The following is a 111506-nucleotide window of genomic DNA, read 5'->3' on the forward strand; positions in this document are numbered from 1 at the left end:
GCCCGATCCCGACATTTCACCGACACATCGCCAAGGTCTAATGGTCCCTGTCGCGACTGCACCGTGCAGCCGCCCTTACAGGAGAACACCATGAAAACCATCGTCGCCAAAACCGCCGCCGCCGTCATCCTGATGGCCGCTACGCTGTCCGCCCACGCCCAGAAATTCGACGACAAGGGCATCGCCCGCACGGAGACGGTGCGCCGCGATGTCGACGGCAAGAACGAAGCGATCCAGGTCCGCGTCGATTTCGCCCACAACGCCGCCTTCCCGAAGCACTCGCACCCCGGCATCGAGATCGCGTATGTCCTGTCCGGCAGCGTCGAATACGAGATGGACGGCAAGACCATCCGCCTGCAGGCCGGCGAATCGCTGTACATTCCGGCCGGCGCCGTGCACTCGGCCAGGAACGTCGGCACGGGCGTGAGCGCCGAGCTGGCGACCTACCTGGTCGAGAAGAACCAGCCCATCGTCATCCTCGACAAATAAGGAGGCATCATGCAGCGCTTCCTCGTGACTGTCCTGGGTGGCCTGGGCCTGGCGGCGGCATTGATTGCCACGTCCGGTTCCGCGGCAGGACGCACCAATCCCGGTTTCGACGGCGCAGTCACGTGGCTGAACAGCGCGCCGCTGACGGCCCAAAGCCTGCGTGGCAAGGTCGTGCTGGTCGATTTCTGGACCTATTCGTGCATCAACTGCATCCGCACCTTGCCCTATGTGCGGGCCTGGGCCGACAAGTACCGCGGCCAGGGGCTGACGGTAGTGGGCGTGCACACGCCGGAGTTCCGCTTCGAGCAGGATCTGACGAATGTCACGGCGGCACTGGAACGCTTCGGCATCGATTTTCCCGTGGCGGTCGACAGCAACCGGCGCATCTGGGACGCCTGGGGCAACAACGCATGGCCGGCCTACTACCTCGTCGATGCGACCGGCAAGGTGCGCTACCGCCAGGTGGGCGAGGGCGGCTACGACAGGCTGGAACAGCAGATCCAGGCACTGCTGGCCGAGGCGCACGGCAAGCCGCTGGCGGCCGATCTCGTCAAGCCGGCCACCGTGGCGGAGCAGGCCGCGCCGGACCTGAACCGGCTGCGGTCGGGCGAGACGTACATCGGCTATCGCCAGGCCAGCGGCCTGCGCTCGCCCGAACGGGTGCGGCCGGATGCGCCGCAACAATACACGGTCGGCACGCTGGGCCTGAATCAGTGGGGCTTGAGCGGATCATGGACGGTCGGTGCGGAAGCAGCCGTGGCGCAGCAAGCGGGCAGCGGCATCGCGCACCGCTTCGGCGCGCGCGACCTGCACCTGGTGATGGGCGCCGGCGCGCCAGGGCGCAAGGTGCGCATCCAGGTCACGCTGGACGGGCGCGCGCCGGGAGCGGACCACGGCGCCGATATCGATGCCGACGGCAAAGGCGTCGTCACCGGCACGCGGCTGTACCAGCTGATCCGGCAATCGGGAAGCGTCGACGAGCGCCGCTTCGAGATCCGCTTCCTCGACAAGGGCGCCGCGGTCTATGCCTTCACGTTCGGCTGAACGGCAGCACGAGGCGCGCTTCCAGTCCGCCGCCGGGACGGTTGTGCAACGTCAGCGTGCCGTCCAGCGCGGCGGCCAGCTGGCGCGCGATCGCCAGTCCCAGGCCGCTGCCGCCCGTATCGCGGTTGCGCGAGTCTTCCACGCGGTAGAACGGTTCGAACACCGCTTCCAGCGCGCCTGCCGGTATGCCGGGGCCGTGGTCGAACACGCGGATGATGATGGCGCTATCGCATTCCACGACCACCTGCGCCGCGCCGGCGTATTTCAGCGCGTTGTCCACCAGGTTCGTGACGACGCGGCGCAGCGCGCCCGGCCGCGTCATGGCGGGCGCGCCGCAGCGTCCCGTCAGGGCGACGTCCGCACCGCCGTCGCGGTAGTCCAGTACCAGGCTGTCGAGCAGGTCGTCCACGTCGACCGCGCGCGCCAGCTCCGGCTTGCCGTGCATCGCGCGGGCGTAGCCGATGCCCTGCCGGGCCAGGTCCTCCAGCTGTTGCAGGTCTTCCGTCAGGCGCCGCTGCTGCGCTTCGTCGTCCATCAGCTCCACCCGCAGGCGCATGCGCGTGATGGGTGTCTGCAGGTCGTGCGAGATCGCGGCCAGCATGCGCAGGCGCTCGTCCACGTACGCGGCGATGCGCCCCTGCATGGCATTGAAGGCGCGTGCCGCGCGCACCACTTCGGACGGGCCATGTTCCGGCATGTGCACGGGGCGCAGGTCCGGACCGAGCGCGTCGGCCGTCTCGGCCAGCATGCGCAGCGGCCGCGTGGCCTGGCGTACGGCCAGCCAGCAGGCCAGGGCGACCAGCGCCAGCTGGCCCGCCAGCACCCACGGCAGCCACGGCGACAGCGGCAGGCCACGGCGCGGCAGGAAGTCCACCGTCAGCGGTGCGCCGTCGGACAGGCGCACGTGCACCTGCAGCCGTTCGCGTTTCCCCGGCACGGCATGGGCACTGAAGGCGTAGTCCGAAGCCAGCGCCCGCGTCACGGAGTCCAGCAGCCGGCGCGAGTGCGGCGCGCTGACGGGCGGGCCCGACTCGGGCGGCGTCAGCAGGAAGCGGTAGCCGCCGCGCGCCAGGCGGGGCAGCCATGCCGGGCGTTCGGCCGGCGGCAGGCGGTCGAGCAGGGCAACGGCCGTGCGCAGGTCCGTTTCCACGTAGTCGATCATGGTGCCCATCGTGACGTCGTTGCGCTCGTCGATCGTCACCGTCGTCGTCAGCAGCTGCGCCGCCGCCAGCCCGGCCAGCAGGATCAGCGACAGGCGCGCGAACAGCGATGCCGGCACGAGCCGGCGCAGCAGCGGCCGGGCGGTGTTCATGCGGCGTCCGCCAGCGGCAGGGTGGTGTTCATGCGGCGTCCGCCAGCGGCAGGGTGGTGTTCATGCGCCGCTCCCCAGCCGCGGGGTGGTTCGTGCGCTGCTGCCGAGCGGCAGGGTGTTCATGCGCCGCTCCCGAGCGGCGTTACGGCGCACGACAGGACGTAGCCTTCGCTGCGCAGTGTCTTGATGTACCGCGGCTCGCGCGGATCGTCGCGCAGGCGCTGGCGCAGGCGGCTGACGAGGATGTCGATGGAGCGGTCGAACGCTTCGGCATCCATGCCGTGCGTCAGCGTCAGCAACTGCTCGCGCGACAGCACCCGCTGCGGATGGTCGAGAAAGACGCGCAGCAGCCGGTATTCGGCGCTGCTGAGGGATACTTCGACGCCGTCCGCGTCCAGCAGGTGGCGCCCCACCACGTCCAGTCGCCACGTGCCGAAGCCGATCGCCTGGGCCGCTTCCGTTACCTGCATATTGGGTGGCAGCATGCGCGTGCGGCGCAGCACGGCCTTCAGGCGCGCCAGCAGCTCGCGCGCCGCGAACGGCTTGGCCATGTAGTCGTCCGCGCCCAGCTCCAGGCCGACGATACGGTCCGTTTCGTCGTCGCGCGCCGTCAGCATCACGACGGGAATGGCGCGGTGCCGCCCCGCGCGCAGCTCGCGGCACAGCGCCAGGCCATCGTCGCCGGGCAGCATGATGTCGAGGATGATGACGTCCGGTGTCGCCAGCGCCAGCGCCGCGCGCATGGCGCGGCCGTCGGCCACCGCCGTGCAGCGCAGGCCCTGCTTTTCGAGATAGGCGGCGACGAGCTCGCGGATCGCATGGTCGTCGTCGACCAGCAGGACATGATCAATCTCCGGCACGGTGCAGCTCCTGTATGTAATCGCCCGGCGCTATTGTAGTGGCCCGCGGCAGGCCACGGCAAAACGGGGGCGAAGTCGTGTGCTGAGCACACCCGAAACCTGCGACAATCCCGGGATGATGACCCTTTCCGACTTCCAGGCACTGTTCCGTGTAACACCCTATCCCTACCTCGTGATGTCGCCTGATCTGACGGTGGTTGCCGCCAGCGGCGCCTACCTGCGTTCCGTCCAGCGTACCGAGGAGGACATCGTCGGCCGCTATGTCTTCGAAGCGTTTCCCGAGAATCCGGACAACCCGCAAGCGACCAATATTGCCGAGGTCAAGGCTTCGATGCTGCGCGCGCTGGCGAAGGGCGAGCCCGATACGACGGCGTTCGTGCGCTACGCCGTGGCGGTCCGGAAGCCGGACGGCGTGCATTTCGAGGAGCGTTACTGGAGCACGGTGCATACGCCGGTAATCGGGCCGGACGGCGAGCCCGTGCTGGTGTTCCAGAACCCGATGGACGTGACGGAGCTGTACCGCTTCGATGCGCAGTCGGGCGTCGCCACCTTGCAACTGACGCCGCCGGTCGCCGGCAATGCGGAAAACTTCAACCGGGCGCAGATGCACGAAGCGCTGTCGCGCATCCTGAACAACGAGCGCGAACACCTGCGCAGCTTGTTCAATCAGGCCCCCGGGTTTGTCGCGGTGCTGATGGGACCGAAGCACGTATTCGAAATGGTAAACGAGGCGTACTACCAGCTGGTCGGCCACCGCGAGCTGATAGGCAAGGCGGTGTGGGAGGCGCTGCCGGAGGTGGCGGGCCAGGGCTACGAGGAATTCCTCGACATGGTCTACCGCACCGGCGAGCAGTGGGAAACGCGGGCGCGGCCCATCGCCGTGCAACGCGTGCCGGGCGGGCCGATCGAGCAGCGCTACGTCGACCTGGTCTACCAGCCGTACAAGGACCAGCATGGCGAAACCATCGGCATCTTCGCCCAGGGTTACGACGTCACGGAGAGCGTCGAGGCGCAGCAGGCCAAGCGCGAAAGCGAACAGCGGCTGCGCGACGGCATGGACGCGGCCAAGATGGTGGTGTGGGACTGGGATCTAGAGACGGGCAAGCTCGAACAGTCCGACAATACGCTCACGGTGCTCGGTTTTTCGCCCACGCGGATGGACGCGGCGGCCGCGTTCATCCATCCGGACGACCGCGAACAGATCGCCAGCGCCCGCCGTGCGGCGCTGGCGGGCCAGGGGGCCTACCAGGCGATCGTCCGTTTCACCCGGCCGGACAACCGCAAGCTGATCTGGCTCGACAGCCGTGGCCGGGTGCAGCACGACGCCGACGGGCGGCCCGTGCGCATCCGCGGCGTGACGGTGGACGTGACGGAGCGGTACCAGGCCGAGTTCGAACTGCGCGAAGCAAACCGCAAGAAGGACGAGTTCCTTGCCATGCTGGCGCACGAGCTGCGCAACCCGCTGGCGCCGATCAGCACCGCGGCGGAGATGCTGCGCATGACGGCAGACAGCGATCCGCGTACGAAGCGCGCCAGCGAAGTCATTGGCCGCCAGGTGCGGCACATGACGGCGCTGGTGGACGACCTGCTCGACGTCTCGCGCGTCACGCGCGGGCTGGTGGAGCTGGAGATGGCGCCGGTCGACATCAAGGCGGCCGCCGCCAGCGCCGTCGAGCAGGTGCGGCCGCTGCTGGAAGGGCGCAACCACACCCTGACGGTGCGCACCGGCTCGCCCGTCGCGCTGGTGCAGGGCGACCGCACGCGGCTCGTCCAGGTGATTGCCAACCTCCTCAACAACGCGGCCAAGTACACGCCGCAAGGCGGCGACATCACGCTGGCGCTGGACGTGGCGGCCGGCCGGGTACGCGTGTGCGTGAGCGATAACGGCATCGGCATCGACGATGCGCTGCTGCCGCACGTGTTCGAGCTGTTCACCCAGGCAGAGCGCACGCCGGATCGCGCCCAGGGCGGACTCGGGATCGGCCTGGCACTGGTGCGCACCATCGTCGGACTGCATGGCGGCGAGGTGCATGCGCACAGCAAGGGTGCCGGCAGGGGCAGCGAATTCACCGTCTCGCTGCCCGCGCTTGGGCGTTTTCCGGTGCCGGAGGATGCGCCGGACCGGACCAATCCATCCGGAGCGGGCCAACTCGTGCCCCTGCGGGTGATGATCGTGGACGACAACGTGGATGCAGCGGAATCGCTGGCCGTGCTGCTGGAGGCGGGCGGGCACCGCACGACGGTGCTGGCGTCGCCGCTGGAGGCCATCGCGGCGGCGCAGGCGGACCCGCCGCAGGTCTTCATCCTCGATATCGGCCTGCCCGAGCTGGATGGCTTCCAGCTCGCGCGGCGCCTGCGCGCCGACGAACGGACGGGCGGCGCTCTGTTCGTGGCGCTGACGGGGTATGGCCAGGCACACGACCGCGTGCTGTCGCGGGCGGCCGGCTTCCACCATCATCTCGTCAAGCCCGTCGATATCGGTCAGCTGACGGCCATCCTGGCCGCCGTGCGGCACTAGGCATGCTCGCCGCGCACGGCGCTTCGGTCGAGACCTGGGCGGCGCCTTCGCGCATGCCCCTGGCGTGAGTGCGGCCATCGAGAAGCCGTGCCACGAAGGGGAAACTGCTCAACAACATGACCGTTGCAGGGTCGGTTTTGTGCCCGAAACCCCCTATGATGTCGAGCATCGGCCGCTGCGCGGCCTTCGTTCATCGCCGCCCATGCCGACATCGTCAACGTTCTTCCGCATTCTGCTGGGCGCCGCCGTGGCGCTCGGCGTCGCCTTCCCCGCCGCCACCCAGGAACTGGGCATCCCGCAAGCGTCCGACGCCGCCCGCCACGGCAAGCACAAAGGCAGCGCCGCCCAGGCCACCAGCACCTGGATCATGGCCGCCACGACTCGTACGTCGCCCGGCACGATCAGCCTGTTTTCGTCGCAGGACGGCGTCACCTGGACGTCGCTGGCTTCCGAAGCCGTACGGCCGCCGCAAGGCACGCCGCGTGCGCCGGCGCTGATCCGGTACGGCGAGTTTTATTATCTGCTGTATGCGACGGGCGAGCGCACGCTGGTGCTGACGCGTTCGCGCGACCTGCGCCAGTGGGAGGCCGGGCGCGACGTGCCGACGGACGGCATGGGCGCCATCGCCGCCGTGCAGTGGGAGCGCGGCAGTGCGCCCAGGGCCATCGTGACGACGGTCGATGGCACGGCGTGGACGCTGCAGCCGGATGCCGGTTGGTCGCGCTGGACCGCGGCGCGCGCGGCCGGCAAGCCTGCCGATGGCGCGGCGCGGGCCGCGCCGCAAGGTGCCGCGGCCAACGCCGACGAAATGTCGGTACTGGTGGAGGAGCGCAAGGCGTTTGCCCAGGCCACGGCGCCGCGAGGCAAGCCGAAAAAGGTCGCCTGGGACCAGCACTCCCTGATGGTGGACGGCAAGCGCATCGTCGTCTGGTCCGGCGAGATGCACCCGTTCCGGCTGCCCAATCCATCCCTGTGGCGCGACGTGATCCAGAAGATGAAGGCGCTCGGCTTCAACGGGGTGGCGTTCTATTTCGACTGGGGTTACCACTCGCCGGCGCCCGGCGTGTACGACTTCTCGCACGTGCGCAACGTCGAGCGGGCGCTGGAGATCGCGGAAGAAGAGGGCATGTACATCATCGCCCGCACCGGACCCTACGTGAACGCGGAGCTGACGGGCGGCGGCTTCCCCGGCTGGATGTTCCGTAACCGCGCCGAGGCGCGCACGGACGACCCGGTCTACCTGGCCGCCGTGGACGAGTGGATGACGCAGGTTAACGCCATCGCCGCGCGCCACCAGATCACGACAGGGGGCGGCAACGTCATCGCCTACCAGCTGGAAAACGAGTTGGGCAAGGTCGAGCCGAAACACGTGCGCCACATGGCGCACCTGGCGGCCAAGGCGCGCGCGGACGGCATTTCGGTGCCGTTCTTCCACAACGCGGCGGGCCGGTTGCCCGACTGGACGCCGCCGGACTCCAGCGCGCCGTGGGCCAATCCCGGCCCGACGGACCTGTATGCCTTCGACGGCTACCCCGGCGGCACGTGCAACGTGCATGCCGACCCGGCAGGGCCGAATCGTGCCCCCGACTGGGGCATCTACGGCAACGGCTCGCCGAAGACGGGCGCGCTGTCGTCGCCCGGCACGCCGGGATTCGCCGCGGAGCTGGGCGGCGGCTGGTTCGATTACTGGGGCTCTAACGGCACCTATGCCTGCACGGCCGAACGGCAGGGCAAGGGTTACCAGCGGGTGTTCTACGGTACCAACCTGATCAACCGCATCACGATCCATAACATCTACATGACGTTCGGCGGCACGTCGTGGGGCTGGCTGGCCGGGCCGGTCGTCTACACGTCCTACGATTACGGGGCGCCGATCGCCGAAGACCGCGCGCTGCGGCCCAAGGCGCTGGCGCTCAAGCAGCAGGGCATGTTCGTGCAGGCCGCGCAGGACGTGCTGGCGCAAATGGACAAGGGCGCGCCGATCGCGACGTCGACGCAGCGCGCGAAGGTCTACCATAACGTCAATGCGAAGACGGGCGCGCACGTCCTGTTCGCCGTCCACAATCCATCGGACCTGACCAGCGACGACAGCTTCACGTTCGACCTGAAGATGAAGAGCGGCGGGTACAAGGTGCCGCTGCGGCTGAACGGCCAGGATGCGAAGATGCTGCTGGCCGACTATCCGCTGGAGCGCCAGCACCTGGTCTACTCCACGTCCGAACTGCAGACGCATTTCCAGAACGGCGCACGCGACATCGCGCTGCTGCATGGCCGCGACGGCGAGGCCGGGGAGACGCTGTTGCGCTACACCGGAACGCCGAAGGTGGAGGTTGTCGCGGGCAAGGTCAGGGCGCGCTTCGACCAGAAGCGCGGCGTGCTGAAACTGACATACGTGCACGACGGCCTGGCGCGCGTGCGCATCGAAGGCGGCAACCGGCCGCCCTTGCTGCTGTTGCTCGCCGACGAGAAGACCAGCGTGAACTTCTGGACGCAATCCACGCCGGCCGGTACGGTGCTGGAACTGACGCCCGCCCTGGTGCGCAGCGCAGGCGTCGATGGCGACACGCTGCGCCTGACGGGCGACACGACGGCCGACAGCCCGCTGGAAATCTGGGGGCCGGCCATTGGCAGCGCCACATTCAACGGCGTGCCACTGGCGCTGGCGGCCCAGCCGGACGGCAGCTGGCGCGCCGATGCCGTCAGGGGGCCGGAGGCCATCGGCCTGCCGGATCTGACCGCGCAGCCCTGGCAGCGGCGCATGGACAGCGTCGAGGCGCAGCCCGGCTACGACGATGGCGCCTGGGTGCGCGCCGACGCACGCGCGTCGGCTGCGCAGACGTGGACAGGCCCGGAACGGGGCCAGCCGACACTGGCAATGAGCGACTACGGGTTTCACCATGGCGACGTCTGGTACCGCGGCCACGTGGACATCGGCGACCCGAAGACCAATCAACTGGAGCTGTTCTATGGCGCGGGCGGAGCAGGCATGCTGCAGGTCTGGATCGACGGCCGCTTCGTCGGCCAGCATGAACTGGACGTCGGGCGCCAGTTTCCGGAGACGACGGACAGCGCGAAGTTCAGCCTGGGCCAGCTGACGCCGGGACCGCACGTGATCGCCGTCATGGTGCGCAACAACTCGCACAACTGGGACCTGATGGCCGACGACGCCCACCGGGAGGCACGTGGGCTGATCGCCGCGTCGCTGACATCGAAGGGCGGGCGCCGTTTCGCCGTGCCGCTCGCGTGGCGCATCCAGGGCAACCAGGGCGGAGAAGCGATTGCCGATCCCGTGCGCGGGGCGATGAACAACGGCGGCCTCTTTGGCGAGCGGCAGGGCTGGCACCTGCCGGCCCGCAGCGGGGACGCTGGCTGGACCGCCGCACAACCGACGGCTGCGCCGCCGGCGCCGGGCACCTACTGGCTGCGCACGTCGTTCGACCTGAAGCTGCCGGCGGAGCACGACGTGCAGCTGGGTCTCGCGTTTGGCGACACCACGCGGCCCCGCTCCGAGCGCGAGAACCGCGCCCTGATTTTCGTGAACGGCTGGAACATGGGCCAGTTCATCGCCCACGTCGGGCCGCAACGCACGTTCGTCATCCCGCCCGGCATCCTCAACCCGAATGGTCCCAATACGATTGCGCTGGCCGTCACGACCGACGGCAAGGCGGACAATGCGCTGGAACCCGTGCGGCTGGTGAACCTGCGCGCGGCACGCGGCGGCGTGCCGCTGGAAATCATGCCCGGGGCGGCGGCGTCACCATCAGCGCGTTGAGGGTGCCATAGCCGGGCGAGGGCGCCGTGACGCGGCCGCTCGCCAGGAACTCCCCGATGGCCGCCTGCGCCTGGCCAAACGCCGCCTCGCCGATGGCGGTGCCGGCCGACAGGCGCCGCACGCCCAGTTCGCGCAGCCGGTCCGGCGGCGGCAACGACGGCAGCGCCATCACGTTCAGCGGCAGCGCGACAGCGGCGGCGACGGCGGCGATGTCGCTTTCGTCGGCGATACCCGGCACGAACAGGCCGCTGGCACCCGCTTCACGATACAGCGCCCCCCGGCGCACCGTTTCCGCGACCCGCTCGCCGGCCGGGGCCAGCCCGCGCAGGAACACGTCCGTGCGGACATTGACGAACAGGCGCACGCCGGCTGACTGCGTACCCGCGCGGATGGCGGCGACCTTGCGGCAGAGCAGGTCGACGGCACCGCTGCCGTCCTCGATATTGATGCCGACGATGCCGGCATCGAGCAGCTGGCGCACCAGGGCGCCGACGGCTGCGGGGTCGTCGCTGTAGCCATCTTCGATGTCCAGCGTCAGCGGCAGGGGCGAGACGCGGCCGATGGCGCGCGCCGTCGCCAGCACCAGGTCGACGGGCAGGTGGCTGCCGTCGGCATAGCCGTGCGCCCAGGCGACGGCCCCGCTGCTGGTGGCCAGCGCGACGGCGCCGGCGGCCTGCGCCAGCCGCGCGCTGCCGCCGTCCCAGCAGTTCGCCAGCATCAGCAGGCGGTCCGCGTGCAGGCGGTGGAACAGTTCATCGTTGTTCATGAGGTCTCCTCGTTCAGGTGGGTGTCGGTACAACGCAGGTGGCGCGCGGCGTAGGCGCGCCATGGCCGCCAGGCGACGCTGCGCGCGGCCAGTGCCGGGTCGGCGCAGTCGAAGACGTCGCTGGCGTCGGCGGGTGCCGTGCTGTCGCCTTCGGCCTGCTGCGCCAGGGAGAGCAGCGTGGCGCGCCGGGCAGGGGAGACGGGCAGCGCGGACAGGTCGGCCGCGAGGACACATGCCGCCGTCGGAAACAGCGGGCGGCGATGGACCCCAGCGCGGGCTCGTCGTACGGGCCGCTCTCGGCCAGCAGTGCGAGCGCTCGCGCTACCGTATCGGAGCTGCCGCGCCACGTGCCGCCGCCGGGTGCCGATTCGGGGCGGCAGCGCAGGCAGGGGCGGAAGCCGTCCTGCTGGGCCGCCGCCGCCGACGGGTAGAAGCGGCAGTTCTCGACGCGCGGTGTGCGCGCAGGGCAGATGGGGCGGCAGTAGATGCCGGTCGACGTAACGCCGATGAACAGGCGGCCGTCGAAGCGCGCGTCGCGTGTCTGGATGGCCCGGTGGCAGGTAATGTGGTCGTTGAAATCCATGCCGCCATGATGACATGGCGGGCATGGTCAACGCTGGCGGAAAACGGCCGCTGTCACTTTCGCGTGTGGTGCCGGCGGGCACCCCAGGCCGTCACCAGCAGGCCCACGCCCAGCATGGCCCATGTGCCCGGCTCGGGGCTGGGGGAGTTGATCGAAAAGCCGGTCTGCGGCGTCCACAGGTAGGCCTGGCTTTCGTCGTGGCCCGGCCGGTAGCTGTACTGGTATTCGCCGTCGCCGGAGATGAAGTAGTGCCCCGCGCCGACCCAGCCCTCCGGGTCGCGGCCGGACTCGCCGGCGGCAAACGACAGGCCGGCCGATACGGAGTAGCTGAAGAGCTCCGCGCCGCAGCTGTAGTATTCGTTACTGTCCGCTTCGCATGCCACGAAATCCTTGCCGTTCAGGATAAGCGACGTGATTTCGGCCCGTTCGACGATACCGTTTCGATCGTTGTCGTAGCCAGTGAAACTGCCCAGCATTTCGCGGTCGGGCAGGAAGGTGTTGTCCGTGGTGTCGAGAAAGCCGGTGTAGGTGAAGGTCCAGGTTTCACCGGCACCGGCGGCGTGGCAGGTGCCCGCCAGCACGGCGGCACAGAACAGATGTCGGAACATGGCCACCTCGCGAATACGTTGGAATGTCAGATGCTAGCAGACTGCAAGCGGTCCAAGGCAGCCTCGGGTGGAGTTATATGCGCCGGCGCAACGCCCGTCAGGACGGCGCGCCCTTCATGCTCAGCAGGATGGGGAAATGCTCGGTGACCAGCGCGGCGAGCGTTTCGCCCAGCAGCATGCCGGCCAGGCCGAGGATGGCGATGACGCTCATGGCGACGGCAATGGCCGTGACGAAGCGCCGGTTCGGCACCCGCAGCACGAACGGGAGGTTGATGGCAACGCTGGACAGCGACGCGACGATGGCTCCGGTAGCGGCCGCGTCCAGGGTCAGCTTGCCGTCCGCGGCAAGGCTGGCCGCCGCCGCGACGGCGCTGGCGCTGGAGACGGTGCCGCCTATGAGGCTGACGAGATAGAACCCCACATTGCCGAAGTATTTCTGCGTCAGTACCCCGGCGACGTGCAGCAGCAGGAAGACCAGTCCGTACTTCAGCGCGCTCCACAGCGAGAACGGCAGCACGATCTGGTCGGACGGCGCATCGTGTTCGACGATGCCGGTGGCCGCAGGCGTGCGCGGATGGAACACGAAGAAGGCACTCGCGCCCAGCATGGCCACGTAGGCGCCGGCACCTGCCACCGCCACTCCGGGCGCCAGCAGTGCCAGGATCACGGCGTTACGCGTCACCATGGCGGACGTGGCCAGCAGGATCCCACGGTAGGCTGCGGCCGCGACGGCGCTGTTCGCATGCGGCCCGACGCGCGATGCCAGTTCGTTGACGGTGACGCTGCTGTTGACGAGACCGCCGAGGAAGCCGGCAATGGCCACGCCGCGCGTGCCGAATGCCTTCCACAGGACGTAGTTGACGAAGCCGATGCCGGCGATCAGGATCACCGTGGCCCATGCGGCCCGCGGCTCGATCAGACCCATCGGCCCGATGCTGCCGACGGGCAAGGCCGGATAGATGACGATACCAAGGATGGCCAGCAGCAGCGCGGAACGCAGTTCCCCTTCCGTCAGGCCGATGGAGAAGCCCTGAAGGATGTCTTTCCACGCCAGCAGCGCCGTGGAGCAGACCATGATGGCGGCCGGCGTCAGCGTGTGGCCCTTGCCGCACAGGATCCCGGCCACGCACGTGACCAGCATCGCGGCCGACGTCGTCAGCTCGGTGCCGGCGTGCGTGCGCATGTCCTGGATGTTGAGGAAGACGGTCAGCAGGCCCGTCAGGCATAGCACAATATAGGCGTAGGTGTCGCCCAGCGACGCCCCGACGGCGCCCAGCACCGCGATAAAGCCGAACGTGCGCAAGCCTGCTTCCTTCTTGCGGCGCTCGCGCTCGAGCCCGATCAACAGGCCAAGCGCCAGCGCCAGCGCGAAACGCGTCAGCATCTCCAGATAGGGCCACTCGGTGACGGCACCCTGGACGGGGATGCCGATGGCCGGGACGGTTGTGCTCAGCAGGCTCATGGCCTACTGTACTCCCGTTCGCGCGGTGGCGGCCACACGTACGGATGACCATTTTGCAGCGCGGCAACGTGGTGCGGCACATCGCATCGTTCGGCTAAGATGATCGTTCATAAAGCAAAGGAGGCATCATGCAGAACGACGATCAGAACCGACCGGGCCAGCCGCCGATCCACACGCACCTGCCCGATTCCATCCCGCCGGAAGACGCGAAAAAAATCGTCGGCGCGGCCGTACCGCACGGCGCCGACTACAATTCGCCGCCACCCGAAGGCGCCGGCAAGTCGATGGGGAGTGGCCTGGACGATGTGGGCGGCCCGACCATGGGCGCAGCGCCCGGCAATGAAGGCAGGGAACACGCCGCTACCGTACGCGACCGCGACAGCCGCGCCGATGACCAGCACATGGGTAACCGGCAGGGCAATCCACAGGAGCAGCAGCAGCAACAGCAACAACAGCAACAGCAACAGCCGCCGCAGGGCGGTCAGGACGATTCCCGGCAGAGTGGTAGCGGCCAGGGAAACCAGGGCGGGCAGTCGGGTTCGGCGCAGGGTGGCGCCGTCGACAGCGCACAACGCGACGACAGCAACCGTTCGGAAGGGCTGCTGCCTGGCCAGGACGAGGAAGATGGCCGCTACGAAGTGGCGGAAGAAGTCAGCCTGGACCAGCAGTCCAATCAGGCCCGCAACGTGGGCAGCATGCAGGAGGCTGCGAAGGGGCCGCAGGGAGACAAGCTGCAGGAAGCCGTCGCGAGTTCGCTGGGCAAGACTGGCGACAGCAAGCAGGGCTGAAGAGGGAGGCGCCGCAGGCGCGGCGCCGGCCTTCACGTGCACCACGCGGCACAGCCGACGTGTGCACCGCCGGGACCCGTACTTCCACGTCGGTCTCCGGCGCGGCCTGACACGCGCGTCATGCCAGTCCGTATCGGGACATCGCATTCACGCGCTCTGCCGCGTGCGGCCTGCGTTGGTGCAGGTTCGCTTGAAGCCATTCAGCGCTGCAACGCAAAGTCGACGATTCAAGGTAAATACATGCAGCATGGCGCTTCGTGAGCCGTGCGCGTTCGTCGGCCGTGCGCCGTGGAAAGCGCCTGCGCTTACGCTCATGCCGCCCACACTCGTGGACGCAGGCGCCCTCACCGGAAACTTCTTGAACCCGGCAACCCGACGCCGGTCCAGGTAACTGCGTGCAACGTAGCGCGATCGCCTGGCGTGCCCTGTCGGCAGCCCCCATCGCCGGCGCCGGCGCCGCGACATCGATGCGCGCGGACGCTCGTCTCAGGCGCTCACTTCAACACCGACCGCAACGCCGAGGATTCAAAGTACACGTGCTTCACGGCCGGATGCTCGGCGGCGATGGCTGTTTCGAGCCGCGCGATCGCATGTTCGACCTCGTCGATACGCATGCCGCGGCGGAACTGTACCGAGGCGGCCAGCAGAACGTCGTCCGGCCCCAGCTGCATGGTGCGCAGGCTGCCGACGCTGTCGAGCGCTGTTTCGCGTCCGAACAGCGCGTGCAACGCCGCAAGCTGTTCCTTGTCGATGCTTTCGCCGACCAGCAGTCCACCCGTTTCGCGCGCCAGCGTGAACGCGGCACCCACAAGCAGGAGGCCGATCAGAATCGACGCGATCGGGTCGAAATACGGATTGTCGAACAACTGGCCCAGGGCGATCCCGGTCGCGGCAATCACGATGCCCAGCAGCGCGGCGGAGTCTTCGATCAATACGGTGAATACGGACGCATCCTTGCTGGCCCGTACTGCCTGCCACAGGCTGACGCCCGGCTTGCGCAAGGTATTGAGCGCCTTGCGGGAAACGTTCCAGCTGTATCCCTCAAACAGCGCAGCCGCGGCCAGGACAACATAGTTCCACAGCGGATCCTGCAGCGGCGGCGGCGCCTTCAGCGCGGCGACGCCGTGGTAGATGGACAGGCCGCCGCCCAGCGAGAAGACGGACAGCGCCACGATCAGCGCCCAGAAGTACAGCGACTTGCCATAGCCGAACGGATGGTGCCGGTCGGCCGGGCGGGCACTCTGCCGCTCGCCCAGCAACAACAGGAATTCATTACCCGTGTCGACAGCCGAGTGGATTCCTTCCGCCACCATCGCCGCGCTACCCGTGATGGCCGCAACAGCGAACTTCGCCGCCGCGATGCCGAGGTTGGCGACGATCGCCGCATAGATGACTTTCTGGGAGCCGCTGCGTTGCGCTTGTCCGGCGTTTGCATCCTCGCTGGCTCTGCGCGAAGGTGTCCCGGTTGCCGGCCGAGTCACCGCCGCGCCGGCAGCCGCTGGGGATGACGCGATGCTGTCGGCCTGCGAATGGGCTGTCGTTGCGCCCGCGCCGGGGAGCCGCGTCGCGGTTGGATCGGTGTCGGGCTGCGCCGGGTCTGTCGGCAGGTTCGGGCGCGGTGAGTGTTGGGGATTCGTCGTTCCGTCTTGCATAGAAGGGCTCCTGATCAGTGCGCTCAGTTTGGCCCGCATGACGCGAATCGTCTGTACGGATACGCACCTGACGCTTGTGTTCGATGCGTATCGCGTTCCGGGTCGGTCGCCCATGTCGCTCAGTTCGGGTGGGGAGCCCCTGGGGCGAATATCAGCAGAGGCTAAGCAGAGGCAGGGGACCGGGGCGCAGGCCTCCCGGCACTGGATAAGCAAAGCCGCTTGCCCGCACAACGGCTGGGGCGCGCATGCCATCGCTCCTTCCTGAACTCGCTGTTCGTGGGTTACAGGCGGGGCCGGCTACGGCTCGCATTGTCACATTGCGCATCGATATCAGCCCCGGATGCCGAACGACCGGTACGCCCGGCGCAGCAAGTGAACCCGGTACGGACGCGGATCGGGTCCAAAAGATGCCGGGCGGCATGTTTCGTTGGCACTCTTATGCTGTGTCAATGGCAATGCAGGCCGGACATCCGTTCTCCTGCCTATACTGATGGGCATTACGTGGCGTATCCGCGACACGAATCTACCGGAGACCTGTCATGCGCCAGGACCCATTGTTATCGAACATCGGCGGCATACTGCAAACATGCCGCAGGATGGAAACGCGCATGCGCAAGGCCGGATTGCCGGGCATTCTTGCCCGGCTGCCTGTCTGGGTATTGTGCTTGTACTACTGTTTCATGATGCATGGTAAGACAATCCGGATCGACCGGGTTGCCGAACGCATCGAGCACTGGCTGGAGACCGTCACCGCGCTGTCGCACAACGCGACTGGGCGCACGGAACTGATCGACACGGACCGCAGCATGCGCAACGACATCGAATCGACGAAGCGGACCTTGCTGACGCTGCGCGAACTGTGCGTTGACGTGGCATCGATGTTCCACAGCATCGGCTTCACATCCCGCATGCTGGAGCAAACGCAGCGCGCATTCCTGGACGCCGTGGACGATGCCTGCATTACGGCCAGCACGCTGCAGCGCGCGCTGGAGGGCCACGACAACCGGGCCATTGAACTGCTGCGACGGCTCGACGCCTGCGAGCACGCTGTACCGCCAGCGCCGCAGCCAGGCGAAAGCGAGCGGCCATCCGTTACCAACGTTGGCACCCGCCCGGAATTGCAGGTCTGATGCCGGCACTGACCGGCGAATGGCTGCCGCGAACTGAACTGTACGAAAGCGCCGTGCGGGGGCGGCTGCTGGAGCAGCGGCCGTGAACGCGCCGGCAGCCGGGCAGTGTTGAGGCGCAACGATGAGCGGCTCGCAGTTGGCGGTTACCGGTCAGCGATAGCGGCTGGCGGTCAGCGGTCGGCAAGCGTTGCCGGCGGTCAGCGGTCGGCAAGAGTTGCCGGCGGTCAGCAGCGGGCCGTCAGTGTCATCGAAGAGCAGGGCACCGGGACGAACCGCATCCGGGCACAAAGCCTCCCGGCATAAAGCGACGCACAGACCGATACCGCAGCGGCGCCACGCCAACGATTCCCGGTCACTCGCCGCAGCGGAAAAAAGCGGTCAGCAAGTGTGACCGCCCACAACTATTCATAAGCCATCACGTCCCGACGCGGCTCCGGCATCCTGCCGGTCCTCTACCACCGCGCTTGTTCAGCGGAAGAGGAGCTTGCACCGCAAACCTTCGGTGGCAGAAAGCGGGGTGAAGAGGGCTGCGAAGAAGCCCACCGCTGTCGTGCTGCCGACGGTCCGGCAGGAGACAAGCCTGCCGCGTCTGCCGTGATCGTTCAACGTTCTGCCAGCCGGCCAAAACTAAGCTCAGCTGAACCGCTGGCGAACGCCAATGTTGGGTTGACTGTGCGAAACTGCACAGATGGATTAGTGCGCTTTCGACAAGATCAACAGCCAGCGACCGAACAGCAGTACTTCGATATGTCCAGGCTGGACGCCCGTGTCGCATTCGATGATGGGGTTGACGGCATAGAAGCGCTTGCGAAAATCGCGGCAGACCAGCATTTCTCGCTTGCCAAAACGGACCAGAAACGACATGGGAGCATATTCGAGGCCAAAGCGGGATTCGAAACGGTTGGAGCCGACGCTGGAGTTGATAGTTGCCATGACTATTCCTTTAGTTTGGATTGCTGATCTGCTACGTTTTTTATGGACTTCGACGCACAGCGGACGAGGCCCGTTTCCGGACGTTACCGCGCCAGCCTTCAAAAAGCCGGGAGCTGCCGCAACATCTGTCGCACCGCGCCCGTCCGAGGTTCCGCATCACGGACAGGTCGTTGCAAACTGTTGTTTGGATGCACCATTTGTTGCTTCCGCTGACAAGCTGCTCGTCACAATGACGATGGTTCGTCGGGCGCTGCATCGAAGTCAGTACTGCACTGGATGAAAGCTTATCACAACTACTGTATAAAAACACAGCCCTGTATAAAAAATCAGTTTTATTGACTAACCGTTGTAATCCCGCACTGATGATAATTAGACAAGCTTACAGCAAACTGATGCGCTTTGTCGCTTCCCGGATGAGCCCCGGCAGCGAGCTCGGATTGCACCTGACGGCAGGCGTGCTGACCCTCGTGGCCGCCGTGTCCGTCTTTGCCGAGATCGCCGAGGCGGTAGGCGAAGGCGACGATATCGCCCGCTACGACGAGCACGTCTCGCAGTGGTTCTATCAGCACGCATTCGAACCTCTGACGACCGTCATGTTCGCCATCACGCACCTGCACGGCATCCCGGCGATGTGCGTGCTGTCGGCCTTGCTCGGGTGGTGGTTCTGGCACAAGCGGGCGCCGTACTGGCTGCTGGCGACGGCGATTTCCGTGCCGGGCGGCATGCTGCTGAACGTCCTGCTGAAGCATGTCTACCAGCGGGCGCGCCCGGCGTTCGACGAGCCCTTCGTCACGCTGGCAACCTACAGTTTCCCCAGCGGCCACACGGCGGCCGCGACACTGTTCTACGGCCTGCTGGCCAGCTACGTCATCACGACCAATCCGCGCTGGCGCATGCGCTGCGCGGCGCTGGTCGGCGCCGTCTGCATGGTGGCGCTGGTGGCGCTGAGCCGCGTCTATCTGGGCGCGCACTTCGTCAGCGACGTGCTCGCCGCGATGGTCGAAAGCCTGGCGTGGCTGGCTGTCTGCATTACGTCGGTGTCGACGTTGCGCCGGCGCCGCGCGGCGCGCAAGGATCAATGATGCGGGAGGTCGTTGTCATCATCAACGCGGGCGCCGGCACGGGCTACGACCGCGACTGGGCGGACGGACTGCGCGACAAGTTTGCCGCCCACGGCCTGTCCGCCGACATTACCCTGGCCGCAAGCGGCGAGGAAATGATCGCGACGGCCGAAGCGGCTGTCGCGCGCGGCGTCGGCATCGTGGCGGCCGGCGGCGGCGACGGCACCGTCAATGCCGTCGCGTCGGTGCTGGTGGGCAGTCCGGTTGCGTTTGCCGTGCTGCCGCTGGGCACGCTGAATCACTTTGCCAAGGATCTGGGCATTCCGCTCGCGCTGGAGGCGGCCATCGCCAATATTGCCGAAGGCACGCGGCGCCAGGTTGACGTGGGCGACGTCAACGGCCGCATCTTCCTGAACAATTCCAGCCTCGGCCTGTATCCGGACATCGTGCGCGACCGGGAGAAGCAGCAGCGCCGGCTGGGGCGCGGCAAGTGGCTGGCGTTCTGCTGGGCCAGCCTGGCAGCGCTGCGGCGCTACCCGTTTCTCAGCATCCGCCTGCGGGTGGGCGACGCGGAACATGCACGCCGTACCCCATTTGTCTTCATCGGCAATAATGAGTACCTGATGCAGGGCCTGAACATCGGTGAGCGCGCAACACTCGACGCTGGCCAGCTGAGCCTGTACGTGGCGCAGCGCCCGAGCCGCCTTGGCCTGGTGCGCTTCGCCTGGCACGCCCTGCTGGGCCGGCTGGGAAGCTCGCGCGATTTCGACGTGCTGCTGGCCCGCGATTTCACGATCGATACACGCCGCAAGCTGATCCGGGTCGCCACCGACGGCGAGGTGACGCTGATGGCGCCGCCGCTGCAGTACCGCTCGCGTCCCGGCGCGCTGACGGTCATCGTACCGCGCTGACAGAAGAAGGGATAACAGAACCATGCGCACCATCGTACATTTATCGGACATTCACTTCGGCAGGGTCGACGACAGGCTGCTGGCGCCGCTGCGCGCAACGGTGGCGTCCGTAACGCCGGACGTCGTCGTCGTCTCCGGCGACCTCACGCAGCGCGCCAGGAGCGCGGAGTTCAAGGCTGCGAAGGCCTATCTGGACACGCTGCCGCAGCCGCAGGTCGTCGTGCCCGGCAATCACGATATTCCGCTGTACAACGTGGCAGCGCGCTTCCTCACGCCGCTGACGAAATACCGCCGCTACGTCACGCCCAATCTGGCACCCGAATATGTGGATGACGAGATTGCCGTGATGGGCCTGAATACGGCTCGCTCGCTGACGATCAAGGACGGCCGCGTCAACCGCGAGCAGCTGGACCGGCTTGGCGCGCGGCTGGCGGGCGTCGACCCGAAGCTGACGCGCATCGTCGTCACGCACCACCCGTTCGACCTGCCGGAGCACCACGACAAGGACGACCTCGTGGACCGCGCACCGATGGCGATGAACGCGTTTTCCCGTTGCGGCGTCGACCTGCTGCTGGCGGGCCACGTGCACTCCAGCAGTTCGGCCAACAGCGCGAAGCGTTACAAGATTGCCGGGTATGCGGCGCTTGTCGTGCAGGCTGGCACGGCAACGTCGACGCGGGGCAGGGGGGAGTCGAACTCGTTCAATGTGCTGCGCATCGACACGGACGAGATCCAGGTCGAGCGCTACAGCTGGAAGGACGCCGCCGGTGCGTTCGAGGTCGCGAGCGTGGAGACCTTCCGGCGCGAAGGCAATACCTGGGAGCCGTGGCTGGGGGATTGACGAGAAGTCATCGCAGAGTCCGTGTCCACCCGAGGTGGACACGGGCTCGTCATTAGCGGGTGCCTTACAGCCAGTAGTCCCACCACTTGGCCGCCCATTCCTTCATGCGCGTGACCACGGGGCGGTCTTTCCAGGCGGCCAGTGTGACTTCCTTTGAATTGCGCAGGTCCTCGCGGAATGCGTTTTCCATTTCGCGGCCGAACGCGTCGCCCAGCACGATGACGTTCACTTCACTGTTGTGCAGGAAGCTGCGCGTGTCCATATTGGTCGAGCCCACCGTCGACCACACGCCGTCGATGACGACCGTCTTGGCGTGCAGCACGGCAAGGTTCAGCTCGTGAATGCGCACGCCCGCTTCCAGCAACCGCTGGTAGAACGCGCGGCCCGCGTGGAACACGACGCCGCTGTCGGAAACGCTGGGCAGCACCAGCTCTACCTTGACGCCGCGGCGGGCCGCGTCGATCAGCGCCTGCAGGGTCTGCTCGTCCGGCACGAAGTAGGCGCACGTGATATGGATCGACTTCTTCGCCTCCTGGATCGCCAGCAGCATCGCCTTGTAGATCTCGAACTTGCCGCCCGGCTCGCTGCCGAGGATGCGTACCAGCTTGTCGCCGGCGATGACGGGGTTCGGGAAATAGTCCGCTTCGCGTAGGTCGTCCGCATCCTGGCCCGTCCAGTTCTGGATGAACAGCCACTGCATGGCCTGCACTGCCGGTCCCTCGATGCGTACGTGGGTGTCGCGCCAGCCGACGTCCTTCTTGTCCTTCGGACGGCTCTTGGAGCGGAACGGCGAGCTCTTCGAATATGTGTCGCTGATATTGATGCCCCCGCGAAGCCGACCTTGCCGTCGACGATCAGCATCTTGCGGTGGTCGCGGTTGTTCACCTTCCAGCCGTTGCCGCGTACCTTGGCCGGGTTGACGGGATTGAACGCGATCAGGTGAATGCCTGCCGCGCGCATCTTGTCGAAGAACTGCTGCGGCACCGTCAAGGTACCCACGCTGTCGTAGATGATGTTCACCGTCACCCCGGCGCGCTGCTTCTCCATCAGCAGATCGGCGAATTTGTCGCCCAGCTCGTCCTGGTCGAAGATATACGTCTCGAAATTGATATTGTTCCTGGCGCCCGCAATGGCCTTCATCATTTCGGCCATCGTCTGCGGGCCGTCGAACAGCAGCTTGACCTGGTTGCCGGCGATCAGCGGGACGCCCGTGGCGGCGTCTTCCAGTGCGGCCTGGGCCTTCAGGTCCAGCGCGCCCTTGTTCCAGCGCTTGGCCAGCAGGGCCTTGGCCTTGCTGGCGGACAGCGCCCCGTTAGCGGACTGGACGACAGGAGCGGGCGCGGCCTGCGCTTTCGTCTTGTCGGCATCGACAGTGGGCAGCGACGCACAGGCGACCAGGCACCAGCCGAGCAGGATCGGGGCCAGCCAGTTTTGCGCACGTAAAATTCTCATTTATTCTCCTTACTGCCGATAAAGAAGTCGACGGGTGCCTTGCGTAGCCGCCGGAACAGGGCACGCAGCAGCAGGAATCCGTGTTCGAACGGGATGCGCCGTGCGCGCAGCGCTACCCATAACGCGAGACCGAAACTGACCACCAGGTTGACGATGCCGATGGCCAGGAATCCGGTAACGGATTTCACTACCAGTTGCCAGCTTACATTGTGATCCAAGCCGACCAGGGCTGTCGCAAAGTTGGCAGCCGAGAAAGTAACGTGACGGATATCCAACGGCAGCCCCATCAGCGTACCCAGCGTGCCGATCGTGCCCAGCATGATGCCGAAGTAGAAGTTCCCCATCAGGCTGCCGAGATTGTTTTCCAGGTAAACGCCCAGCCGTTCGGTGCGGTCGCGCCCGAGCAGCCTCGACAGGCCGCGCAGCTGGCTGATCCGCTGTGCCCAGCGCGTGTACAGCGCCTGGTTGTCGTAGTAGCCCGAGATCAGGCCGGCCAGGAACAGGCAGACGCCGGCAATGGCCGCGTAGAACAGGGCGGGCGAGTGGATCGGGTCGATATCGTGCAGCAGATGCAGCGCCTTTTCCTTTGTTACCAGATGGTGCCCCGTGATCTTCATCCAGCCCCAGGCGATCAGCCATGCCGTGGGCAGCGCCGTGAAGATATTGCCCAGCACGGCCGTGATCTGCGTGCGCAGTACTTTGTTGATCAGCTCGGCAAGGCTGTCGAGGTCGATATGGCGGCCGTCGCGGCTCTGCAGGCCGGCGGCGATGCGTGACGCCGTCATCGCCGGCTGCTTGGTCGCCACCGTGAAGTGCAGCACGTGGATGAGCATGAAGCCCAGCGAGTAGTTCATGCTGAACAGAAATGCTTCGACCAGTGGCGCGGCGCGCAAGGTGCCGAACAGGAGCTTGCACAGCGCCATGAAGCCGACAATCACGCCGGCCCCGGCGGACGACAGGAACATGCGCGTCATCTCGCGCCGGTTCTCGGCGATGTAGTGTTCGCCCGTGCGGCTGGCGTTTTCCGTCACATTCCGGGCCAGCAGGTGGATATTGTCCGCAAGCAAGTCGCGTACCGTGTACTTGTTGTTGTGGGCCTGGATCAGCTCCAGCGCCAGCGCCACCGCGGCGGCGCGCTTGCGTGTGGCGACCTTCGCAACAGGCCGATGAGGCAGCGCCTGGGCCGCCACCGCATCCAGGTCCACCGTCGGCGGCTCGGACGTGGCGCCCGACGTGTCCACCAGATACAGCAGCTTGCGCAGCCGGTCGATGCTCTGGTTCAGCGTCACCAGCAGGTAGGTCAGCGCGATGCTGGTACCCTGCAGCAGCGCCTTCTTGCGGATCTTGACGATGACGGCCTCGCACTGGTCGAGCATCACCAGCAGGTGACGGGCGTCCAGCATGACGTCGCCGCCGGCCAGCATGCGCTCGTAGTTGTCGAGGTAGTGCACCACTTCGCGGTTCTGCACAATGAATGGCGACTCGAACTCTTCCATCTCTGTGTGGAAGTTCGTCAGCTTCGGCTCCAGGCCGATCGCGCAGACGCGGTAGCTCAGCGTGCGGATCGCTTCCAGCAGTCCCGGCAGCATGACATTCGGCCCCGGACGCGGCGTCATGACCACGTCGAACAGGGCCAGCCAGTCGGCAACGGGCACGGCGCTGATCCAGCAGTAGTCCGTCTGCCTATAAAGTATCTGGTCGAGCGCGTCGGCCAGGTATTCGTCGCCGAACGCGGGCGGCAGGATGCGGTACGCGATGCGGCGCTTCAGCTCGGTAAAGAAGCCGTCGTTCGACAGCACGCCCACCTCGCTGTACAGGCTGGCGTGACGGCGGCTTTCCAGCAGCCGGAAAATATAGTCGCGCAACTGGCGCGCGTGCTCGGGGTTACCCCGCAGCAGCTGTGTCAGGGTGCGGACATGGGAGGTGGCGCGGATGACGTCCCTGGGACGGCGGGGGCGCAGTGTATCGACCAGCGCAACGAGAGGCTCAATGCTCAAGGTGTGCTGGTCGATGCTTTCAAGGATGGCTAGCATGCGGTTGATACGGACTGGCCGCATTGAACAAAACGATAGTGTAACCGCTCAGCAAGCCCGACTATGTTCGCTGGCGTACCAACGCCGCCCTCAACAGAGATGGATGGCCGCCGCCGCGCGGCGCAACTCGGCCCGGAAATCCGGGTGCGCGATGGCGATCAGCGCCTCGGCACGCTGCCGTGCCGACTTGCCGCGCAGCTGCGCGACGCCGTATTCGGTGACGACGTAGTTGATGTCGTTCTTGCCCGTCGTTACGTGCGTGCCCGGCGTCAGCGTGGGCACGATGCGCGAGATCGCACCGTCCTTTGCCGTCGACGGCAGGACGATGAACGCCTTGCCGCCACGCGAGCGGTTCGCTGCCCGCACGAAATCGACCTGGCCGCCCGTGCCGGAATAGGGCAGGTGGGCGATGCTCTCGGAGCCGCACTGGCCCAGCAGGTCGACCTGCAGGCTGGCGTTGATGGCCACCAGCTTGTCGTTCTGCCCGGCGATGTACGGGTCGTTGGTGAAGCTGACCGGGTGGATTTCCAGCATCGGATTGTGGTGCATGAAGTCGTACAGTTTCTTCGACCCCAATGCGAATGTCGCCACCATCTTGCCCGGCATGAACGTCTTGCGCCGGTTCGTCACGACGCCTTCCTCGACCAGCTTGAGAATGCCGTCGCCGATCATCTCCGTGTGGATGCCCAGGTCGTGCTTGTGCGACAGCTGCATGACCACCGCATCCGGAATGCCGCCATAGCCGATCTGCAAGGTCGAACCGTCCTCGATCATCTCCGCCACGTAGCCGGCGATGGCTTCCTGCACGGGGCCGATCTTCGGCAACCCCACTTCGAACACCGGCTCGTCGCTTTCGACGACGGCCGCCACCTGGTCGATGTGCACGTGGCACTGGCCATGGGCGAACGGCACGTTCGGATTGACTTCAAGGATGACGGCGCGTGCCTTGGCGACAGCCGCCATCGTGTAGTCGGCACCCAGGCTGAGCGAGAAGAAGCCGTGCTCGTCCATCGGCGAGGCCAGCGAAAACACGACGTCGGCCGGCACCAGGTCGCGCTCGATCAGCGCGGGGATCTCGGAGAAGTAGGCGGGGACGAAGTCGGCCCATCCCGCCTGCCCCGCGGCCCGCGATGCGCCGCCGAAGAAGAGCGCAAGGTGACGCACGTGATGGGTCGTCTCGCAATCGAAATAACCGTATTTGCGCAGCGCCAGGATCTGGGCGACCTTGATATCGTTGAGTTCACGGCGGCGCTCCGACAGCGCCGTCAGCAGGGCGGGAGGCTCGGCGGCGCCGGAGGGCACGATGATGCAGTCGCCGTCGCGCAGCAGGGAAATTGCGTCATGTGCGGCAATTCGTTTGCCTTCGTATAACGCTTGCGGGGTTTGATGTTGCATGAATGCAGCCTTTCTCGAGTAAAGGATAAAACACCTGCCTCGCCACTATACGCCGCTCTGCCGTTGGGGTATATCTGTACATGTACCGCAGAGTAACCACGAGTGATGGTGTTTTGTGAAACTCCGCACAGAATCGCCGGCAGGACGCGGATAGACTGCACCCAAGCTTTAGGAAAAGCATGCAACTTGGCAGAACCGAGCCGATCGGTTATTTGTTGACTTGACCTAGAGACGCATCATGAAGAACCGATTCATGAAGAACCCGATGCTGGCACTGGCCTGCTGTGCCGCGATGGCACCTGCAGCCTACTGCCAGACCGCCCAGACCGCTCAGACCGCCCCAACCGGAACGGTCACCGCGCCGTCGTCCGACTCTTCCGTGCAGGTGTACGGCGTGCTCGATGCCGGCGCCGTGTCCGAACACGATTGCCGTGGCGGCAGCTGCCCCTCCACCAAGATCTCCCCCGGCGTGAGCACGGGCTCCGTCATCGGCTTCACCGGCCGCGAAGCGCTGGGCAACGATACCTCCGCCGTGTTCACGCTCGAAGCGGGCGTCCGCAACGACACGGGCCAGTCCGACCAGAATGGCCGCCTGTTCGGCAGCCAGGCGTATGTGGGCCTGGCCAACCGCTGGGGCGCCGTCACGGTGGGCCGGCAGTACGACGTCGGCTACGAGACGCTGACGGAAGTGGCCGACCCGTTCCGCGGCGGCATGGCCGGCACGGCAACGAACCTGATGGGCAATGGCAGCAAGCGTTCCGACAATACGATCAAATACCGCTCCGCCCTGATCCACGGCTTTGTCGCCAGCGCCATCTACAGTTTCGGCGAGTCCGCCTTCAGTACGTCGCGCAACCGGGCCTATGGCGCCATGATCGGCTACCAGGGCGGCCCGTTCACCTTGCGCGCGGCGCACCAGCGCAAGAACAACTTCCTGCAGGGCGCCGGCGCCACGACCCCGGTCGACCTGTCGTCGCGCAATTCGCTGGTGGCGGCCAACCTGCACCTGGGCCAGGCTGCCACCGTGTACGCCGCATATGCCGTCAATCGCGGCGTGGGCAGCTCGCCGTGGGACCAGGACAACCCGTACGGCGCGCTCGTGCTGTCGTCGCCGTCGAACCGCAGCAACGATGCGCTGGCGGGTGTGTCGTACGCCTCCGGCCCCGCCACCTACATGGTGTCGTACATCCGCAAGGACGATCGCTCGCTGGCCAACCAGGATGCCAATCAGGTGGCCGTCGGCATGACGTATTCGATGTCGCGGCGCACGGCGTTCTATGCCGCTTACGCGAAGATCAAGGACCATAACGGCGCGCCGTACACGGTGGGCAATTTCAGCGAACAGGGCAAGGGCCGCAGCGCCTTCAACCTCGGCCTGCGCCACGCCTTCTGACGAGCTTCTTGCCGCCTGTGCCAGCTCATGTGCTAAATTTGGTACTTTGACAAGTACGGAGCTGGCATGTATCTGACCTATTTCAACGGCGCCTGGAGTGAAGGCAACACCCCGCTGTTCGGCGCGATGGACCACAGCGTGTGGCTGGGTTCTTCCGTGTTCGACGGCGCCCGCGCCATCCGCGGGCACCTGCCGGACCTGCGTCCGCATCTGCAGCGCGTGATCCACTCGGCCGAACGTCTCGGCATGCAGTGCCCGCTGTCGGTGGACGAGATGGAAGCACTGGTGCGCGAAGGCGTTGCGAAATTCCCGGCCGATGCCGTGCTGTACGTCCGCCCGCTGGTCTTTGCCACCGACGGCCTCCTGGTCCCTGTCGCGGAGAAGAGCGCTTTTGCGCTGACGCTGTTCGACGCCGCCATTCCTCCTTTCACCGGCTTCACTGCCTGCCTGTCCGCGCTGTTGCGCCCGGACGCTCGCATGGCACCGACCGATGCCAAGGCATCGTCGCTGTACGCCAATACGACGCGCGTGCTGCGCGAGGCGAAAAGCAGGGGATTCGACAACGCCGTCGTCTGCGACATCGACGGCAACGTGGCGGAATTCGCCACCGCCAACCTGTTCTTCGCGACGCCGGAAGGCGCGGTCGTGACGCCGGCGTTGAACGGCACCTTCCTGGCCGGCATCACGCGGGCCCGCGTGATCGCGCTGCTGAAAGAGGATGGCGTGCACGTGGAAGAGCGCAGCGTGCGCCCGGAAGAGTTGACGACAACGACGGAAATCTTCAATACGGGGAACTTTGGCAAGGTCACGCCCTGCGTGCGCTACGAGGAGCGCGCACTGCCCGTGGGGCCGGTGGCAACGCGGGCGCGCGACCTCTACTTCGCTTTCACGGAAGCAAACTGATTCGGCAGGCTCAGCGCACGGGCTGCGCGGTGCCGCAGTCCCGGCCCAGCCAGCGACCCGTGCTTTCCGTCGTCATGTGCTGGGCCTTGCCTGCGACGGTGCTGTCGATGGCCATGCGCATCGAAAAGCCGCTGTCGCCGTCGAAGATGACCTGGCCGTTGCCGCTGGAGGCTGGATTCCTGCACGTGAACTTCACCGCGAGGCCGCCGGGGATGTTGGTTCTCGTGCTGCTGCAGTCGCCCGGCTGGCCGTGTGGCATCGTCGGGTTGGCGGCCTGTTCCGGTGTGATGCAGAACTTTACCTTGATCCCGCCGCCTTCGGCCAGTGCAAGCGAGACGCCCTGTTTCGCCAGTGCTTCCTCGATCGCGCGCCGCCGCTCGGGCGGCAAGGACGCCATTTGCTGCTGGGCCTGCGCCATGGCCTGCATTGCCGCCGGATCGGCGCTGGGTACCTTGCTGGTCATTTCCCACAGGCCGGGCTTGATGGCAGCGGCAGCGGCGGGCAGCGCGACTGTCAGCGCTGCGGCCAGGGTTACGGCAAACTTCGCGGCGGAACGGATTGCGCACATGGCATGGGTAGTCATGAAAGCTCCTGGTCGGGGACCGGCCGCAGGGCGCGGCCGGTAAACGAGATGCAATCGGGATGCGATCAGCTGCGTGGCGACGGCTCGGCCACGTAGATCTCGACGCGACGGTTGCGGGCGCGGCCCGAGTTGTCGTCGTTGGACGCGATCGGCTCGCGGGCACCGCGGCCTTCGACGACGACGCGGGTCGGCGACACGCCCTTGGTGGACAGGTAGTCGCGCGTGTGCGAGGCGCGTTCCACCGACAGCGGCTGGTTGATCGCGTCGCTGCCCGTGCTGTCCGTGTGGCCGATGATCGTCACGGTGGTGGCCGGATTCTCGTTCAGCGTGGCGGCAAAGCGGTCCAGGATGGGGCGGAAGTTCGACTTGATGTCGGCACGGTTCGTATCGAACGAAATATCGCTGGGGATTTCCATCTTCAGGCGGTTGTCGCTCGTCTGCGAGACCTGCACGCCGGTGCCGCGCGTGGCCTGTTCCATCGCCTGCTTCTGGCTCTCCATGCGCTTCGACCAGATATTGCCGGCCACGGCGCCGACGGCGGCGCCCAGCACGGCGCCACCGGCCGCGCGGCCCCCCCCGCCATGGCTCGTCGTCGCGCCCAGGATTGCACCCAGGCCGGCCCCAATGCCCGCACCGGTCGCGGTGCCGCGCTGTTCCGTATTCATGTCGGCGCAGCCGGTGGCGCCGATCGCCATGGCGACAGCGACCGCGCCGGCCACCGCTTTTTTGTATGTGTCATTCAGGATAGTCATGGTACTGCTCCTTCTCTTCGGGTCCCTCAAAAAAACACAGCGGCGCTGCACTCTCATGCACCGCCGCTGTTGTCAGCGCTGGTCAGGCTAGACGCCGCGTCCGCTGATCAGGCGCAGCAGGATCATGATCACGGCCACGACCAGCAGAATATGGATGAAGCCGCCGATGGTGTATGACGTGACCAGACCCAGCAGCCACAGAATAATGAGAACTACAGCAATAGTGTAAAGCATGATTGGATCCTCTCGTCGCAAGTTAATTATCCGGCCCGATGATACTGCGCCGTCGTGAAACCATTATGTTCCGCCAGTACTGATTGCTTCTGTTCGCTGCCGTACAATGCCGAAAAAAATAGACAATACTTCAACAGATGCTACTGGTCGCCGAGCCGCGCGCCCGGCTGAGGCACCCAGCCCAGCAGTCCCAGCAGGCCTGTCACGCCTAACAGTCCGGCGGTCAGGCCGCCCGTCACCAGCATCAGGATCGACCATTCCGGCAGTACCGCGTCCGCTGCCTCCAGCTCCGTATAACCGATGCGCGCCAACAGCAGTCCCAGCGCGATCGTCCAGCCCCAAACCATCCTGTTCATGATGTTTTACTCCTTTTATGAAGTCCGCGATACGACTGCGACTCGTGGGACAGCGTGAAACGATTGTGTAGCGTACTGTCGAGCTAACTCTGTTCGCTGGTGCACACAGCAACAAAAAGCCCAGGGGTGTACAACAGCGGAAGATGGCGTCCGAAGCAGGCGCGAAAAAAAGCCCCGTGGCATACCACAGGGCTTTTCGAGAGGGCAGGGCAGGCGCCGATCAGCGTGACTGCAGCATCCCTTCGACGACCTTGACCTGGTCGCCGCGGCGCCACACGGGCGAGTCCGTATGGAACGTGCGGATCTCGCCGTCGTTCATGCGCACCTTGACGTCGTACTGCTTGGTCGCCCTCGCCTTGCCTTCGACCTGGTTGCCGACCACTGCGCCGCCGATGGCGCCGGCGATCGTTGCCAGGTCGCGGCCGCGGCCGTCGCCCACCTGACGGCCCAGCAAGCCGCCCACGACGGCACCGCCGGCCGCGCCCACGCCGCTGCCTGCCGCGCGGGTGCTGGTCTCGTTGACCTCTTCGACCATGCCGCAGTAATTGCAGGCCGGGGTGGCGGCGTTCTTGCGTTCGACAGCGCGTTCGCGCGCACGTTCACGCTCGCGTTCGCGTTGCAGCTTCTCGTCGCGCACGGGCGCCTCGACACGTGGCTGGGTGGATGGCGCTACCGGCGAGGCAACGATGTCCGCGGAGCTGCCGCTGGTGCCCACGGCGCCGCTGCCGGATGCGGTCGGCACGCCGTTGATGCTGCCGGCGCCGGCCGCATACTGGCTCGACTGCGTAGCCGCGGTCGGCGGCGAAGACGGTGCGGTGGCCAGCTGTTCGCCTGCCGGATTGACAAGCTGCTCGGGCCGGCCTGCGTTCTTGGACGACGGCAGCCAGCCCATGAACGAAGCGATGCCCACGCCGCAAAACAGGATGAGGACGACGGCCGCGACCAGCATCAGCGGATGCAGGTTGTGGCGCCGTGGCGGAGTGCTGGGATGATTCATGATGAGTCCTTTTTCTGGTGGCCGCGGGAGGCGCGACCCTTTGCTGGCATTGTCCTTCCCGTCACCGAGGGGTTCCGTGCGTCACCGTACATACATGGGAATTGAGATTCGTTACGCTGGTTCAAACCATGTGCACATGCCAACCTATCAGGCCATACGATGAATCTGAACTTTGACACCGCGCACAGCAGCCATGCACCCCCGCTTACCTGCGGCAACCGCTTGCTGGCCAGTCTTCCGGAAGAAGACCTGGCGCAGATCGAGGCGCATTGCGAGACGATCGAGGCCGAAGTCGGCACCGTCCTGTTCGAACCAGGACAAACTCTTCACCACGTGTATTTCCCTATCGACGCGCTCGTGTCGCTGCTGGCCGTTGCCGAAGGCCGCATGACGCTGGAGGTCGGCTCAGTGGGCCGCGAGGGCATGATCGGCGCCTCTGCAGCGTTGGGCAATGACGAAGCGCAGGTGCGTGCCGTCGTGCAGCGCGCGGGCCGTACCCTGCGCATGCCGGCTGCCGAGTTCGCCGCATGGGCCGGGCGGCTGGAATCGCTGCAGCACCTGCTGCACCGCTATACCGATACCCTGCTGGCGCAAGCCATCCAGATCGCTGTCTGCAGCCGCTTCCACGTGCTCGAGGCGCGCCTGGCCCGTTCGCTGCTGGTCACGCGCGACCGCCTGCAATCGGAGAAGTTCCACCTGACCCATGAGTTCCTGGCGCACGCGCTGGGCGTGCGCCGCGTCGGCGTCACGAAGGCGGCCAGCGCGCTGCAGAACCAGAAGCTGATCTCGTACAGCCGGGGCAATATCGAGATCCTGGATTCGAGCGGGCTGGAGGCGGTTTCCTGCCGATGTTATGAGCTGGTGAAGGAACGCTGAAGCCGCCGTCACGCTGCGACCGCGATGCCAGAAGCGGCGACCCTTGCGCAAGCTCGCCGAAGCCCCGCCACGCGCGTTGCACGCCCTGGCGCAACCTCCCGCCGAGCCCAGCAAGCCTGCGTGCCATAGCGCGATGCCGGCAGGCTCGCGGCGCAGTATGCGCCAAATAAAAACGGAGCCCGAAGGCTCCGTTTTCATCGCGGCGCGAAGATCAGCGGCTTGGCTTGCTGACCTGGTTGCCGACGACGCCACCGACAGCGGCGCCGCCGACGGTGCCCAGGGCGGAGCCGCCCGACAGGACCGAGCCGGCGACTGCGCCGACGCCGGCGCCGATGGCCGTGTTACGGTCCTGCGTGGACATGCCGGAGCAGGCGGTCAGGCCCATGACGGCGCCTGCGATGGTAAGACGCATTGCGATCTGTTTGACGTTCATGATGTTCTCCTCGTGTTGATGTGATGTTCGAAAGGGTGGGGGCCCCATTACTGCTGTGCGGGTTCCTTCAGCTTCATGTCGTTGCGCACGACTTTCACGCCGGCCACGCTGCGGGCGGCGGCGACGGCGGTGTCGATCTCCTGCTGGCTGGCGGCGAACCCGGACAGGCGTACCTCGCCGTCGTAGCTCTCAACGGCGATCTCGGCCGGGTTGATGCCTTTCTGTTGCGCCAGACCGGCCAGCACGCTGTTGGTCAGCGCGGTATCGCTGACGGCCGCGGTGGAGCCGGGCACAGCCGGTACCGAGCCCGGCGAGGTGGGTGACACATCGGTCGATGCGCAGGCGACCAGTGAGGCCAGCACCAGGCCGGACAGGATGGTCGGAAGGGAAGTCAGGTTTTTCATGGGCGCTCCTTGTTCTGTGACTCGGGAAAGGGCGCAGGGTTCGAGCCCTGCGCGGTTGTTATCAGGTTATGGGCATCATACAAACCGATCTGTTCGGCACCGCACCCAGTAACGCGCTGTTACTATTCTTACGATTTCGGCAACCTCTATTTGCCGTTGACCTGTTCCGGCGTGGCTCTTTTCGACGCGGGCAGTTTCTTGCCTGGCGGCGGTGCGGAAGGCTTGGCCGCCGTTTGCGCCAGCAGCTTGCCGCAGTCCACGCCGCCGCCACCGCCATGGATCAGCGGAATGACGGCCGCGACCGGCGTGGCCAGCGCCGCCAGCGCGATCGCGCCGCCGGCGCGCATGGCCAGCGCGGCCTTGTCGATGGCGACGTCCGGTTTCTTGAAGCTGCCGCGCACATAGATCGGCGAGCGCAGCGACACGATCCGCAGACCCTTGCTGTCCGGCTTCAGGGTCAGGTCCATTTTCTCTTCGGCCAGGCTGACGGCGCCGTTGATGTTGACGGTCGCATCGGTTGTATCGATGACGAACGAACGGGTCTGCGCAATGCCGTTGGTCACGGCGAAGTCGCCGGCCAGGCAGTTCATCTGCACGGGCTTGTCGCCGAGCAGCTTGGTGACGACGATGCTGCCCACGTTCAGGCCCATCATCTCCAGCAGCATCTTGCTGATGGTGCCTTCGCTGACGGTCGTCTTGACTTCGCCGTTCGACGAGCCCAGCAGCGTAGCGACGGAATTCCCCGTGGCCGACAGCCTGGCCTGGGCGTTGATCTCGCCCACCGTGGCCTGCTGGATCTGGCTGATGTTCGGGAACAGTTCCTTGATCTTGATGTGGCGGCCCGTGACGTCGAGGTTGGCGGCGATGGCGTCCTTGACCTGCTTGCCGCTGCCGTCGAGCTTGATGGTCGACGCCATGCTGCCGCCGGCGAAATCGAAGTTCAGCGGCGTCAGTTTCAGCACGCCGTCGTTCAGGTGGAACTCCGTGTACAGGTTACTGATCGGCAGCTGCGCCGTGCGCGTGATACGGTCGGCCTTGAAGCTGACATCCGCATCGATACTGGTCCAGCGCTCCGTGCGGAACTTCTCGACCGGCAGCACCTTGTCGGCAGGCTGTGTCGAGTCGACGCCCCGTTCCTTCTTCTTCTCGTTCGAGTCGGCGCCGATCAGCGGGCCGAGGTCGGCGAACTGCAGCAGCTTCGAATGCACATTGCCCGTCATGTGGCCGCGCGGTTTCTTCTGCTGGTAGGCCAGCTTGCCGCTGATGTCGCTCGATCCCACCTTGCCGACGAAGTCCTGGTAGGTCCACTTGCTGTTGCCTTTCGCCAGCTCGCCCACCAGCCGGCCGTGCGTGGAGAACGGCGGTGTTTCCGGCAGCACGAGGCCAGTGATGGCGTACAGCTGCGCCATGCTGGCGCCCGAGATCTTCAGGTTCATGTCGATGCCGGCCAGCCTGGCCGGGTTCGTCAGCGTGCCTTCCGCGCGCACCGATACCAGGCCGATCTTTGCATCGGCCAGGATGGGGAAGGGGATGCTGGCGTCCTGCAGCGACAGCACGGCGCCGGTCTTGCCGTCGCCGCGGATGGGCGCATCGTTCCAGCTGCCGGACAGCTTCCAGCCGACGCCGTATTTCGGATCGTTGTCGAGCGTATCGACGTGAGCGGTGGCGTCGATGTCCTCGATGGCATCGACAAAGCGGATGCTGCCCTTGCTGAACACGATGCGGTCCAGGTCCAGCCGCCACTTCGATTTCTTTTCCTTCTTTTCGAACGTCCAGTTGTTTTGGTTGTCGGCCGTGCGGCGCAGGTACACGCTGGGCGACTGGAACGCCAGTTCGGGGATGGAGATGGTCTTGTGCAGCAGGGCGAACGGATTGAGCGAGAACGAGACCGCATCCACATTGGCCATGTCGGCCGGCACGGGGTCCTTCGCGCTGGCGGTGGCACCCACCATTTCCGGTGGATTGCCCAAATGGACATCGCGCGCTACCAGGTGCGGCCACGGTATCCAGTCGTGCCAGGAACGGTCCTGCTTGTGGCGGGGCTGTTTTTCCCACGACAGCGAGAGGTCGCCGCGGATGGCGAACGGGCGCTCGATGGCTTCGCTGGCTTTCTCGTTGAGCCAGGGGCGCGCCTTGTTCCAATCGTAGTTCAGGAGAATGACGAGCGCGATGGCGGGGATGGCGATCACGGTGCCGCCCACGGCCAGCGCGATCTTGGTACGGCGAGGCATTGTCATGGCAGAGCCTTTATGTTTTGAGTTCCACTTCCAACATACACGATGACTATCTGCAGCAATGTGCGGTTCCGCACCGTAAGAAGGCATGTGTGCAAGGCGCCGATGCTTGTTGCCATATGTGCGCCAGCGTACTGATGCTGTGTTGTACTTTCGGCTATAACTACAACTACATCACGACGTTTAACTTTTGAGGAGAAAAAGAATGAGCCCTCGTCTTACCCTGCCTGCCCTGTTTGCTTCCGCGTTACTGCTGTCCGCATGCGCCAGCCAGAAGGCGCCAGCCACCGCCGATGTCGCCGTGTCCCAGGCTGCTGTCGAGAATGCAGCCCAGGCCGGCGCCGCCGAGCTGGCGCCTGCCGAGCTGACGTCTGCCCGCGAGAAGTTCGCCCGGGCCAACCAGGCGCTGAAGGAGCGCGACTACAAGCTGGCGTCCGAGCTGGCCACGCAGGCCCAGGCCGAAGCGAAGCTGGCACAAAGCAAGGCCACGTCGGCCAAGGCCACCAGCGCCGCCGACGCGGTGCAGGAAAACGTCCGTGTGCTGCGCGAGGAACTCGATCGCGCCAACAGCGCCAACAAATAAAGGGAGGATCCGATGAAAAAAACCTTCACGCAAAAGACCGTCACGCCATTGATGCTGTCGCTGGTCCTGGCCGTGTCCGCCTGCAGCTCCACGCCCGTCACGACGAGCACGCTGGACCAGGCCCGCAGCGATTACACGGCTGCGCAGAATGGCGCCGTGGCGCAACATGCGCCGAATGAATTCAAGGCCGCCACGGAAGCGCTGAACGCCGCCAACACCGCTGCCGCCAACCGCGAAGACCTGTCGAAGGTCGATCAGCTGGCCAGCCTGGCGAAAACCAAGATTGCCACCGCACAGGAAGTGGCCCGCACCAGGCTGGCCGAGTCCAGCCTGTCCAGTTCGAAGCAGGAGCAGGAACGCGTGCGCCTGCAGGCCCGCACCGCCGAAGCCGAAGCGGCACGCCGCAACGCCGAACAGGCGCAGCGCGACGCCGAAGCAGCCAAGGCCCGCGCCGAGCAGGCCACGGCCGCCACGCGCGATGCCCAGGCCCAGACCCAGGCTCTGGCAGCCCAGCTGGCCGAACTGCAGGCCAAGCAGACCGAACGCGGCATGGTCGTGACACTGGGCGACGTGCTGTTCAATACCGACCAGGCGGTCCTGACGTCCGGCGGCATGTCGACCGTGCAGAAGCTGGCCAATATCCTGCGCGAGAATCCGGACCGCACCGTGCTGGTGGAAGGCTTCACCGACAGCACCGGTTCGACGGCCCACAACCTGGAGCTGTCGCAGCGTCGTGCCGAGGCTGTCCGTGCCGCGCTGGCGCAGATGGGTGTCGAACGCAACCGCGTTGAAACGCGCGGCTACGGCGAGGCCTATCCGGTCGCCGGCAACAACACGGCAGGCGACCGTCAGCTGAACCGCCGCGTGGAAATCGTGCTGTCCGAAGCGGGCAAGCCGATCCAGGCGCGCCGCTAAACTCATCAAGCACCACTAAGGAAGATCATGTCCGATAACACCCCTACCCAGGCCAGCGGCATCGATACCGCGGCCATCCGGGCCGCCGCGCAGAATATGGCGGACGGTCCGGTGACGGCAGGCTACAAGGGCGACCGCGAAGCCGTGCTGAAAATGCTGAACGACGCGCTGGCGACCGAACTGGTTTGCATCAACCGCTACAAGCGCCACTACTACACCGTCAGTGGCCGGGCCAATTCCGGCATCAAGGCGGAGTTCCTGGAGCATGCCGGCGAGGAAGAAAAGCATGCCGACTGGCTGGCCGAACGCATCGTCCAGCTGAACGGCGAGCCCGACTTCAACCCGGCCACCTTGGCGGCACGCAGCCACGCCGAGTATGATGAATCGATGGAAGTGCAGTCGATGGTGCGCTCCAACCTCATCGCCGAGCGCGTGGCAATCGAAGCCTACCGCCAGATGATCGAACGGATCGGCGATACCGACCCCGTCACCACGCAGCTGCTGGTGAAGATCATGGCCGAAGAGGAAGAGCACGCGGACGACATGCGCGATCTGCTGGAATGAGCGGCGCGGGAGCGTGATCGAATTTGCACGATCCGCTCCTACGCTGTAGAGTTTTACTTCGGTTTTCACTTCAGGGAGCCGCCGGCGCGCCGCGGGTCCTTCAATACTGCCAATAAAGGAGCATCATCATGCTGGAAAATAACATCAGTACCGTCAACAACGACGTGAAAACTCTGGTCAAGGACGCCCAGGCCCTGTTCACCGCGGCCACCGCGCTGACGGGCGAAAAAGCGGAAGAACTGCGCGGCCGCGGCATGCGCGCGCTGGACACGGCGCTGGCAATAGCCCAGGAAGCCCAGGTCAAGGCTGTCGAGTCGAGCAAGGCTGCCGCCGCCACGACGGATGCCTACGTCAAGGACAATCCATGGCGCTCCGTCGCCGTCGCAGCTGGCGTGGGCCTGCTGGTCGGCGTCATCGTGGGCCGCAAATAATAACCCGTGGCTGGAGACGACATGGAACACTCCGAGCCGCATTCCCCCGGCCTCATCGGCTCGTTGGCCGGGGTCGCTAAAAACAGTCTGCGGCTCGTCCTGTCGCGGGTCGAACTGGCCGCGCTGGAGCTGTCGGAAATGCGCAATCACCTGGTCCAGCTGGCGGTGCTGTTCGCACTGGCGGTACTGGCAGCCTGGTTTGCCATTGCCTTCGGCACTGCCACGCTGATCTACCTCGTGTGGGAAGCGCTGGGCTGGAAGATCCTGCTGATTCTGGCGGTCGTCTTCGCCATCGTGGCCGTGGTCCTGATCATGTCGATCAAGAAGCTGATTCTGCAAGGCAAACTGGCGCTGACCGCCACAATGGCCGAGCTGAAGGCCGACCGCGACGCGTTGCTGTGAAAGGATTGCGATGAGCGACAAACACGAAATCACGGTGGACTATGCGTCCGCCAAGGCCAGGCTGATCAGGGAAGGCGAGCTGCACCGGCTCGGCGTGCTGCAGTCCAAGCATCATGTGGCGCATGCCCTCCACCCGGAGGTGCTGCTGCACGGTGCCATGGACATGGGCATCGCGGCCGTTCAGGCACGCTTCGCGGGCCTGCTGGCGGCGCGGATCCCGTCCGGCGGTGGCGGTGGCGGTGGCAGTGGCCTCGGGAGCATCCTCGGCAACGTCAACTACAAGGCGCTGATGCCGGTGGCGATCACGGTGGCATCCTTCATCTCGAAGCGGCGCCTGACGAAGCCGGCGCTGGCGCTGGGTACGGTGGCGGCCGCAGTCGCGGGCTGGTACTACCGTCGCAAGCAGAAGGTAACCGTCAACTACTGATGGCCCCGGCCGGGGCCGCAGCAAGAACGCCGCGTTTGCGGCGTTTTTTTTTGCTCGCCGCCCGAGCCGCGCCGCTGGTGTCGGATCCAGACTGGCGGCAATGCGCGCTACAATGCATTTCCCGCCAGGCCGGCGCCTGGCAATTCTTGCGAGGTGACGTTGTGGCGGAAGCTTCCATCAATCGACTCAACCCGGCCGGCCTGCGCATCGTCCTGGTACTGCAGGGCGGAGGTGCGCTGGGCGCCTACCAGGCGGGGGTCTATCACGCGCTGCACGAGCACGGTTTGTCGCCGGATTGGGTGGTCGGCACCTCGATCGGCGCCATCAATGCCGCGCTGTTGGCGGGTAATCGCCAGGCCGACCGATTGCGCCGCCTGCGCGAGTTCTGGGATGGCGTCGCCCACCGCGATGTTCTCGATCCCGTGCGGCTGTCGGACGATGGGCGCCGCGCCAACATCTGGCTGTCCACGCTCGATACGCTGTGGCGCGGCGTGCCCGGCTTCTTCAAACCGCGTCCGCTCGGCATGTTCGCTGCCGGCCTGCCCGTGCCGCCCGAGGAAGCGAGTTTCTACGACACGGCCGGGTTGACGGACACGCTGGAACGACTGGTCGATTTCGATTACCTGAACAGCCCCGAAGGCATGCGTCTGACCGTCAACGCGCTCAGGGTGCGCTGCGGCTCGCTGGTCAGTTTCGACAGCCGGGACGGTCACATCTGCGCCGATCACATTCGTGCCAGCGGCGCGCTGCCGCCGGGCTTTGCGCCCGTGCGCATCAATGGCGAGCTGTACTGGGATGGCGGCCTGTATTCGAACACACCGCTGGAAACCGTGCTGGACGACCGCTCGCAGGTGGACACGCTGTGCTTCATGGTGGATCTGTGGAGTGCGGAGGGGCCGGAGCCGCGTACGCTGGAAGAAGTGCAGACGCGGCAGAAGGACGTGACGTTCGCGTCGCGCTCGCGCCGGCACCTGGAGGACTACGTCAACACGCGGCGCCTCCAGCACAAGCTGCGCGAGCTGTATGCGGCGCTGCCGGATCGGGAGAAAAGCGCGCAGGGCGCACGCGAGCTCGATGCTCTGGGCTGTGGCAGCACGTTGCACGTCGTGCGGCTGCCGTATGCGGGGCGCGACTGGCAGATGGCCATGAAGGACATCAACTTTTCGAAAGGCTCGATCGAATGGCGCTGGGATCAGGGCTACCGGGATGCTTTGCGCGCGATCGGTGCGGCGGGCTGGCTGCGGTTCGTGACGGAGGACACGCCGCTGGTCGTACACGAACTGCCGCCGGTCGAGCGGGTGGCGTAGGGAAGGGCGGCCGTCGGCGCACAGGTCATCGGCCCACGGCCAGGCCATCGATACGGATGGCCTGGCATCGGATCGCGCGCAGCCACTGGTCAGGCACGGACAACGCGTCGGTCCCGCCGAGGGCATCGGCCCATGTGCAGGCACGACCTGGCTGGGGCGCCAATCGCGGCGCCCCGACCCATCACCGTTGTTTCAAGGTTTATTGAGACGGTCCCGTCGTTTCGTGCACGCCGCCCATCTGGTTCGATGCCGTAACAAGCTCGCGCGCGTGCGCCATGTCGTTGCGGTACGTCTCGCGCGCTTCCTTCACGCACGCGCTCCTTTCACTGGCCTGGGCCCGCTTGCATTCGGCCAGCGCTTCGTTCAGCGCGGCACCGATTTCCTTCTTCTTCGTGGCCAGTTGCGCCTGGAGCGTCCCGTCCTCTTTCATCCAGCGCGACGGTTCGCCACGAGCCAGTTCGCGTTGCTGGTGTTGCGCGGTCGCGGCCGGCGTGGTCTGGGCGGCCGCGCCGGTCGACATACCCAGCCCAAGCACGCCGGCGAGCAGCGTGCCAATCAAGGTCTTGTTCATGCTGACTCCTTCCTCAAGTAGAAGGGCGCCCGCTGGCGCCCCAGCTGCAGTTACAACCTGCCTGTCAACAACATGATCAGCAGGACGACGACAATCAGTCCGGCAATGCCGCTGGGCGCATAGCCCCAGCTGCGGCTGTGTGGCCACGTCGGCAGTGCGCCGATCAGGACGAGGACCAGGATAATCAGAAGAATGGTACCCATGAATACTCCTTATTGTGGTTATTGGGCACTGGGCCCGGGGAACGTACGGCGATCGATCCCGGCTGACCCGGTCATACTGTGGCGATGCAATCAAAACCGCTGCAACGGCTCAGTAACGATACACGCGACCGTCAACCATGCGCACACGGCTGCCCGCGCGCAAGTCATATGCACTGTCCTGATTTACCGTGCGGTAGTCGCCGTTGTCGAGGCGTACGCTGATCTGATAGATATCGTGCGGAGCGTTTCGGTTCTCCTCGACCTTGTTCCCGACCAGTGCACCGCCGATGGCGCCGGCCGCCGTGGCGGCCGTGCGGCCACCGCCGGAGCCGATCTGGTTGCCCACCAGCGCGCCCACGAGGCCGCCGGCAACGGCGCCTGCGCCACTGGTGGCGGGATCGACCCGCACGACCTGGATGGATTCGATCGTGCCGTACGTGGCCGCGTCGGCCCGCGTCGAGTAACCGGTACCGGTGGAATTATTGGTGCTTGCGCAACCGGTCGTCAGCGCAGCGACCGCGAGCATGACAGCGGAGAGTGCTTGCGTGGTTTTCATTGTGTCCTCCTGGAAGTTGTGATGCCAGATTAACCATACCTGCCGCCAGGGTCTGTGCGATGCCGCACCATCGCCTGCCGAGCTTTCTGTTGTAAAAACTGCAGCTATGTTCGCCAGCGAACAGAAAGGTTAGCGCAACTGTTGCACACTGTTGTCATTGCAGCAAAAGATCGGTTAACACTTCGGAGGAAGCATGAAGTTTGTAGTCTGTGCAGCGGCGATCGTGGCGACGGCATTAGGTATGCTGCCCTCGATGGCCACTGCGGCGGCGTCGCCGGAGGCAAAGGCGCTGTACCGCAACGCGAAAGATGCGGCGCAGGCACAGTACAAGGAGGCGCGGGCGCAATGCGACGCGCTGGCGGGCAACCCGAAGGACGTCTGCGTGGCCGAGGCCAAGGCGGCCCGGGTACGCGCCGAGGCGGATGCCACCGCGCACTACAAGAATACGCTGCGTGCCTATACAAAGGCGCGCCAGGATATTGCCGAGGCCGACTATGCTGTCGACCACAGCCGCTGTGAAGCGTTGACGGGAAATGACAAGGACGTCTGCATCAAGCGCGCCAAGTCGACCCGTACGGCGGCACTGGCCGATGCCAGGGCCGACAAGAAAGTCATCGAAGCGCGCAGCAATGCGCGTGAAGATAAACGGATCGCCGAGTACAAGGTCGCTGCGGAGAAGTGCGACGCCTTGTCCGGCACGCCCAAAGAGCAGTGCGTTTCGGCTGCTAAAACCCGGTTCGGTTACTGACCGGCTGGACCCAAGCTCGTTCCCGGGCATTTTTTAGACCACACCAGAAGGAGTTTCACCATGAAAATCGCTCAAAAAGTCGTTACCGCAGTGTTCGCCGCCGCTACCGTGTTCTCCGTCGTCGGCTGCGCCGGCACGTCCACGAAAGAAGGCACGGGCGAATACGTCGACGACGCAGTCCTGACCACCAAGGTCAAGGCATCCATCTTCAACGAGCCAACCCTGAAGACGACGGAAATCAACGTCGAGACCTTCAAGGGCACCGTGCAGCTGTCCGGCTTCGTTGCTCAGCCAGGCGACATCACCAAGGCGGGCGAAATCGCTCGCGGCGTCAAGGGCGTGAAGTCCGTCAAGAACGATATCCGCGTCAAGTAAGGAGGCGCGGCCGGTGCTGCCCACGGGCGGCACCGGCGGCTCTGCACCATGGATCGCCCGCCCCATCTCGGATCGCCGGCCGATGCGCCGCCCCTCGACGCCTCGCCGGATGCCGGTACGGATCATGCGGGCAAGCTGCATTTGCCGCTGCATGTACACGCACGCGGCCTGGCCCTCGGCATTATCGCCACGGTCGCCTTTCTGTTTGCCCTGCAATGGGCACGCAACTTCCTTGTCCCGCTGCTGCTGGGCATCTTCATCGCCTACACCCTCAACCCACTTGTCTCCTGGCTGGAACGCCTGCACATCAAGCGCGCCTTCGGTGCCACGCTGGTAACGGCTGCCATCCTGTTCGGCTCGGCCGTCACGATGGACAAGGTGCACGGCGAATTCGAAAACATCGTCGACGAACTGCCCACGATCACCCATAAACTGTCGCGGCTGCTGGCATCGACGACGGGCGGCAGCACCAGTACGCTGTCGCGCATCCAGGCCGTGGCGACGGAGCTGGAGCAGGCCACGGCCGGCAGCCAGGCGCGCCGCGCGGCCAAGCGCCAGCAGCCCGCGACGGCGGAGTCCGGTACTGGCGGCATCCGCGTGATGGACTGGGTGTGGGTCAGCGCCCGCGGCCTGGCCGGGTTCCTCAGCCAGGCAACGATGGTGATCTTCCTCGTGTTCTTCCTGCTGCTGTCGGGCGATACCTTCAAGCGCAAGCTCGTCAAGCTGACGGGGCCGTCGCTGTCGAAGAAAAAGATCACTGTGCATATTCTGGAGGACATCAACACGTCGATCCAGGCTTATATGTTCATGCTGCTCGTGACCAACGTGCTGCTGGGCGTACTGATGTGGGTGGTCCTGCGCGCGATCGGGCTGGAAAACGCGGGCGCCTGGGCCATCGTCGCGGGACTGCTGCACATCATGCCGTACTTCGGACCGTTGCTGATCACCAGTGCCACAGGTCTGGTTGCCTTCCTGCAGTTCGAATCGTTGCAGATGGTGCTGCTCGTCACGGGTGCCTCGCTGGGCATCGCCACGCTGGTCGGTACCTTTGTCACCACCTGGATGACCGGCCGCATCGCCCGGATGAACGCCGCCGCCGTCTTCGTCAGCCTGCTGTTCTGGGGCTGGCTGTGGGGCGTGTGGGGGCTGTTGCTGGGGTGCCCGTGATCGTCGTGGTGAAGGTGGTGGCCGAGCGGGTGGAGGGGATGGAAGTGGTAGCCGAACTGCTGGGCGAATAGGCCCGAAATGGGGCCGGGGACGCTCACCCGCAGCGCCCGCCCCAAGCCTTTGCATCGAGGCATCTCCGCCTCGACGCGCCGCAAGGCGCCAGGCAGCGCCCGTTCCGCGTTACTTCAACTTCAGCTTGCCCTGCTCGTCGCGCGGATGATGCTTCAGGCTGCCCAGCTTCAACGCATACTGCCGGGTAAATTCCGCGCCAAAGAAGAAGATCTGCGCCGAGTAATACACCCACAGCAGCAGCGCGATGGTCGAGCCGGCGGCACCGAAGCTGCTGGTGACGCCACTGTTGCCGATGTAGGCGCCGATACCGAACTTGCCCAGCATGAACAGGGTCGCCGTACCAAGCGCGCCGATGATGACATCTTCCCAGCTCAGCTGGATGCGCGGCAGCATCTTGTAAATGACGCCAAACATCGTCGAGATGACGAGAAAGCTGATCAGGTGGTTGGCGATCGTCAGCACCACCGTGGCATCCGGCCAATAGCGCGACCAGAAGCGCTGGAAGATTTCCAGCGCGGCGCTGATGACAAGGGACGTCAGCAGCAGGAAGCCCAGCGCCAGTACCATGCCGAATGACAGCAGGCGGGTACGGATCGTGTCCCACACCGTGTTGTCGGTGACGGGCGGCAGCTGCCAGATATCGTCCAGGCTCGTCTTCAGTTCGGCAAACACGCTGGTCGCACCGAACAGCAGCAGCGCGCCGGCAATGATCGTGGCGATGCGGCCTTCGTCTTCATTGCGCGCACCGGCCAGGATCAGCTGGATCGCTTCCGCCCCCTGGGCGCCCATCATCCCGCGCAGCTGGCTGAACAACTCGCCCTGCGCGGCCTCCTTGCCGTAGAAAAAGCCTGCGATGGCTATCACCAGCACGAGAATCGGCGCCAGCGAGAACAGCGTATAGAAGGCGAGGGCGGCACCCTTGCTGCTGCCGCGGTGGTCGAACCATTCCATGACGGCGCAATAACCCAGATCGGGCAACTTCTTGGCGACGTGGGGAAACTTTCTCCAGTTCATTATTGCCTCCTAAAAGCAAAAAGGGGCAGTCGCCCCTTTTTGCATGGTCTCCGGCAGCCGGTCCGAAGGACGACTGCCCATTGCCGTTACTGCACGCGGCGTTCGATGGTGATCTGCTCGACTTCGACGCGACGGTTCGGTTCCAGGCACTTGATCAGGTCGGCACGTTTCTTGTCGTTGCACTGTACGACAGGTTCGTCTTCGCCCTTGCCCTGGGTTTCCAGGCGGTCGGCGGCGACGCCCTTGCCGACCAGGTAGGTCTTGACGGACGCGGCACGCTGTTCCGACAGCTTCTGGTTGTACGTTTTCGAACCGATGCGGTCGGCGTGGCCGGTGATCGTGATACCGGTCAGGCTCGTGTTTTCGTTCAGCACGCGGGCAATTTCGTCCAGCTTCGGCTGATCGCCGCGCAGTTTCGCGCTGTCGAACTCATACAGTTCGGTGGCCGACATCGTCACTTTCTCGAAACGTGCTGGCGGTGGCGGCGGTGCGACCGGCGCCGGTGCTGGGGCGGCGGCGGGTGCCATGGCAGGCGCCGGTGCCGGCGCGGCCGTAGGCGATGGGCCGAAGGCGAAGTTGAAGCCGACGTTGGCGACGACGTTGTTCGAACGGTCATGGCGGAACTCATCGCTGCCGATGAAGCCGTAGACGCTGCGCACATCGGCCTGGAACGATACGCGGTCGTTGATCACGGACTGGAAGCCCAGGCCGGCGTTGACGTATGGGGAGGTGCGGTGCGGTTCAGCCAGGCTCAGACGACGGTTTTCCTTGTCGCGCTCGGCACCGATACCGAACAGCACGAACGGACGGAAAGTCTTGCGGGAGAACATGTACAGCGCGTCCACGCCCAGCGTTTGCTGTTCGTAGCGGGCGCCGTTCTCGCGCGAACGACCGTAGGTGTAGCCCATCTGGATGTCCCAGTTCGGGGACACGGCCTTACCGAACTTCAGGCCGGCGCCATAGCCGGTCTTGTCGGTAGCCCAGTCCGAATCCGGCTTCAGGCCCATGACGCTTGGCTGAACGTACCAGTTCGGGTTGATGTTGGCTTCTTGTGCCGAGGCGGCAAACGAGGCGCACAACAGTGCTGCGGCGAGAGCAATATTCTTAGATTTATTCACTGAAAACTCCTGATGCGTTGATAGGTTAACTTGCTGCGACAGCAATTGCGAAAAGGAGGCCGGGATATTTGCTCTTCTTTCTGTATTGCGACAATTGCATTGCTGTTGGATCAAGTGTAGGGGCCACCTGACCCGATCTTCGGTGCGCTAGCGCACAAAATGCTTGCGTTATATCAAATGTGTAGGGTGATTACAACAGAAACCCTACCAAAAGTGTACTGTCCAACTGTGAATGTGTGGGGTTTACCGCACTTTTGATCATTTCTTGCCTGAAACATATCGTGCCAGTACGCATGCGCATGGTGACCGACGCCGGCAGTTTTCATCCGCTGTCCGGGCTGCACAGCAGTTGGAAGATCGCGCGAGGCTGTCCGTCGTGGCGGCTGATGAGTGCAACGCCGGACGCTGCCCGGAGTCGACCGGCATTGAACAACGGTTGACTTGTAGTAACCGGGTTGCCTGAGCATATCGACGGTGCCGGACCGATGTGCCTTTCGCGTTCGGGGAGGCAGCATACCGAATAAAAGTCGAGCGATAGCGTTTCAGCCATTTTGTGTTCGTTGCCGCACAGACTCCAAGGCCTTATAAGGGCAATCTGGAGGCTACAGATTTAGATGTGACACGGCATCCAGGGTTCCGTGTCTTTCGGCTACCGTTATGAAGGAGTGTTCAAATGCATGCAATCCGAGAAACTCACGACCTGTCGAACAGCGATATGATGGCAGCCCACGACGTCCGTGAAGCGTCCGCCCCTGCCGCCAAGGCCCGTCTTGCACTGGTCGAGCGCCCGGGTCCGGGCACCGAGCGCAAGGCATTGTCGCTGGCTCCGATCGAGCGTGTACGTTCCACTTCGGCAACTTTGCGTCGCATTGAGAATATGCAAAAGCTGATTGGCGAACTGCAGAACCACGAAATGCTGGCAGACGAGATCGCGTGGTTCCTGAAATTCTCGCCGTCCGGCGCCCGCAAGTACATCCGCGACCTGCGCGAAGCCGGTGTGATCGAGCTGGCTCGCTACATCGAAGGCACCGCTACGTATCTGGGCAAGGCCGTGTACCGCCTGACGCCGGATGCGGAACGCGTGCAGGCCTTCCTGGCCGCGATCGTACAGCCTAAACGCGAAGGCGCGCCACCGCGCAAGGAGCGTCCGAGCCTGCGCGAGCAGAGCATGGCGGGCAGCGGTCGTCACTTCCATATCCTGGCGGACGACACGCATTACGCCATCCGCGTCAACCGCGGTCCCGTCACGCGCGATCCGCTGGTGACCGCACTGTTCGGCGCGCCGCAGTCGCTGCAAAAGGCCCAGCAGTAACAGCTCTGCCCGGGAAGGTGGTGGTAAGCTCGAACGGTAGCTTACCCGCCACCAGCGCCGTCCAGTTGCCGAGCCTTTACAATGTCGTGCCGTTGAATTTGTCACGCCGTTGAATTTGTCACGCCGTTGAATTTGTCACGCCGTTGAATTTGTCACGCCGTTGAATTTGTCACGCCGTTGAATTTGTCACACCGTTGAATTTGTCACACCGTTGAATTGTCACGCCGTTGAATTGTCAATAACACGCCCCATCTGTGTCAGACATGACTCTTGGACGGCAGAATGGACGCATTGCTCGGTATCGCCCTGTTGGCGGCGGCTCTCGCCACGCCTTACTGGTATCCCCGCTGGACGCTCAAGCGCGCCCTGGCCCGCCCCCTTTCGGCGCCTGCCGTGCGGACGCTGCGCGAGTACATTCCCGTCTATGACCGCATGACGCCGGCGCTGCAGCAGCAGCTGCACCGCCTTGTCGCGCAATTTCTTCATCAGAAAAAGTTTGTCGGCTGTGCCGGTCTCGAGGTGACCGACGAGATGCGCGTGGCCATTGCCGGCCTGGCGTGCATGCTCCTGCTGGACCGTCCCAGCAAGGTTTATCGTCCGCTGCACACGATCCTGCTGTACCCCGGCGCCTTTGCCGCACCGCGGCAGGACGTCGGCCCCGGCGGCATCGTGACGGACGTGCGCCAGACCATGCTGGGCGAGTCCTGGACGGACGGCCGCGTGGTCCTGTCGTGGGACGACGTCGCCCGTGGCGCCCTCGAGTGGAGCAGCGGCCACAACGTCGCGCTGCACGAGTTCGCCCACCAGCTGGACAGCGAGTCCGGCACCACCAACGGTGCGCCTTACCTGGGTAGCGAGGAAAACTACCGGAGCTGGTCTACCGTGCTGTCGCGCGACTTCGCCCACCTGCGCCACGAGGCGTGGACCGGCAATCCGGACAGCGTCCTGGACCACTACGGTGCGACCAGCCCCGCCGAGTTCTTTGCCGTTGCCACCGAGGCGTTCTTCGGCAAGCCATGGCAGTTGCGCGAGCGGCATCCCGCGCTGTTCGACGAGCTGCACAAATACTACCGCGTCGACCCGCGCGACTGGCAGGATGCGCCCACGCCGGCGTTGCCCGAGCCGGCCCCGCCCACGCTGCCGGCCAACCGCTCGTTCGCATGGGCGAACTGGTAGCGGCCCATTGAACGGCCGGAAGGTGGCCGCAGCCGGCACGGCATATGTGCGTCAGCGTACGGAAGCGCATGCGCTGCCGGGGCAAGCTGGCTGTGTTCATCTAGCGGAGAAAAATAATGACAACGATCATCGCAGGACATTTCCAGTTGCAGGACGAAGTCGACAGCGCCCGCCAGGCGCTGCTGGATGCAGGGTTTTCCAACGACAGCATCAGCGGCTTTTACGTCAGCCAGCCCGGGCAGCACGCGATGCACACGCTCGGTGGCGACCGCGACAAGTCACCAGGCGCCAAGGATAGCCCGGAAGGCCTGGCCAAGGGTGCCGCGACGGGGGGCGCGATTGGCGCCGCCATCGGTGCGGCCACCGTACCGCTGACGGGACCGGCCGGTCCGGTCGTTGGCGGTCTTGTCGGGGCGCACGTCGGCTCGCTCTACAGTTTTTCGCACATGAAGGAAAAAGGCGAAGCGGAACAGGGGGGCGAGAACGTGGCCGAGCCGCGCGCGCCGGGCATGATGATCGCCGTCGCACTGCCGGACAGCGACGAAGGTCGCGCCGTCGACTTGATGCGTAGCCTCGGTGCCAAGCGCATCGAGCGGGCCGAAGGCACGATTACCGGCGGCGACTGGACCGATTTCGATCCGCTGTCGCTGCCGCGATATATCTGACGCGAGCCTTGTATCGGTGCGTCAGCGTTAATGTCCCGCACCTGAAGGACGTTGCCAGCCCTTTCAGTGGGCCATCAGCACGGGTACCGTCATTGCATCGAGCACGGTACGGGTAACGCCGCCCAGCAGCGTTTCGCGAAAGCGCGAATGGCCGAAGGCCCCCAACACCATCAGGTCGCAGCCGTGCTCGGCGGCCAGCGCCAGCAGGGACTCGCCTGCCTGGGACGGTCGTTTCAGCAAACCCTGGCGCGGACTCGATGCCAGCGCTACCCCCGCCGTCACGCCGTGGCGCGCCAGCCACGCCACCAGGTCCGCGCCAGGCGGTTCGCCGAAGAGCACAGGGTGCAGATCGGCATCGAGGATGGCCACCGTTACCTTGTCTGCCCGCCGCAGCAGCGGCAACGCTTCGCGCACCGCGCGCGCCGCTTCCTTGCTGGCATTCCATGCCACCAGCACGTCGCGCCCCGGCGTGGGCGCACCCGGGCTGGCGACGCCGGCTGTGCTGACCGAAATCGACGACAGCGGCCGCGCCGTGTGCGGCACTACCAGCACGGGGCAGCCCGATTCGGTCAGCACTTCGGCCGGGAAGTTGGCGGCGCTGCCGTGCTGTTCCGGCAGCGCCTGGCCGACAATGGCCAGGTCCGCATGCCGCGCCACCAGCGCCAGACCGGCGCCGGGTTCGTCGTCCAGCAGGCGCTCCTCGAACGAGTGCACGCCCAGCGCGCGCAGCTGGGGCGCGAAGCCCGCGAGCGCACGGCTGGCCCGCCCGCGCAGCACGTCGAGGTGGCGGGCCAGATTCGGATCCTGCTCGTCCACCATTTCGTTCTGGTACAGGAAGCGCGACACGCCGGTCAGCGCCACGCCGATCACGTGCGCTTCGTGCTGCAGCGCCAGTTCGGCCGCCATCAGCACCCGCGCGGCGACGTGCGGCGTCTCATCGAGATGTACGAGAATCGTCTTGTAGGTCATGGTCGGATTATAGGAGTGCTTGCGCGGCGGCTGCGCACTGCTTGCCGTGCCGTGCGGGGCAACGGTGGGCGGCCGTTCGGGTCAGCGCCGTGCCTGTTCCACGCGGGTCTGGCATTGGATGCAGAGCGCGGCTTCGGGCCGGGCGTCCAGCCGCGAAACGCCGATCGGCTCGCCACAGCTTTCGCAGGCGCCATAGTCGCCGCTGTCGAACTTGGCCAGCGCATGACGGATCGCCGCCAGCTGGGCCAGCCGGTGCTCGTCCGCTTCCGCTTCCAGCTGGTTCAGCGTGCGGTTGCTGGCGCTGTCGGCAGGCGACGTTTCCACTTCCTCCACGGCCGGCGTACGGTTGAACTCGCTGTTCGGACGGCCCGCGAACTGGCCGAGCAGGGCATCCTTGCGCTGCTCCAGCAACGCCTTCAGCGCCGCCAGCCGGTCCGGTGTGAGATCGTTCATGTTTTCATTGTAGGCGCGTGATCCGGTTTTCGCGAGTCGACTTTGAAAGCCGCCAGGTTGTCCTTCAGGTCTTCCAGCGCCGCCGCCGCGTCCTTCGGCTGGTGCCCGACGACGGCGCCGGCAAGACCCAGCAGTGCGGCGACAATGCCGGCAATGTCCTTGGCCCGGTCGATACGCCGTATCGTCTCGCGTGCCTGTGCCGCCAGCCGCAGGATCTCCTGTGCCGGCACCTCCAGCCCGGCAACGGCATAGCGGGCCGAATCCACATACAGGCTGTTGGCACGCTGACGCAGCTCCACTTCCTGTTCGAACAGTGCCTGCGCCTCGGCGTGCGTGACGGGCGCCGCCGCGTCGGCGCCGGCGTCGTCCACCGTGCCGTTGCGGCGGATGGCGCGCATGATGCTGGCGTGCAGCTCGTTGGCACTGGCGGACAGGCTGTCGGCCAGTGCTTCGATATCGGCCGGGGAGGTGGCGGTCTGGCTCATGGCGTGGCTCCTGCGGTGGCGGGCGGGTTCATGGATGGCGTGGGAGGACTTGCGACGCGCATGGTGGACGGCGCGATGCCGTAGTCGCGGGCCAGCGCCTGGTGCTGCATCTGAATGTCGTTGACGTGACGGGCGGCTGCCGTATGGCGCAGCCCCAGCAGGCGATATTCCGCTGCCTTGTCCTGGCGATGCGCCTTGGCCAGCACGGCCAGCAGGCGGTCGCGCGGGTTGTCCGCAAATGGCGTCTCCACATCGAGCATGCCCAGGACGATGGCACGCTCGTTGTCGTGCGTCTTGTCGTAATGGCGCAACACGGTACTCATCGCATCGAGCGAGGCCTGCATCGGCTCGTAGCCGTCGCGCAGCATGGTCTGCACGGCCCGGTCCTGTTCGCGCCCGCCGACGAGGCGGGCCAGCAGCCGCGCCAGGCCGGCGTAGGCATTGACGTGGCGCTCCGTGATGCCGGCATCCGGCCACGCCTTGATGCCTTCCGCGGTGGCCTTGATCTGGTCCTGCATGTCGAACTGCTCGCCACCGGCAAGGGCGCCGAGCGCACGCATGTAGGTGACGACGGCGTGATGGATGGCGATGAAGTCGGGATAGGCGTCGCGCCGTTTTGCGTCAATGGGTTTTTCGCGCGCATCCGCGGCGGGCGTCAGGTACGGTTGCTCGCGCTGCCAGGTGTCCCGGTAACGCTGGCTCAGGTCCGTGTACGAGCTCAGTGTGGGCGCCTTGGCCGCGAAGTCGCGCACTTCCGACAGCCGCTGCTGGCTGGCGCAGCCGGCCAGGAGGGCCATGATCCACAACAGCAGCAGCCGCTGCAGCAGTCTGCCGGGTGCGGCAGGGGCAGGAACAGACGCGTGCATGATGAACCTTTCTCGTGACCGATATCAGTATCTTGCTGGATGCGAAACGACTGCCGTTTGCGGCAACGCAAGGACATGCGCTGCCGTCCCGGATGCCATGGCTGACGCGTCGCCAGGTTGTCGGCGTCAGCGCATTGTCAGATTATCGTATTTGTATGACCCTGCGCCAGTCCAACCCGGCAAGCGTATCGCCATGGGGACGGTATTCGCAGCCGACCCAGCCGTCGTAGCCCAGCTCATCGAGCAGTGCCAACAGGCCGGGATAGTCGATCTCGCCCGTGCCTGGCTCGTGCCGGCCCGGGGCGTCGGCGATCTGGATGTGGCGGATCGACGGCAGGCTGTCGCGCAACCTCTGCGCCACCGGCTCGCCCATCCGGTGCATGTGATAGATGTCGTATTGCAGATACAGGTTGGGCCGGTCGGCGGCGGCGATGATGTCGAGTGCCTGGGTGCTGTCCTGCAGGAAGTAGTCCGGCGTGTCGTGCCCGTTGATGGGTTCGATCGTCACGCCGATGCCGTGGGGTGCCAACAGGTCGGCCGCATACTGCAGGTTGACGATGTAGGCTTCGCGCGCCCGGCGCAGATCGAGGCCGCGCGGCACGATGCCCGCCATGCAGTGGACATACGGCACGTGCAGCCGCGTGGCATACCGCACCGCAGTCTGCGCGGCCGCGCGGAATTCGCCCATCCGGCGCGGATCGCAGGCGTTGCCGCGGTCGCCCCGGTCCCAGTCACCCGGCGGCAGGTTGTGCAGCACGAGCCGCAGGCCGTTGTCGTCCAGCCGGCGCGCGATCTCGTCCGGCTCGTAGGCATAAGGAAACAGGAACTCGACGGCGTCGAACCCCGCGGCGCGCGCGGCGGCAAAACGGTCGAGGAAGCTGTGCTCCGTAAAGAGCATGGACAGGTTGGCGGCAAAGCGGGGCATGAGGGATCTAGGGGCGGAAAGTTGCAATATTAGCAGCATTGTCCCTTGTGGTCAGGTCCGGCGTTCGGACAAACCGTGGCGGGGTCAGGTCCGGCATTCGGACAAATGCGACTTCCACGGCCCGGGCTGTATTCGAATGTCGGGCCTGAGCCAGGGCATGGGGCTGTGCCCGTGTCCGAATGTCGGACCTGTTCCGGCAAAAAAAAGCCACCGCAAGCGGTGGCTAAACTCGATCGCCCAACCAGGCACGAATCAAGAAGGTAATCGGTGTGTTCGTGGATCAGCGGCCGCGGCCGCCGCCGCCCGTACGGGCCTGGGCCGGTGCGCCGGAGCGCTGGCCGCCGCCGCTGCGGGCGACGTTGCCGTTGGCGCTGCGGCCGCCATTGCCGGCACCGCCGCGGCTGCCGCCGTTGCCGTTGGCTGCGGCGCGGGGCTGGCTGCCGCCGGCCGGCTTGCCACGGCCGCCGCCGCCATTGCCGCCGCCCGGACGGGAATTGCGGTGATGGCCGGTACCGCTGCGCAGCTGGATCGGCTGGGCGCGTGCCGTCGGGTCCGGCTCGAAGCCAGGGATGACTTCACGCGGCAGCGTCTGCTTGATGAGCTTTTCGATGTCTTTCAGCATGTCGTGCTCGTCCACGCAGACCAGCGACACCGCCTCGCCCGTCGCGCCGGCGCGGCCCGTGCGGCCGATGCGGTGCACGTAGTCTTCCGGCACGTTCGGCAGGTCGTAGTTGACGACGTGCGGCAGCTGGTCGATGTCGATGCCGCGCGCGGCGATGTCGGTGGCGACCAGCACCTGCAGCGTGCCGTCCTTGAACTCGGCCAGCGCGCGGGTACGCGCCGACTGGCTCTTGTTGCCGTGGATCGCCATCGCGCCAATGCCGTCCGCGCCCAGCTGTTCGACCAGCTTGTTGGCGCCATGCTTGGTGCGGGTGAACACGAGAACCTGCGTCCATTTGTGCGTGCGGATCAGGTGCGACAGCATCGGATGCTTCTTGTCGCGGTCGACCGGGTGGATCTTCTGCGCGATGATCTCGACGGTCGAATTGCGCCGTGCCACTTCGATCGTGGCCGGGTTGTTCAGCAGGCCGTCGGCCAGCGCCTTGATCTCGTCCGAGAACGTGGCCGAGAACAGCAGATTCTGGCGCTTCGGCGGCAGGGCGGCCAGCACCTTGCGGATGTCGCGGATAAAGCCCATGTCGAGCATGCGGTCCGCTTCGTCCAGGATCAGGATTTCCACCTTGTCCAGGTTGACGGTGCCTTGCTGCATGTGGTCCAGCAGACGGCCCGGCGTGGCGACGAGGATGTCGACGCCATGCTTGAGCAGCTTGATCTGCGGGTTGATGCTGACGCCGCCAAAGATCACGGCGGAGTTCAGTTTGGTGTATTTGCCATAGACCTTGACGCTTTCCTCGACCTGCGCGGCAAGCTCGCGCGTCGGCGTCAGGATCAGGGCGCGAATGGCGCGCGGCGACGTGTTGTTCGCCAGCTTTGCGCCCACGGCGTCGGTGGACAGGCGGTGCAGCACCGGCAGCGTGAAGCCGGCGGTCTTGCCGGTGCCGGTCTGGGCGCCGGCAAGCAGGTCGCCGCCGTTCAGCACAGCCGGGACAGCCTGGCTCTGAATGGGCGTCGGCGTCGTGTAACCCGTTTCGGTAACGGCGCGCAGGATCGCGTCGGACAGGCCAAGTTGAGAGAAGGACATAGGTACTCGATCGTTAATCTACCCCGCCACAGTTGGCAGGTGGAAAAGAATGCATCCGGGCGGAATTTCCGCACAGATAGTATAGCAGTGATTATCCGCGCTAATTTCGCTCTGGAAATAAAAAAGGGAGCTTTCGCTCCCTTTTTTGTAACAATGTCACACTGCATTGTGCTTTTGTTATGCAAACTCCGCCAGCAGGCCGACCAGCTGGCCGAACACGCGCGGACCGGCCGCGATGATGTTGCCGCTCTCCATATACTTCGCTTCGCCGTTGAATTCGCCCGCGATACCGCCCGCTTCCGTTACCAGCAGCGAACCGGCCGCGATGTCCCATGGCTGCAGGCCTTTTTCATAGTAGCCGTCCAGGCGGCCACAGGCGACATACGCCAGGTCCAGCGCGGCGGAACCGGCACGACGCACGCCGTGCGAACGCTCGGCCGTGATGGCGTACATCTTGAGATATTCGTCCAGGGCCTTCGGGCTGCCGTTCTTGTAGCCCGTGCCCAGCAGGGCGCCGCTGATACGGTCCAGTTTATTGACGCGGATACGCTTCTCGTTCAGATACGCGCCGGCGCCTTTTTCAGCGGTAAACAGGTCATTGGCGACGGGGTCGTAGACGAGGCCCAGCGTGATCACGCCGCGCTGCTGCAGCGCGATGGACACGGCGTACTGGGGGAAGCCGTGCATGAAGTTGGTGGTGCCGTCCAGCGGATCGATGATCCACACGAATTCACTCTCGTCGTTCACATTGCCCGTGGTGCCCGATTCCTCGCAGACGAACGCGTGGCTGGGGTAGGCTTTTTGCAATACTTCGATGATGGCCTGCTCGGCGGCCTGGTCGACATCGGTCACGAAATCGTTGTGTTGTTTTTCGGTAACAGTGACCCGGTCCAGGTCGAACGATGCGCGGTTGATGACGGCGGCGCCGCGGCGGGCGGCTTTCACGGCCGTGTTGAGCATTGGATGCATGTGCAATTCCCCAAATGGAAGCGCGACCCCGCGCACGCACCAAGGGCACGTTCGCCGGGATCGAAAATGTGAACAAGAATGAATTAAAGAGCGGTGCGCCGCGACGGGGTAAAATCGCTCCCCATCGTCACGCCAAACCGCTATTTTAAATGAAGCCGCCCGAAATCACATCGTCTCTTTTCAGCCGCCTGCGCGTGGTGCTGGTGGAAACCAGCCGCGCCGGTAATATCGGCGCCGTCGCCCGTGCCATGAAAACGATGGGATTTTCCGACCTCGTGCTGGTCAGCCCGCGCTACGAAGGCATGCCGCAGCACGAAGAGGCGGTGGCCTTCGCCAGCGGTGCGCAGGACTTGCTGCAAAGCGCCCGCATCGTGCCGACGATCGCCGAGGCGCTGGAGGGCATCAACTACGCCGCTGCCGTCTCGGCCCGGCTGCGCGAATTCTCGCCGCCGGTGCAGGCGCCGCGCGAGCTGGCCGAACACGTGGCCGCCACGCCCGACCTGCATGCCGCGCTGATCCTCGGCAACGAGCGCTTCGGCCTGCCGAACGAGATCGTCGAACGCTGTAATGTGCTGATCAATATTCCCGCCAATCCCGACTATTCGTCGCTGAACCTGGCCCAGGCCGCACAGGTGCTCGTCTACGAATGCCGCATGGCGGCCCTGGCCAGCACGCCGGCGCCGCAGACCGACATCGGCTTCCACGGCGAGGCCGCCAGCCTGGCGCAGATCGACGGCATGTACGAGCACCTCGAACAGGCGCTTGTCGCGGTCGGTTTTCTCGACGCGGACAACCCGAAGAAGCTGATGCCGCGCCTGAAGCGCCTGTTTGCCCGCACGCAGCTGGAGACGGAAGAGGTCAATATCCTGCGCGGCATCGCCCGGCAGATCATGGCCCGCTGCAAGTAGGCGCCGAGGTTCAGAGGCTATCCTCTAATCTGAAGCAGGCGCATCCCGTACACTCGGCGGATAAAAAGCCGACAGCGCCAACAGCAGGAGACACATGACGACACGCAGAGCGTTCCTCAGGTTCGGGATGGGCGGCGCCATTGCGCTGGCGGCGGGCGGTGCCTTCTACCGGGGCCTGCAGCAAGGCGCGCCGCGACGCTTCAACCTCGACGCGGCCGGGCACGAGTTCCTCACCGCTATCGTGCCCGTGCTGCTGGGCCCGGCGCTGCCGGCTTCCGCGGACGTGGCCCCCGTGGTCGGCCGCGTCCGGGCGGCCATTGCCGGCCTGCCGCTGGCCGCCCAGGCCGAGCTGCAGGACCTGTTCGGCCTGCTGGCGCTGGCCCCGGCCCGGCGCCTGCTGACGGGATTGCCTGCCTGGCGCGACGCAAGTCCCGCCCGATTGCACGCCTTCCTGCAAGACTGGCGCCTGCACCGTTTCCTGCAACTGCGCGCCGCGTACCAGGCACTGCATGACCTCGTCATCGGCAGCTGGTATGCCGATCCTGCCAGCTGGGCCGCCATCGGGTATCCCGGTCCGACGAAAGCGCTGGCATGACGGCGATTTCCGATCCCATCGCGGCCGGCCTGGCTTCGGGCTGGCAGGTGATCGACTGCGCCACGCTGACGGCCGACCGCGTCATCGAAGCGGACGTCGCCATCGTCGGCAGTGGCGCCGGTGGCGGCGTCACTGCCGAGATCCTGGCGAACGCCGGCCTGAAGGTCGTCATCGTGGAAGAGGGGGCGCTGAAGTCGTCGCGCGACTTCCGCATGCGCGAAGCGGACGCCTATCCGGCGCTGTACCAGGAATCGGCGGCGCGCAAGACGAAGGACAAGGCCATCAACATCCTGCAAGGCCGCACAGTGGGCGGCTCGACGACCGTTAACTGGACTTCGAGCTTTCGCACGCCGCCCGCCACGCTGGCGCACTGGCAGCGGCACTACGGGCTGGCGACGTACACGGTCGAGGCGCTGGCGCCATGGTTCGAGCAGATGGAAGCGCGGCTGCACATCGCAGGATGGCCCACGCCGCCCAACGCCAACAACGCGCTGCTGCGCCAGGGCGCAAGCCGGCTGGGCATTGCGACGGGCGAGATCCGGCGCAACGTCAACGGCTGCTGGAACCTGGGCTACTGCGGCATGGGCTGCCCGACCAACGCCAAGCAGTCGATGCTGGTGACGACGATTCCGGCCGCGCTGGCAAAGGGCGCGACGCTGCTGACCCGCGCTCGCGCCGAACGGCTGGTGCTGCGGGGCGGCCGGGCCGATCACGTGCTGATCGCGGCCCTCGGGCCGGACGGCATCGCGTCGGCGGGGCACTCGGTGACGGTGCGCGCGCGGCACTACGTCGTGGCCGGCGGCGCCATCAACTCGCCCGGCCTGCTGCTGCGCTCGGGCGCGCCCGACCCGCACGGCCTGCTGGGCGCGCGCACGTTCCTGCACCCCACGCTGGTGTCCGCCGCCCGCTTCGCGCAGCCGGTGGAAGGCTACGCGGGCGCGCCGCAGACGATCTATTCCGACCATTTCCTCGATACGCTGCCGCCCGACGGCCCGGCCGGGTACAAGCTCGAAGTGCCGCCGCTGCATCCGCTGCTGCTGTCGACGACCCTGGCCGGCTTCGGCGCCGCCCATGCCGAAGCGATGCGCCATTTCGCCCATACGCAGGGTATGCTGGCGCTGCTGCGGGACGGCTTCCATGACGCTTCGACGGGCGGGCGCGTCGCGTTGCGCGCCGACGGCACGCCCGAACTCGATTATGCGATGACGGACTATCTGTGGGATGGCGCCCGCCGCGCGCTGCTGACGATGGCCGAGATCCAGTTTGCCGCCGGCGCCGAAGCGGTGCTGCCGCTGCATGAAACGGGCCGCCATTACGCCAGCTGGAACGAAGCGAAAGCGGCCATCGCCGCGCTGCCGATGGCGCCCTTGCTGACCCGTGTCGCCTCGGCGCACGTGATGGGCGGCTGCGCGATGGCGGCCAACGAGCGCGCCGGGGTCGTGGCCCCGGACGGACGTTATCGCCACCTGGCCAACGTCTCCGTACACGACGGTTCGCTGTTCCCCACCTCGATCGGCGCCAATCCGCAGTTGTCGATCTACGGCATTACCGCGCGCCTTGCCAGCGCTCTCGCGGACCAGCTGACAGGAGGAAGAACGCATGGTTAGCCGCATCCTGCTGGCGATCATGGCGGTGCAGGTGGCGTGCGCGCTGCTGATCTGGTACGCGGCTGCCGGTTACGTGCCCGCCGACCTGGCGCTGGTGCTGGCGGTGCTGGCCGTCGTGCTGGTCCGCCTGACCATTACCGCCAATAATTTTCTGCTGAGCCGCCGCGCCGGCAGCGCGGCGCCCCCGAGCACCGCCTCTCGCCGGCGCGGCACGTGCGCCTCGTGCTGGAGGAGTTTCGCGCGACCATGCTGTCGTCGTCCTGGCACATGCTGCGCCACCGTCCGGCGCCGTGGCTGTCGCGCCAACCGGCCAATGGCCGGCTGCCGGTGCTGCTGATCCATGGTTACGGCTGCAACGGCGGCTACTGGCGTCCGCTACGCGGGATGCTGATGCGCGAAGGGGTCAGCCACGATACGGTCGACCTGGAGCCCGTCACGGCAGGAATCGACGACTATGCCGATGCCGTCGAGGCGGCGGTGCATCGCCTGCGGGCGGCGACGGGCGCGCCGCGCCTCGTCATCGTCGGACACAGCATGGGCGGGCTGGTGACGCGCGCATGGCTGCGCAAGTACGGCGCCGCCGCGGAGACGTGCGTGGCGCGCGTCGTCACGGTGGGCACGCCCCATCACGGTACGGCGCTGGCGTCGCTGGGCATCGGCCGCAATGCGGCGCAGATGCGCACGGACGCCGGCTGGCTGGCCCAGCTCGACGCGGACGACCGCGGCCGGCGAGCCCTGTTTACGTCGATCTGGTCGTGGCACGACAATATCGTCGCGCCGCAGACGTCCTGCCGGCTGCCCGGCGCCCGCAATATCGCACTGGCCGGCATCGGCCACGTCGCCCTGGGCAGCCACCCGCAAGTGTTGCGCACGATACTCGCCGAGGTTTTGACAGCCTCCGCCCCATCCGCTACTCTATATTGATTGCTGGAAACATCGTTACGCCGGGTACATAGCCGGCGGGCGCTGCACGCAGCGCGCGGGCTGCCTTTTGTCTTCTCGTGCTCTGCGTCCTGGCGGAATAAGGGATACTGCAAGCAGGGGAGGGCCAAGCGCCCGGAGGTCAAAGCCCCGCGGCCCGCAGAGGCCGTGGGCGCCACATAAATACAGGAGTGCAACGTGTCGGCACGTATCCTCATCATTGAAGACAATCCCACCAATATGGAGCTGATGGTTTACCTGTTGCGCGCCTTCGGCTACACGCCGTTGTCGGCCAGCGACGGGGAGGAGGGAGTCGCCACGGCGCGGCGCGAAAAGCCCGACCTGATCATCTGCGACGTGCACCTGCCCAAGCTGGACGGCTATGGCGTGGTGGCCGCGCTGAAGGGCGATCCCGCCACGCGCGCCATTCCGGCGCTGGCCGTCACGGCGCTGGCGATGGTGGGCGACCGGGAACGCCTGCTGGGCGCCGGGTTCGACGGCTATATCGGCAAGCCGATCGAACCGGACAGCTTCGTCACCCAGATCGAGTCTTTTTTACCGGGGGAGATGTCGCCCCCTGAGCAGAACGACATCGCCACAATCCTCATCGTCGACGACCATGTGCTGAACCGTGAATTCCTGATGACGCTGCTCGGGTTCTCCGGCTACCGGCTGATGGAGGCGGCCAGCGGCACCGAGGCGTTGAAGCAGATCGAGCACGATACGCCGGACCTGATCATTTCGGACATCCTGATGCCGCACATGGACGGCTACGAGCTGGTCGCGCGCGTGCGCGCCAATCCGGCCACGGCACAGGTGCCCATCATCTTCTATACGGCCACCTATCGTGAGAAGGAAGCGGCCGCGGTGGCGGAGGCCTGCGGCGTGCGCTGGGTGCTGCCCAAGCCTTCCGACCCGGACGTCATCCTCGCCACCGTGCACGAGGCGCTGGGGACCGAGCAGGCGCCCCCCGTCGTGGACTTCGCGCCGGAGCGGCCATCCGGTCCGGAGCTGGGCGACATCGGCAACAAGATGGTGCAATACCTGGACGAAGTGGAGTCGTCCAGCCAGTTGCTGACGCAGCTGGCGCGCAACGACCGGGAAGGCCGCGATGCGGAGCCCGAGCGCCTGCACACGATGACGCAGCGGCTGTCGAACAGCCTGTCGAGCCTGCAGGCCGTCAGCCTGCGCCTTACCGCCCTGATCGAACTGGGCATCGAGCTGGGCGCCAAGCGCGAGCCGCAAGGCTTGCTCGAAATCGGCTGCCGCGTGGCGCAGAACATCTGCGTCTCCCGTTATGCCTGCATCGGCGTGCTCACGGAGGACGGCACCTCGCTCAGCCACTTCAGCAGCTGCGGCAGCGGCGACGGCATGGCGGTGCTGGCCGGCGATCCCGATGCGGGCGTGCTGCGCCAGGTGCTGCAGTCGCGCCAGCCGGTCCGGCTCGGCGCCTTGCCCGGCCACCCGTCGCACGTCGGTCTGCCGGACGGGCATCCGCCCGTGCACTCGTTCCTGGGCGTGCCCATCGTGTCGAACGAAACGGTGCACGGCTGGCTGTACCTGGCCGACAAGATGGGCGCCGGCGAGTTCTCCGAGGTGGACGAGCGCGTTGCCGTCACAGTGGCCGCGCAGGTGGCCGTGGCCTATGAGAACCTGCGGCTGTACGACGAGATCCGCCTCCACCATGCGCAGCTGCAGGCCGACATGGATGCGCGCACCCGCCTGACCGAGGATTTGCGCCGCTTCCGCATGGCCATGGACGCGACGGCGGACGCCATCTTCCTTGTCGACCGTGCCAATATGTGTTTTGTCGACGTCAACGTGACGGCCTGCCGCATGCTCGGCTACGAACGCGACGACTTCCTGGTGGTGGGCCAGCGCGACCGCGGCAGTGCCCCGCCCAGCTGGCGGAGCTGTACGACAAGCTGCTGGCCGGCGACCAGAGCGGTGCCATGGCGGAACTGATGCTGCACCGGCGCGACGGCACGCCGCTGTCGGTCGAAGTGCAGCGGCGCACGCTGCGCTCGGGCCAGAACTGGATCCTGGTGGCCGTCGCGCGCGACATCACGGAACGCAAGGAAGCGGAACGGCGCCTTCTGAAGCTGGCCCATTTCGATACGCTGACGGGCCTGCCGAACCGCAGCCAGCTGTATGAATCGCTGACCCATTCGCTGACGCAGGCGGCCGAGCACCGCTGGGCGCTGGCCGTGCTGTTCCTCGACATGGACCGCTTCAAGAACATCAACGATACGCTGGGCCACACAATCGGCGACGAGCTCCTGCGCCAGTTCTCCAGCCGCCTGGTCGACTGCCTGCGCGTGCGCGACACGATCGGCCGCTTCGGCGGCGACGAGTTCGCCGCCATCCTGATGCTGCCCGAGGGCGTGCAGAGCGCCTTGCCCGTGATCGACAAGATCCGCGAGGCGATGCGCCAGCCGTTCGACCTGATGGGACACGAAGTCACCGTCACGGCCAGCATCGGCATCTCCGTGTTCCCCGACGACGGCACGGATGCGGACACGCTGATCAAGTATGCCGACACGGCCATGTACCGCGCCAAGGAGGCGGGGCGCGACGCGTTCCGCTTCTTCACGGCCGAGATGAACGCGCAGTCCCTGGCCCGGCTGGACCTGGAAAACGCGCTGCGCCGCGCGATCGACAACCGCGAGTTCGTGCTGTACTTCCAGCCGAAGGTGGACCTGACCACGGGGCGCATCAGCGGCGCGGAGGCGCTGATCCGCTGGAACCGGCCCGGCCACGGCATGGTGTCGCCCGCGCTGTTCATTCCGCTGCTGGAGGAGACCGGCCTGATCGTGCGCGTGGGCGTATGGGTCATCAACGAAGCGTGCCGCATGATCGCGCACTGGAAGGCGACGGGCGCGGGCGCCGTGCAGCTGTCGGTCAACGTGTCGGGCATCCAGTTCTTCGTCGGCGGCCTGCAGGAGGAAGTATTGAAGGCGCTGCGCGAGCACGACATCCCGCCCGAGCTGCTGGAACTGGAGCTGACGGAAAGCTCGCTGATGTCGAACGCGGAAGAGACGATCACCGTGCTGCACACGCTCAAGGAACTGGGCATCAAGATCTCCATCGACGATTTCGGCACCGGCTACTCGTCGCTGGCCTACCTGAAGCGCTTCCCGATCGACAAGCTGAAGATCGATATCGCCTTCGTGCGCGAGGTGACCAGCAATCCGGACGACGCGGCCATCGTGCTGGCCATTATCAATATGGCGCACAGCATGAAGCTCAAGGTCATTGCCGAAGGCGTGGAGAAGGATGCCCAGCTGGCCTACCTGCGCCGCCACGACTGCGACGAGATGCAGGGTTATTATTTCAGCCGCCCCGTGCCGGCCGCGGACTTCGAGACCATGCTGCGCGAAGGACGCTTCCTGCAGGCGCCGGCGGACGACGCGCGCGAGCACGAGCAGCCGACCTTGCTGATCGTGGACGACGATGCATTCATGCTCGACGTGCTGTCGGACTTCCTGGCGCAGGACGGCTACCGCATCCTGACGGCGCAGACGGCGGCCGAGGGCTTCGACATCCTGGCCCGTTATCCCGTGCAGGTGATCCTGTGCGACCAGTGCATGCCCAACATGAGCGGCACGGAATTCATGGAGCGGGTCAAGAACCTGGCGCCGGACACGTTCCGCATCATGCTCTCGGCCTATGCCGACCTGACGCCCATCATGGCCGCCATCAACCGCGGCGCGATCGACCGCTTCTACACGAAGCCGTGGAAGGGCGCCGTACTGCGAGAAAACATCAGCGAGGGCTTCCGCCTGCACGGGCAGGTCCGCGCACGCAAACATGCCGCCTGAGGATGCCATGGCAAAGAAAGCGAAAGCACACGTGATCTGGCAGGCCGGGGTGGACGCGTTCGCGGCTAGGCGCCGCAAGGTCGAGCAGATGCGCCGCGACGGTCCGGCAAGGGCAGGGCCGCAGCTGGTGGAGCCCGGCGACCCGCTGGCGGACGAACATCTGCGCCATGCGCTGCTGTCGGCCACGCTGCCGCTGCGGCAGGAACTGCAGGCGTTGCGCGACGAGGTGACGGCGTTGCGGGCGCAGGTGGCAGAGCTGTCGAAGCGCGGCGGCTGAAGGCGCAGCCTTGGGAAGTGTTATCCTTGCAGGAGAAATAACAGGAATAACAGAAATCTCAGCCCATGCTACAAAAAGCCCCACGACGCACACGCGAACGCATTCTTGAATTATCGCTGCGCCTGTTCAATGAATTCGGTGAGCCGAACATCACGACGACCGTGATCGCCGAAGAGATGAATATCTCGCCGGGGAACCTGTACTACCATTTCCGCAACAAGGACGACATCGTCAACTCGATCTTCGTCCAGTTCGAGCAGGAGATCGAGCGCATCCTGCACGTGCCGAGCGGGCGCCGTTCGAACATCGAGGACGTCTGGCAGTATCTGCACCTGATGTTCGAACTGATCTGGCGCTACCGCTTCTTCTACCGCGACCTGAACGACCTGCTGTCGCGCAACCGCAAGCTGGAGCTGCACTTCAAGCAGATCCTGGCGCACAAGATCAAGGTGGCGACGCAGCTGTGCGTCGACCTGCGCAGCGAGGCATCGCTGGAGGCGTCCGACGTCACCATCGAGGCAATGGCCACGAACATGGTTGTCGTCGCCACGTACTGGCTGTCGTACGAATACGTGCGCAATCCCCGCAAGTACACCGAGCAGCAGTCGATGGCCGACGCGCTGGCGCGCGGCTGCTACCAGGTGCTGACGCAGGTCGAGCCGTACCTGCGCGGCGAAACGCTGCTGCGCTTTCGCAAGCTGTCGGACGACTACCTGAAGAAACTCAACAAGTGAAAGCACTCTGTCAATGAAGTCGATCTGCGTCTATTGCGGCGCCCGCACGGGCGTCAACGAGCGTTACGCCGAAGGGGCGCGCGCACTGGCCGGCGCGCTGGTGGAACAGAACCTGGCGCTTGTCTACGGCGGCGGCAGGGTCGGCCTGATGGGTTCAATCGCCGACGAGGTGCTGCGCCTGGGCGGCGAAGTGACGGGCGTGATCCCGAATGCGCTGGTGGAACGGGAAGTGGGCCACACGGGCCTGACGCGCCAGTTCATCGTCAAGGACATGCACGAGCGCAAGGCCATGATGGCGCGCCTGTCGGATGGTTTCATCGCCATGCCGGGCGGAATGGGCACTCTGGAAGAGCTGTTCGAGATGCTGACGTGGGGCCAGCTGGGCATCCACGACAAGCCCATTGGCCTGCTCAATGTGGACGGTTTCTACGACCGGCTGGCCGGCTTCATCGGCCATGCGCGCGACGAAGGCTTCATCAGCGCGGACCATGCGGCGCGCATGATGGTGGAGCAGGAACCGCGCGCGCTGCTGGCGCGCTTCCGCACGGCGGGGGAGGCCAAGGCGCTGTACACGTAAAAACAAGGCGAAAACACATGTGCTCAGCGCAATCTGGCAGAGGCGGCGCATACTCGCGCACGGCAGGGGCCGCAGATGTCAGGGATAAGCTTCCCGACCGCGACTGCCAGATAAGATGGCCGTGCCCGACGGCGGCAGGAATCGCGATCGCGAGCGCTACCTCGGCACCCCGGTGCTCATCGATGCGTCGGGTCCCGTGCCCCGAAGTGTTCGCCCGAACCGCTGGCTGAGCTGCGGTGGCCGAATGCATTCCGCTCCGCGCAGGACATACATCCCGGGTAATCGGATACGGCGCTGTTGTCGGTTTTCGACCTGGACGGCATGTTGTCGAACAAGATCGCATTGTGTCGGCAATGCTGTACGCCTTGTCGGCGCCATCGGGTCAATGAGACTTATGAAATGTTGATGCCGCGCTTTCCTTCAATCCGCCATTCATGGGCTTTGCATGGTAATCAAGGGTTGATCGGGATCATGGAATAGTCTCGGTCCTGCCGATCGATGAGCTGAGCCAGTCCGAACCACTTCTCCCTGCAAGAACTTCCCGTAATCGATTGCCACCCATATCTTCGTAGAGCAGGTCGACAATATTACCGTCACGCGAACTGGTGATAATCATCCTTTGGCCTGTGGCGTTCCGCACAGCTAACGCTGCCTGGCGCGCTCCGGCCCGCAAATGCGGGTTCGGAATGAACCGGCTTGCAGCCAGACGCAATGGTCGTCATGCTACTATTGATGGTCCGATAACTAATATTCGTCCTGGAGAAACCCGTGCTTTTATATGTCGACCGCCTGTACACGAGTCCTTACGCTATGTCCGTTTTTGTCGGAATGCAGGAAAAAGGCATTCCCTTCGAAGTGCGCACGGTGGACCTGGACGCGGGTGGCCAGCACGCGCCGGACTACGCGGCGCAGTCGCTGACGCAGCGCGTACCGACGTTGGTCGATGGCGACTTCCGCCTTTCCGAATCGTCGGCCATTACCGAATATCTGGACGACGTCTACCCGGGCGTGCCCCTGTACCCCGCCGATGCGAAGCTCAAGGCGCGCGCCCGCCAGGTGCAGGCATGGCTGCGCAGCGACCTGCTGCCGATCCGCCAGGAGCGTTCGACCGATGTGATCTTCCTGCAACGAAGCGACGCACCGCTGTCGCCGGCGGCGCAGGTGGCCGCGCAGAAGCTGTTCGACGCGACCGATGCGCTGCTGGCGGACGGCGCCGAGTACCTGTTCGGTGCGTGGTCGATTGCCGACGTCGACCTGGCGCTGATGCTGCATCGCCTGATCGCCAATGGCGACGCGGTGCCACCGAAGCTGGTGGCGTATGCCCAGCGCCAATGGCAGCGTCCGACCGTGCAGGCGTGGGTATCGCGCGAGCGTGCGCCGTTGGGATGACGAGCATGACCATTGCCGCGGCGGGCGCACTGAATTGACGGCGATTACCGGTGGGGCGTAACGGAGCGCGTTCCCCGGTGTGCCACCGCCGCGCGCATCACCACAGCTTTCGCCCCGAATGCTCCATCTCGGTCAGATACAGCCGTACGTCGAACTCGTACTGGTGGTAGTTCGGTTCCATGTAGGTGCACAGCTTGTAGAACGCCTTGTCGTGCGCCTTTTCCTTCACGTGCGCCAGTTCGTGCACGGCGATCATGCGCAGGAATTCGAGCGGGGCGTCGCGGAACATCGTCGCCACCTTGATCTCGTGCTTGGCCTTGAGCTTGCCGCCCTGCACGCGCGAGATCGACGTGTGCAGCCCCAGCGCGTGCTGGATCACGTGGATCTTGCTGTCGAAGGCTACCTTGTTGATCGGTTCCGCATTGCGCAGGAACTCGGTCTTCAGGTCCTGCACGTAGTCGTACAGCGCGCGGTCGTTGCGCACGTCGTGGGCTTTCGGATAACGTTGCAGCAGGATGTCGCCAAGCCGGTTCTGGCCGAGCAGCTGGGCGACCTGCGCGCGGGTCTGGTCGGAGTAGGCGCCCAGGTATTTCAGGGGCAGATCTTGGGGAGAATTCATGGCGGCGTGACTGTACCACAGCCGCATAAATCCGTATCATGGCGCCCATGCACACCCACGTCAACGCGGTGGGGCTCCTGGTCTGCACCGATCCTGCAACGAATTTCAGCTACCCCGCCCACATCCCCCGCGATTGCATCGACAGCCTGCCGCGGCAGCCGGGCGTCTACATCTTCCGCGATGCTGCCGGTATTGCCCTTTACATCGGCAAGAGCGTAAACATCCGCCAGCGCGTGCTGTCGCATCTGCGCACGCTTGAAGAAGCGCAGATGCTGGCCCGCACGTGCCGGATCGAGCACGAACGCACGGGCGGGGAGATCGGCGCGCTGCTGCGCGAGGCGCAGCTGATCAAGGAACACCAGCCCGTCTTCAACCGAAAGCTGCGGCGAATCCGCGAGATGTGCTCGATCCGGCTGGGCGGGGCGTTGCCGGAGGTCGTGTTTGCGAAGGAGGCCGATTTCGGCCGCACGGAAGGGCTGTTCGGCCTGTTCCAGACAAGGAAGGCGGCGCAGGAAACGCTGCGCAACATGGCGCACAGCGATGGCCTGTGCTCCGTCATGACGGGGCTGGAGAAGGGTGCGCCGGGCCGACCGTGCTTTGCGCGCCAGCTCAAACGCTGCCGCGGCGCCTGTACGGGCGAGGAAAGCGCGACCGAGCATGCGGCGCGCGTGCGGGCCGCGCTGGCGCCGCTGCGCGTCACGCCGTGGCCGTATCCGGGGGCCATTGCCATCGTCGAGAAGTCGGACGGATTGCGCCAGCGCCAGCTGGTCGACAACTGGTGCTATCTCGGCACGCGGCAACCGCGCCGCAAGCGTGCGACGCGTTTCGATGTGGATGTCTATCGGATACTTGCCAGGCCGCTGCTGGAAGGCGGACTGACGATCGAACAGCTTTGACGGGGCGCGTCAGGGCCGCTGCAGCTGGCCGATGATGCTGGCCACCTTGGTGGTGATCACATCGATCGCCGGGCCGTTGGCGCCGTGCGGCAGGATCACGTCGGCATGGCGCTTGGTCGGCTCGATGAACTGCTTGTGCATCGGGCGTACCGTTTCCATGTACTGCGTGACGATGCTGTCCATCGTGCGGCCGCGTTCCGAGATATCGCGCTGCATGCGGCGGATGAAGCGCACGTCGGGCGCCGTATCGACAAAGATCTTCAGCGACATCGTCTTGCGCAGGTCCGCGTCATACAGCGCAAACAGGCCTTCGATGACGATAACGGGCGCCGGCCTGACGGTGATGGTCTTGTCGGAGCGGTTGTCGATCGTGAAATCGTACTCCGGCATCTCGATCGTTTCGCCGTCGCGCAGGGCCTGGACGTGCTGCACCAGCAGCGGCCAGTCGAAGGCCTGCGGATGGTCGTAATTCTGCTTGCGGCGCACGTCGGGGGCGAGGTCGGACTGGTCGCGGTAGTAGTCGTCCTGCATCACGACCGAGACCATGTCGGCGCCGAACGAGGCAAGCACTTGCTGGGAAACCGTCGATTTGCCGCTGCCGCTACCGCCCGCGACACCGATAATAAACGGCTGGAAGGAAATCTGATTCATCCCCGCATGATACCGGAGCGGCGGCCGAACCGACAGGGCCGGGGACAAATGAGGCGGTCGGCGGGCGCCTGCCGCGGCCCGCAAACGACGGTTTCCGGTCGTTCACGGACCAATGCCGTCACGCACCGCGGTCGCAGGTTGCAACGATTGCAAGTGAATCCTGCGACGCCGGCGCAACGCGACGTCAGATCACGTCGTCGTGCATACGCTGCAAGGTGCGCTCCAGCTCCGCCGCGGCGGCGGGCAGATCGACTTGCGCGCCCAGGTCGCGCATCGTCGAGCCGAACGCGTGCAGGGTGCGGAACAGGTGGTGGGCGCGGCACTGTTCGCCCATCTGGCCGATGCGCACGATATCGAGGCCGAAGGAACCGGAAATCTCGACGCGGTAGCGCGCCGAGATGTGCGCGCACACCTGGCGCCGGTCGATTCCCGCTGGCACCTCGATGCCGATGACGGAGTGCAGGCGCGAGGCGGGCTGGCCGTACAGCGTCAGGCCCAGCGCCTCGATGGCGCGCTGCATCGCCGTCGAACAGCCGGCGTGCCGCGCGAAGCGGCGCTCCAGGGTCTCCTGGCAGATCAGGTGCAGCGCTTCGTGCAGCGCCAGGATGCCCGAGGTTGGCGCCGTGTAGTGATACGAAGCGTGATGCCAGAACTGCGCCGCCAGTTTCGCATCGAGGCACCAGTGCGGCGGATCGGCCGGGCGGCTTTCGATGCGGTCCCAGGCGCGCTGCGACAGCGCGATCAGCGACACGCCGGGAATCGACGACAGTCCTTTCTGGCCGCCCGTGACGACGACGTCGACGTCCCATGCGTCCATCAGCAGCGGTGTCGTACTCAGGGTGCAGACGGCGTCCGCCACGACGAGGCAGCCGGCCTTGCGCGCGAGCCGGGCGATGTCGGCCAGGTGGTGGTTGAACGTGGTGGACGACGTTTCGCCATGCGCCACCGTCAGCACGGCGGGGCGCACGCGCTCGAGCGCCTCCTCCAGCTGCGCCAGGTCGATGACTTCGCCCAGCGGCACGTCAAGCGTCGTGACGTCGCCGCCGACGCGGCGCGCCATCTCGGCGAAGCGTTCGCTGAAGTAGCCGTTGCGTACGGCCAGCACCTTCGTGCCCGGCCAGACGAGGTTCGTGATGCTCATCTCCATCGCGGCCGAGCCCGGGCCGGCAACGCCCAGGATCCATGGCGACTCGGTCTGGAATACGTAGCGCGCCATCGACTGCACCTGCGCGATCACGCGTGCCAGCGTCTCGCCCAGGTGATTGATGACGATGGAATTTGCGTGCGCCACGCGGGCTGGAATGGGCACGGGACCGGCGCCCATCATCAAGAGGGGCTCGGCCGGCAGCAGGATGTCGAGCGGCTCGATCCGTGGCGCCTTGATCGCCATGCCCGCCGCCGCCGCAGTCGCCGCCGCGGCGCCGGCGCCGGAGTGGTCGTGGAAGCCGGCGAGCGGCGCGCGGAAGGGGCGTGACGAGGTATGCATGATCGGGTCCTGTGTTGGGAAAGTTGTCGGATTTCGGGATGGAGCGGCGTCGGCGGGCGGGACCGGATAGGTCGCGGCAGTACGCTGGGGGGGGCGGCTGGACGCCGGCCTCGGATACCGGCCGGGGTGATGGCGGGTGCGGTTCATTCTAGCAGTGCTGTTGCTGATCCGGCAATGCCGGCTGGCCCTGGAGTGTCCTCCGAAGTACGTGCAGCCGGGCGCTATATAATCAGGTATATTGCGCTTTCAACAATCTCTCTTGCAGTTATCCATGCGTAAACTTCCGATCTGGGCGCTGGCCGCGTTGCTGCCTGGCGCAGCCTCGGCCGCCGACGTCACCGTCTCCGCTGCCGCCAGCCTGACCAATGCGTTCCGCGAGCTGGCGCAGGCGTTCGAGGCCGTCCATCCGGGCGACAAGGTATTGCTGAACTTTGCCGCGTCCGATCCGCTGGTGCAGCAGATCGCCAAGGGCGCGCCCGTGGACGTGTTGGCGTCGGCCGACCAGGACGCGATGGACAAGGCCGAGGCCCTGAAGTTGCTGACGCGCGGCACGCGCCGGGATTTCGTGGCCAATACCGTCGTGCTGGTCGTGCCGGCCGCCAGCGCGTTCAAGCCCGCTACGCTGGCGGACCTGGATGCTCCGGCGGTGCAGCGCCTGACGACCGGCAATCCCGCCAGCGTGCCGATCGGCCGCTACGCGAAGGATGCGCTGACGAAGGCCGCGGTGTGGCCGCGGCTGGAGCCGAAGTTCGTCTACGGCGCCTCGGTGCGCCAGAGCCTCGACTACGTGGCGCGCGGTGAAGTGGATGCGGGCTTTGTCTACGCGACGGACGTGATGGCGCAAAAGGACAAGGTACGCGCCGTGCTGACCGTGCCGACGGCCTTCCCGGTGCGCTATCCCATCGCCGTGCTGGCCGGCGCACCGCAGCCGGCACTGGCGCGCAGCTTCGTCCGGTACACGCTGTCGCCCGCCGGCCAGGCGATCCTCGGCAAATACGGCTTCGTCCGGCCATGACGGAACCGGCATTGACGGCATTGGCGCTGTCGCTGAAGGTGGCGCTGTGGGCCACCGGCATCGATCTGGTGCTGGGCATGGCGATCGGCTACCTGCTGGCACGCGGACGTTTCCCTGGCCGCGAGCTGCTCGATGCGCTGCTGACGCTGCCGATGGTGATGCCGCCCACGGTGCTGGGCTACTACCTGCTGGTCGTCATCGGCCGCAATGGCCCGCTTGGCGCGTGGCTGCACGACACGCTGGGCATCAACCTGATCTTCACGTGGCAGGCGGCAGTCATCGCGGCCGCCGTGGTCGCGTTCCCGCTGGTGCTGAAGGGCGCCCGCGCCGCGTTCGAGACGGTCGACGTGCAGCTGGAGCAGGCCGCGCGCGTGCTGGGCGTCTCGGAATTCGGCGTGTTCCTGCGCGTGACCTTGCCGCTGGCATGGCGCGGCATCCTGGCCGGCACCTTGCTCGCCTTCGCCCGCTCGATGGGCGAATTCGGCGCCACCCTGATGGTGGCCGGGAGCATTCCGGGCAAGACGCAGACGCTGTCGATCGCCGTCTATGAAGCCGTCCAGGCGGGCCAGGACGACACGGCCAACCTGCTGGTGCTGATCACGTCCGCCACCTGCGTGCTGGTGCTCGTGCTGGCCAGCCGCCTGGCGCCGGGCAGGAGCGTGCCGGCATGAGCATGAACGTCGATATCGCCAGCACGCTGCGCGCCGGCGCCCGCACGTTCCGGCTGCAGGCGCGCTTCGAGGCAAGCGGCCAGCGCGTCGTCATCTACGGCGCCTCCGGTGCCGGGAAAAGCCAGATGCTCAAGGCGATCGCCGGGTTGACGCGGCCCGATGCGGGCCGCATCGAGCTGTCCGGCCGCGTGCTGTTCGACCGCGCGGCCGGCATCGACGTATCGCCGCAGCGGCGCAAGGTGGGCTACCTGTTCCAGGACTACGCGCTGTTCCCGCACCTGAACGTGCGGCAGAACATCGCGTTCGGCCTGCGCCGGGGCTGGCGCAACCCGCCCCGGCGCGGCGACAGCGATGCCGTGGCCTACTGGCTGCAGGCGTTCGAACTGGAGGCCGTGGCGCAGCAACTGCCCGAGCAGCTGTCCGGCGGCCAGCGCCAGCGGGTCGCTCTGGCGCGCGCGCTGGTGGCGGAACCGGCGGCGCTGCTGCTGGACGAGCCGTTCGCGGCGCTCGACCCGGCCCTGCGCGTGCGCATGCGCGCCGAGCTCGATGCGCTGCAGCGCCGCCTGGACATCCCCATGCTGCTGATCACGCACGACCCGGAAGACGCCGCCACGTTCGGCGGGCAGGTGCTGACGATGGCCGACGGCGCCATCGTCGGGGAGCGCTTCCTGTGACCGGCGAGGGGGACGGCGCCATGGCGCTGCACGGCAAGCTGTGGCTGACGATGAACGGGCAGCACCTGGGTGGTCCCGACCGCATGGCGCTGCTCGCCAGTATCGGCCGGCACGGTTCCATCACGCAGGCGGCCAAGGCCGTGAAGATGAGCTACAAGGCGGCATGGGACGCCGTCGAATCGATGAACAACCTGGCCGGCGAACCGCTGGTGGAGCGGCTGGCGGGCGGCAAGGGCGGTGGCGGTACGCGGCTCACCAGCCGCGGCATGCGTCTCGTGGAGGATTTTCGCCGGCTGGAACGCCTGCACGGCCAGTTTGTCGAATACCTGGGGCGGCAGGCGGAAGCCCGCCGCGGCCCCTTGCCGCTGCCGGAGGATCTGAATCTGATGCAAACCATGACCATGAAGACGAGCGCGCGCAACCAGTTTGCCGGCACGGTGACGAAGCTCGTGCGCGGCGCCGTCAACGACGAGGTGACGCTGACGGTCGTCGGTGGCCAGGCCATCGTGGCGATCGTCACGCACGACAGCGCCAACAGCCTGGGCCTGGCGCCCGGCGTGGCTGCGTTCGCGCTCGTCAAGGCGTCGTCGGTGATCGTCGCGCTGGGCGACGGGGCCGGGCTGTCGGCGCGCAACCGGCTGTCCGGCACGGTGGCGCGGGTAGTAACGGGGGCCGTCAACTCGGACGTGACGATTGCATTGCCTGGCGGCGGCACCATCGGCGCGACGGTCACGCGGGACAGCGAGGAGACGCTGGCGTTGCGGGCAGGGATGGCGGTGACGGCCGTGTTCAAGGCCAGCAGCGTGATTCTTGGCGTGGCGGGGTGAACTGGGCATCTGGCCGCCTGTGGGCGTACAAGACGGCCGATCGGCCTTTGTGGCCGAGCCGGGGTGCGCTGAACGTCGGGGACATGCACGAGCGCCGTTCCGTTGCCGACAACGGTGGCGGGCCGTGGAAATAATCCCACCCAAAATCCAACCCGAAGACGCAGATCCGGGGCCAGACCCGGCGGGTCTGACCCCCGTTCCAGGTCTTGGGTTCCAGGATATGCCTGCCGCTGGCTGACTTTTACGCTTTTACTTTACATGATGCAGCGGCTGTCCCCAGCAGCGGGAAGGCGCTTAAGCGCCGCGGGTCGATTCGAACAGGAACCAGATGCGTTCCTCGGCTTCGTCGATCCAGTTTTCCAGCAGGCTGGCCGTGGCGATGTCCTTGTCTTCGTCGCACACTTCGTGCACTTCACGCATCGACTTCACCAGCGACTGGTTGTCGTTGCGCAGTTCTTCCAGCATGGCGGTGGCATCGACGAATTCCTTGTCGTTGTCCTGGATGCGCTGCAGCGAAGCGATGTGCTTGATCGAACGGATTGTCGTGCCGCCCAGCTTGCGCACGCGCTCGGCAATCGGGTCCAGCATCGCATAGATGGCGGCTGCCTGTTCGTCCAGCAGCAGGTGGTGCGAACGGAAGTGCGGGCCGCTGACGTGCCAGTGGAAGTTCTTGCACTTGACGTACAGTGCGAACGTGTCGGCCAGCAGGGCGTTCAGTCCCTCCGTGGTGTCCTTGCGGGCTTTCTTGCCCAGGTCGGTCGGGGTTTTCAAGGATTCGATACCGCGTTGTTCGTTGATGTTTTGGTCGTTCATGTCTGCCTCTTCAGTAGTGAGATGAAAGCTGAATTTGATTGTAACGCAGACAATAAAAACGCGTTGTGAACGGTGCGGCCCGTCGGTTCGCGCGCAAGCGGCGACCGTACGGCGTGGCGGTTCGTATGCGAAGGTTCGCGGCCGTGCGTTGAACCGTGCCTGACCCGTTGCTGGGGTCAGTGGGCCCTGGCCTTGATACGTAGTGCCACGCCGGGAGTTGCCGGATTGGTCAGCGGTGATCCGCAGGGGTCTGTCCCGCTAAGTGCTAACCCTGCCGTAGGCCAGCAGCTTCGGCAGGGGACCGACCCCGGGTTTTTGCCTGCCTGCGCGGATGTCGGTACGCATCCTTGCAGCTGCGCCAAAAACCGGGGTCAGTCCCCGCGAAACGCCGCCGGCCAGCGCTGCAGCTGACACTTACCGGGGACAGACCCCAGCGGATCCAGCGCCAGTGACCGGGGGCAGCAATGCTCAGCGCTTCTCGTCCTTGGCACCCTGCCGGGCGCCGCGGTTGGCGGACTGGCGGCTTTCGCCTCCCTTGCGGCCAATCTCGGCCATATGCTCGCGGTCGCGGCTGACCGCCTCGCCACCTTTCTGGCCGGCGCGGCGGGCCTCCTCGGAATCGAATTCGTGTGCAGTGCCTTTCTGGTGCGCGGCCTGGCCACCCTTGCTGGCAATCTGGCGCTGCGTGGCTTCGTCCATGGCGGCAAAGCCCCGTTTGGCAGGGCCTTTCTGGCTGCCGCCGCCGTCCGCCCGCGCGGCGTTACCCGCGCCGGCGCTGCCCAGGTTCTGGTCGCCCCGATTCTGTTTTTGCTGATCTGTAGCCGGATTTGTTGCCGAATTCGTAGCCATTTGCCACCCCTCTTGCAAAGATTCGAACCGGGCAACGCGCCGGGTTCGTGAAGCGGCGCTGTGCCGCTTCGTCTGGTTAGAGAAAGGGGTGCCGTTTAAGTTCCGGGCTCCGGCAGAAACCGTGCGGCGCCGTCAGGAATCGGCCTGGCCGATCGCCGAACGTTCGCCCACAGCTTCATGGGAACCGCGGCGCAGCGGACTTGCCCCCATGTCGTGTTCCAGCTGCTCCTTGCGGTCGGCCAGCTGTTCGCGCAACCGGCCAAGATCCACATCGGACCGGCGCGCCTGCGGGAACATGTCCCGCTCCTCTTCCTCGACGTGATGTTCGATCGCCCGGCGCAGCATGGCCACGGTATCGTCCATGTCCTGGTCGTCCGCCGCCATGCCCTGGATATGGGCGATCAGTTCTTTCACCTCGGCGTGTTCCTGGATGGCGTCCCGGACCATTGTCTCGTCGCCCGTTTCACTGCGTACGGCCGGGTAGAACAGCTCTTCCTCGATCTGCGTATGGACCGTCAGCTCCAGGCAGATCTGCAGCGCCAGGTCGTTCTTGAGCTGGACGTCGCCGAGCCGGGCCACGCGGTCGTATTCCCGGAACAGCTGTTTGGCCTTGTCGTGATCGCTGGTAAGCAGGGCAACGGCATCGTTGCCGGTGGGTTTGTCGCCCCGTGGCATCTTCACGGCGGGATGGTCTTCCGCGGTGGGCAGGGGGATGGCGTCGCTGGTTTCGTTGGTCATGGGTGGCTCCTTGGGGTACGGTGGAAAAATCCGCGCCGCGCGAGGGGGGATTCCCGAGGCGGGATTCCTGCTGAGCGCGGCAGCTGCCTGACTGCGTCGGTCCAGTATAGAAGCATTGCGACGGAGCTGGCGCGCTCCACCGCGTGCGCCGTTCCCCGGCTTTTTCGCCTGCGCGGCCGTTCATGCGACAATACCGGTCCATTTTTGACCCGACACTGACACCCAGACGGCCATGACGCACCCCGAATACATCCTGACGCTTTCCTGTCCCGACCAGCGCGGCATCGTGCACCACGTCTCCGGTTTCCTGGCCGCCCATGGCTGCAACATCCTCGACTCGGCCCAGTTCGGCGACCAGGAAACGCACCGCTTCTTCATGCGCGTGCATTTCGCCGCCGAGGACAGCGCCGTGCCGGATGCGAGCTTGCGTACCGAATTTGCCCAGCTGGCCGACACGCTCCGCCTGGAGTGGAACCTGCACGACGCGCACTACAAGCCGCGCGTGATGCTGATGGTCTCGAAGATCGGCCATTGCCTGAACGACCTGCTGTTCCGCTACAAGAGCGGCCTGCTGCCCGTCGAGATCCCCGCCATCGTGTCGAACCACATGGACTTCTACCAGCTGGCGGCCAGCTACAATATTCCGTTCCACCACCTGCCGCTGGCTGCGGGAGCGCCGGAAGAGGCCAAGCTGGCGCAGGAAGCGCGCATCGTCGACCTGATGGATACGCACGGCATCGATCTGGTCGTGCTGGCGCGCTACATGCAAATCCTGTCGCCCGGCCTGTGCACGCGCCTCAAAGGCAAGGCCATCAATATTCACCATTCGTTCCTGCCCAGCTTCAAGGGCGCGCGGCCGTATGCGCAGGCGCACCGGCGCGGCGTGAAACTGATCGGCGCCACCGCGCACTTCGTCACGGGCGACCTGGACGAGGGACCGATCATCGAGCAGGATGTCGAGCGGGTCGACCATGCGATGGACGCGGACACGCTGTCGGCCATCGGTCGCGATGTCGAATGCGTCGTGCTGGCGCGCGCCGTCAAATGGTTCGTCGAGCACCGCATTGTGCAGAACGGCGACCGTACCGTCATCTTCAAATAAGCACCGAGCAACATTACCGAGCAAAGTATCAATGGCAATCAAGGCAACAATCTACAAGGCGGAACTGTCGATCGCCGACATGGACCGCAATTACTACGGCACCCACGTGCTGACGCTGGCGCGCCACCCGTCCGAAACGGACGAGCGCATGATGGTGCGGCTGCTGGCCTTCGCCATCCACGCCAACGACTCGCTGGCCTTCACGAAAGGCATGTTCGACGTCGAGGAACCGGACCTGTGGGACAAGGACCTGACGGACGCGATCCAGCTGTGGATCGAGATCGGCCAGCCGGAGGAGCGCCGCATCCTGAAGGGCTGCGGCCGCTCCGGACACGTGATCGTCTACTGCTACAGCGCGGCCAGTGCGATCTGGTGGAAGGGCATCGCCAACAAGGTGGAACGGGCCAAGAACCTCACCGTCATCAACCTGCCGTCCGAAGCGACAGCCGCGCTGGAGAAGATGGCCCAGCGCACCATGCAGCTGCAATGCACGATCCAGGACGGCCAGATCTGGCTGACCGACGGCGTCGAGACCGTGCAGGTCGAACGCGAGACCTGGAAGAGCGAGCGTTAAGCTCAGCTGCCGAACGCCCGGTACAGCGCGTTGCGCAGGTCGCGCGGGAACGTGCCGGACATCCCCTCGAACGAGGTGTTGGTCAGGCTGACGGCGGTGAAGTCCCGCACCGGGTCGTAGTACCAGTAATGGCCGTAGGCGCCGCCCCACTGGACGGTGCCGGGCTGCTGCGGGGTGTGCGTGGGCGCAGGATCGCCCAGCACGGCGCCCAGGTAGCCGAAGCCCCAGCCGGCGCCCTGCGTGGCCGCGCCGGTTCCCGTGCGGTCGACGCGGGCGATCTCCAGGATATCGCCGTTCTCTCCCCGCAGCGCCAGCAGGAAGCGCATGAAGTCCGGCGCGCTGCCCGCCATGCCGGCGCCGCCGGACGGGTACGAGTCGTCGTCGAAGATGCGCCGTGGCGCGAAGCGGGCGATGCCGGCGCCCGAGCGGGTGCTGGCATCCTCCTCCATCGGCCGCGGTGCCGGCTTGTCGTTCAGGTAGTGCGTCACGAGCCGGGCCGGATCCGCCACGCGGAACCCTGTGTCGGCCATGGCCAGCGGCGTCGTCACGTACTCGGCCACCAGCGCCGGCAGCGGTTTGCCGGCCGCCGCTTCCAGTACCGCCCCCAGCACGTCCATCGCCACCGAATAACGCCAGCCCGTGCCCGGCGAGAACGCCAGCGGCACGGCCGCGATGCGGGCCAGGTTCTCTGCCAGCGACAGCCCCGGCTGATCCAGTCCGGACGACACACCGGCGCGGCGGTACGGCCCGTCCTCCGGTTCGATGAACGCATACGACAGGCCGGACGTATGCGTCAGCAGATGGTGCAGCGTAATATCGGGCACGGTGCCGTCGGCCAGCGCCGGACGGAAGTGCGGCAGCCATTGCGCCACCGTGTCGTGCAATTGCAGGAAACCTCTCTCCATCAGGCGCAGCGCCGTCGTGGCGACCAGCGGCTTCGTCATGGAGGCATACAGGAACAGCGCATCGTCCGTCATGGGCCGTGCGTCCTCGCGGTCGGCCCAGCCGGCGGCGCGGCGGTAGACGATCTCGCCGTGGCGCGCAGCCAGCACGACGGCGCCGACGATCTTGTGGCGGGCAATGGCGCGGTCGACGACGTCGTCGGGGGTGGGGTGCATGGCGATCCTTTCAAGAAACGCCGTCATGTTACCGGTTTTGTGCCTGCCTTTCAGCGCGGGGAGAGCGGCGCGACACGCCGCCGCCACGCGATTATAATCGCGCACATGACCACCTCCCGCCGCCGCCTGCTGCTGCAAGTGTGGATCGCCTGCTGTGCGATCCTGCTGAACGCGCTCGCGCCGGCCGTCTCGCACGCGCTGGCGCTGGCCGATGGCCGCCATGCGGGGCCGGGCTGGGAAATCTGCCTGAACGACGGCACGCGGCTGTCCGGCCGGGGCACGCTGGACGAAGCCACGTTCCGCGCGCTGACGGACCGCAGCCGTCCCGCGCCGCAACCGGCCGATGCCGCGCCGCCGATGACCGACTGCGGCTACTGCCTCGCCCACGCCGGTTCGCTGGGCCTGCCGCCGCCGGCGCTGGCACCGCTGCCGTTTGCCGTCATGGCGACGGCGCGGCCGTTCCTGTTCTACCACGCTCCCCGTCCGCTGCAGACGTGGGTGGCCGCCCATCCGCGCGGGCCGCCTGTTGACGCCTGATCTGTGCCGCTTTTCCCCACACACTTCCGGAGTCATCATGAAACGTATTATTGAAATCGCGATTGCAGCCGCAGTCGCAGCAGCCCTTTCCCTTCCCGCCGTTGCCCAGGTGACGGTCAAGGATCCCTGGGCCCGCGCCACCGTTCCGGCCGCGAAATCGTCCGGGGCCTTCATGCAGGTCCAGTCGAAGACGGACGCGCGCCTCGTCGGCGTCAGCAGCCCTGCCGCCGGCGTCGCCGAGCTGCATCGGATGTCGATGCAGGACAACCGCATGACGATGGCACCCGTCGAGGCCATCGACCTGCCGGCGGGCAAGACCGTCGCGCTGGCGTCCGGCGGCTACCACATCATGCTGATGGGACTGACGCGCCAGCTGAAGGAAGGCGAGACCATTCCCGTCACCCTGGTCGTCGAGGGCAAGGACAGGAAGCGCGAGAAGGTGGAGGTGCAGGTGCCCGTGCGGCCCCTGACCTACAGCCCGCCAGCCGCTCACTGACGGGGTTCCCATGCAGACGAAACGAACGATTGCCGCGACGCCGGCAAGGACGGCGCTCGCCCTGGCTGCGCTGGCACTGGCAGGAACCGCCGCCGCGCAGACGATGGACGTGGTGACGATCCAGGGCGGGCGACCCACGTCGCTGCCCGCGCAGATTCCGACGACCATCGAAGGCATCACGGCTCGGCAGATCGAGGAACGCATCAATGCCTTCGACAGCGAGGACGCGCTGAAATACTTCCCCAGCCTGAACGTGCGCAAGCGCTTCACCGGCGACTACGATCACGCGGTGCTGGCCAGCCGCGCGTCCGGCACGGGCAACAGCGCCCGCTCGCTGGTCTATGCGGACGGCATCCTGCTGTCCAACCTGCTGGGCAATGGCGCCACCTACACGCCGCGCTGGGGCATGGTGACGCCCGAGGAAATCGAACGGGTGGACGTGCTGTATGGCCCGTTTTCGGCGGCCTATCCGGGTAACTCGGTGGGCGCCGTGGTCGACTACCAGACGCGCATGCCGAAAAAGCTGGAAGGCCACGTACGCATCGCCGGCTTTGCGCAGCGTTTCGAGCAATACGCGACGAAGGACAATTACTACGGCCGCCAGGGCAGCGCCTCGCTGGGCGACCGCGTCGGCGCGTTCGCATGGTGGATCGACGTGGCCCGGCTGGACAGCAACGGCCAGCCGGTCGGCTTTGCCAACAAGCTGGCCGCAAGCGGCACGACGGCTGGTGCGGCGACTGCGGTCACCGGCGCGGTCCCGGGGCGCAATGCGTCCGACCGCGACTGGTTCATTCTGGGCGCCACCAACCAGGTGCACACGGTGCAGGACCACGCCAAGGTCAAGCTGGCGTACGACGTGTCGCCCGTGCTGCGCGCGAGCTACACGCTGGGCTGGTGGCGCAACGATGCCGAGCGGCGCAGCGCATCGTATCTGCGCGATGCCGCTGGCAACCCCGTCACCAGCGGCTCCGTCGCCATCGGCGGCGGCCGCTATACGCTGCTGCCATCGGACTTCGCTCCCGCACGGGGCGAGCTGGAACACCTGATGCACGGGCTGTCGCTGAAGCGCCATGCGAAGGACGTGTTCGACTGGGAGCTCGCCTACAGCCGCTACGACTACCGCAAGGACCTGGCGCGGGTGCCGACGATCTTCGCCGCCACGCCCGACAGTCCCGGTGCGGGCAACGTCACGGACATGCACGGCAGCGGCTGGAACACGGCGGCGCTGAAGGGCACGTGGCGGCCGGACAGCGCGCACGTCGTGGATATGGGCGTGCAGCGCGATGCGGCGCGGCTGCGCACGCGCGTCGTCAACAGCCCCGACTGGATCGCCGGCACGGCCGGGCGGCCCGTCTCCACGTTCAACGGCGAGACGCGGCTGGAAAGCGTGTACCTGCAGGACACGTGGCGCATCGACGAACGGTGGAAGGCGACCTTGGGCGCCCGGCTGGAGCGCTGGCGCGCGTTCGGCGGCGAGATGGCGGCGGCCGGCGGGGGACTGCTGCCGTTCGCGGCGCGCAGCGAGACGAGCTGGTCGCCCAAGGCCGCGCTGGCATGGCGGGCGGACGATGCGTGGACACTGAAGGCGTCGGCCGGGCGGGCGATCCGCAATCCGACGGCGGCGGAACTGTTCCAGGGCTCCATTGTCGACGAACGCATTGTCAACACGGACCCGAACCTGCGCGCGGAACGCTCGTGGACGGGCGAGCTGACGGCCGAGCGCATGACGGACGCCGGCAGCCTGCGCGCCACGCTGTTCCGCGAAACGACGCGCGACGCGCTGTATTCGCAGCCGCTGACGGCCACCGTCAGCACGGTGCAGAACGTGGGCCGCATCCGCACGACGGGCCTGGAACTGGCGCAGCAGGCGGGCGACGTCTGGCTGCGCGGGCTGTCGATCAGCAGTTCCCTGACCTATGCCGATTCGCGCATCGTGGCGAACGACGCTTTCCCCGCCTCGGTCGGGAAGCGCCAGCCGCGGGTGCCGCGCTGGCGCGCCAACGCGCTGGCGTCGTACGCCATGAGTGACCGCTGGACGGGAACCCTGGGCGTGCGCTACAGCGGCCGCCAGTACGGCACCCTGGACAACAGCGATCCGAACGGCCTGACGTATATGGGTGTGTCGGACTACCTGGTGGCGGACGCGCGGCTGCGCTACCGCTTCGACGCGCACTGGAGCGGCGCGCTCGGCATCGACAACCTGAACGGCGAGAAGTACTGGGCCTTCCACCCGTACACGCAGCGCACGCTGGTGGCCGAGCTGAAGTTCGACCTGTAGCGGGGGCGACGTACGCGCCTTGATGCCGGGCGTTCCAGGCTCCGGGTTGGGGCAGCAGATGGAAGCGTCGTTCGCGGCTGTGGCGCCGGGGGCTGCCTCCGGTAAGTGGGTGCCTTCGATGCGTCCGCCGGCGCGGTAAGGGAACTGACTCCGGTTTTGGGACGGCATCGAAACGCTTGATGGAAACGGGGTCACTCCCCTCGTGAGGCTGACAACCGGGGGGCGTCACTTACCGGGGAACGACCTTGGCATTACCGGGCAAAAGGACAGGCCCGCAACGGCGCAAGCGCTGCTGCGCGACCTGGGAAAGGTGGCGAGGTGCTGCTAGCGCGCGTCGCCCAGGCGCCGCACGGTACCGGAGCCGGTCACCGCACGGCTCAACTGCGGGTCGCCGTAGTAGGCGATGTTGCCGGAGCCGGTAATGGCGGCGGCCAGCGCCTGTCGCGCCGTGACGGTGGCGACGCCGGACCCGCTGACGTTGGCGGCCACTTCGCGTCCCGTCAGCCGGCCGGCATCGGCCTTGCCGGAGCCGGCCAGGGAGACGTCCACCGAGTCGGCGGCGCCGGCGGCGCGCACATTGCCGCTGCCGGCCACTTCGATGGAGACGGATTTCGCTTCGATGGTGCCGGCATCGATCGAGCCGGAGCCCGCCAGTGCCAAAGCCACCTTGTCGCCGCGCAGCCGGTCCGCCCTGATACTGCCGGAGCCGGCGACACCCAGGCTGTCCATGGCGGGTGCCTGCACGGTCACCTTCAGGCGGCGCGGATCCAGTTGGGCGTTCTTCTTCGCGCGGATCTGCAGCACACCGTTCTCGACGACCGTTTCGATCAGCGGCAGCACATTATCGTCCGTCTCGATGGTGACTGCTTCGCCGCCGCCCGTGCGCACGTCCACTTGGCCACTGACGGCCAGCGAGACGCCATGGAAGCGGCCGGGCTGGCGCGTCTCGCGCGCCACGTTGCCGCTGCCTTTGACCTTGTCGCCGCCCAGCCAGCCGAATGGCGCAGCTTGCGTGGCAGCCACAGGGACCAGCAGGACCGTGGCGACAAGTATGGTGCGCAAGCTGCGCGAGGGCGTTGTGCTCATGGGCTCTCCAGTGCGTGACTCAGTGTGCGATTCATGACCGTATCGTAGACGAGCGGCGGCGGCACGGCAGCAAACGTGCGACAAACTGCACGGACGGCGGCACAGAATGCATGGTGGCGGCGCAGGATGGGGCGCCGGCCCGCGTCTGCGGTATCATTCGCCCCCGCGAAGAAAGTCTCATATGCTGATCATTACCATCAAACAGGGCAAGGAAAAGAGCCTGCTGTCCGGCGACCCCTGGATTTACCCGTCCGCCATCGAGAAGGTCGACGGCAAGCCGCAGGAGCGCAACCGCCCCGGCGCCACCGCCATCGTGCAATCGTCGGCACGCCAGTTCCTGGCGCGTGCCGCGTACAACGCGAAATCGCAGATTGCCGCCCGCGTCTGGACCCTGCGCGAGGACGAGCCGGTCGATCACGCGATGATGAAGCGGCGCGTGCAGGCCGCCATCGCGGCACGCGCCGGCACGCTGCGCACGGCCGACCCGCAGGCGCTGGTGCAGCTGGTCGACGGCGAGAAGGATGGCCTGCCCGGGCTGCTGGTCCACAGCTACGGCGGCCCCGCCGGCTACCTGGTCTGCCAGTTCAATGCCGGCGGCGTCGAATTGTGGAAGGTGCCCGTCGTGCAGGCGCTGCTGGCCGCCACTGGCTGCCAGAACGTCTACGAACGCTGCGACCCGCTGGTGCGCAAGGGCGAGGGCCTGCTGGTCAAGCCGGGCGCGCTGGCCGGCGACGAGCCGCCGTCGCGGCTGATGGTGAAGGAAGGCGGGCGTCTGGCGCCGATGGACATCCGCACCGGATTCACGTACCCGCGCTAGCCGCAACGCCAGTGCGCGCTTATTCCAACGGCACGGACCGATAGCGGTTCACATCGCCGCCGCCCACCGGCGGCGCATTGTTCCCCCAGGCGCTGCGCAGGTACGACACCAGCTGCGCCACTTCCACATCCCCCAGCACGTGACTGAACGGCGGCATGCCGTAAGGGCGCGGATTGCCGTGGGTGCCGGGCGGGAAGCCGCCGTTCAGCACGATGCGGATCGGGTTGGCGGCGTCCACCATCGTCAATGCACGGTTGCCGGCCAGCGGCGGATATGCCGGCGGCGCGCCTTCGCCGGCCGCGCCATGGCAGTCGACGCAATGTTTCTCGTACAGCCGTGCGCCCGCTTGCAAGAACGCCAGCGCTTCCGGCGTCTGCACCCTTTTGTACGGCTTCTCCGACCCTTCCGCACGCGGCAGCGATTTCAGGTACACGGCCATGGCGCGGACGTCATCGGCGCTCAGGTGCTGCAGGCTCTCGCGCACCACTTCGGCCATCGGCCCGAATACGGTGGCGCGCGGCGAAACGCCCGTGTGCAGCAGGCGTGCGATGTCGTCCACGGGCCAGCTGCCCAGCCCTGCCTCGGCGTCCGACGTCAGGGCCGGCGCATACCAGCCCAGCACGGGCACGAGGCCGCCGGACAGGTCGTCGTCGCTGCCGCCCAGTGCATTGCGGGCGCTGTGGCACGCGCTGCAGTGTCCCAGGCCCTGCACCAGGTAGGCGCCCCGGTTCCACTGCGCGGGTTGGGCCGGTTCTGGCTTGAACGAAGCAGGGTGGAAATACAGCGCACGCCACGCCGCCAGCGCGATCTGCTGGTTGTACGGGAAGCGCAGCCGGTGCGGCGCATTCGGCTGGCGCACCGCCGGTACCGTCCTGAAATAGGCGTACAGCGCATCCGCATCGTCGCGCGTGATGACCGTGTAGCTCGTGTAGGGGAAGGCTGGATAGAGCAGCCGGCCGTCGCGCGAGCGGCCGTTGTGCAGCGCATTCCAGAAGTCGTCCGCGCTCCAGGCACCGATGCCGGTCGCCACGTCCTGCGTGATGTTTGGCGCGATGACGGCGCCGAACGGCGTCTGAAGCGCCCGTCCGCCCGCGTAGGGGGCGCCACCGCGCACCGTGTGGCACGCCATGCAGTCGCCTGCGCGGGCCAGGTACGCACCACGGGCGATTTTTTCGGCGGCCGGCAGCGCCGCAAAAGCCGCGCCGGGCGGCGGCCCTGCATCGTGGCGGGGCCACAGCAGGCCCGCGCCGACGGCCACCAGCAGGACCGTTATCGCCAGCGGTATGGCGACGGGTTTTCTCATGGCTGGCCTCCATGTGCCGGTACACCGCCGCATGCCAGCGGCAGCGCTGCCGGCAGGGTGGTGGCGGGGCGCGCGTCGTCGTCCACGCGCTGGCTGGACAGCCACGCGGAAACCGCGGCGATATCGTCCGCGCTGAGCCGGCTGGCCACCTGCGCCATGCAGTCGGGCGCCTGCGCCTTGCGCACCTTGTTGCGCCATGCGCCGAACTGCGCGTTGATATAGTCGCGCGGCAGACCGACCAGGCCGGGAATCGCCGGCGCCACGCCCGTCAGCGCCCGTCCATGGCAGGCCACACAGGCGGGCACCTTGCGGCCGGCGTCGCCCTGCAGGACCAGCACGCGGCCGCGTTCCAGCTGCGCGGGCGTGGCGTCGCCGGCGGGCTGGCCGATGTGGGGCGGATGCTGCGCCGCGAACCAGCCGGCGATCTCGCGCAGATAGGGCTCCGGCAGCTGGCTGACCATATACGTCATCAAAGGATACTGGCGGCGCCCGTCCTGGAAATTGCGCAGCTGGTTGTACAGGTAGCCTTCCGGCTTGCCCGCGATGCGAGGAAAGAAGGCGTCGTTGCGGTCCTTCGCCTGGTGGCAGGCAAGGCAGGGCGCAAGGCGCTGCTCCAGCGTATCGGGCACCGCAGGGGCGGCGGTGGCAATGCGGGGCAGCAGCAGGGCCAGCAGGGCCAGCACGGCGGCGTGGCGCAGGGAGGGCAACAGTGGGTGAGTCGATTCGGTCATGGCTATTCCCTGGTCGGACTTCGTTGCGATGCGGCGATTTCAGTCCTTGCCGCGCTCTCCTGCCGTGCCGGCTTGGCGTGCCGGCGTCGGCCGTCGCGGCGTTCTCGGCGCGCGCGGCGGCGGCAGCGCATTGCCCAGCGCCAGCCAGTGCCGGTAGATCCGCAGCGCCACCTGGGCATCGTCGGCCGCGTACAGCATCTGCTTGTCCGTGAGGCGTGGAGCGGCCCAGTTGGTGGTGGAGATTTTTTTCGATTTGAGCAGTTTGCGCCCGAAGAACCTGGCCACGGCACTCTTCGCGCCCAGGTCGTGCTTCTGGCCTGGGGAGCGCAGCGCCACGGACAGGTCCGCCACCCGCGCAGGCTCGATGCCCAGCTTCGAGCGCACGCGCTTCATGTCATCGGACAGGCCGAAGCCCACCTTCAAGGTCTGATCCGCTTCCAGGATCGCCTTCAGCGCCGGCAGCACGGCCGCAATGTCGGTCCCAGGCGCGGTACCGACGGGGAACAGCCAGGCGGCAGCGTCATTGGCGAACTGCACCAGATGCGGACCGTCCGAGCTCTGCCCCTTGACGAACGTGGGTTTCGATTCGGTATCGAAGCCGATGGCGTCGCACGCCAGCAGGGCTTCCTGCGCGGCCTGCGCCTCGGCCGCCGTGCGCACCAGGTGCACGGCGGAGAGGGCAATGCCGTGATACGGCGGCAGCTCCGGCTCGGGCGCCGTGGCATGGGCGCGCTCGCGGTAGTCTGCCATCGGGGTGGCCATCAACCTTTGCGGGAGAATTTGGCGGTCAGCTGTTCCAGCTTTTCCTGGCGACGGCGGTTGGCTTCCTCTTCGGCCGCGGCATCGCGCTCGGCCTTCTTGCGGTCGGCTTCCTTGCGGAAGCGTTCCTGCAGCGTATCCTTGGCATGCTTGCGATGCACGTCCGTCACCTCGGCGCCTTTGGTGCCGTCCAGGTTGTAGCGGACCGTCGCCTTTTCCATCGTGCGCAGATAGCGCTGCGAACCCGTGTGGATGCCCAGTGCGGCGCGCATCAGTTTGCGGTCGATCCCCGGCATGGACGCCAGGATCTGCTTGTCGATACCGATCGACAGCGGCAGGCAGTCACGGAACGGCACGAACTGCTGCTGCAGCTGCTTGAGCAGTGCGCGAGCGCTGGTGGCGCCAGCCGGTGCGGCATGGGCCGTGCCTTCGGGTTGCGTCGGCTGTCCGTTTGCGGCGGTATCCACGTCGGCGGAGTTATCGACGCCCGTATCGACGCTGGTATCGACGTTCGAATCGGCAGGCTGGGAGGTAAGGCTAGTGTTCATCGACTTCACAGGTTAAGCAAGAGGCGTCAGCATACCACGCGCGCACGTCGCACGCGTTGCATTTTAGGTCATCATGGCCGTTCTGCCATGCTCCACGCTCGCTGGAATATGAGATGGTCTCATGTAAAAGCATCGCGAAACCGTGTATAATGACCGACGCACCAGATTGCTAAGCGGTGCGGATTCGGTTTGCTTAGAGTTGAGTTGTGCGAGTTGTGCATGTATCAGGCGTATTTTTGCACGTTGCGTTGTACGTTTTTGGGCGGTCCCCTGCACAGGGCTTTCCGCATGTCGGGTCGAGTCACCCATTGATGACACCAATACACGAGTACACCACCCGGCGCGGCTTGCCCCCGGGTCGCCTCTTTTCCGTTCGCTGAATTCTATTCGCTGAATATGACCACCCCGGATTGAAGCCTCGCGGACGAAGAAAACTCGTGCGCAGGACACGAGCCCGTATCGACGGGCTTTTTTCATTCCGGATGATCCCCATATACGTACCAGCGGGGCCGCATTGTGCGGGCCACGATGGATTGTTCACTTGCGCCGCGTCCTTCGGACGGGGCACAGAGAGATATTTGATGACGACGAAAACGCCGAAAACCTTAACGCTGTCCGCCAAAAAACCGCGCACCGAAGCGGCTCCGCTGGCTGTCCCTAAGACTACCTTATCTTATGTGATCGACAATGCGCAAGAGGCTGCCGGCAAGGTAACCGTCGTGAAGAAAGCCACCCGTGCGCGCCTCGTGGCCGTGCCGGGCCAGGAAGCCGCGCCGGCCGTGGAGGCGCAGGCGTCCTCCGTTGCCGACGTGGCCAATGCCGCGGTCGACGCACCCGCCGTGCCGAAAGCGCCGGTGGTGCGCGTGCGCAAGGCAAAGCTGGACAAGGGGGCTGCCGCCGTCGATCCGGCGCTGCCGCCGACGGCACCCGCCGCCGTCAGCCAGGTGACCGATGCCGCCACGCTGGCGTCGATCGACACGTCCGGCTACCTGCTGCCGTCGGTGAAGGTGCCGGGACGCCGCGGCCGCAAGCCAAGCGAATTCACGCCCGAGAACGATGAAGTGGCGGCGCTGAACGCCGTCGAACGCGCCGAACTGAAGGCCGCCTCAAAAGCGCGCGAGCGCAAGGCCAAGGGCCTGGATGCACTGGGCAGCGCCGAAGGCATGTCGCAGGAAGACCTGGAAAAACGCCGCCAGCAGTTCAAGAACCTGATCAACATGGGCAAGGAGCGCGGCTTCCTGACCTATGCCGAGATCAACGACCAGCTGCCCGAGAATATCGTCGATCCGGAAGCGATCGAAGGCATCATCGCCACGTTCAACGACATGGGCATCGCCGTCTACGAACGCGCGCCCGACGCGGAAAGCCTGCTGCTGTCCGACAGCGTGGCCACGGCCGCCAGCGACGACGAAGTGGAAGCGGCCGCCGCGACGGCGCTGTCCACCGTCGATTCCGATTTCGGCCGTACCACGGACCCGGTGCGCATGTACATGCGTGAAATGGGCGCCGTCGCGCTGCTGACGCGCGAAGGCGAGATCGAGATCGCCAAGCGCATCGAGGAAGGCCTGCGCGACATGATCCAGGCCATCTCCGCCTGCCCGACGACGATCGGCGAGATCGTCACGCTGGCCGAGAAGATCGAAAGCGACGAGATGAAGGTCGACGACGTGGTCGACGGCTTCGTCGATCCGGAAGAGACCAGCGCCCCGGTGGCGCCGGCACGCGTCGTCGCCAGCGTGGATGACGACGAGGAAGAGCTGGAAGAAGAAGAGGAAGTGGACGGCGACGCCAACGGCGGCGCGGCCGGCTTCTCGACCGAGCAGCTGGCACAGCTGAAGGCCGACGCGCTGGAGCGCTTCGCCGTCATCGCGGCGCAGTACGACAAGATGCGCAAGGCTGGTTATGGCAGCGCGGCTTACCAGAAGGCGCAGGGCATCATCTCGGCCGAACTGCTGTCGATCCGCTTCACGGCCAAGGTCGTGGAAAAGCTGTGCGACACGCTGCGCGGCCAGATGGAGCAGGTACGCAGCATCGAGCGCGCCGTGCTGGAGCTGTGCGTGAACCGCTGCGGCATGCCGCGCGCGCACTTCATCAAGGTTTTCCCGGGCAACGAGTGCAACCTGGACTGGGTCGATGGCGAAGTGGGTGCCGGTCACCCGTACAGCATCGTCCTGGGCCGCAACGTCCCGGCCATCAAGGAACTGCAGAACAAGATGATCGACCTGCAGGAGCGCGTGGCACTGCCGCTGGCCGACCTGCGCAAGATCAACAAGCAGATGGCCGCCGGCGAGAAGCGCGCCCGTCACGCCAAGCGCGAAATGACGGTGGCCAACCTGCGCCTGGTGATCTCGATCGCCAAGAAGTACATCAACCGCGGCCTGCAGTTCCTCGACCTGATCCAGGAAGGCAATATCGGCCTGCTGAAGGCGGTGGACAAGTTCGAATACCGTCGCGGCTATAAATTCTCCACGTACGCCACGTGGTGGATTCGCCAGGCCATCACGCGTTCGATCGCCGATATGGCCCGCACGATCCGCGTGCCGGTGCACATGATCGAGACGATCAACAAGATGAACCGCATCAGCCGCCAGATCATGCAGGAGACGGGCAGCGAGCCGGACATGGCCACCCTGGCGGTCAAGATGGAGATGCCGGAATCGAAGGTGCGCGAGATCATGAAGATCGCCAAGGAGCCGATTTCGATGGAAACGCCGATGGGCGAGGATGGCGATTCGCAGCTGGGCGACTTCATCGAGGACAACACCACGCTGGCCCCGCTGGACGCGGCGCTGCACGCATCGATGCGCAACGTGATCAAGGAAGTGCTGGACTCGCTGACGCCGCGCGAAGCGAAGGTGCTGCGCATGCGTTATGGCGTCGAGATGTCGAACGACCACACGCTGGAAGAAGTGGGCAAGCAGTTCGACGTGACGCGCGAGCGTATCCGCCAGATCGAAGCCAAGGCGATGAGCAAGCTGCGCCAGCCTTCGCGGTCGGACAAGCTGAAGACGTTCCTGACCCAGAACTGATTTTCCGGACCGTCGATGTGAAAAGGAAGCCTGCGGGCTTTCTTTTTTTCGTGGGGACTGGCACCGGCCTATGCCAGGGGCCAGCCCACGGCGTATCGATGTCAGTAGGGCGAGCCCGTCACCTCCAGCGCCATGCGCCAGACCGCCCCGGCACCGGTAATGAACAGCGTGCGCCCATCGGTCCCGCCGAACGCCGCATTCGTCACGTTTGCATCGACGCGGATCGTCGCCAGTTGCCGTCCCTGTGGCGAGAACACCCGCAGCCGGCGCGCTCCATGCTCGGTGACGTAAAGATTGCCGAGACAGTCCACCGTCATGCCATCGGCGCCATCCAGGCCATCGGCCAGCACCCGGCCCGGCCCCGGCACGCCCGCGCGGATCGGATACGCCAGCAACTTGCCATCGCTCGCATTCACGTACAGCAGATCGCCGCCCGGCGACAGCGCGATGCCATTCGGATTACGCCGGCTGCCATCCACCAGCGTCACCTTGCCGTCCGTGCCGACGCGGTAGATGCCGGTGACGGGCTGGCCGCCCGGCGCTGCGGCCTTCTGGTAGTCCGGGTCGGTAAAGTAGACGGTGCCGTCGGCGGCGATGGCGACGTCGTTGGGCGAATTGAAGACGTCGTCGCCGAAGCGGCCTGCAATCGTCGCACGCCTGCCGTCCGCCAGCGCGTGGCGCGAAAGCGCCTTGTCCTTGTGCGTCGCCACGACCAGGTCGCCGCGGGCATCCACGGCCAGACCGTTGCTGCCGCTGTCCTCGACGACCGTCGTCACGGAGCCATCGGCCGCCAGCTTGCGGATGCGCGAAGGGAAGCCGGCGCCGAAGCCGAAGTCGGAAAAGTACAGCGCGCCCCCGATCCATACTGGCCCCTCGTACAGGCCGGGACCTTCGCGCGAGGGCTGCACGGAAGCGACCCGCTGTGCCGTCAGTTCGCCCGAAGGCGGGGTGCCGCACGCGGCGGCGAGGGCGCTCGTGGAAAGGTGCAGCAGGACAGTGGCGACGACGGCGTGCAGGGAGACCATGGGGCGATCGCTTTCATATCGAGGGGCACAACGATGACTATACGTTATTATTTCCGCAATATCCCGAGCACTTTGCCACAGCGGAGAAAAAATGAAAGTATGTATCGTGGGGGCCGGCGCGGTCGGCGGTTTCATTGGCGCGCGGCTGGCGGCTAGCGGTATCGCCACGTCCGCCCTGGCGCGCGGCGCCACGCTGGCCGCCTTGCGCGGGCATGGCTGGCGCCTGCATCAGGAGGACCGGCTGGTGCAGGCGCCCGTTGTCGCGGCGCAGGATGCGGCCGAACTCGGGGTGCAGGATCTGGTCGTCGTCGCGGTCAAGGGCCCGGCGCTGGGCGACGTCGCCCGCGCTATCGCGCCGCTGCTGGGCCGCGACACGATCGTGCTGCCGGCGATGAACGGCGTGCCGTGGTGGTTTGCCGAAGGCGCCAGCGCGCTGCCGGGCGGGCCGCTGGACAGCGTCGATCCGGGCGGCGCGGTGGGCGCGGCGATCCCGTACGAGCGGGTGCTGGGCTGCGTCGTGCATGCGTCCACGTCGACGCTGGCGCCGGGCATCGTGCAGCACAGGATGGGCAATGGCCTGATCGTGGGCGAACCCGACGGCGGCACATCGGCGCGGGCGGAACAGGTGGCCGCGGTGCTGGGCGAAGCGGGCTTCGGCGTCACGCTGTCGAACCGGATCCGCTACGATATCTGGTACAAATTGTGGGGCAATATGACGACCAATCCTGTTACCGCCATGACGGGCGCGACGGCCGACCGGCTGCTGGACGATCCGCTCGCCAGCGCCTTCTGCATCGCCGCGATGCGCGAGGCCGGCGCCATCGGCGCACGCATCGGCTGCGCCATCGACGAAACGCCGGAGGATCGCCATGGCGTGACGCGCAAGCTGGGGGCTTTTAAAACGTCGATGCTGCAGGACGTGGAGACGGGCCGCCCCATCGAACTCGATGCGATCGTCGGCGCCGTGCGCGAGATCGGCCAGCGCGTCGGCCTCGCGACGCCGAACATCGATGCCTTGTTCGGCTTGACGCGGCTGTTCGCCCGTTCGCGCGGGCTGTATCCGGCATGAGGGCCGCGTGTACGGTGTTCCTGCTGACAGTGCTGGCGGCAGGCATCGCCAACGCGGCGGCACCGGCCATTGCCGATATCGAGGGTGTCTACAAGAAGCGGTTCAAGACGACCTTCCAGATGCCCGGCGTCGGGGAGACGGTGGAGGATGCCGAGGATATCGTGGAAGTCGTGCGCTTCGACGATGACCATGTTGATGTGCGCGCGGACCTGAGCTTCTCTAATGGCCGCAGCTGCTCCTTCTACGGTATTGCCGGCAGGGACGGCGACAGGTACGTCTACCGTGCGGCACCGACAGCGGAACAGCCGCGAGCCTGCACGGTGATCCTGTCGGTGCAGGAGAACAACCTGCTGTTGACCGATCGTGTGAGACCGAATGAAGAGCCCACTTGCCAGGATTCGTGCGGCCCACGGGCCGCGCTTGCCGACACGACGATGCCACTCAAGTCAAGGCGGCCGATCCGCTACATGGAGCGGCTGAAGAACTCACGGCAGTACCGGGAAGCGGTGCAGGAGCTGACAGCCGCGAAGCGCTGAGTCGTCAGACCTTGCGCACGAACTCGGACTTCAGGCTCATGGCGCCAAAGCCTTCGATCTTGCAGTCGATATCGTGGTCGCTGTCGACCAGGCGGATGTTCTTGACCTTCGTGCCCTGCTTGATGACGCCGCCGGAGCCCTTCGGTTTCAGGTCCTTGATGACGGTGACGGTGTCGCCGTCCTGCAGCACGTTGCCGGCCGCGTCGCGGTAGACGCGCGCCGCGTCAACGGCGGCGGCCCCGGGCGCCCACTCGTGCGCGCACTCGGGGCACACCAGGTTGCTGCCATCCTCGTAGGTGAATTCGGAACCGCATTGAGGGCAGGTTGGCAGGGAGCTCATGGTGGGCCTTGGCAAAACGCGGGAGTATACAGTATGGGAGTGGGACGATGATTGAAGAGATGACCGCGCAACTGACCAACCCTGTCTGGGCCGCGCTGCACAGCGGGCAGCAGCACCTGGCGCACACGCTGGGCGAAATGCGCCGTTACGCGCCGGACGTGGCGCCTTTTTGCGCCGTGCCGGAAGAGGGCATGTTCGTGCCGGCCACCAGTCTGGAGTACCTGACAGAGGACGTCTACTTTGTCGGCGCGATTCCGACGGTGCCGGATGGCTGGCGGTTGGAAGAGCTGGGTGGCGTGACGCAGATGGTCTATCGTGGCGGCCCGGTTGCGGCGCCGCCGCGCGATGGCGTGACGGTGCTCGACGCGCTGGACCCGGCGATGCAGGAGCTCACCGCGATTGCGTTTCCCGGCTACTTCCGCGCCCGTACCGGCACCATGGGACGCTACCTCGGCATCCATGATGGCGGCCGGCTGGTGGCGTTATCGGGCGAGCGGATGGACTTCGGCGACCTGCGCGAAGTCAGCGCCGTCTGCACGCATCACGAGTTCACGGGACGGGGCTATGCCGGGCTGTTGGTGCGCCATGTGATGCATGGTATGCAGGAGGACGGCGTGATGCCGATGCTGCACGTGGGCAGCCGCAACGCGCGGGCGATCGGTTTGTACGAGACGCTGGGATTCGTGCGGGTGCGGCAGTTGCGGCATGCGAAGCTTGTCGTGCCGCGGTGATGGCGGGCGTCGGGGGCAGGGCGCGAGTGAAGGTCCGTGTCCCTGGCGGATTAATCGCCCGACGATATCTTACCCAGCCCCGACGCCGACTTGTTCAGCGTCTTCGGGCGGCCGTAATAGACCACGTTGCCCAGCCCCCGCACCACGGCGTTCAGCGTCTGGCTGGCGTGGATCGATACTTCGCCGATGCCTTCGAAGTTCACGTCCGTCCGCTCCGCCTTCAGCTCCTTCGTGTCGACGTGGCCGACGCCCTGCGCCTTCAGCCGCAGCCACTTCGTCTTCCCCTTGGCCGACAGATGGCCGGCGCCCTGGAACTGCAGGTCGACGCGCTCTTCGTTCAGATTGTCGATGTCCACTTCGCCCGCGCCTTCGACCATGCATTTGACGAGCGAGGGCAGCGTCACGACGATCCTGCCCCCGTCCGTCGTCTTGCTGGCCTTGCCCGGATAGTCGATGCGCAGTTCGCCGTCCTTGACGATCGTGCGCACGCGCCCCAGGAACTCGTTACTGCCGCTGATGCGCACGGACTGCGCCTTGCCCGCGTCAACGCGCAGGTCGATCGGGCCGGTGACGGCGATGGCGCGGAACGGGGCGAGGGTGCGGCTTTCTTCGGCGGCATGGGCGGTGGTGGCGAGGGCGCAGAGGCAGGCAAGCAGCAGGGAGCGATGCATAAAGGCTTTCTTGGTATCGTCGACGGAAGGCGCGGCTTCAGGCGCATACAATATTGTCGAGCGGCGCGCAGCTTCAGCAGATTCTACGAGAATGTGCGGGACGCTGGTAAAAAATCGGCAGGGCTGCCGGTCTGGGACCCTGCCGCGGCGAGCGCCGGTCTCTGTCGAACGGCACCTCCTGCCGTGGTTCAGCGGATCGTCACTACGCCGGCAGCCGAGCTCTTGTAAGTACAACCCACACTAGGTTTCAGCGCTTTCTTGCCTTCGTGATCCACTAGGGAGTAACAGCTGTTCGGCAACAGACCAACCACCAGTGTCGTTCCCTGGAAGCTGCCGGGCTGCCAAACCGGCCACATATTCTGTTGTGTTCCGCCGTTGAAGATGATGCGGCGATCCGAGCCGATCTGCACCCCGACGGTCTCATAGCCGGTGTCCACCAGCACTGCTTTCTGCTCGTCCCGCAACGTGACCGGTCCGGCGGCCATGTCGCTGTCGGCGGCGCGGATCACGTTCAGGAAGTATTGCGCCGCGCCTGCCACGGGTGTCGTTGCCGGAGAAAATTCAAGGCGCCATTGGCCATTGTCAGAGTTGATGTTTGTGAGATTCGCCGGGGTGTAGTTGTACCAGCCGAATACGCCGGCGACGGAGCCCTGGACCAGGTACCGGCAATCGCCGCTGGTGCCGGTGACAGTCAGGATCTTGTCTTTCAGGCCCGCCTGCTTGCAGGTGTATTCAGTATCCGTGGAGCCCTTGTAATTGAGGCCCCCGACAAGCGTCGCCTTGCCGCTTTTGGGTAGCAGGGCCTGGATAGTGGCCATGCCGCCGTCCTTGCGAATCGTGAAAGTGGACTGGTCCGATCCGAATGGATATGTGTAGCGGCCCTCTTTGCCAATAGGTTCGCCACTTGCGACCGGCCTTCCGGTCATATGCAGCAGCGAAGTGGCGGCCAGCGCCTTGCCAGCGGCGGTACGGACCTTGTCGAACACGACCACCGTTGCCTTGGCATCGGGATCGTTCGGGCGGCCTTCCGGGCGCAGATAGATGACGCTGCGCAGGAAGCCAGCTTTGTCATTGAGCTTGTCGCGCTTGTACGCCTTCGTCGCGTTGCCTTCCGTATAGGCATACCAGCCGCCTTCTTCGTACGCCGTCACGCCATCGAGTTTATTGTCGCCCCCGATCTCCTCGACCGTCGGATAGGTTTTGCGCTCGTCGAACCACTGGCCGCCGTCGTTGCTCCACACTTCATTGTTCGTATAGGTAAATTTCTCCGCCGGGTCGAACAGGACGATGGAATTATGGGCAATCGTACGCTCGTAGTAATTCTTCCAGTGCACTGTCTGATATTCGTCATACTGTCCCGAGTCTACCAGCAGCGGGGCCTTGTAGAAGAGTGAGAAACTGTTCTGGTCCAGATGATGATGATTCTCGCTGATGAACGAAGCGGACTTGAAATCGAGCAGTGCCGCGTCCGGATAGACCCAGCTGTTGCGCATCAGGACATTGCCTGCCACGGGATAGTGTACCGACAGCGGCAGCTCGTCGGGCGATTGCGCTGCCTGGGTTGCCGGCACCGGATACAGCAACCGCTCCCATAGCACGCGAGAGTGGTGCATTGGGCGCCGGGCTACGATCTCTTTCTGGTAGAAGCCATACGCTGTGGCGTTGCCTTCCTGCGCGGCAGTCAGCGCCAACGACGCCAGTTCGGAGTCGTTCAGGGCGTAGTCGAAATTGTCACCGCTGGCCGGGAATTTGCCGTCACCGCGCAGCCCATAAAGGTAAGGCGAGATCATGGACGGCAGCCAGGGGGCCTGCAATCCGGCAGCGCTGCCACCGAGCGTGAGTGCGCGCTGCCATACCAGCAACCGCTCCGGCAGCTCGCCGATCGAAGCGCTGTTATACGCGAACAATGTCTGGTGTCCGCCGCGCGAAGAGTTTTTCAGCCATGGCTGAGCCATGAGGGCTTCGTCGGATATGGTCGGGTACGAAACTGCGGCCCGGGCAGGAAGGTAACCTGTTTCGAAATGCCGATAGATGGTGCTGATCAGGTCATTGACGTCGTTCTGCTCGTTCTCGATGGCGAGCAGGCCCAGCACCGTGCCGAACTGGGCGGACTGGGTGTGGCCGGTAATATAATTGCGTGAGATAGAGTTCGGCCCGTCCTGCGTCTCCCATCCTTCGGCACAGGCCATGCCCGACATTTCCGCGTTACCGCAGATTGAATATCGCAGGTCATCGTGTCCGGCATTGTTGAACGTGACAGTTTTTGTGATAGCCTCCCGCAAGACTTGCTTCTGTGGGACGGACAGGGCACCGTACAGCCAGTCGTAATAGACACCCATTGCCCCCACGCGTGCAGACATGCTCCATTCGCCGCCGGTGCCGGCGTGGGTTTTGGCGCTTTCGATCATCACCCCCTCATTCACTGCGTAGATCAGGTTGATGTGATTCAGCGCCGCATCCAGGAAGGTGCGCTCGCCCGAAAGCCTGTATGCGAGTGCCAGCATCTTAGCGGGCCCGATGTTCTGCACGCGACCGCCTTTCGTCACCTCACATTTTTGTGGCGCAATCTCCTTGGCGCATAGGGCGAAATCCGTTGCCCGCGCGCGCGCGAGCGCCAACAGCTTTTGCCACGCAGCCCCTAGCTCCAGGTCGACAGGGCTGCTGTCAGCGGGAGTGCTTCCGTTGGCGGCGAACTGGCGGATAAGCTTGTCGCTCTCGTTGTAAATCCGGAACACCGGCATCCGGTCGCCACGGCGACCGCCGAACAGGAACGGCTGCTCGTTTGCATTGAATGTACCAGGCAGCTTGCCCTCCCACACCTGAGCGCCGGAGGTGGAGATCGCTATCTTGCCCAGGTCTGCGTCCCATTGGACTTCAATGACCGTCTCGACATCGAGCGGTATGGTAATTTGCGTACCCGTACTGCCAGCGGCGCTTTCACCTTTTGGATCACGCAAAACAGCGCCAACATCAAGTACGGCATTACGCTCGTCCGACGAGAAGTAATGAAGATATATACCATCCTTGTTGACTCCACGGCTGCCGAAAATGCCCGCCTTGAGCTCATCCGTTCCCGTCCGCCGGGTCGGCTTAAAAGTAAAGCTCACACGACCCCGTTTTCCGGGGAAAAACACGCGATCGGTAGCGCTCGTCTCTTCAGGCAGGGTTTGGTTTAACAGCGGGAGCTGTTTGACCAGCCGGCGCAGGTCATCGAGCGAGGCATACAGGCGGGGATGATCGGTCCGCACGGTGCCTGGCAGCGCGTGCGCGCTTGCGGCGAAGAGTCCACTGACGGCGACGGCGATGCCCAGGCGGGCGAGTGACAGGCGCATGGTAGTTCCTTGTAGTGTGATAATTACAAGATATTACCCCGCCAAAAAACGAAATTTCTCTCCAATTATCACCCGGTGCCGAGATATTCTATCGGCGGCGGAGAGGAAGGCATCGGCTTGCCGTTTTCCGTGTGGGTTCCGGTACCGCGGATGCAGGCAGCTAACCAGCATCCGCGGGCGGGATCAGCCAGTGTTCCGCAACCCCGCCGCCACCCCATTGATCGACAGATGAATCCCCCGATGCACGCGCGGGTCGGCCTTGTCCGGATCGGACGACAGCGCGCGGTGGCGCTTGATCAGCTCCACCTGCAGGTGGTTCAGTGGGTCCAGGTAGGCGAAGCGGTTGGTGATCGAGCGGGCCAGCAACGGATTGCCGGCCAGGCGCTCGGTCGTGCCCGTGATCGACTCCAGGCATTCCAGCGTATGCCGGTATTCTTCGCCGATGCGGCGGAAAATGCGCTCGCGCAGTTCCTGGTCCGCCACCAGCTCCGCGTAGCGCGAGGCGATGGCGAGGTCGGTTTTGGCCAGCACCATGTCCATGTTCGACAGCAGCGTGGCGAAGAATGGCCAGTGCGCGACCATGTCGCGCAGCTGCGCGATGCGCTGTTCGCGCTCGCCGGCGGCGATCCATTGGCCGATGGCGCTGCCGAAGCCGTACCAGCCCGGCAGCAGCAGGCGGCACTGGCCCCACGAGAAGCCCCACGGGATCGCGCGCAGGTCTTCGATGCGTTTCGTCGATTTGCGCGAGGCCGGACGCGAACCCAGGTTCAGTTCCGCGATCTCCGCGATCGGTGTCGCGGCAAAGAAGTAGTCCGTGAAGCCCGGCGTTTCGTAGACCAGGTTGCGGTACGCCTTGTAGGCCAGGCTTGATATCTCCGCCATCACGGCTTCGAAGCCGGCCAGCTGCTCCTGCTGCGCGGCACCGGCGGGCGGCGGCAGCAGGCTCGCTTCCAGCGTGGCGGCCACTAGGCGCTCCAGGTTGCGCCGGCCGATTTCCGCGTTGGAGAATTTGGAGGCGATGATCTCGCCCTGTTCCGTCAGGCGTATCTGGCCATTGACGGTGCCTTTCGGCTGCGCCAGGATGGCCTCGTAGCTTGGACCGCCGCCGCGTCCCACGGTGCCGCCGCGGCCATGGAACAGGCGCAGCTTCACGCCAGCCTTGGCAAACACGTCGATCAGCGCGATTTCCGCCTTGTACAGTTCCCAGTTGGACGTCAGGAAGCCGCCGTCCTTGTTCGAATCCGAGTAGCCCAGCATGACTTCCTGGATGCGGCCCTGCTGCTCGACAAGGCCCTTCACCAGCGGCAGCGCCATCACTTCTTCCATGATGCCGGCGGCGCGCTGCAGGTCGGGAATCGTTTCGAACAGCGGAATCACCATCAGGTCGGCTGTGGTCGATCCGTCCGCGCCCTGGCGCAGCAGCCCCGTTTCCTGCTGCAGCACCAGCACTTCCAGCAGGTCGGACACGGTTTCCGTATGCGAGATGATGTAGTTGCGGATCGCACGTGCGCCGTAGCGCTGGCGGATTTCGCGGCCGGCGCGGAAGATCGACAGCTCCGATTGCGTCTCCGGCGAATACTCGATGTACGGCGAATACAGCAGGCGTGGCTGCGCCAGTTCGGCCAGCAGCAGTTTCACTTTCGCGTCCTCGTCCAGGCTTGCGTAGGCCGGCTCGCCACCGGCGCGGGCAAACAGCTCGGCGAGCACGCGCTCGTGCACGTCGGACGACTGGCGCATGTCCAGCGACGCCAGGTGGAAGCCGAAGACGTCCGCCGCGCGTTTCAGGGTCGTCAGGCGCGGGCGCGCCAGCATGCCGGCGTGGTTGGCTTCCAGCGACGCGATCAGCACCTGCAGGTCGGCCGAGAAGGCCGTGGCATCGGCATACGGTTCGGCATGCCCCACTTCCTTGCGCAGGATGTTGGCCGCGCCCAGCGCGCGCGCGGTGGCGGCCAGGCGCGCATAGATGCCGATCAGGGCGCGGCGGTACGGTTCATCTGCGCGGTGGTCGGACTGGTCGGGCGATGCGTCCGCCAGCGCCTGCAGCTCCGGGCTGCACGACACCATCAAGGTGGAGATCGACAGGTCGGCGCCCAGCGCGTGCGCTTCGTCCAGGTAGAAGTCAATGATCGTCGTGGCGTGGCGCTGCAGTGCATGCTGCATCGTGCCGGCGTTGACGTTCGGGTTGCCGTCACGGTCGCCGCCGATCCAGCTGCCCATCTGCAGGTAGGGCGCGCGGATCTGCGACGGCTGCTCGGTGCCGTACAGGGTGGCGATGTCGTCCTCGATATCGTCGTACAGGCCCGGCACCTCGCGCAGGAACGTGATGCGGTAGTACGACAGCGCATTTTCAATCTCGTCGGCCACCGTCAGTTTCGTGTAGCGCAGCATGCGCGTCTGCCACAACGTGGCGATGCGCACGCGCAGCATGTGCAGGTTGGCGGCGCGTTCGCGCGGCGTCAACGGCAGGTCGCGCTCGGCCAGCAGGCGGGCGATATCGTGTTCCGCGTCCAGGATGGATTTACGCTGCACCTCGGTGGGGTGCGCCGTCAGCACCGGGGAGATCAGCGCGTCGTGGAAGAAGCCGTCCACCGTGTCCTTGTCGACGCCGGCCTCCTTCAGTTTCGCCAGCGCGTGGCCGATGCTGCCGCGCTTGGGCGCGGAGCCGGCCAGCAGGTGGGCGCGGCGGCGGCGGATATGGTGCTGGTCTTCCGCGATATTGGCCAGGTGCGAGAAGTACGAGAACGCGCGCACGACGGTGATCGTCTGCTCGCGCGTGAGGATCTTCAGCATGCCGTCCAGCTCCTTGGCGGCGCCCGCGTCGGCCTCGCGGCGGAAGCGCACCGCGGTCTGGCGGATGGTTTCGACAACGGCGAAGACTTCCTCGCCTTCCTGCTCCCGCAGCACGTCGCCCAGCAGGCGGCCGAGCAGGCGGATGTCTTCTTTCAGCGGCGCGTCCTTGTCACTGGCAGTGGTTTCGTTGTTTTGTTCGTCTGTCGCACTAGCAAAATTTACCATGGTTGTTTCAGTAAAGGGATAGGTGTCGGTGCAAAGGCTTTTGGCCACAGGCTGCAATGGGAGCGCATGCTAAAATTTATGGTTCTATATTCATGCGCGGGTAACTGGCAGACGCCGGTTGGCGTCGGCAACAGCGAAACTCGGTCGGATTCAGTTGAAACTATGCTGAAACTATGCTGAAACTACGTTTTTGAAAGATTGGTTTTGAATACATCTGAAATGGCAGAGCAGGCCCCCTCCAGACTGGTAATCGCCTCGCGCGAAAGCCGGCTGGCCATGTGGCAGGCCGAACATGTGCGTGCGCGCTTGTCAATATTATATCCGCTATGTGACGTTACGATTCTCGGGATGACGACGCGTGGCGACCAGATTCTCGACCGCAGCCTGTCCAAGGTCGGCGGCAAGGGCCTGTTCGTCAAGGAGCTGGAGGTCGCGATGGCCGACGGCCGCGCCGACCTGGCTGTCCACTCGCTCAAGGACGTGCCGATGGACCTGCCGGAAGGCTTCGCGCTGGCGGCCGTGCTGGAGCGCGAGGACCCGCGCGACGCGTTCGTGTCGAACGACTACGACGGGCTGGGCGACCTGCCGCCCGGTGCCGTCGTTGGCACCAGCAGCCTGCGGCGCCAGTCGCTGATCGCCGCGCACTACCCGCACCTTGTCGTCAAGCCGCTGCGCGGCAATCTGGATACGCGCCTGGGCAAGCTGGATCGGGGCGACTACGCCGCCATCATCCTGGCTGCCGCCGGCCTGAAACGGCTCGGCATGGAAGAGCGCATCCGCGCGCTGCTGGCGCCGGAAACGAGCCTGCCGGCCGCGGGGCAGGGCGCGATGGCCATCGAGATCGCCCACACGGACACGCCGCGTGCCGATGGCATCGACCTGATGGCGCTGCTGGCGCCGTTGAACGACGTGGCGACGAGCCAGGCGGTGACGGCCGAGCGGCGCGTGTCGAAAGTGTTCGGCGGCAGCTGCCAGGTGCCGCTGGCCGCGTACGCGACCATCGACGCCGGCACGATGCGCCTGCGCGCGATGGTCGCGACGCCGGACGGCAAGCGCGTTGCCAGTGCCGAGGTGCACGGTCCCGCCGTCGATGCCACCCAGCTGGGCGACCAGGTGGCCGACAAGCTGCGCCAGCAGGATGCGCTGGCCATCCTCGCCGAAGCGAAGGCCGCCGCGGACGGCGCCGCCTGAGGATGCCGGGCGCCGTCGTCATTACCCGGCCGCTGGCCCAGGCACTGCCGCTGGCCGCCCAGGTGCGCGCGCTGGGCCGCGATGTGGAAGTGCTGCCGCTGCTGGAGATCGCACCGTTGCCCGACCCCTCGGCCCTGGCGGCCACGCTCGCAAGCCTGCGCGACTACGCGCTGGTGGCCTTCGTGTCCCCCAACGCCATCGATGCCGCGTTTGCCCATATCGAACGCTGGCCGGCCAGCGTCACGCTGGCCGTGCTGGGCGAGGGCAGCCGGGCGGCGCTGGCGGCGCATGGCATCACGTCCGCCGATGTCGACATCGTCAGCCCGGCCGACGCGGAACGGAGCGACTCCGAACACCTGCTGCAAACGCTCGACCTGGCCGCGCTGCGCGGCCGGCGCGTGCTGATCGTACGCGGCGAATCCGGCCGCGAGCTGATGGCCGATGGCCTGCGGGCGGCGGGCGCCGACGTGACCACGATTGCCGCCTACCGGCGCAGCATTCCGGCGCTGACACCGGCCCTGCGCGAACGGCTGGCGGCCCTGCTGCAGACGGAAAACGACTGGATCGTCACCAGCTCGGAGGCGCTGCGCGGGCTGCTGCAACTGCTGGCCGCGATGGAGTCGGATGACATTGTGGCAAAGATGCAACAACAGCAACTGATCGTGCCGCACGCCCGGATCGCCGCCACGGCGCATGAACTGGGGCTGCGCCGCGTAACGCTGACAGGATCCGGCGACGAGCGCCTGCTCGCCGCGTTACAATCACGCCCATGAACGAACTGCCTACAATTTCGAACACCGCCGACCCGGCCGCACCGGCTGGCGCCACTGCCAGCCCGCCGGCCGCGTCGCCACCCGTCAGTCCCCCGCCGGTCAGCCCGCCGCCATCGCCTGCCTCCACGGGCGGCGGCTGGTTGCGCCGTCCGACGTCGATCGCAGTCATCGCGCTGGCCGTGCTGCTGGCCGCGCAGACGATCGGCACGAACCGGCAGATCCGCAACCTGCGCGAAGAGATGGCGCGCCGGCTGCAGAAGAACGATGCGATGACGGGCGAGGCCGCCCAGCTGGTGCGCGCCACGCAGGATGCGACGAAGGAACTGCAAGTCAAGGTGGGCGTGCTGGAAGGGCGCCAGCAGGAGGCGCAGGCGCAGCAACTCGCGCTGGAGCAGCTGTACAACGACATGTCGAAGAACCGCGACGAGTGGGCCCTGGCCGAGATCGAACAGGTGCTGTCGACAGCCAGCCAGCAGTTGCAGCTGGCCGGTAACGTGCCGGGGGCGCTGATCGCGCTGCAGAACGCGGACCGCAGCCTGTCGCGCTCGGACAAGCCGCAGTTCATCACGATCCGCCGGGCGATCGCGCGCGACACGGAGAAGTTGAAGGCGCTGCCGTCCGTCGATTCCGTCGGCCTGGCCGTGCGGCTCGACAACGTGATCGCGCAGGTGGATTCTCTGCCGATGCTGAGTGACGCGACGCCGCCGATGGCAGCGGCCGCGCCGAAGAACGCGTCGGTCCGCAAGGGCGTCCGCGGCAAGGCGGAACCGGTCGAGGCGCCGCCGCCCGCGCAGTCGCCGGATTCGTGGTTGACGCGCGTGCAGGGCGTCTGGACCGGCTGGACCGGCGAGATGTGGACGGACGTGCGCCAGCTGCTGCGCGTGCGCACCGTGGAAAATCCGGAGGCGATGATGCTGGCGCCGGAACACGCCTACTTCCTGCGTGAAAACCTGAAGCTGCGCCTGCTGAACGCGCGCATGGCCCTGTTGTCGCGCAACGAGGCCGCCTTCCGCGCCGACCTGCTGGCCGCGCAGGAAGCGCTGCTGCGTTACTTCGACACGCGCGCCCGCCAGACGCAGACGGTGCAGGCGCTGCTGCGCCAGGTCCAGGGCAGCAATCTCGCCATCGAGATGCCAACCCTTGTCGACAGCCTGAACGCCGTGCGCAACTACAAAGCGAAGCCTTGACCATGCGTTTTTTCCTCTGGGTACTCGCCCTGATGGCGACGGCCATCGGCATCGCCGTGACGGCACGTTTCAATCCCGGCAATGTGGTGCTGTTCTATCCGCCGTACCGGATGGACCTGTCGCTGAACTTCTTTGTCGTGCTGATGGCGGCGCTGTTCGTGCTGCTGTATGCCGTCGTGCGCGCCGTGCGCGCCACGATGCGCATGCCCGCACGCGTGGCCGAATACCGCCAGCGCAAGCGCGAGCGGGACGGCAACAAGGGCCTGCGTGATGCATTGAAGGCGCTGTTCGAAGGCCGTTTCGGCCATGCCGAGAAGGCCGCGCTGCGCGCCGCCGAACTGCCGGAAAACGCCGGCGTGGCGGCATTGATCGGTGCCCGCGCCGCGCACCGCATGCGCCAGCACGCGCGCCGCGACCAGTGGGTCGCACGCATCGCCGACGACCCGACGATGAAGACGGCGCGCCTGATGACGATGACGGAGCTGCTGGTGGACGACCATCAGCCCGAAGCGGCGCTGGCGGCCGTGCGCGAACTGAATGCCAGCGGCACGCGCCACATCCACGCGCTGCAATGGTCGCTGAAAGCGGAGCAGCAGGCGAAGAACTGGCCGGAAGTGCTGCGCCTGGTCCGTTCGCTGGACAAGCACAAGGCGCTGCATCCCGCGCTGTCGACGCGGCTGCGCGAACTGGCCTACACGGATCTGCTGTCCGACAAGACGCACGACGCGGAATCGCTGCTGCGCGTGTGGTCGACGATTCCCGCCGTCGACCGCGTCAAGCCCTACGTGGCCTGCCGCGCCGCGACGGCGCTCAATGCGCGCGGCCTGCACGACGAGGCGCGCCAGGTGGCCGAGGAATCGCTGAAGGCCAACTGGGACGAACGTGTCGTGCGTGCCTACCGCGACGCGGCCGCACCGGCCGGCTCGGCCGCGCTGCTGGCCCAGATCGAGCATTGCGAGGCGTGGCTGGTGGCACGTCCCAACGATGCGGACCTGGCGCTGACGCTGGGTTCCCTGTGCCTGAAGCAGAAGCTGTGGGGCAAGGCGCAGCGCTACCTGGAAGGCGCGCTGTCCGACGCGACCGATCCCGCCATGGTGCGCGAGGCGCACCTGAAACTGGCGCAGCTGCACGAGGCGCTGCAGCAGCCGGAAGAGGCGGCCAATCACTATCGCCAGTGCGCGCTGGCGACAATCCTGTAGCCCACAACGTAGCGTTACGCCTGCCGCTGCGCCCATGCGGGCGCGGTGTGGCCGCAGTTTGGCTATAATTGCGCGACTTGTCTGATGAAATTTGTATAACCACCGAGCTGTATTTAGAGGAAAACCATGAGCCTGAACAAAGTGTCCGCCGGCCGCGACGTGCCAAACGACTTCAACGTCATCATCGAAATCCCGATGAACGCCGATCCGATCAAGTACGAAGTGGACAAGGAATCGGGCGCCATCTTCGTCGACCGTTTCATGGGCACGGCGATGCACTACCCGTGCAACTACGGCTACGTGCCGAACACGCTGTCGGCCGACGGCGACCCGGTCGACGTGCTGGTCATCACGCCGTTCCCGCTGATTCCTGGCGTCGTCGTGCGCTGCCGCGCCATCGGCGTGCTGAAGATGACGGACGAAGCGGGCCAGGACGCGAAAGTGCTGGCCGTGCCGGTCGATAAGGTCCTGCCGATCTACAAGCACTGGCAGAAGCCGGAAGACCTGCAGGACCTGCGCCTGCAGCAGATCCAGCACTTCTTCGAGCACTACAAGGACCTGGAGCCAGGGAAGTGGGTCAAGGTCGACGGCTGGGAAGGTCCGGAATCGGCCAAGCAGGAAATCCTGGACGGCGTCGCGGCTTACAAGCCACAGGCCTGATCGGTTTCGGTTCAGCGAGAGAGGCACCCTGCGGGGTGCCTTTTTTGTCGCCGGTCTATTCCGGGTGCGGGACGTGTCGGGGGCTGGCCTTCGCGCCCCGCGAATACTGCGTGAGCTTTCGCCCGTCGCGGGCGCGCCGCCGGCATGAAAATCCTGGCAGAAGGACCTTCGGATTCAGAACCGGATCCCGACATTTACCTTGACTGCATTTGCATTTGAATCGCCCAGGCTTTTCAAGCCTCCGCCATGGCTACCGTATTCAACGCCTATCCACATCCGCTCATTCATCTTGAGCTTCACGCCGACGCCGGTATATAGCCCGGTTTGCGCTTTTCGATCATCCGTCGTTGTCTCGCTGTAGGCTATCCCGACCTTCCCATAAGCGGAAAGCCGATCGGTAATTTCCCCGCTGTATTTGATCGCCGCGTGAGTGCTGGAGCCGTTCGCGCCAAGAGCCCCGGCAGTGTCACCCGGGTCGCGCTCGTTGACCCGGTGAAAGCCCCGGTCGAACAAATTCACGTAGCCAGCCTCAAGCGCCCAGTTCGGCGACAGCTCAACGCCAATCAGCAGTCTCGGATCGGTCTTGAACATTCCCTTGTAGAGGCGGTCGTTGGAATTCTCAGCCACGCTCCTGCCATAGATACGCGCACGCGGTTGCCACGCCTTTTCGGCCGGCGTCGACGTCCTGCCGAGGCGATCGTGAAAATCGGTCGACTGCTCGCCGAACTGCGCCTGCGCACCGCCCATGACGAGAAACGCAAGAGCAAGTATGGAGTGGATGAGTTTCAAAAAAACCTCCTATGCTGGCAACCCCATGGCGAAGCGTGAGAACCCTCGAACCGCCATTATGCGGCGAAACACAGCATTGGGACGATAGGCGTGCGGCGTCAGTTGCCGAGAGAATGTTACCAACATTTACACCTCACGTATCCCGCATCCAGTCTGCTGCGGTACGGCGCGGCAGACTGACGACCCAACGATACGGACACTGTTCCCCGCAGTCCGCGACGAGCGCCGCCGCGCCACCGGGCGAGCCGCGCGACAGGCCGAATCGGGGCAGGGCGCCCGTGTCTTCGTACAGCTGCTCCACCAGATATTCCATCGGTGGCGCGAGATGCTGCTGTGGTCGGGGATCGCATGTGTACCCACACGAAGATCAGTGCCTTGCACCGGTCGCGCTTCAGCGGGCGGTGATATCGTCGATGGCGCAATCGATGCGGAAGCTGGGACTGGCGTTTCCGTGGCGCCGGGTGCGCGGGATGGCCAACCCTGGTCGTCGAATTCGATGATGTGCAGCGTGGGGCCGGACCGGCGCGGCCTGACAATCTCCGGGATGTCGCATGCTTCCTCCTGTGCCCCGACCCCTGATTCACGATGGTCGCTTCGCTTGCGGAACGCAAGCGGCGAGGACGCGGCCGTCCCGTTGCCGCACCACCGCGGCCACACTTAGCGCATGAGCAAATGCGGCGCGGCCGAATAAGGTCATGCGAATTGCTTCGTGGTGCCGCTGCCGGCCTCTCCCTATGATGGGTCCTCCAACGAGCGACGCATCCACGAGGAGGAATATGAGCAAGCCGATCGACCGCAATCGCCGCACCGTCATCAAGGGCCTGTCCACGCTGGCGCTGGCGCCATTGGCGGGCCACGCCGCGGGCGCGAAGGATTCGCAGGCCCGTCCCAATATTCTGTTCATCCTGGCCGACGACCTGGGCTACGCGGACCTGGGCGTCTACGGCCAGCGCGACTTCGCCACGCCAAACCTGGACCGGCTGGCCGCGCAGGGCGTGCGGCTGACGCAGGCCTATTCCAATTCCGCAGTCTGCTCCGCCACGCGTTTCGGCCTGATTACGGGACGCTACCAGTACCGCCTGCGCGGCGGGCTGGAAGAGCCGCTGGCCGGCGCGTCCGATGCCGTCGGCCTGCCGCCGGATCATCCCACGCTGCCGTCGCTGCTGCAGAAGGCGGGCTATCGCACCGCGCTGTTCGGCAAATGGCATCTGGGTTCGCTGCCGAATTTCGGCCCGCTGAAAAGCGGCTACGACACGTTCTACGGCAACTACGGCGGTGCCATCGACTACTTCACGCACAAGCCGGGCGTTGGCGCGCACGTAAAGGAAGACCTGTACGAAGGCGAAGTACCCGTGCATGAAGCGGGCTACTACACGGACCTGCTGGGCGAGCGCGCCGCGGGCTTCATCCGCAAGCAGACTCCGGGGCAGCCGTTCCTGCTGTCGCTGCACTACACGGCGCCGCACTGGCCGTGGGAAGGTCCGAAGGACGAGGAAGTCTCGCGCGAGATCGACAATATCTTCCACTACGACGGCGGCAGCCTGGCCACCTACGGCAAGATGGTGGCGGCGCTGGATGCCTCCGTCGGCCGCGTGCTGAAGGCACTGGAAGAGAAGGGCCTGGCGGAGAACACCATCGTCGTCTTCACCAGCGATAACGGCGGCGAGCGCTTCTCGCAGACGTGGCCGTTCTCGGGCCAGAAGACGGAACTGCTGGAAGGCGGCATCCGCGTGCCGGCCCTGGTGCGCTGGCCCGCGCGCATCCGCGCCAGGGCGGTGAGCCACCAGGTGGCGATCAGCATGGACTGGCTGCCGACATTGCTGGCGGCGGCCGGCACCGCGCCGGCGGCGTCGCACCCCAGCGATGGCCACAACCTGTTGCCCGTGCTGCTGGGCGACGAGAAGCCGGGCGAGCGCACGCTGTTCTGGCGCTACAAGGCCAACGAACAGAAGGCCGTGCGCGCGGGCGACTGGAAATACCTCAAACTGAACGAAAACGAATTCCTGTTCGACCTCTCGCGGGACCAGCGCGAACGGGCCAACCTGGCGGCAAAACATCCGGACAAGCTGGCCGACCTGAAAGCGCAGTGGGACGACTGGAACGCCGGCATGCTGCCGATCACGCCGGACGTCAACACCCATGGCGTGACGGGCGAGGTGCAGGCGGACCGGTACGGGCCTCGGATCGACTGAGGTCGGAAGGCGCCGCCGGCGTGTGCTACCATCAGTCAACCTCGTTTGACAAGGAACGGTATCATGGCAATCGTCGCAACCAATACAGTCGTCCACCCGGCGCACCATGCTGCGCGCCCCGCGCCGGCTGGCGCACCGGCTGCCAAGGCGCCAGCCGCGTCGCTGTCGCCGGCGTCTTCCGGCGTCGCTATTTCCTCGCTTGCCGCCAGGCTGTCGCGGGCGGAGGGTGCCGCCGGAGCGCAGAATGCCGGGCTGTCGCACGAGGCGCTCGGCGACAAGGTGCGCAGCAACATCGAGCGCATCACCTACCCGCTGGACGCACAGCACAAGGCCGCGGCGGCGCGGCAAGTGCCCGACCCGGCCGATGCAAATGCCACCGCGTCGGCACTGGCGGCCAATGCCTATATCGAGAACCTGCGCGGCCCCAATCCCTTTGCGGGGCTGTCGCGCGAGCAGCTCTCGACGATCGCCAACGACACCAGCGGCACGTTCACCATCAATGAGCAACGCGCCGCCTACCGCCAGGCGTACGACGAGGAACAGCAGTGGCGCACGCGGGCCGTGGCACAGGCGATGCAGGAATACCACGAGACGGGCAAGCTGACCAATTTCTTCAGCGCGGCGCTGGAGCATTTCAACGGGCTGCCCCGGACCGAGCAGGCGCTGTATCCGGCATCCTACGCGGGCGACCTGCGGGACAAGATCGAACTCGACTTCAATTACTTCACCCACACGCCGGGCGGGAAGTCAGGTCCGGCCGACCTGAATTTGCCGGACCTCCACGAGGATGCCGCCGGGGCGCTGCGCTGGCCCGAGTCGCCATTGCCCTGATCGAGACGGGCGGACGTCAGCCGCCAGGCACGGACGCCCGCTGCAGCGAGCTGTATGGCAGCGGCAGCCATTCGAATCCCTTGCCCTGGACGCGCACGTAGCCGATGCCGGGGAACGACACGTGTGCGGCCGCCACGAGGTAGCCTCCTGCGGCGGCATCCTTCAGCGCAGCCTTGCGCTGGCGGGCGGCGGCGGGACTGTCGACGTCGAATGCGATCGTCACGTCCGGCTCGGCGAACTGCACGTCCTGCGCGTGCAGCATGTCGCCCCAGAAGTGCAGCGCCCTGTCGCCGCTCCTGGCCACGTAGACGGTGTGGCCCGGCGTGTGGCCCACGGCGGGCGACGTCCGGATCCCCGGCAGCAGCTCGGTGGCGCCGTCGAACGTCTTCACCTTGCCGGCTGCACGATACGGCGCGAACTGCGCCGCCGCCTGGTCGAACCCCGCGCGCTGGTTTTCCGGCGCGCGCGCCCGGTTCCCCATATCGAGCCAGAACGCCGCATCGTGCCGGTTGACGTAGATATCGGCGTTGGGGAACAGCATCTTCCCGCCGGCGGACAGGCCGCCCGAGTGATCGCCATGGATGTGCGTGAGCAGTACAGCGTCGATCTGTTCGGCGCTGTAGCCGGCCGCGCGGATGCTCTCTTGCAGGCGGCCGCCTGCGTCGGGGCCGAACAGCGCGCCGGCGCCCGTGTCGACCAGTACCAGGTGCTTGCCCGTGTTGACGAGGAAGGCATTGATTGAGGTTTCGACGCGCGGCGCCAGGTGGCTGCGCGCCAGCGTCGTGCGGACATGCTGCGTCGACGTGCCGGTCAGCAGCTCGTCGAGCGGGATGGTGACGGTGCCGTCGGACAGCGCCGTGACTTCGAATGTTCCGAGCAGGGTCCGGTAATAGCCCGGCGCCTGCGTCAGTACCTGCGGCGCGGCGGCGCTGGCCGGTGCCGCCGGATTGCCTGCCAGCGCCGCGGCCAGCAGCAGCGCCGTTCCCATCGTTTTCATCGTTTTCATCCGTTCCTCCCTGAGCGCGTCGTTTCGCGCGGCATGACCGCATGATCGGGCAAGCCTGCCCATTGCACAAATCGATTGATACAATGTTCATTATCGATACGAATGATGGGCTGACCATGATCGACGAACGCCGGTTCCGCGGCATCGACCTGAACCTGCTGGTGACGTTTCTGGTGCTGATGCGCGAACGCAGCGTGTCGCGCGCGGCCGCGAAGCTGTTCATCGGCCAGCCTGCAGCCAGTGCCGCATTGGCGCGGCTGCGCGAGCAGTTCGGCGACGAGCTGCTGGTCCGCACGCCCGCCGGCATGGTGCCGACGGCGCGCGCGCAGGAGCTGGAGGCCACGTTGACGCCGGTTGTCGAGCAGATGCAGGCGGCGCTGTTCGCGCCGGCCAGCTTCGATCCGGCCGGCGCGGAGCACACGTTTACCGTCGGCGTGCCGGACTGGGTCGAGATCTGGCTGCTGCCAGGACTGCTCGGGCGCCTGCGGGAACAGGCACCGGGCGTGCGGATTGCCGTGCGGGCCAGCGACCCGTTTTCGTTTGTCGAGATGCTGGAAAACGGCCAGATCGACCTGGCGATCGGGCCGCAGGTGGACGGCCCGCGCTGGCTCAGGACGCGCCGCCTGCGCACGATGGCATTCCGCTGCCTGTACCGGCGCAGCCTGACGGACGGCACGCCGCTGACCCTGGACCAATACGTCGCCAACCCGCACGTGCTGGTCAGCTACCGCGCCGTGTTCGAAAGCGCGGCCGACGAGATGCTGGCGGGGCTGGGGCTGCGGCGCGACGTGCGCTGCACCACACCGCGCTTCGCCACGCTGCCCGAACTGCTGCGCGCAAGTCCCCTCATCGCGACGGTGCCGGACGTGCTGGCCGAGCGCTGGGCCGGCCGCCAGCTGGTGGATTCGCCCATCCCGTTCGCGCTGCCCGGTTTCGTCGCCACCGCCGCATGGCATGCGCGGCGCGCCCAGGACCCGGCGCTCGTCTGGCTGTTGGGGGCGATCGAGGTTGTGGCGGCGCAGGGCCGGCGGCAAACCCGCCAAAGGTGATGCCGGGAGGGGCGATACCACTTCGCGGGCCGTTCAAAGCGGTATCGCTGCCATAACAGCTTGTCCCGTTTCGGACATGTACGGCGCCCGCCGTGACAGGCTTTCCGGCCTGGAGGCCATGCGTGCCTGACCGTAACTGGTATTGGTCCGAAAGGAAGTTCTGAAACCACTTGACGACGTTCCTGCAGCAGCCCATCGTGTCCGCAGCGTCCGCCGGGGCGCGAGTTCAACGACGGAGACACCATGCAGACATCCACGATCGCCGCGCCGGCCCTGGCACTGCTGCTGACCGCCTGCGGCGGCAGCGACCCCGCCGCGCCGGCGGCCCCGCGCACGCTGGCCGGTGGCGTCGTCGCCAGCTGCCCCGCATGGAGCGCCGCCCAGGTCTATACGACCGGCATGTGCGCCACCTACCAGGGCAAGCAGTACGAAGCGAAATGGTGGAACCAGGCCAGCGCGCCGACGGCCGATCCGTATGGCGCGTGGAAGTACCTGGGCGATGCGACCGGGCCCGTGCCCGATCCCGAAACGCCCACGCAGCCGGGCGGCGTGCCGACCAGGGCGCAGGCCGAGGCGCGCGAGGCGCAGTTGACGGACAACGACTTCTTCAGGAAGGTCAAAGCGTCGGTGCGCACGCTCGACAACGCGGCGGTGGAAGCGGTCACGCCCGGCGCACCCGCCAATCCCGTCAACGTACGCCGTATCGAGCGCCTG

111 protein-coding genes and 1 pseudogene (1 of these 112 cut by a window edge) are annotated in these 111506 nt (G+C 66.0%); 61 read left to right on the forward strand and 51 right to left on the reverse strand.

Annotation, left to right across the window (positions count from 1 at the left end):
* Positions 1-90 precede the first annotated feature (90 nt).
* Both E1742_RS24535 and E1742_RS24540 read left to right on the forward strand, forming a co-directional pair.
* Positions 91-489 carry a cupin domain-containing protein gene (locus E1742_RS24535; RefSeq protein WP_134387658.1) on the forward strand — a complete coding sequence of 133 codons (399 nt, stop codon included), beginning with the start codon at positions 91-93 and terminating at the stop codon, positions 487-489.
* Positions 490-498: 9 nt separating this feature from the next.
* Entirely contained in the window at positions 499-1533 is a 1035-nt protein-coding gene (locus E1742_RS24540; RefSeq protein WP_134387659.1) for a thioredoxin family protein, read from the forward strand.
* On the opposite strand, the gene E1742_RS24545 is transcribed toward E1742_RS24540, so the two are convergent.
* Complete coding sequence (locus E1742_RS24545; RefSeq protein WP_134387660.1) at positions 1520-2845, reverse strand: ATP-binding protein; 1326 nt, start codon at positions 2843-2845, stop codon at positions 1520-1522. The genes E1742_RS24540 and E1742_RS24545 overlap by 14 nt on opposite strands.
* 119 nt (positions 2846-2964) lie before the next feature.
* Positions 2965-3705 (reverse strand): response regulator, encoded by a 741-nt coding sequence (locus E1742_RS24550; protein ID WP_134387661.1) that lies wholly within the window; start codon positions 3703-3705, stop codon positions 2965-2967.
* Between the two features lie 115 nt (positions 3706-3820).
* Here E1742_RS24550 and E1742_RS24555 point away from each other — a divergent pair, with 115 nt between their 5' ends.
* The gene (locus tag E1742_RS24555) at positions 3821-6223 is read left to right on the forward strand and encodes a hybrid sensor histidine kinase/response regulator (protein ID WP_134387662.1); all 2403 of its coding nucleotides are present in this window, start codon (positions 3821-3823) and stop codon (positions 6221-6223) included.
* A 202-nt stretch (positions 6224-6425) separates the two neighbouring features.
* A complete protein-coding gene (locus tag E1742_RS24560) occupies positions 6426-9995 on the forward strand; it encodes a beta-galactosidase (protein ID WP_134387663.1) in 3570 nt (1189 codons plus the stop codon).
* Here the strand turns inward: E1742_RS24560 and E1742_RS24565 are convergent.
* The 4 genes from E1742_RS24565 to E1742_RS24580 all read right to left on the reverse strand — a co-directional run bounded on the left by E1742_RS24565 (position 9958) and on the right by E1742_RS24580 (position 13414).
* Positions 9958-10761, reverse strand: coding sequence for an isocitrate lyase/PEP mutase family protein (locus E1742_RS24565; protein ID WP_134387664.1), 804 nt, complete (start codon positions 10759-10761; stop codon positions 9958-9960). The genes E1742_RS24560 and E1742_RS24565 overlap by 38 nt on opposite strands.
* A 13-nt stretch (positions 10762-10774) precedes the next feature.
* On the reverse strand, positions 10775-11344 hold the full coding sequence (locus E1742_RS24570; RefSeq protein ID WP_134387665.1) for an Ada metal-binding domain-containing protein: 570 nt from the start codon (positions 11342-11344) through the stop codon (positions 10775-10777).
* A 53-nt stretch (positions 11345-11397) separates the two neighbouring features.
* Positions 11398-11952 carry a PEP-CTERM sorting domain-containing protein gene (locus tag E1742_RS24575; RefSeq protein ID WP_134387666.1) on the reverse strand — a complete coding sequence of 185 codons (555 nt, stop codon included), beginning with the start codon at positions 11950-11952 and terminating at the stop codon, positions 11398-11400.
* Positions 11953-12049: 97 nt separating this feature from the next.
* Entirely contained in the window at positions 12050-13414 is a 1365-nt protein-coding gene (locus tag E1742_RS24580; RefSeq protein ID WP_134387667.1) for an MgtC/SapB family protein, read from the reverse strand.
* A gap of 128 nt (positions 13415-13542) precedes the next feature.
* Between E1742_RS24580 and E1742_RS24585 the strand changes: the two genes are divergently transcribed.
* Positions 13543-14202 carry a hypothetical protein gene (locus E1742_RS24585; protein ID WP_134387668.1) on the forward strand — a complete coding sequence of 220 codons (660 nt, stop codon included), beginning with the start codon at positions 13543-13545 and terminating at the stop codon, positions 14200-14202.
* A 494-nt stretch (positions 14203-14696) separates the two neighbouring features.
* Here the strand turns inward: E1742_RS24585 and E1742_RS24590 are convergent, their stop codons facing one another.
* Complete coding sequence (locus tag E1742_RS24590) at positions 14697-15893, reverse strand: cation diffusion facilitator family transporter (RefSeq protein ID WP_229466310.1); 1197 nt, start codon at positions 15891-15893, stop codon at positions 14697-14699.
* A gap of 569 nt (positions 15894-16462) precedes the next feature.
* On the opposite strand from E1742_RS24590, the gene E1742_RS24595 reads away from it, so the two are divergent.
* Positions 16463-16984 (forward strand): hypothetical protein, encoded by a 522-nt coding sequence (locus tag E1742_RS24595; protein ID WP_134387669.1) that lies wholly within the window; start codon positions 16463-16465, stop codon positions 16982-16984.
* A 693-nt stretch (positions 16985-17677) separates the two neighbouring features.
* On the opposite strand, the gene E1742_RS24600 is transcribed toward E1742_RS24595, so the two are convergent.
* On the reverse strand, positions 17678-17917 hold the full coding sequence (locus E1742_RS24600; RefSeq protein WP_134387670.1) for a hypothetical protein: 240 nt from the start codon (positions 17915-17917) through the stop codon (positions 17678-17680).
* A 392-nt stretch (positions 17918-18309) separates the two neighbouring features.
* Between E1742_RS24600 and E1742_RS24605 the strand changes: the two genes are divergently transcribed.
* The 3 genes from E1742_RS24605 to E1742_RS24615 are packed head-to-tail and all read left to right on the forward strand — an operon-like array spanning position 18310 to position 20730.
* Positions 18310-18999, forward strand: a complete 690-nt coding sequence (locus E1742_RS24605; protein WP_229466313.1) for a phosphatase PAP2 family protein — start codon at positions 18310-18312, stop codon at positions 18997-18999.
* On the forward strand, positions 18999-19889 hold the full coding sequence (locus E1742_RS24610; RefSeq protein ID WP_134387671.1) for a diacylglycerol/lipid kinase family protein: 891 nt from the start codon (positions 18999-19001) through the stop codon (positions 19887-19889). The genes E1742_RS24605 and E1742_RS24610 overlap by 1 nt, the downstream gene beginning before the upstream one ends.
* Positions 19890-19911: 22 nt before the next feature.
* A complete protein-coding gene (locus E1742_RS24615; RefSeq protein ID WP_134387672.1) occupies positions 19912-20730 on the forward strand; it encodes a metallophosphoesterase family protein in 819 nt (272 codons plus the stop codon).
* A gap of 64 nt (positions 20731-20794) precedes the next feature.
* Here E1742_RS24615 and E1742_RS27300 read toward each other — a convergent pair whose 3' ends face one another.
* Entirely contained in the window at positions 20795-21430 is a 636-nt protein-coding gene (locus E1742_RS27300; RefSeq protein WP_307721897.1) for a phospholipase D-like domain-containing protein, read from the reverse strand.
* 167 nt (positions 21431-21597) lie between these two features.
* Between E1742_RS27300 and E1742_RS27455 the strand changes: the two genes are divergently transcribed.
* Entirely contained in the window at positions 21598-22173 is a 576-nt protein-coding gene (locus E1742_RS27455; RefSeq protein ID WP_371860183.1) for a hypothetical protein, read from the forward strand.
* Positions 22174-22178: 5 nt separating this feature from the next.
* Here E1742_RS27455 and E1742_RS24625 read toward each other — a convergent pair whose 3' ends face one another.
* Together E1742_RS24625 and E1742_RS24630 are read right to left on the reverse strand one after the other, a co-directional pair.
* Complete coding sequence (locus E1742_RS24625) at positions 22179-24215, reverse strand: site-specific recombinase (RefSeq protein ID WP_134387673.1); 2037 nt, start codon at positions 24213-24215, stop codon at positions 22179-22181.
* A gap of 90 nt (positions 24216-24305) precedes the next feature.
* The gene (locus tag E1742_RS24630) at positions 24306-25610 is read right to left on the reverse strand and encodes an acetyl-CoA hydrolase/transferase family protein (RefSeq protein ID WP_134387674.1); all 1305 of its coding nucleotides are present in this window, start codon (positions 25608-25610) and stop codon (positions 24306-24308) included.
* Between the two features lie 238 nt (positions 25611-25848).
* On the opposite strand from E1742_RS24630, the gene E1742_RS24635 reads away from it, so the two are divergent.
* Both E1742_RS24635 and E1742_RS24640 read left to right on the forward strand, forming a co-directional pair.
* Positions 25849-27003, forward strand: a complete 1155-nt coding sequence (locus tag E1742_RS24635; protein ID WP_229466315.1) for a porin — start codon at positions 25849-25851, stop codon at positions 27001-27003.
* 66 nt (positions 27004-27069) lie between these two features.
* The gene (locus E1742_RS24640) at positions 27070-27906 is read left to right on the forward strand and encodes a branched-chain amino acid aminotransferase (RefSeq protein ID WP_134387675.1); all 837 of its coding nucleotides are present in this window, start codon (positions 27070-27072) and stop codon (positions 27904-27906) included.
* Positions 27907-27916: 10 nt separating this feature from the next.
* On the opposite strand, the gene E1742_RS24645 is transcribed toward E1742_RS24640, so the two are convergent.
* The 5 genes from E1742_RS24645 to E1742_RS24665 form a co-directional block, all read right to left on the reverse strand.
* Complete coding sequence (locus tag E1742_RS24645) at positions 27917-28489, reverse strand: DUF3617 domain-containing protein (protein ID WP_134387676.1); 573 nt, start codon at positions 28487-28489, stop codon at positions 27917-27919.
* 65 nt (positions 28490-28554) lie between these two features.
* On the reverse strand, positions 28555-29241 hold the full coding sequence (locus E1742_RS24650) for a YiaD family glycine zipper/OmpA-like lipoprotein (protein ID WP_134387677.1): 687 nt from the start codon (positions 29239-29241) through the stop codon (positions 28555-28557).
* An 87-nt stretch (positions 29242-29328) separates the two neighbouring features.
* The gene (locus tag E1742_RS24655; RefSeq protein WP_107141518.1) at positions 29329-29475 is read right to left on the reverse strand and encodes a lmo0937 family membrane protein; all 147 of its coding nucleotides are present in this window, start codon (positions 29473-29475) and stop codon (positions 29329-29331) included.
* Between the two features lie 140 nt (positions 29476-29615).
* A complete protein-coding gene (locus E1742_RS24660; protein WP_134387678.1) occupies positions 29616-29831 on the reverse strand; it encodes a hypothetical protein in 216 nt (71 codons plus the stop codon).
* A 220-nt stretch (positions 29832-30051) separates the two neighbouring features.
* Positions 30052-30828 (reverse strand): glycine zipper 2TM domain-containing protein, encoded by a 777-nt coding sequence (locus E1742_RS24665; RefSeq protein WP_134387679.1) that lies wholly within the window; start codon positions 30826-30828, stop codon positions 30052-30054.
* Positions 30829-30987: 159 nt separating this feature from the next.
* Here E1742_RS24665 and E1742_RS24670 point away from each other — a divergent pair, with 159 nt between their 5' ends.
* Positions 30988-31704 carry a Crp/Fnr family transcriptional regulator gene (locus tag E1742_RS24670; protein WP_134387680.1) on the forward strand — a complete coding sequence of 239 codons (717 nt, stop codon included), beginning with the start codon at positions 30988-30990 and terminating at the stop codon, positions 31702-31704.
* 211 nt (positions 31705-31915) lie between these two features.
* Here E1742_RS24670 and E1742_RS24675 read toward each other — a convergent pair whose 3' ends face one another.
* The 3 genes from E1742_RS24675 to E1742_RS24685 form a co-directional block, all read right to left on the reverse strand.
* The gene (locus E1742_RS24675) at positions 31916-32137 is read right to left on the reverse strand and encodes a YMGG-like glycine zipper-containing protein (RefSeq protein ID WP_134387681.1); all 222 of its coding nucleotides are present in this window, start codon (positions 32135-32137) and stop codon (positions 31916-31918) included.
* A 47-nt stretch (positions 32138-32184) separates the two neighbouring features.
* Positions 32185-32541: a BON domain-containing protein gene (locus tag E1742_RS24680; RefSeq protein WP_134387682.1), complete on the reverse strand. Its 357-nt coding sequence runs from the start codon at positions 32539-32541 to the stop codon at positions 32185-32187.
* A 146-nt stretch (positions 32542-32687) separates the two neighbouring features.
* Complete coding sequence (locus tag E1742_RS24685) at positions 32688-34778, reverse strand: AsmA family protein (protein WP_134387683.1); 2091 nt, start codon at positions 34776-34778, stop codon at positions 32688-32690.
* Between the two features lie 202 nt (positions 34779-34980).
* Here E1742_RS24685 and E1742_RS24690 point away from each other — a divergent pair, with 202 nt between their 5' ends.
* From E1742_RS24690 to E1742_RS24720, 7 genes are all read left to right on the forward strand, one after another.
* Positions 34981-35358, forward strand: a complete 378-nt coding sequence (locus E1742_RS24690; protein WP_134387684.1) for a DUF4398 domain-containing protein — start codon at positions 34981-34983, stop codon at positions 35356-35358.
* Positions 35359-35370: 12 nt separating this feature from the next.
* On the forward strand, positions 35371-36273 hold the full coding sequence (locus E1742_RS24695; RefSeq protein WP_229466317.1) for an OmpA family protein: 903 nt from the start codon (positions 35371-35373) through the stop codon (positions 36271-36273).
* Positions 36274-36300: 27 nt separating this feature from the next.
* Positions 36301-36837, forward strand: coding sequence for a ferritin-like domain-containing protein (locus tag E1742_RS24700; protein WP_134387685.1), 537 nt, complete (start codon positions 36301-36303; stop codon positions 36835-36837).
* Positions 36838-36965: 128 nt separating this feature from the next.
* Positions 36966-37268, forward strand: coding sequence for an ElaB/YgaM/YqjD family protein (locus E1742_RS24705; RefSeq protein ID WP_134387686.1), 303 nt, complete (start codon positions 36966-36968; stop codon positions 37266-37268).
* Between the two features lie 21 nt (positions 37269-37289).
* Positions 37290-37670 carry a phage holin family protein gene (locus E1742_RS24710; RefSeq protein WP_134387687.1) on the forward strand — a complete coding sequence of 127 codons (381 nt, stop codon included), beginning with the start codon at positions 37290-37292 and terminating at the stop codon, positions 37668-37670.
* Positions 37671-37680: 10 nt separating this feature from the next.
* Positions 37681-38097 carry a hypothetical protein gene (locus tag E1742_RS24715; RefSeq protein ID WP_134387688.1) on the forward strand — a complete coding sequence of 139 codons (417 nt, stop codon included), beginning with the start codon at positions 37681-37683 and terminating at the stop codon, positions 38095-38097.
* Positions 38098-38258: 161 nt separating this feature from the next.
* Positions 38259-39404 carry a patatin-like phospholipase family protein gene (locus E1742_RS24720; protein ID WP_229466320.1) on the forward strand — a complete coding sequence of 382 codons (1146 nt, stop codon included), beginning with the start codon at positions 38259-38261 and terminating at the stop codon, positions 39402-39404.
* A 199-nt stretch (positions 39405-39603) separates the two neighbouring features.
* Here E1742_RS24720 and E1742_RS24725 read toward each other — a convergent pair whose 3' ends face one another.
* The 3 genes from E1742_RS24725 to E1742_RS24735 all read right to left on the reverse strand — a co-directional run bounded on the left by E1742_RS24725 (position 39604) and on the right by E1742_RS24735 (position 40734).
* The gene (locus E1742_RS24725) at positions 39604-39975 is read right to left on the reverse strand and encodes a hypothetical protein (RefSeq protein ID WP_189568755.1); all 372 of its coding nucleotides are present in this window, start codon (positions 39973-39975) and stop codon (positions 39604-39606) included.
* Between the two features lie 50 nt (positions 39976-40025).
* Complete coding sequence (locus tag E1742_RS24730; protein WP_134387690.1) at positions 40026-40178, reverse strand: DUF3309 domain-containing protein; 153 nt, start codon at positions 40176-40178, stop codon at positions 40026-40028.
* 109 nt (positions 40179-40287) lie between these two features.
* Positions 40288-40734, reverse strand: coding sequence for an outer membrane lipoprotein (locus E1742_RS24735; RefSeq protein ID WP_134387691.1), 447 nt, complete (start codon positions 40732-40734; stop codon positions 40288-40290).
* A 193-nt stretch (positions 40735-40927) separates the two neighbouring features.
* On the opposite strand from E1742_RS24735, the gene E1742_RS24740 reads away from it, so the two are divergent.
* From E1742_RS24740 to E1742_RS24750, 3 genes and pseudogenes are all read left to right on the forward strand, one after another.
* Positions 40928-41482: a hypothetical protein gene (locus E1742_RS24740; protein WP_229466323.1), complete on the forward strand. Its 555-nt coding sequence runs from the start codon at positions 40928-40930 to the stop codon at positions 41480-41482.
* A 60-nt stretch (positions 41483-41542) separates the two neighbouring features.
* Positions 41543-41857 (forward strand): BON domain-containing protein, encoded by a 315-nt coding sequence (locus E1742_RS24745; RefSeq protein WP_134387692.1) that lies wholly within the window; start codon positions 41543-41545, stop codon positions 41855-41857.
* Between the two features lie 135 nt (positions 41858-41992).
* Positions 41993-43095: pseudogene (locus E1742_RS24750) on the forward strand (AI-2E family transporter).
* A gap of 109 nt (positions 43096-43204) precedes the next feature.
* Here the strand turns inward: E1742_RS24750 and E1742_RS24755 are convergent.
* Together E1742_RS24755 and E1742_RS24760 are read right to left on the reverse strand one after the other, a co-directional pair.
* Positions 43205-44110 (reverse strand): YihY/virulence factor BrkB family protein, encoded by a 906-nt coding sequence (locus E1742_RS24755; RefSeq protein ID WP_134387693.1) that lies wholly within the window; start codon positions 44108-44110, stop codon positions 43205-43207.
* Between the two features lie 86 nt (positions 44111-44196).
* Positions 44197-45228 carry an OmpA family protein gene (locus tag E1742_RS24760; RefSeq protein ID WP_134387694.1) on the reverse strand — a complete coding sequence of 344 codons (1032 nt, stop codon included), beginning with the start codon at positions 45226-45228 and terminating at the stop codon, positions 44197-44199.
* 877 nt (positions 45229-46105) lie between these two features.
* On the opposite strand from E1742_RS24760, the gene E1742_RS24765 reads away from it, so the two are divergent.
* The 3 genes from E1742_RS24765 (at position 46106) to E1742_RS24775 (ending at position 48381) form a co-directional block, all read left to right on the forward strand.
* Positions 46106-46540: a winged helix-turn-helix domain-containing protein gene (locus tag E1742_RS24765; RefSeq protein ID WP_229466324.1), complete on the forward strand. Its 435-nt coding sequence runs from the start codon at positions 46106-46108 to the stop codon at positions 46538-46540.
* Positions 46541-46822: 282 nt separating this feature from the next.
* Positions 46823-47716, forward strand: a complete 894-nt coding sequence (locus tag E1742_RS24770; protein WP_134387695.1) for a M90 family metallopeptidase — start codon at positions 46823-46825, stop codon at positions 47714-47716.
* 116 nt (positions 47717-47832) lie between these two features.
* The gene (locus tag E1742_RS24775) at positions 47833-48381 is read left to right on the forward strand and encodes a glycine zipper domain-containing protein (RefSeq protein ID WP_134387696.1); all 549 of its coding nucleotides are present in this window, start codon (positions 47833-47835) and stop codon (positions 48379-48381) included.
* Positions 48382-48444: 63 nt separating this feature from the next.
* Here the strand turns inward: E1742_RS24775 and E1742_RS24780 are convergent, their stop codons facing one another.
* The 7 genes from E1742_RS24780 to E1742_RS24810 form a co-directional block, all read right to left on the reverse strand.
* A complete protein-coding gene (locus tag E1742_RS24780) occupies positions 48445-49350 on the reverse strand; it encodes a universal stress protein (RefSeq protein WP_134387697.1) in 906 nt (301 codons plus the stop codon).
* An 81-nt stretch (positions 49351-49431) separates the two neighbouring features.
* Positions 49432-49803 carry a TraR/DksA family transcriptional regulator gene (locus E1742_RS24785; RefSeq protein ID WP_134387698.1) on the reverse strand — a complete coding sequence of 124 codons (372 nt, stop codon included), beginning with the start codon at positions 49801-49803 and terminating at the stop codon, positions 49432-49434.
* Positions 49800-50288: a hypothetical protein gene (locus E1742_RS24790; protein WP_134387699.1), complete on the reverse strand. Its 489-nt coding sequence runs from the start codon at positions 50286-50288 to the stop codon at positions 49800-49802. The genes E1742_RS24785 and E1742_RS24790 overlap by 4 nt, the downstream gene beginning before the upstream one ends.
* The gene (locus E1742_RS24795) at positions 50285-51154 is read right to left on the reverse strand and encodes a hypothetical protein (RefSeq protein WP_189568762.1); all 870 of its coding nucleotides are present in this window, start codon (positions 51152-51154) and stop codon (positions 50285-50287) included. Before E1742_RS24795 ends, E1742_RS24790 begins: the two co-directional genes overlap by 4 nt.
* Positions 51155-51296: 142 nt before the next feature.
* Entirely contained in the window at positions 51297-52079 is a 783-nt protein-coding gene (gene otnI / locus E1742_RS24800; protein WP_134387700.1) for a 2-oxo-tetronate isomerase, read from the reverse strand.
* Positions 52080-52359: 280 nt separating this feature from the next.
* On the reverse strand, positions 52360-53781 hold the full coding sequence (locus E1742_RS24805) for a DEAD/DEAH box helicase (protein WP_134387701.1): 1422 nt from the start codon (positions 53779-53781) through the stop codon (positions 52360-52362).
* Between the two features lie 177 nt (positions 53782-53958).
* A complete protein-coding gene (locus E1742_RS24810; protein WP_134388343.1) occupies positions 53959-54741 on the reverse strand; it encodes an inositol monophosphatase family protein in 783 nt (260 codons plus the stop codon).
* Positions 54742-54899: 158 nt separating this feature from the next.
* Here E1742_RS24810 and E1742_RS24815 point away from each other — a divergent pair, with 158 nt between their 5' ends.
* The 11 genes from E1742_RS24815 (at position 54900) to yfcF (ending at position 65579) form a co-directional block, all read left to right on the forward strand.
* Positions 54900-55658: an RNA methyltransferase gene (locus E1742_RS24815; protein WP_134387702.1), complete on the forward strand. Its 759-nt coding sequence runs from the start codon at positions 54900-54902 to the stop codon at positions 55656-55658.
* 94 nt (positions 55659-55752) lie between these two features.
* Positions 55753-56253: a hypothetical protein gene (locus E1742_RS24820; protein ID WP_134387703.1), complete on the forward strand. Its 501-nt coding sequence runs from the start codon at positions 55753-55755 to the stop codon at positions 56251-56253.
* Positions 56250-57860 (forward strand): GMC family oxidoreductase, encoded by a 1611-nt coding sequence (locus E1742_RS24825; protein WP_134387704.1) that lies wholly within the window; start codon positions 56250-56252, stop codon positions 57858-57860. The genes E1742_RS24820 and E1742_RS24825 overlap by 4 nt, the downstream gene beginning before the upstream one ends.
* Positions 57853-58197 (forward strand): hypothetical protein, encoded by a 345-nt coding sequence (locus E1742_RS26990; protein WP_229466325.1) that lies wholly within the window; start codon positions 57853-57855, stop codon positions 58195-58197. The genes E1742_RS24825 and E1742_RS26990 overlap by 8 nt, the downstream gene beginning before the upstream one ends.
* On the forward strand, positions 58107-58784 hold the full coding sequence (locus E1742_RS24830) for an esterase/lipase family protein (protein ID WP_229466326.1): 678 nt from the start codon (positions 58107-58109) through the stop codon (positions 58782-58784). The genes E1742_RS26990 and E1742_RS24830 overlap by 91 nt, the downstream gene beginning before the upstream one ends.
* A 195-nt stretch (positions 58785-58979) precedes the next feature.
* The gene (locus E1742_RS26995) at positions 58980-60746 is read left to right on the forward strand and encodes a response regulator (RefSeq protein ID WP_229466327.1); all 1767 of its coding nucleotides are present in this window, start codon (positions 58980-58982) and stop codon (positions 60744-60746) included.
* Positions 60734-62602 (forward strand): EAL domain-containing protein, encoded by a 1869-nt coding sequence (locus E1742_RS27000; protein WP_229466328.1) that lies wholly within the window; start codon positions 60734-60736, stop codon positions 62600-62602. The genes E1742_RS26995 and E1742_RS27000 overlap by 13 nt, the downstream gene beginning before the upstream one ends.
* Positions 62603-62609: 7 nt before the next feature.
* Positions 62610-62879 (forward strand): hypothetical protein, encoded by a 270-nt coding sequence (locus tag E1742_RS24840; RefSeq protein WP_134387705.1) that lies wholly within the window; start codon positions 62610-62612, stop codon positions 62877-62879.
* A gap of 65 nt (positions 62880-62944) precedes the next feature.
* A complete protein-coding gene (locus E1742_RS24845) occupies positions 62945-63613 on the forward strand; it encodes a TetR/AcrR family transcriptional regulator (protein WP_134387706.1) in 669 nt (222 codons plus the stop codon).
* Between the two features lie 13 nt (positions 63614-63626).
* Entirely contained in the window at positions 63627-64190 is a 564-nt protein-coding gene (locus E1742_RS24850) for an LOG family protein (protein ID WP_134387707.1), read from the forward strand.
* Between the two features lie 756 nt (positions 64191-64946).
* A complete protein-coding gene (gene yfcF, locus E1742_RS24855) occupies positions 64947-65579 on the forward strand; it encodes a glutathione transferase (protein ID WP_371860242.1) in 633 nt (210 codons plus the stop codon).
* Positions 65580-65676: 97 nt separating this feature from the next.
* On the opposite strand, the gene E1742_RS24860 is transcribed toward yfcF, so the two are convergent.
* Positions 65677-66198, reverse strand: a complete 522-nt coding sequence (locus E1742_RS24860; RefSeq protein WP_134387709.1) for a YgjP-like metallopeptidase domain-containing protein — start codon at positions 66196-66198, stop codon at positions 65677-65679.
* 38 nt (positions 66199-66236) lie between these two features.
* Between E1742_RS24860 and E1742_RS24865 the strand changes: the two genes are divergently transcribed.
* A complete protein-coding gene (locus E1742_RS24865) occupies positions 66237-67094 on the forward strand; it encodes a GIY-YIG nuclease family protein (protein ID WP_229466336.1) in 858 nt (285 codons plus the stop codon).
* A 9-nt stretch (positions 67095-67103) separates the two neighbouring features.
* On the opposite strand, the gene udk is transcribed toward E1742_RS24865, so the two are convergent.
* Positions 67104-67745 (reverse strand): uridine kinase, encoded by a 642-nt coding sequence (gene udk, locus E1742_RS24870; protein WP_134387710.1) that lies wholly within the window; start codon positions 67743-67745, stop codon positions 67104-67106.
* A 184-nt stretch (positions 67746-67929) separates the two neighbouring features.
* Entirely contained in the window at positions 67930-69135 is a 1206-nt protein-coding gene (locus tag E1742_RS24875; protein WP_134388345.1) for a pyridoxal-phosphate-dependent aminotransferase family protein, read from the reverse strand.
* A gap of 367 nt (positions 69136-69502) precedes the next feature.
* On the opposite strand from E1742_RS24875, the gene modA reads away from it, so the two are divergent.
* Genes modA through E1742_RS24895 form a run of 4 tightly spaced genes read left to right on the forward strand, consistent with a single transcriptional unit; the run spans position 69503 to position 72418 of the window.
* The gene (modA, locus tag E1742_RS24880; RefSeq protein ID WP_134387711.1) at positions 69503-70246 is read left to right on the forward strand and encodes a molybdate ABC transporter substrate-binding protein; all 744 of its coding nucleotides are present in this window, start codon (positions 69503-69505) and stop codon (positions 70244-70246) included.
* Positions 70243-70917, forward strand: a complete 675-nt coding sequence (gene modB, locus E1742_RS24885) for a molybdate ABC transporter permease subunit (protein WP_134387712.1) — start codon at positions 70243-70245, stop codon at positions 70915-70917. The genes modA and modB overlap by 4 nt, the downstream gene beginning before the upstream one ends.
* Positions 70914-71591 carry an ATP-binding cassette domain-containing protein gene (locus E1742_RS24890; protein ID WP_134387713.1) on the forward strand — a complete coding sequence of 226 codons (678 nt, stop codon included), beginning with the start codon at positions 70914-70916 and terminating at the stop codon, positions 71589-71591. The genes modB and E1742_RS24890 overlap by 4 nt, the downstream gene beginning before the upstream one ends.
* 20 nt (positions 71592-71611) lie before the next feature.
* Positions 71612-72418 (forward strand): TOBE domain-containing protein, encoded by an 807-nt coding sequence (locus E1742_RS24895; RefSeq protein WP_134388346.1) that lies wholly within the window; start codon positions 71612-71614, stop codon positions 72416-72418.
* A gap of 294 nt (positions 72419-72712) precedes the next feature.
* Here the strand turns inward: E1742_RS24895 and E1742_RS24900 are convergent, their stop codons facing one another.
* From E1742_RS24900 to E1742_RS24910, 3 genes are all read right to left on the reverse strand, one after another.
* Positions 72713-73231: a Dps family protein gene (locus E1742_RS24900; RefSeq protein WP_134387714.1), complete on the reverse strand. Its 519-nt coding sequence runs from the start codon at positions 73229-73231 to the stop codon at positions 72713-72715.
* 468 nt (positions 73232-73699) lie between these two features.
* Positions 73700-74080, reverse strand: a complete 381-nt coding sequence (locus E1742_RS24905; protein ID WP_229466337.1) for a KGG domain-containing protein — start codon at positions 74078-74080, stop codon at positions 73700-73702.
* A 132-nt stretch (positions 74081-74212) separates the two neighbouring features.
* A complete protein-coding gene (locus E1742_RS24910) occupies positions 74213-74818 on the reverse strand; it encodes a hemerythrin domain-containing protein (protein WP_134387715.1) in 606 nt (201 codons plus the stop codon).
* 232 nt (positions 74819-75050) lie between these two features.
* On the opposite strand from E1742_RS24910, the gene purU reads away from it, so the two are divergent.
* Together purU and E1742_RS24920 are read left to right on the forward strand one after the other, a co-directional pair.
* Positions 75051-75920: a formyltetrahydrofolate deformylase gene (purU, locus tag E1742_RS24915; protein ID WP_134387716.1), complete on the forward strand. Its 870-nt coding sequence runs from the start codon at positions 75051-75053 to the stop codon at positions 75918-75920.
* Positions 75921-75951: 31 nt separating this feature from the next.
* Complete coding sequence (locus tag E1742_RS24920) at positions 75952-76494, forward strand: YaeQ family protein (RefSeq protein WP_134387717.1); 543 nt, start codon at positions 75952-75954, stop codon at positions 76492-76494.
* Positions 76495-76496: 2 nt separating this feature from the next.
* Here E1742_RS24920 and E1742_RS24925 read toward each other — a convergent pair whose 3' ends face one another.
* Entirely contained in the window at positions 76497-77612 is a 1116-nt protein-coding gene (locus tag E1742_RS24925; protein WP_134387718.1) for a serine hydrolase domain-containing protein, read from the reverse strand.
* A gap of 105 nt (positions 77613-77717) precedes the next feature.
* Here E1742_RS24925 and E1742_RS24930 point away from each other — a divergent pair, with 105 nt between their 5' ends.
* The 3 genes from E1742_RS24930 to E1742_RS24940 are packed head-to-tail and all read left to right on the forward strand — an operon-like array spanning position 77718 to position 80923.
* Positions 77718-78149, forward strand: coding sequence for a DUF2946 domain-containing protein (locus tag E1742_RS24930; protein ID WP_134387719.1), 432 nt, complete (start codon positions 77718-77720; stop codon positions 78147-78149).
* Positions 78150-78186: 37 nt separating this feature from the next.
* The gene (locus E1742_RS24935) at positions 78187-78645 is read left to right on the forward strand and encodes a copper chaperone PCu(A)C (protein ID WP_134387720.1); all 459 of its coding nucleotides are present in this window, start codon (positions 78187-78189) and stop codon (positions 78643-78645) included.
* Between the two features lie 10 nt (positions 78646-78655).
* Positions 78656-80923 (forward strand): TonB-dependent receptor, encoded by a 2268-nt coding sequence (locus tag E1742_RS24940; protein WP_134387721.1) that lies wholly within the window; start codon positions 78656-78658, stop codon positions 80921-80923.
* 324 nt (positions 80924-81247) lie between these two features.
* On the opposite strand, the gene E1742_RS24945 is transcribed toward E1742_RS24940, so the two are convergent.
* Positions 81248-82009, reverse strand: coding sequence for a head GIN domain-containing protein (locus E1742_RS24945; protein WP_134387722.1), 762 nt, complete (start codon positions 82007-82009; stop codon positions 81248-81250).
* A 181-nt stretch (positions 82010-82190) separates the two neighbouring features.
* On the opposite strand from E1742_RS24945, the gene E1742_RS24950 reads away from it, so the two are divergent.
* A complete protein-coding gene (locus E1742_RS24950) occupies positions 82191-82826 on the forward strand; it encodes a class I SAM-dependent rRNA methyltransferase (RefSeq protein WP_134387723.1) in 636 nt (211 codons plus the stop codon).
* A 19-nt stretch (positions 82827-82845) separates the two neighbouring features.
* Here E1742_RS24950 and E1742_RS24955 read toward each other — a convergent pair whose 3' ends face one another.
* From E1742_RS24955 to E1742_RS24970, 4 genes are read right to left on the reverse strand one after another with little or no spacing between them, the layout of a single operon-like run.
* The gene (locus E1742_RS24955) at positions 82846-84129 is read right to left on the reverse strand and encodes a c-type cytochrome (protein WP_134387724.1); all 1284 of its coding nucleotides are present in this window, start codon (positions 84127-84129) and stop codon (positions 82846-82848) included.
* Positions 84126-84860, reverse strand: a complete 735-nt coding sequence (locus E1742_RS24960; protein ID WP_134387725.1) for a c-type cytochrome — start codon at positions 84858-84860, stop codon at positions 84126-84128. Before E1742_RS24960 ends, E1742_RS24955 begins: the two co-directional genes overlap by 4 nt.
* 39 nt (positions 84861-84899) lie before the next feature.
* On the reverse strand, positions 84900-85610 hold the full coding sequence (locus E1742_RS24965) for a 3'-5' exonuclease (RefSeq protein ID WP_134387726.1): 711 nt from the start codon (positions 85608-85610) through the stop codon (positions 84900-84902).
* An 11-nt stretch (positions 85611-85621) separates the two neighbouring features.
* Positions 85622-86176, reverse strand: a complete 555-nt coding sequence (locus E1742_RS24970) for a ProQ/FINO family protein (RefSeq protein WP_229466338.1) — start codon at positions 86174-86176, stop codon at positions 85622-85624.
* A 572-nt stretch (positions 86177-86748) separates the two neighbouring features.
* Between E1742_RS24970 and rpoD the strand changes: the two genes are divergently transcribed.
* On the forward strand, positions 86749-89196 hold the full coding sequence (rpoD, locus tag E1742_RS24975) for an RNA polymerase sigma factor RpoD (RefSeq protein WP_134387728.1): 2448 nt from the start codon (positions 86749-86751) through the stop codon (positions 89194-89196).
* Positions 89197-89297: 101 nt separating this feature from the next.
* On the opposite strand, the gene E1742_RS24980 is transcribed toward rpoD, so the two are convergent.
* Positions 89298-90221, reverse strand: coding sequence for an SMP-30/gluconolactonase/LRE family protein (locus E1742_RS24980; protein WP_134387729.1), 924 nt, complete (start codon positions 90219-90221; stop codon positions 89298-89300).
* Positions 90222-90312: 91 nt separating this feature from the next.
* Between E1742_RS24980 and E1742_RS24985 the strand changes: the two genes are divergently transcribed.
* Both E1742_RS24985 and E1742_RS24990 read left to right on the forward strand, forming a co-directional pair.
* On the forward strand, positions 90313-91290 hold the full coding sequence (locus tag E1742_RS24985; protein WP_134387730.1) for a 2-dehydropantoate 2-reductase: 978 nt from the start codon (positions 90313-90315) through the stop codon (positions 91288-91290).
* Positions 91287-91826 carry a hypothetical protein gene (locus E1742_RS24990; RefSeq protein WP_134387731.1) on the forward strand — a complete coding sequence of 180 codons (540 nt, stop codon included), beginning with the start codon at positions 91287-91289 and terminating at the stop codon, positions 91824-91826. The genes E1742_RS24985 and E1742_RS24990 overlap by 4 nt, the downstream gene beginning before the upstream one ends.
* A 4-nt stretch (positions 91827-91830) precedes the next feature.
* On the opposite strand, the gene E1742_RS24995 is transcribed toward E1742_RS24990, so the two are convergent.
* Positions 91831-92166, reverse strand: coding sequence for a zinc ribbon domain-containing protein YjdM (locus E1742_RS24995; protein WP_134387732.1), 336 nt, complete (start codon positions 92164-92166; stop codon positions 91831-91833).
* Between the two features lie 47 nt (positions 92167-92213).
* Here E1742_RS24995 and E1742_RS25000 point away from each other — a divergent pair, with 47 nt between their 5' ends.
* Positions 92214-92897 (forward strand): GNAT family N-acetyltransferase, encoded by a 684-nt coding sequence (locus E1742_RS25000; protein WP_134387733.1) that lies wholly within the window; start codon positions 92214-92216, stop codon positions 92895-92897.
* A 50-nt stretch (positions 92898-92947) separates the two neighbouring features.
* Here the strand turns inward: E1742_RS25000 and E1742_RS25005 are convergent, their stop codons facing one another.
* From E1742_RS25005 to ppc, 3 genes are all read right to left on the reverse strand, one after another.
* On the reverse strand, positions 92948-93568 hold the full coding sequence (locus E1742_RS25005) for a head GIN domain-containing protein (RefSeq protein WP_134387734.1): 621 nt from the start codon (positions 93566-93568) through the stop codon (positions 92948-92950).
* 188 nt (positions 93569-93756) lie between these two features.
* A complete protein-coding gene (locus tag E1742_RS25010; protein ID WP_134387735.1) occupies positions 93757-96900 on the reverse strand; it encodes a heparinase II/III domain-containing protein in 3144 nt (1047 codons plus the stop codon).
* Positions 96901-97083: 183 nt separating this feature from the next.
* Entirely contained in the window at positions 97084-99915 is a 2832-nt protein-coding gene (gene ppc / locus E1742_RS25015) for a phosphoenolpyruvate carboxylase (RefSeq protein ID WP_134387736.1), read from the reverse strand.
* 219 nt (positions 99916-100134) lie between these two features.
* Between ppc and hemC the strand changes: the two genes are divergently transcribed.
* From hemC to ppa, 5 genes are all read left to right on the forward strand, one after another.
* Positions 100135-101106: a hydroxymethylbilane synthase gene (gene hemC / locus E1742_RS25020; RefSeq protein ID WP_134388348.1), complete on the forward strand. Its 972-nt coding sequence runs from the start codon at positions 100135-100137 to the stop codon at positions 101104-101106.
* A gap of 2 nt (positions 101107-101108) precedes the next feature.
* Entirely contained in the window at positions 101109-101879 is a 771-nt protein-coding gene (locus E1742_RS25025) for a uroporphyrinogen-III synthase (protein WP_134387737.1), read from the forward strand.
* Positions 101876-103066, forward strand: a complete 1191-nt coding sequence (locus E1742_RS25030; protein ID WP_134387738.1) for a uroporphyrinogen-III C-methyltransferase — start codon at positions 101876-101878, stop codon at positions 103064-103066. Before E1742_RS25025 ends, E1742_RS25030 begins: the two co-directional genes overlap by 4 nt.
* Positions 103067-103068: 2 nt before the next feature.
* Positions 103069-104265, forward strand: a complete 1197-nt coding sequence (locus tag E1742_RS25035; RefSeq protein ID WP_134387739.1) for a heme biosynthesis protein HemY — start codon at positions 103069-103071, stop codon at positions 104263-104265.
* A gap of 126 nt (positions 104266-104391) precedes the next feature.
* The gene (gene ppa / locus E1742_RS25040; protein WP_134387740.1) at positions 104392-104925 is read left to right on the forward strand and encodes an inorganic diphosphatase; all 534 of its coding nucleotides are present in this window, start codon (positions 104392-104394) and stop codon (positions 104923-104925) included.
* Between the two features lie 174 nt (positions 104926-105099).
* Here the strand turns inward: ppa and E1742_RS25045 are convergent, their stop codons facing one another.
* Both E1742_RS25045 and E1742_RS25050 read right to left on the reverse strand, forming a co-directional pair.
* Positions 105100-105714, reverse strand: coding sequence for an outer membrane beta-barrel protein (locus E1742_RS25045; protein ID WP_134387741.1), 615 nt, complete (start codon positions 105712-105714; stop codon positions 105100-105102).
* A gap of 133 nt (positions 105715-105847) precedes the next feature.
* The gene (locus tag E1742_RS25050) at positions 105848-106027 is read right to left on the reverse strand and encodes a hypothetical protein (RefSeq protein WP_134387742.1); all 180 of its coding nucleotides are present in this window, start codon (positions 106025-106027) and stop codon (positions 105848-105850) included.
* Between the two features lie 463 nt (positions 106028-106490).
* Here E1742_RS25050 and E1742_RS25055 point away from each other — a divergent pair, with 463 nt between their 5' ends.
* Together E1742_RS25055 and E1742_RS25060 are read left to right on the forward strand one after the other, a co-directional pair.
* A complete protein-coding gene (locus E1742_RS25055) occupies positions 106491-107906 on the forward strand; it encodes a sulfatase family protein (RefSeq protein WP_134387743.1) in 1416 nt (471 codons plus the stop codon).
* 63 nt (positions 107907-107969) lie between these two features.
* Positions 107970-108737 carry a hypothetical protein gene (locus tag E1742_RS25060; RefSeq protein WP_134387744.1) on the forward strand — a complete coding sequence of 256 codons (768 nt, stop codon included), beginning with the start codon at positions 107970-107972 and terminating at the stop codon, positions 108735-108737.
* A gap of 16 nt (positions 108738-108753) precedes the next feature.
* Here E1742_RS25060 and E1742_RS25065 read toward each other — a convergent pair whose 3' ends face one another.
* Complete coding sequence (locus E1742_RS25065) at positions 108754-109743, reverse strand: MBL fold metallo-hydrolase (protein ID WP_134387745.1); 990 nt, start codon at positions 109741-109743, stop codon at positions 108754-108756.
* Positions 109744-109826: 83 nt separating this feature from the next.
* On the opposite strand from E1742_RS25065, the gene E1742_RS25070 reads away from it, so the two are divergent.
* Both E1742_RS25070 and E1742_RS25075 read left to right on the forward strand, forming a co-directional pair.
* Complete coding sequence (locus E1742_RS25070; protein ID WP_206076709.1) at positions 109827-110792, forward strand: LysR substrate-binding domain-containing protein; 966 nt, start codon at positions 109827-109829, stop codon at positions 110790-110792.
* Positions 110793-111035: 243 nt separating this feature from the next.
* Positions 111036-111506 carry the 5' end (the start) of a glycoside hydrolase family 19 protein gene (locus tag E1742_RS25075; RefSeq protein ID WP_134387747.1) on the forward strand. The gene runs 927 nt beyond the window's last position, so the window shows 471 of its 1398 coding nt (coding positions 1-471); its start codon is at positions 111036-111038; the stop codon falls past the right edge of the window.

It is taken from the genome of Pseudoduganella plicata (assembly GCF_004421005.1).
Taxonomy (GTDB): Bacteria; Pseudomonadota; Gammaproteobacteria; order Burkholderiales; family Burkholderiaceae_D; genus Rugamonas; species Rugamonas plicata.

Excerpts from the sequence above, each read along its gene's own strand:
- E1742_RS24610 (WP_134387671.1), top strand. The coding sequence starts at position 18,999 with ATGCGGGAGGTCGTTGTCATCATCAACGCGGGCGCCGGCACGGGCTAC.
- E1742_RS24790 (WP_134387699.1), bottom strand. The coding sequence starts at position 50,288 with ATGAGCCAGACCGCCACCTCCCCGGCCGATATCGAAGCACTGGCCGAC.
- E1742_RS24575 (WP_134387666.1), bottom strand. The coding sequence starts at position 11,952 with ATGTTCCGACATCTGTTCTGTGCCGCCGTGCTGGCGGGCACCTGCCAC.
- E1742_RS24960 (WP_134387725.1), bottom strand. The coding sequence starts at position 84,860 with ATGACCGAATCGACTCACCCACTGTTGCCCTCCCTGCGCCACGCCGCC.
- E1742_RS25060 (WP_134387744.1), top strand. The coding sequence starts at position 107,970 with ATGGCAATCGTCGCAACCAATACAGTCGTCCACCCGGCGCACCATGCT.
- E1742_RS24655 (WP_107141518.1), bottom strand. The coding sequence starts at position 29,475 with ATGCTTTACACTATTGCTGTAGTTCTCATTATTCTGTGGCTGCTGGGT.
- E1742_RS24935 (WP_134387720.1), top strand. The coding sequence starts at position 78,187 with ATGAAACGTATTATTGAAATCGCGATTGCAGCCGCAGTCGCAGCAGCC.
- E1742_RS24795 (WP_189568762.1), bottom strand. The coding sequence starts at position 51,154 with ATGCACGCGTCTGTTCCTGCCCCTGCCGCACCCGGCAGACTGCTGCAG.
- otnI (WP_134387700.1), bottom strand. The coding sequence starts at position 52,079 with ATGCCCCGCTTTGCCGCCAACCTGTCCATGCTCTTTACGGAGCACAGC.
- E1742_RS24740 (WP_229466323.1), top strand. The coding sequence starts at position 40,928 with ATGAAGTTTGTAGTCTGTGCAGCGGCGATCGTGGCGACGGCATTAGGT.
- E1742_RS24645 (WP_134387676.1), bottom strand. The coding sequence starts at position 28,489 with ATGACTACCCATGCCATGTGCGCAATCCGTTCCGCCGCGAAGTTTGCC.
- E1742_RS24675 (WP_134387681.1), bottom strand. The coding sequence starts at position 32,137 with ATGAACGTCAAACAGATCGCAATGCGTCTTACCATCGCAGGCGCCGTC.
- E1742_RS24865 (WP_229466336.1), top strand. The coding sequence starts at position 66,237 with ATGGCGCCCATGCACACCCACGTCAACGCGGTGGGGCTCCTGGTCTGC.
- E1742_RS24560 (WP_134387663.1), top strand. The coding sequence starts at position 6,426 with ATGCCGACATCGTCAACGTTCTTCCGCATTCTGCTGGGCGCCGCCGTG.
- E1742_RS24815 (WP_134387702.1), top strand. The coding sequence starts at position 54,900 with ATGAAGCCGCCCGAAATCACATCGTCTCTTTTCAGCCGCCTGCGCGTG.
- E1742_RS24810 (WP_134388343.1), bottom strand. The coding sequence starts at position 54,741 with ATGCTCAACACGGCCGTGAAAGCCGCCCGCCGCGGCGCCGCCGTCATC.
- E1742_RS24940 (WP_134387721.1), top strand. The coding sequence starts at position 78,656 with ATGCAGACGAAACGAACGATTGCCGCGACGCCGGCAAGGACGGCGCTC.
- E1742_RS24845 (WP_134387706.1), top strand. The coding sequence starts at position 62,945 with ATGCTACAAAAAGCCCCACGACGCACACGCGAACGCATTCTTGAATTA.
- hemC (WP_134388348.1), top strand. The coding sequence starts at position 100,135 with ATGGCAGAGCAGGCCCCCTCCAGACTGGTAATCGCCTCGCGCGAAAGC.
- E1742_RS25025 (WP_134387737.1), top strand. The coding sequence starts at position 101,109 with ATGCCGGGCGCCGTCGTCATTACCCGGCCGCTGGCCCAGGCACTGCCG.
- E1742_RS24945 (WP_134387722.1), bottom strand. The coding sequence starts at position 82,009 with ATGAGCACAACGCCCTCGCGCAGCTTGCGCACCATACTTGTCGCCACG.
- purU (WP_134387716.1), top strand. The coding sequence starts at position 75,051 with ATGACGCACCCCGAATACATCCTGACGCTTTCCTGTCCCGACCAGCGC.
- E1742_RS24730 (WP_134387690.1), bottom strand. The coding sequence starts at position 40,178 with ATGGGTACCATTCTTCTGATTATCCTGGTCCTCGTCCTGATCGGCGCA.
- E1742_RS24745 (WP_134387692.1), top strand. The coding sequence starts at position 41,543 with ATGAAAATCGCTCAAAAAGTCGTTACCGCAGTGTTCGCCGCCGCTACC.
- E1742_RS24545 (WP_134387660.1), bottom strand. The coding sequence starts at position 2,845 with ATGAACACCGCCCGGCCGCTGCTGCGCCGGCTCGTGCCGGCATCGCTG.
- E1742_RS25000 (WP_134387733.1), top strand. The coding sequence starts at position 92,214 with ATGATTGAAGAGATGACCGCGCAACTGACCAACCCTGTCTGGGCCGCG.
- E1742_RS24665 (WP_134387679.1), bottom strand. The coding sequence starts at position 30,828 with ATGAATCATCCCAGCACTCCGCCACGGCGCCACAACCTGCATCCGCTG.
- E1742_RS24980 (WP_134387729.1), bottom strand. The coding sequence starts at position 90,221 with ATGGTCTCCCTGCACGCCGTCGTCGCCACTGTCCTGCTGCACCTTTCC.
- E1742_RS25055 (WP_134387743.1), top strand. The coding sequence starts at position 106,491 with ATGAGCAAGCCGATCGACCGCAATCGCCGCACCGTCATCAAGGGCCTG.
- E1742_RS24860 (WP_134387709.1), bottom strand. The coding sequence starts at position 66,198 with ATGAATTCTCCCCAAGATCTGCCCCTGAAATACCTGGGCGCCTACTCC.
- modA (WP_134387711.1), top strand. The coding sequence starts at position 69,503 with ATGCGTAAACTTCCGATCTGGGCGCTGGCCGCGTTGCTGCCTGGCGCA.
- ppa (WP_134387740.1), top strand. The coding sequence starts at position 104,392 with ATGAGCCTGAACAAAGTGTCCGCCGGCCGCGACGTGCCAAACGACTTC.
- E1742_RS24895 (WP_134388346.1), top strand. The coding sequence starts at position 71,612 with ATGGCGCTGCACGGCAAGCTGTGGCTGACGATGAACGGGCAGCACCTG.
- E1742_RS24680 (WP_134387682.1), bottom strand. The coding sequence starts at position 32,541 with ATGAAAAACCTGACTTCCCTTCCGACCATCCTGTCCGGCCTGGTGCTG.
- E1742_RS24770 (WP_134387695.1), top strand. The coding sequence starts at position 46,823 with ATGGACGCATTGCTCGGTATCGCCCTGTTGGCGGCGGCTCTCGCCACG.
- E1742_RS24820 (WP_134387703.1), top strand. The coding sequence starts at position 55,753 with ATGACGACACGCAGAGCGTTCCTCAGGTTCGGGATGGGCGGCGCCATT.
- E1742_RS25050 (WP_134387742.1), bottom strand. The coding sequence starts at position 106,027 with ATGGAATATCTGGTGGAGCAGCTGTACGAAGACACGGGCGCCCTGCCC.
- E1742_RS24650 (WP_134387677.1), bottom strand. The coding sequence starts at position 29,241 with ATGACTATCCTGAATGACACATACAAAAAAGCGGTGGCCGGCGCGGTC.
- E1742_RS24985 (WP_134387730.1), top strand. The coding sequence starts at position 90,313 with ATGAAAGTATGTATCGTGGGGGCCGGCGCGGTCGGCGGTTTCATTGGC.
- E1742_RS24700 (WP_134387685.1), top strand. The coding sequence starts at position 36,301 with ATGTCCGATAACACCCCTACCCAGGCCAGCGGCATCGATACCGCGGCC.
- E1742_RS24920 (WP_134387717.1), top strand. The coding sequence starts at position 75,952 with ATGGCAATCAAGGCAACAATCTACAAGGCGGAACTGTCGATCGCCGAC.
- E1742_RS24805 (WP_134387701.1), bottom strand. The coding sequence starts at position 53,781 with ATGTCCTTCTCTCAACTTGGCCTGTCCGACGCGATCCTGCGCGCCGTT.
- E1742_RS24780 (WP_134387697.1), bottom strand. The coding sequence starts at position 49,350 with ATGACCTACAAGACGATTCTCGTACATCTCGATGAGACGCCGCACGTC.
- E1742_RS24850 (WP_134387707.1), top strand. The coding sequence starts at position 63,627 with ATGAAGTCGATCTGCGTCTATTGCGGCGCCCGCACGGGCGTCAACGAG.
- E1742_RS24955 (WP_134387724.1), bottom strand. The coding sequence starts at position 84,129 with ATGAGAAAACCCGTCGCCATACCGCTGGCGATAACGGTCCTGCTGGTG.
- E1742_RS24600 (WP_134387670.1), bottom strand. The coding sequence starts at position 17,917 with ATGGCAACTATCAACTCCAGCGTCGGCTCCAACCGTTTCGAATCCCGC.
- E1742_RS26990 (WP_229466325.1), top strand. The coding sequence starts at position 57,853 with ATGGTTAGCCGCATCCTGCTGGCGATCATGGCGGTGCAGGTGGCGTGC.
- E1742_RS24755 (WP_134387693.1), bottom strand. The coding sequence starts at position 44,110 with ATGAACTGGAGAAAGTTTCCCCACGTCGCCAAGAAGTTGCCCGATCTG.
- udk (WP_134387710.1), bottom strand. The coding sequence starts at position 67,745 with ATGAATCAGATTTCCTTCCAGCCGTTTATTATCGGTGTCGCGGGCGGT.
- rpoD (WP_134387728.1), top strand. The coding sequence starts at position 86,749 with ATGACGACGAAAACGCCGAAAACCTTAACGCTGTCCGCCAAAAAACCG.
- E1742_RS24830 (WP_229466326.1), top strand. The coding sequence starts at position 58,107 with ATGCTGTCGTCGTCCTGGCACATGCTGCGCCACCGTCCGGCGCCGTGG.
- E1742_RS25065 (WP_134387745.1), bottom strand. The coding sequence starts at position 109,743 with ATGAAAACGATGAAAACGATGGGAACGGCGCTGCTGCTGGCCGCGGCG.
- E1742_RS24580 (WP_134387667.1), bottom strand. The coding sequence starts at position 13,414 with ATGAGCCTGCTGAGCACAACCGTCCCGGCCATCGGCATCCCCGTCCAG.
- E1742_RS24995 (WP_134387732.1), bottom strand. The coding sequence starts at position 92,166 with ATGAGCTCCCTGCCAACCTGCCCTCAATGCGGTTCCGAATTCACCTAC.
- E1742_RS24625 (WP_134387673.1), bottom strand. The coding sequence starts at position 24,215 with ATGCTAGCCATCCTTGAAAGCATCGACCAGCACACCTTGAGCATTGAG.
- modB (WP_134387712.1), top strand. The coding sequence starts at position 70,243 with ATGACGGAACCGGCATTGACGGCATTGGCGCTGTCGCTGAAGGTGGCG.
- E1742_RS24555 (WP_134387662.1), top strand. The coding sequence starts at position 3,821 with ATGATGACCCTTTCCGACTTCCAGGCACTGTTCCGTGTAACACCCTAT.
- E1742_RS24570 (WP_134387665.1), bottom strand. The coding sequence starts at position 11,344 with ATGGATTTCAACGACCACATTACCTGCCACCGGGCCATCCAGACACGC.
- E1742_RS25070 (WP_206076709.1), top strand. The coding sequence starts at position 109,827 with ATGTTCATTATCGATACGAATGATGGGCTGACCATGATCGACGAACGC.
- E1742_RS24540 (WP_134387659.1), top strand. The coding sequence starts at position 499 with ATGCAGCGCTTCCTCGTGACTGTCCTGGGTGGCCTGGGCCTGGCGGCG.
- E1742_RS24695 (WP_229466317.1), top strand. The coding sequence starts at position 35,371 with ATGAAAAAAACCTTCACGCAAAAGACCGTCACGCCATTGATGCTGTCG.
- E1742_RS24535 (WP_134387658.1), top strand. The coding sequence starts at position 91 with ATGAAAACCATCGTCGCCAAAACCGCCGCCGCCGTCATCCTGATGGCC.
- E1742_RS24615 (WP_134387672.1), top strand. The coding sequence starts at position 19,912 with ATGCGCACCATCGTACATTTATCGGACATTCACTTCGGCAGGGTCGAC.
- E1742_RS24640 (WP_134387675.1), top strand. The coding sequence starts at position 27,070 with ATGTATCTGACCTATTTCAACGGCGCCTGGAGTGAAGGCAACACCCCG.
- E1742_RS24590 (WP_229466310.1), bottom strand. The coding sequence starts at position 15,893 with ATGCGGGCCAAACTGAGCGCACTGATCAGGAGCCCTTCTATGCAAGAC.
- ppc (WP_134387736.1), bottom strand. The coding sequence starts at position 99,915 with ATGGTAAATTTTGCTAGTGCGACAGACGAACAAAACAACGAAACCACT.
- E1742_RS24565 (WP_134387664.1), bottom strand. The coding sequence starts at position 10,761 with ATGAACAACGATGAACTGTTCCACCGCCTGCACGCGGACCGCCTGCTG.
- E1742_RS24585 (WP_134387668.1), top strand. The coding sequence starts at position 13,543 with ATGCAGAACGACGATCAGAACCGACCGGGCCAGCCGCCGATCCACACG.
- E1742_RS25005 (WP_134387734.1), bottom strand. The coding sequence starts at position 93,568 with ATGCATCGCTCCCTGCTGCTTGCCTGCCTCTGCGCCCTCGCCACCACC.
- E1742_RS24595 (WP_134387669.1), top strand. The coding sequence starts at position 16,463 with ATGCGCAAGGCCGGATTGCCGGGCATTCTTGCCCGGCTGCCTGTCTGG.
- E1742_RS24890 (WP_134387713.1), top strand. The coding sequence starts at position 70,914 with ATGAGCATGAACGTCGATATCGCCAGCACGCTGCGCGCCGGCGCCCGC.
- E1742_RS24630 (WP_134387674.1), bottom strand. The coding sequence starts at position 25,610 with ATGCAACATCAAACCCCGCAAGCGTTATACGAAGGCAAACGAATTGCC.
- E1742_RS24990 (WP_134387731.1), top strand. The coding sequence starts at position 91,287 with ATGAGGGCCGCGTGTACGGTGTTCCTGCTGACAGTGCTGGCGGCAGGC.
- E1742_RS24910 (WP_134387715.1), bottom strand. The coding sequence starts at position 74,818 with ATGACCAACGAAACCAGCGACGCCATCCCCCTGCCCACCGCGGAAGAC.
- E1742_RS27300 (WP_307721897.1), bottom strand. The coding sequence starts at position 21,430 with ATGCAGTGGCTGTTCATCCAGAACTGGACGGGCCAGGATGCGGACGAC.
- E1742_RS24605 (WP_229466313.1), top strand. The coding sequence starts at position 18,310 with ATGCGCTTTGTCGCTTCCCGGATGAGCCCCGGCAGCGAGCTCGGATTG.
- E1742_RS27000 (WP_229466328.1), top strand. The coding sequence starts at position 60,734 with ATGGCGGAACTGATGCTGCACCGGCGCGACGGCACGCCGCTGTCGGTC.
- E1742_RS25035 (WP_134387739.1), top strand. The coding sequence starts at position 103,069 with ATGCGTTTTTTCCTCTGGGTACTCGCCCTGATGGCGACGGCCATCGGC.
- E1742_RS24660 (WP_134387678.1), bottom strand. The coding sequence starts at position 29,831 with ATGAACAGGATGGTTTGGGGCTGGACGATCGCGCTGGGACTGCTGTTG.
- E1742_RS24785 (WP_134387698.1), bottom strand. The coding sequence starts at position 49,803 with ATGAACGATCTCACACCGGACCGGCTGGCGGCGCTGAAGGCGTTGCTG.
- E1742_RS24775 (WP_134387696.1), top strand. The coding sequence starts at position 47,833 with ATGACAACGATCATCGCAGGACATTTCCAGTTGCAGGACGAAGTCGAC.
- E1742_RS24635 (WP_229466315.1), top strand. The coding sequence starts at position 25,849 with ATGAAGAACCGATTCATGAAGAACCCGATGCTGGCACTGGCCTGCTGT.
- E1742_RS24925 (WP_134387718.1), bottom strand. The coding sequence starts at position 77,612 with ATGCACCCCACCCCCGACGACGTCGTCGACCGCGCCATTGCCCGCCAC.
- E1742_RS24705 (WP_134387686.1), top strand. The coding sequence starts at position 36,966 with ATGCTGGAAAATAACATCAGTACCGTCAACAACGACGTGAAAACTCTG.
- E1742_RS24735 (WP_134387691.1), bottom strand. The coding sequence starts at position 40,734 with ATGAAAACCACGCAAGCACTCTCCGCTGTCATGCTCGCGGTCGCTGCG.
- E1742_RS24930 (WP_134387719.1), top strand. The coding sequence starts at position 77,718 with ATGACCACCTCCCGCCGCCGCCTGCTGCTGCAAGTGTGGATCGCCTGC.
- E1742_RS24690 (WP_134387684.1), top strand. The coding sequence starts at position 34,981 with ATGAGCCCTCGTCTTACCCTGCCTGCCCTGTTTGCTTCCGCGTTACTG.
- E1742_RS24900 (WP_134387714.1), bottom strand. The coding sequence starts at position 73,231 with ATGAACGACCAAAACATCAACGAACAACGCGGTATCGAATCCTTGAAA.
- E1742_RS24965 (WP_134387726.1), bottom strand. The coding sequence starts at position 85,610 with ATGGCAGACTACCGCGAGCGCGCCCATGCCACGGCGCCCGAGCCGGAG.
- E1742_RS24765 (WP_229466324.1), top strand. The coding sequence starts at position 46,106 with ATGCAAAAGCTGATTGGCGAACTGCAGAACCACGAAATGCTGGCAGAC.
- E1742_RS24840 (WP_134387705.1), top strand. The coding sequence starts at position 62,610 with ATGGCAAAGAAAGCGAAAGCACACGTGATCTGGCAGGCCGGGGTGGAC.
- E1742_RS24670 (WP_134387680.1), top strand. The coding sequence starts at position 30,988 with ATGAATCTGAACTTTGACACCGCGCACAGCAGCCATGCACCCCCGCTT.
- E1742_RS24725 (WP_189568755.1), bottom strand. The coding sequence starts at position 39,975 with ATGAACAAGACCTTGATTGGCACGCTGCTCGCCGGCGTGCTTGGGCTG.
- E1742_RS24950 (WP_134387723.1), top strand. The coding sequence starts at position 82,191 with ATGCTGATCATTACCATCAAACAGGGCAAGGAAAAGAGCCTGCTGTCC.
- E1742_RS25030 (WP_134387738.1), top strand. The coding sequence starts at position 101,876 with ATGAACGAACTGCCTACAATTTCGAACACCGCCGACCCGGCCGCACCG.
- E1742_RS24715 (WP_134387688.1), top strand. The coding sequence starts at position 37,681 with ATGAGCGACAAACACGAAATCACGGTGGACTATGCGTCCGCCAAGGCC.
- E1742_RS24825 (WP_134387704.1), top strand. The coding sequence starts at position 56,250 with ATGACGGCGATTTCCGATCCCATCGCGGCCGGCCTGGCTTCGGGCTGG.
- E1742_RS24875 (WP_134388345.1), bottom strand. The coding sequence starts at position 69,135 with ATGGCGATCAAGGCGCCACGGATCGAGCCGCTCGACATCCTGCTGCCG.
- E1742_RS24905 (WP_229466337.1), bottom strand. The coding sequence starts at position 74,080 with ATGGCTACGAATTCGGCAACAAATCCGGCTACAGATCAGCAAAAACAG.
- E1742_RS25010 (WP_134387735.1), bottom strand. The coding sequence starts at position 96,900 with ATGCGCCTGTCACTCGCCCGCCTGGGCATCGCCGTCGCCGTCAGTGGA.
- E1742_RS24710 (WP_134387687.1), top strand. The coding sequence starts at position 37,290 with ATGGAACACTCCGAGCCGCATTCCCCCGGCCTCATCGGCTCGTTGGCC.
- E1742_RS24685 (WP_134387683.1), bottom strand. The coding sequence starts at position 34,778 with ATGACAATGCCTCGCCGTACCAAGATCGCGCTGGCCGTGGGCGGCACC.